The sequence below is a fragment of the Pseudomonas sp. P1_F7 genome, assembly GCF_056405655.1.
The window spans coordinates 1-115,343 of record NZ_JBFUBR010000001.1 but is presented as its reverse complement, the minus strand read 5'-3'; the positions used below and the strand labels follow the sequence as shown (position 1 = coordinate 115,343).

The window sequence follows — 115,343 nt, the reverse complement described above, 5'->3', positions numbered from 1 at the left end:
TGCTAGCTTTTACACTTCGTTCTTCCGCGGCGTGCCGCTACTTATGCAGATTTACCTCATCTATCTCGGGTTGCCGCAGCTGGGTATTGTGATGGATGCTGTGCCATCAGGTGTGTTGGCGCTTTCGTTGTGCGTTGGTGCATACATGACGGAGATTTTTCGCTCAGGTATCCAAAGCATTGATCGCGGTCAGTGGGAGGCATCTCGCTCACTGGGTTTCGGCTTTGGGCTCACCATGCGCAAGATTATCATGCCGCAGGCGCTGCCTATCATCATTCCCCCAATGGGAAACACGTTCATCTCAATGCTTAAAGATAGCTCACTCGTCTCTGTCCTCGGTGTATGGGAGCTTACATTTCTCGCGCGCACGCTCGGTCAGAGCACCTTTAATCACATGGAGATGTTGGTTGCTGTGGCTATTCTGTATTGGGTTCTATCCGTTTGCCTTGAAATAATTCAGTCCAGGATTGAAAGTCATTACGCCCGGAATAAGACGCGATGAACGAGGGTGCACGCGAAGCGGCGAAGTTTACAAAGTGGCAAAGACTCACCACGGTGAATACTGACGCTTCGCGATTTAAATCGACTTCGATCTGGCAATATTTGGGCAGGAGTAAGGCAAGATGAGCTTGAACACATTTGAATCGACGAACGTCACAAAGCGACAAAGCACTGACGAGGTCATAAATGCCGATGTTACCCGAACTGGATTGACTCCGGATCAGGCGCGATTTCGGAAGGAGCACGCGGTAGTGAACGCGGACAAAATTATCGAAGTAAAGAACGTCTCAAAGTGGTACGGCAACTTTAGAGCGTTGACCGACGTTAACCTCACCGTCCGCAAAGGCGAACGTGTCGTCATCTGTGGACCGTCCGGATCGGGGAAATCGACACTGATCCGGTGTTTCAATCGGCTTGAAGCGCATCAGGAGGGCGAGATTATTGTCAATGGAATCAACTTACATAGCAAAATGCGCAACATCTCCGAAGTGCGTAAAAATGTCGGCATGGTGTTCCAGCACTTCAATTTATTCCCGCACATGACGGTCCTAATGAATTGCATGGCGGCGCCGATGTGGATCAAGGGTGTTCCCGAGGCCGAAGCGAGAAAAGTTGCTCTTGAGTTCCTTGAGCGCGTTCGAATTCCGGAGCAGGCGAATAAATATCCGGCTCAGCTTTCAGGAGGACAGCAGCAGCGCGTCGCCATAGCCCGTTCTCTTTGTATGGAGCCTGCGGTCATGCTGTTCGATGAGCCGACCTCTGCACTCGATCCGGAGATGGTCGCCGAAGTTCTCGAGACAATGACCAGCTTGGCTCGCGATGGCATGACCATGGTCTGCGTCACACACGAAATGGGGTTCGCGCGTTCTGTTTCTGACCGTGTCATTTTCATGGATGCTGGGAGAATTATAGAAGAGGGCGCTCCTCAAGACTTCTTCACCAATCCTAGGCATGAACGAACTAAACTGTTCCTTAGTCAGATTCTCCGCCACTAATAGCCACGTCATGAGGAGGCTCGCGTCGCCTTGTGACGGTTTTGAGTGGTGGGGTCATATAATGACATTGTGATTAGTGTGACCTTAGTTAGCATCGTAAGCCGCAATTCGGAATGACTAGTGGCTAGGGTCTCGTGACGCATAAGCGGGGATATTTTCACGGCACTTCAAAGCAAGCCATTCAGAAATCGCTCTCGCGTTGCGCATCAAATACCGCAAGCCAACAGCTTTATAACAGGAAACATACTTGCCCTTTATCGGCACGAGAATTATAAGCCGCTGAGAGGCTGGGAAATTTTTAGTTAGGTGATTCCATCTCACGTATCACAAGCAACTCGGACGATGGTGACAAAGTGATCAAAGAACTGCATTTTGAACTAGAAGAATTTGGAATGCGCCTGTCTGCTGTCAGGCGCGAAATGGCTGCCAGAAATATTGACGTTCTATTGCTGTCCGAGCCCAGCAACCAGAACTATTTAACTGGATATAATGCATATTCCTTCTATACCCCCCAGATGGTTATTGTATCCCTAGATCATGATCAACCGATATGGGTGGGACGGTTCATGGATCGTATCTCGGCCGTCATGACTACGTATTTGGATGACGAAAACATTAGGGCATATCCAGATACTTATGTGCAGTCAAACACTCTTTCGCCCTACGCGTACATTGCCGATATTCTCAAGGAGATACGCAACGACCGAGCCCGTATCGGTGTCGAGATGGGCGGATACTACTACTCCGCACGCGCTCATTCCGACCTGACAAGAGCATTGCCACAGGCCCAGTTCATCGACGCGGATTTGCTGGTGGGTTGGATTCGTCTGGTAAAGAGCCCGGCGGAGGTAGCTGTCATGCGAGAAGCAGGCCGATTGGCTGATGTAGCAATGAAGCGTGTGGTCGAGATGGTCGAGGCCGGTGTTCGTGAATGCGACATCGCAGCTGTCATCTACTACCATCAAATTGCAGGACAGGTCTGTTTTGGTGGCGATTACCCAGCCTGTCCGCCGGATTTGTGCGTAGGCGAGCGGGCTATTGCCCCTCATGCGGCTTGGACGGACAGTCCCATTCAAGAAGGGGCGGTAGTCAATCTTGAGTTGTCAGGCGTCCGCCATCGTTACCAAGTAAACATGGCTCGCTCGATTTGCGTGGGTAAACCGACAGCCGCGTTCCAGAAGTTAGCAGATATTGCCGTCGAATCCTTGAACTCATGTCTTGAGAGTATCCGGCCTGGTCTAACCTGCTCTGATGTCGAGGCCGCATTCAGGAAAGCCCTGGCTCGTCACGGCATGGAAAAAGAGTCACGTGTGGGCTATCCCACTGGAATCAGCTTCCCCCCCGCTTCGGGTGAGCGGACTGCCAGCATTCGCAAGGGGGATGAAACCATCTTGCAAGCGGGAATGGTATTCCACCTTATGCCTGGTCTGTGGTTGGACACAATGGGCGTAACGATCACTCAGAGTTTCGCTGTGACAGAGACCGGCTTTGAGCCACTGACCAATACACCACGTCAACTATTTGTGAAATAGCAGGAGTGTCACTAATGTACTCGGCTGGTCACGCATTGGGCATCCTTGAACTAGATGAAGGCATCCTACCCGACAGCCCCAACGCGACACCTCGGGCTGGTTCGCTTTTAGATCCCGCCAGCTTTGGCAGACCGATTATCACCGAGATGGTTGAGGGAGCGACTGCAGAAGTCATCATCCGAGGCGAACCGGCCCTTGAGGCCAATTGTATTTCAGCGGCTCGACGATTGAGGGAGCGCGGTGCACAGGTCATAGTTGCTGATTGTGGCTTCTTCATTCGTCACCAAGCTGCGATCAGTGCCGTTGTAGATATCCCAGTCGCAACATCGAGCCTTCTCTTGATCCCTCTTTTGTTAAGGCTACTGCCGTCTTCCGCAAAGTTGGCAGTTATCACTGCCGATGCTAGATACTGCACGCAAGAAATTTTAGGCGTGGAGCACCCTGCAGACTTAGCTCGCGTGATAATTGGCGGCATCGAGGGTGGCATTTATGTGCGTAACACACTGGCCAGACCATTTATTCGAACCGATGTTGAGCAAATTGAGCTAGAAGTGCAAGCTTGCATTGACAAACTTCGTGCTGAACATCCTGAGATAGGTACCGTGCTTTTTGAGTGCACAGGGTTTCCATGCGTTGCTCCCGCGGTGCGGCGCACAACTGGCTTGCCAGTTTTCGACATTACCGATCTTTGCCGATTAACGCTAGCGTCACTCAGGACCTAAAGTCTTGAGATGATCGGCTTTGTGAAATATACGAAAAAAAGCTGTCGAGCAAACTGCTTTTCATAAGCAGCTTTAAAAATTAGGCAGGAGCGAAAATGAATACCGAGTTTATGAGATTTGAGTTGTCCGAATATAAAACGCGTCTGGATAAGGCACGGTTAGCGATGGAGCAGGCCGGGATAGATCTGCTTGTAGTGACCGATCCAGCCAATATGGGGTGGCTTACGGGCTACGAAGGCAACTCATTCTATGTGCCGCAGTGCGTCGTGGTCAGTAAAGACAAAGATCCATTGTGGTTTGGTCGAGGCCAGGATGCAAATGGCTGTAGACGCACAGCTTACATCGGCGAGGACCGGATCAAATCATACGCCGACCACTACGTGCAATCCGATCACCTGCATCCGATGACAGTTCTGGGCCAAATTATCATCGAAGAAGGTTATGGTGCCGCGACAATCGGTGTTGAAAAAGATAGTTATTATTTTTCTGCGGCAGGTTTTGAAGCACTGACGGCAACGCTTCCTAATGCTCGCTTCAAAAATGCCATGCGATTAATCAACTGGCTGCGAATTGTCAAATCACCGCGCGAAATCGAGTATATGCGAGGGGCAGGCAAGATCGTCGAAGCGATGTACGAACGAGTTACTGAAGTGTTACGCCCAGGTGTTAAACAGTCAGATGTCATCGCTGAACTGTCGTATGTAGGCACTCGCGGAGTCGACGGCTTTTGGGGAGATTACCCTGCTGCCGTTCCGAACCTTGGAGCAGGAGCAGATGCGTCGGCGCCTCATCTCACTTGGACAGATAAGCCCATTCGGGCCAATGAAAGTATCTTTTTCGAGCTCGCCGGCGTTCATAAGCGCTATCACTGCCCCTTGTCGCGTACCTACTATTTGGGCAAGCCAACGACTCACATGCTAGATGCCGAAAAGGCTGTCCTTGAAGGCATGGAGGCCAGCCTCGAGAAGGCTATTGCGGGCAATCTCTGTGAGGATATTTCTCAGGCGTATGGGCGGGTCTTGGCCAAACACGGTCTAGAAAAGTCCAACAGGGCCGGTTATTCGATTGGGATGGGTTACCCCCCTGCATGGGGTGAAAACTCTGCGAGCTTCCGTGATGGCGATAAAACGGTGCTGCAGCCAGGGATGACGTTCCACCTGATGTCAGGCTTGTGGTACGACGATTGGGGCATTGAAATCACCGAGAGCTTTTTGGTGACCGAGGATGGTGTGGAGTTCCTCTCGAAAGTACCCCGACAGCTTATTGTGATCGACTAAGATTGTCAGTCGCCTCAGCCATTGAACTATTGATGCTGATGATCCCGCTCGCGATTCCCCTGGCGTTCTGGGCCTCGATCTTGAAAGCTCGGAGCTCAGGGGATCGCGTGTAAATAAGCTTGCGCCCGCCCCCCGGATTTCCGGGTGGGCGGAAGGACAACTTAGTGCTCAATAAGGACACGCAGCGACTGTGGAGGGAGACGTAGCGAGTGATGATATGGGGCACGCTTGTGCTAGACGTTGGTATGAGTTCAAAGCATCGCTTGGATCAGATTATTGTCGCACATTGCAGCTACTCATGTGGCCATGAAAGATTGACGAATCGTTTGAGTCTGCAGACTTAGTTTGTCGCACCACTGCTGAATAGCTAGCACCTGCGCGCTTAAAACATGCCGCTACCGTAAAAACTATCCTTTTATCGGCTTTCTGTGAATAATCTTTTTCGCGTTAATGAATCTTTTGTTGCACCAGTGTTCAGGCAGGCGAAATAAAGAGCAATTCGCCAACAGCCAGTCTACTACTATTGCAATCCCTCTTGGGCTGCGATCGCAGCCGTTTAGTGTCTACTTAGCTTCGCTGGAAGAATCGCGTACCGTTACTATTATTTGCGAATATAGTGCTTGTTCGTGCCAATTTTCTAAGGTGGCAGCCCCTTGAGGCGCGTGTAATCTGCATTGATTCAAAATTTCGCGCCGAAAAAATGCGCAGCATGCATGAAAAACATGAAAATTTTACTATTATATGAGCAATAATTAGCCAGTATGGATTTCTCTCGAATAGCCTAATAGCTCATTCTATTGAGCAATTTGCACAAGCGAAAAAGGTATAACAAATGACTTTAGAAAGCGCTGTAGAGCTTGCCCCGCTAGTATTTTCCGACTCATACGCTGAATCCCGGCGAAAGTTTTTGAGTGCGACGCCTAACGCTATTCCTTACCCCTGCGGTGCAAAAGGACCAGCAGGCGAGGATCTCTATACTGACGTCGCCTATTTCGGTTCTAATACGGCAAAAAATCTTTTGGTTTTAGTCTCTGGAACTCATGGTGCAGAAGGTTATTGTGGGTCCGCCGGTCAAAACGTCTTCATTGCTTCCAGATTGCATGAACAGCTTCCTGATAATACGGCCGTCCTAATTATCCATGCACTCAATTGCTACGGATTTGCCTGGGATCGTATCGTCACAGCGGAAGGCATAGATCTCAATCGAAACTTCATCGATTTTACGCTCCCATTACCAGATAGTTCTGCATACGAAGAGTTGGCTAATTATATTGTCCCTGTCGATATTAGTGCAGAGGGGGTAGCTTTAGCAGAAGATGCTGTGGCAGAATTTTGTTCAAAACATGGCAGACGGAAGTTTCAGCAGGCTCGCAGTTCTGGGCAATTTACGAGGCCCGGCGGCATGTCCTATGGAGGCCAAGCCCCGTCCGAAGCACGACAAACCCTAGAAAGAATTGCAACCGACTTCGATGTTGCATCTAGGGAGCGTGTAATTATCATCGATTACCACACAGGCTTGGGTCCGTATGGTTACGGCGAGCTACAATGCGAGCAAGTTTCAGGGATCGCAGGATATGAGCGCGCCACCGACATTTTTGGCGTTTCCGCCACCTCCCCTGATGTCGGTACATCTACCTCCGTTCCGCTGCACGGGTCGCAGGATGAATTTTGGGAGCGGCTCCTAGGTTCTCGACATACTTATGTCTGCTTAGAATTTGGTACCTGTGACATCGATACAGTACGCAAGGCACAGCGCGATGACCTATGGCTATACAAGTATCGTCCTGAGGAGATTGACGCGCCATTAGGGCGCAAAATTCGCCAGGCGACCAAGCATTGTTTCTATCCTCAGAAAATAGATTGGAAGGAAATGGTTGTTTGGCGAGCACACCAAGTACATAGGCAGGCTTTAGAGGCACTGAGTTCTCCGATTTAGTGCTATGTTGAAGCCACGAAGTACGAGAATCTTCAGGCTGTCTGATAGATAGAGGGCCTAAGATAAAGGCGAACGCCCCGATTGCTCAAGAGTTGACATTTCTGAAAAATAGAATAGAAAACCTATTTGCCGTCGGGGCTACATATTTGCGGTGCAATTAATGTGTAACAGATCGACTTCGTCGCAAGCAACAACTAGGTGAAGCACTACACCCCGGCCTTGAATCACATATCTGTTGTTCGCTCCAGGTTCCTAAAGGGAACGGCTGCTTTCTGCAGACGCTGTTTTACGCATTTTTAAAAACTTTCGTGGCTATGTAATCAGCGCCCCCAGTTTATTATCCCTCCAAATCTACAGGATCTTTCAGTCCAACCGGGTCTTTCGTGAGCGCTCCATAGACCCCACATTCAAAGCGCTTAGCTGATTCCGGATGCTGTGCTCCCGATTCCCTCAGGAGCCAGCTCGCCATGATGCGACCCAATGCCAAAGTCGAAAAAGTGTATCTGTACCCCAAGCCGGTCAGCTTCCAAAAAACCATCGACGGCTTGGCTGCGCTAGTCGAGCTGGATATTAAAGTCGCAGTATTTGACCCCGTGCTTTTCGTTTTCCTCAACAAGCCTCGCAATCGGAAGATTTTATGTTGGGAGCGCAACGGCTTCTGCCTTTGGCTCAAGCGCCTTGAGTCCGAACGATTCAAAACATCGCCTGGCGCCACCGACGAGGCGATCGTTCTGACCGTCCAGGAACTTACAGGTGTTGAAAGAGCCTGACCGAGACCCAAGCAGCCAGTCCTGGATGTGGGTGCAAACCGGCGGCCCGCCAGATAAACCAGTGATCCTTTTTGACTACTCCACCAGCCGCGCGCAGGAGGTGCCGACACGCCTGCTCAATGGCTATCGTGAACGCAAGTGAACTGACTGATGAAGCGACGAATCTCCACTGGTGTCAAAACGGGCTTGTGTAGCCGGGCCCCGAGAAGTGCAGAGGACACCTGTCTACCGACTGCACGGCACCCGTTTTAAGGCAGCAAGAACCTGAGCCAGGTCATTTTGGGAGGCGTGAGAATCTATCCTCGGCACGTATCGTGGGGATAGGGACGGACTCACCCGTAGTTGTGATGAAAGACCTGTAATGGGGCTGGAGCGAAGGGGTGGGGATCACATTCGTTGTGCGGGACACAACTCAAACGAGGATGACGTTTTAGTGCAGCGAAAAGCATTCGAGATACCGAAGCCGCTGGTGTGGATGGCGTATCAGGATGTCCGCCGCAACCAGGGCTCGACTGAGAGGGCTAGGAGTGGGAACACAACATCGAGCTGCAGTACATCGTCCAAGATGGACCGCTGACGAACCTCGGCATCTGTGGCGCAACGCAAGCGATCGTTCCGACTTCGACCGTGGCACTGGCGAAAATCGTCTCCTCATTAGTTACGGCATTTCCTTGAAGTAAACAGGCAAGGGCTCCATGGGACTGGCCAGACTTCCAAAACGCTCGACGGGGATAGGTTGGTGGGGGCATCGGCGATGAAAATTGTCTCCCGCCGCGAAGCTTGATTTTACTCGCATTGACCTCCGGATCAACCGTGACATGCAGCCAAGCAATTGAGTCGAAACTCGCTGAAGCCGAAGACCGCTAGGACGCTTTATCGCAACTCTTAGCATTAACCTACTAAGTAATTATGCGTTATAGCTAAGAAAAACGCATTTTTACTTCACTCATATAGTTTTTTTTACGGATTATGACTTTGCTTTGCAGCTAAAGTTTTGCAGCGGCGAGGCGCAACATATCAAGCTATCCCGCCAAACAAAAATAAAAAACAAAAAGGAGACGCAAATGAAAGTTAAGAATTTTCAGTCAGACAATGTCGGCACTGCGATTATTCTGAAGGCAGCTTTTGCAGTGGGCATTGTTCTGTGACGACGATAGCGGAAATGCCCGTATAGATTTATCCGGGCATTTTCTTCATGACCTGGATTCGGATGCATGTATTAGACACGCTCTAAGCGAATCTTCCGATCCTTCCTTTGGCCTGCTTTAGCTCAACATTCAATTTTGCAACTTATATGCAAAGCCTTCAGCTAATAAATACTAGGCTTGCAACCGAATACGATGTGACCTCGAGCTGGCCAACTTCAAAAAACCGGAGAACAACAAAAATGAAAAAAAATCGAGATGTTCATGGAACACCCGGGAAAATCAGCTCCGATCGACTAACAAGAAAGGGAATGATGCGGCGACTCGTAGCGCCGTTATTGGTGTCTTTCACGGCGGCGCTATTGGTACCTTACGCGGTGGCGGGATGTGTTGGGGGCGACGTTGAGCAGCACAACGGGGAGTTGCTTCGAGCGAAGGCGCACTCACTCATTTCCGCAATCACTAGCGGACCCGATGCGGCTCTCGGAGCTGCCGTGTATGTCGAAGCACCTAAATTTTGTATGGAGTACGGCGAGGTGGCCGGCATGACAGAACAGGGTGGACATGAGCTATTGACAACTAATCATCCAGTTGTCGTTTCAAGTGTTACGAAACCCTTCGTGGCCGCTGCAATATTGCGGTTGTGGGAGAGCGGAAAAATCGAACTGGATCAGTCGATTGGTTCTTATATTACTCCGACGCAGGTAAAAATTCTTACGGATGGCGGCTACGATGTTAATGCTATCACCGTCCGGCAACTCCTATCGCATACTGCCGGACTTTTGGATGTGTTCGATACACGCGCCTACGCTGAGATTGAGCAAAGACTGATGTCTGGCGAGCTCAAGCATCGGTTCACTGTGGATGAGCAACTTAAGATGGCGATGGAGGGCGGACCGCGTTTTGCGCCAGGAGAGAGGTTTGAGTACTCCGACACCGGCTATATTCTGCTCGGCGCGATCCTTGAGAAGGCAACAGGCCAATCCATGGCGGAGGCAACGCGCAAGCTTGTCGATTTCAAACGTCTTGGGCTTGTCGACACTTGGTGGGAAGTGCTTGAAACGAAGCCCGAAGGCGTGCTACCGCGGGCGCATCAATACCGTTATAGCCTGTACACTGACCCTAAAGCGTCGAAAGCCAACGGCTGGGACATCTATGACACTACTCCGTTTGATCTGTTCGGCGGTGGGGGGATGGTGTCGACCACAAAGGACCTCTCAAAGTTTTTCTACGCTTTGTTTAACGGGCAAGTTTTCAAGAAGGCAGAAACGATCAATCTCATGACATCCGTCTTCAATACGGCTACTCCCCGAGATCCGGGGGCGGAGCTCTATGGTCATGGCGTGCGGATCATGAAAGTCGGAGATATTACCGTGTATGTGCATGGTGGCGCGTGGGGGGCATATGTAGCATACGCGCCGACATTGAATATGTCTGTTAGCGTCATTGGTTTGAAAAAAGACTCTTTAGACAAATACCGCGCCGCTACCCTCGAGCTGATTTCGGAAGCGGCGAAACTCAGGTGAGCGAGCTGTCGGGATTGATGCATTATTTGGTACTTGCTCAGAAAGATACGCCGGGCGGAGGTTTTATGATCGCACCCGCCCGGGGTGCGATTACTGACCGGTGTACTGCAGTTGGTTCCTGATCAGTTCTACCGACTCGGCTGGCTCAGGCCCGCGGCCTTGAAGATGGCGTGGGCCTGAGCTTCGTACCGAAACGCCCTGAAGCGCTTCGCAAACGGGGCCTGCGGGGCGGTAGTCTGCTGAGACTTGATTTCGTGGTCGATCTCTACGACGCAATCAGTATTGAGTACGCAGTTCCTGTCGGGGGGGATGTCGAAGCATAGTGGGCTCACCGCGACTTGTCATTGCTGATGGCTCTGAACCTTGTTGACACCATGAAAGAAGGTGCCCCAGCCTAGAATATCCTGACTTATGGTGCGTGGTGGGTAATGCTACTGCCATACTCTGCATCTAATCATGGGGGAGATAAGCAAAGACCCCCTGGGGCTTGGCAAACTGTTTCTGCTGATCGGAAGAGCTGGGCGCTTACGTCGGTCTCTGTACATGACCATGCCGGTGAAGTGGTCGTCGGGGCAATCGATAAAGGGGCAAATAGACCAATCAGCGGGGTAAAAAAAACGGCCCCCATGGCACCTTGACGGACCCAATCCGCCGGGGGGGGGGGTCAGAGGGAGGTGTTCAGCTCGCTGATAAGGGTTTCGCGGTATTTGAGGGCGGACACCGAGGATTCGCCCAGATTGCTGGCGACGGCACTCAGCAGGCCTTGGGCCAATAACATAAACGCACACATGCTGTTACTGAAAAACAGACTGTGGTTGGGCACATAGAAACTGTACAGAGCAACCTTCGCCAGGGGGGAACTGGCGGAATCCGTTAGGGCAATCACCTTTATTGCATGCTTCGCTGCAACTTCCGCGGTCGCCAGCACACTGGGCGTGTAGGGGAAGCAACTGGACACTACCAGCAGGTCTCCTTCGTCCATCTGCGCCAAGGCATCTGCAACGCCTTGGCGGCTGTTGTCCAGGGTCGAGACATCCGGGCGCAGCATACCCAGACCGTAGGACATGAACATTGCTAGGGAATTGAACTGGCGCATGCCATGGATTCGAACCCGGCGGGCACTGGACAGCAGCTCCACCGTTTGCACGAACACTGCCGGGTCAACCTGCTCGATCATGCTGGCGATGTTCGCGCTTTCCTGACGACCCAGGCGGGTCAGCTGATTCATGTTATCCATGTCACCAGTGCTCACCACTAGTCGCGAAGCCTGATCGCTGTAGAAGTGTTTGCCCTCAGTCATTTCTCGACGAAACACATCCTGCAGCTTGCTGAATCCGCCATAGCCCAGACGCTGGGCCAACCGGGACAACGTCGATGCGTTGACTGCCAATTGTTGCGCCAATTCGCTGATGGACGACACGGCTGTCCGTTGTGGTGATTCTATCAGCGCCATCAGCACCCGCCTTGAGCTGCTACCCAATGCAATGTCCACCTCGCGTCGCTCGATGGAATCCAGCAGCTGTTTCAACCCGGTGATGGTATCGGGCAGGGGGGGCGGGGTGTTCGTCATTTGGACAGTCCATTCACGATAAGAGAAAGGCATCAGGAGGCGTTATGCACTAACCCGATGCTTTTCGGCAAGGTACACAGGCATTTGCAGATGCCGCAATAGAAAAGTGCTTTTGTGTCGTCCAACATGACCGGCGCCGCATGAAGCTCTTGCCCCTTGGAGCCAGATCTGGACTTTCCTGCCAGTAGGGCGAGGAATAATGAGCAAATAATAATTGCATATTATTTAAATGCATTTATTATTTGCATAAAGCACCGGAGGGAAACATGAGCCACGTATTTCACCGCAGCCTCACGCAACATTACCCTGTCGCCGTCAAGGGCGATGGCCCTTACATTATCGACAGTGCTGGGCGTCGCTATCTGGATGCCAGTGGCGGGGCGGCCGTCTCGTGCCTTGGCCACAGCGATCCTCAGGTGATCGATGCGATCCGCCAGCAGGTCGGACAGTTGGCTTACGCTCACACCTCATTCTTTACCACCGAGGTCATGGAGGAGTTGGCCGATTTTCTGGTGTCTCGTGCGCCGCAGGGTATTGACTCGGTGTATTTCGTCTCGGGCGGTTCGGAGGCAGTGGAGGCAGCACTTAAACTGGCCCGGCAATACTTCGTCGAAATCGGTCAGCCGCAACGCAAGCATCTGATTGCGCGCCGTCAGAGTTACCACGGCAACACCCTTGGCGCTCTGGCCACAGGCGGCAATGAGTGGCGTCGAAAACAGTTCGAACCGCTGTTGATCAATGTCAGCCATGTTAGTCCTTGCTATGCCTACCGCGAGCAGTGCGAAGGCGAAACACAGCAAGCAATGGGCCTGCGTCTGGCGGCGGAATTGGAGGCGGAAATTCTCCGTTTGGGCGCCGAAAATGTCATGGCGTTTGTCGCGGAACCGGTCGTTGGGGCGACGCTGGGTGCAGTGACGGCGGTACCCGGTTACTTCAAGGCGATTCGCGAAGTGTGTGACCGCTATGGGGTTCTATTGATTCTCGACGAAGTGATGTGCGGCATGGGCCGGACCGGGACATTGTTCGCTGCCGAACAGGAAGGGATCAGCGCCGACCTGATTACCGTTGCCAAAGGACTGGGCGCCGGTTACCAACCGATAGGTGCGACCCTGGTGAGCAAGAAAATCCGCGACGCCATCGCCAATGGCTCTGGATTTTTCCAGCACGGACACACGTATATCGGCCATGCCACGGCGTGCGCGGCGGCACTCGCAGTGCAGAAAACTATAGAGGAACGCGGTTTGCTGGCGCGGGTCAATGTACTAGGTCGGGGATTGCAGGATCGCCTGATCGAGTTACTGGGCACTCATCCGAACGTAGGCGATATTCGCGGTCGCGGTTTGTTTCAGGGGGTGGAGTTGGTGGCCGATCGGACAAGCAAAAAACCGTTTGATCCGTCGCTCAAGCTACACGCGAAAATCAAAAAAACCGCCATGGCAGAAGGACTGATGTGCTATCCAATGGGCGGAACTGTCAATGGTCAGTATGGCGACCACATCCTGCTGGCACCGCCATTTATTCTCGAGGACAGTCATTTGGATGAGATCGCCAGCAAACTGGTGAATGCCATTCGCCTCACACTCAAGGACCTTTAAGGAGTTTGGCCGATGTTCGTTCAATCGCGTCTCACTGCACTTGCCGACGATCAGATCAATGATGCTCAGCGGGCGGTACTCACGGAGATTCTCAGTGGCCCTCGAGGCAACCTCGATGGTCCATTCCTTGCCTGGATTCATAGTCCGGAACTGGCCAGCCATGCTCAGCGACTGGGTGCGTTTTGTCGCTACAGCACGCGCCTGGAATTACGTCTGACCGAGTTGGCCATTTTGTTCACCGCTAGTTGGTGGCAGTCCCAGGCCGAATGGCAGATCCACGAACCTATCGCTCGCCAGGCGGGTGTCACCGATGCGGTCATTGAAGCACTACGACATCAAGCCGAGCCTGATTTTGAGCGGGAAGACGAACGTGTGGTCTACCGCGTCGCCAAAGCGTTGTATCAGGATCGTCGTGTGAATGATGCGCTGTATGCGCAGGCCATCGAAACCTTTAACGAGCCAGCGGTCGTCGAGTTGGTCGGGGTGTTGGGTTACTACGCATTGGTGGCAATGACCCTGAACGTGTTTGCGGTGCGCCGCGGCACCGATGTGCCATTGCCGTTCCCGGAGCCTTGATTCACGGTAATCTAGGAGCGCAATCTCCCAGTCCGTTTGTGGCTAAGCTGCGTTCGTCGACTTTGGCGAATGCACAGGCGATGGCTACATTTTAAGGGGGGTAAGCGTTCGGCGGTGTTCGCGTAGCTGCGTATGTTTAAAGAGATTACATCTGAGGCGCGTTGGGTCTCTGATTTGCGGGCACGTTCAAGGCATCGTATTTCGTCTTTAGTCTATTAGTCGACCCTGGTGTTTAGCTCGTTCATTGTTCTTGGGTTATAAGTGTCCGGCCAGGCTTAGCCTGGAGGCAGTAGCGTCAGCCGTGCTGATCTTGCCCGCGTCAATTTGATACATTTGTATTCCTAGCCGAGTTTGAATGACGGCAGCCCAAGACCAGGTGTTGAACATTAAGAACTGCGCCCCGCGCTACCAGCGATCACTTTAACTTGGCCGGCTGAAATGCGTGTTCATCTCTGCACTCAGCTTGAATTATCACTAGGGGCCACTGGATGATATTTATCGCCAAAATCTATTCGGCCCTGCGTATTGCGGCACACCTTTACACTGCCAATTTATAGGAGGTCTAAATGCTTGTGCTTACGGACATGCAGCGCGCATACCTTAAAAAAATACGAGCCCTTAGCGCAGACCTTCAGGGCAACGAAGTATTTGCTGGCCTGACGCTCGAGGAGTCAATGCGGTTCAATTGCTTGAGTGAGTCGCTTTTGGGGCAGGATCATCGCACGCAGGAAGATGTGGACGAGTATCTCGCCCTCCACCAAAAGCACGAGCGTGATCGACTATCAAGTGATAGGCGCAGTGATAGAGGCGCAGCAAAACAGATCGTTACTACACAAAAGAACTGAATATCAGCCTTGCCACAGTCAAGCATCACTGAAACAAAGCTTTATCTGACCGGGAATACCCCACTATCCCGCTGTAGGGCGGGCTTTGACGTCCGCACCTGCTCCGCGCAAAATATCGTGCTCACCCAGCAAGCTGGCTACATCACAGGCCTTGTCCCACAAACCTAGCGAATGACCATGAAGTAGCAGATAAGCAATGCGCGGATGAGCTGGGACTGTTGCCGCTGACCGAAAACTGACCCAGCCAATCCCGTATATCTATTGTGAACGGCATCAGCATAGAGTTGACGCAGCCCGTCGTAACGATTTAGGCCGAGTTGCTCGGATAAACGCGTCGTTGTAGCGTGCTGGACGCCGACTAAAGGCGTCTGCTCACACATTGATGCCAGCGCCACGTAATTCTGATGTTCGATAATATAGCGCGCCAACCCCCTCAATGTTCGACGATATCAATGTCGCCAATTCGTTATGACGCAGCGTACTATCTTGCAGACCACGAATAAGGTTTACGTGGCGCAAGTATGACGGCTTGCGTTTGAGGCTTTTCTCCAAATGCGACAGGTCGGGGCCGAGGCCAGCATATAGGCTTTGCCCAACGGCGCACTCCTCACCCAAGTTAAACTATAGGTCGCAACACATAGTGCTGGCGCTATTGCCGTCCGCATAGCCGCAGGCGCTTTTGTGATCAGTTGGCGCGGTAGATCGACGACGTTATTGCTGTATTAGTACGGATGTTGCTGCCGTTCCCCCTTGTACCCCCGATCGTACCTCCAGTTCTGGTAATGCACGGTGTCTCAAGCATGTTTGCCTTGGGAAAAACCGATGCGCATAAAATAATCGATGTCACATATAAAAACGCAGTAATTATCCACTTGGCAGATGTTTATTGATGTTTGGCACTGTTTCAGATCAATAAACTGGTACCAACAACATTATGCTCAAGTGGTATCCATGAAAAATCTTGCCAAAAGTGCTCTGAGTCACCTTGCCCGCCCAGATCTCCTGGAAACACGTGCCTACATCAATGGAGAGTGGATTGATGTTGATTCTCGCCTAGCTGTTATCGACCCGGCCACCAATGAAAAAATCGCGGAAGTCGCCCATTGTGAAGTCATCTGGGTTGATCGCGCCGTTGAAGCAGCCGGTGCAGCATTCCCTGCCTGGCGCGATTTGCTACCAGTTCAGCGGGGACTAATTCTCCGTAAATGGGCGGCACTGACTCGCGAGCATGCCCAGGATTTGGCGGTGATCATGACCGCCGAACAAGGCAAGCCTCTTGCGGAGTCCTTGGGGGAAATCTCCTATGGTGCGGCGTTCTTGGATTGGTTCGCTGCTGAAGGCGAGCGTTGCTACGGAGAGACCATTCCAAGCCACTTGGCTGGTAGTCAGCTTCTGACGAAATTGCAGCCTATCGGAGTGACCGCCGCGATCACCCCTTGGAATTTCCCCAGCGCAATGATTACTCGTAAGGCGGGTGCTGCATTGGCGGCAGGTTGCACGATGATCGTGAAACCGGCGCCTGAGACGCCGCTATCGGCTCTGGCTCTGGCCAAGCTCGCGGAGGAGGCTGGTATTCCTGCCGGTGTATTCCAGGTCCTGACCGGTGACGCGATCGAGCACTCTGCTCGCCTGTTGCAGCGCGCTGAGGTACGTGGATTCAGTTTCACCGGGTCTACCGAGGTAGGGAAGCTGCTGCTGAAGCAGTCCGGTGACACAGTGAAAAAAGTGTCGCTCGAATTGGGCGGGCATGCGCCTTTCATCGTATTTGATGACGCGTCGATTGATGAGGCGGTTGCGGGCTGCATGGGTGCCAAATTCGCAACATCAGGGCAGGACTGTCTCGGTGCCAACCGCATTTATGTTCAGCGTGGCCATTACGAAAAATTCATCGAAGCCTTCGCTGCTGCTACCAACAAGTTGACGGTGGGGCATGGGCTTGAGAAAGGTGTCGATATCGGCCCAATGACTCGTCGTTCGGTCGCTATTAAGTGCCGCGACCATATTGAGAACGCTACCTCCTTAGGTGCGCGCATTGTGGTTGGTAGCGCGGCTATTCAGGGAAACTTTGTAACTCCAACCGTACTATCAGATGTCACCGACGAAATGGACATCGCATTCGAAGAAACCTTTGGGCCAGTGGCTGCGATTCTTCCTTTTGATACAGAGGAGGAGGTCCTCCGTCGCGCTAACAAAACCGAATTTGGCCTTGCAGCCTACGTTTATACCAATGATTTGCGTCGGGCACTTCGGTTATCTGATCGATTGGAGTACGGCATGGTCGCGCTCAACACTCCGAAGTTTACTGGTGCCCCCATTCCATTCGGCGGCTGGAAGCAATCCGGCCTGGGCCGAGAAGGTTCCAGACACGGCCTCGCTGAATACATGGAACTCAAATACGTCTGCTTCGGCAACTTGTGAGAACTGAGGAAACAATATGAATAAGCAAACACATGATTTGATTGCAGCTCAGGACCGTAATACCGTCCTGCACCCGTTTACCAATCTGAAAGATTTCGCCACTGGCAAACTGGGTGATCCCACCATCGTTGAGTCTGGTAAGGGCATCCGTATCACTGACTCCACCGGTCGTGAATACATTGATGGTTTTGCCGGCTTGTATTGCATGAACGTTGGTTACGGTCGTACTGAAGTGGCTGAGGCCATTTCTCGCCAGGCTCACAAGCTCGCCTACTACCATAGTTATGCTGCTCACACGACGGACGAGCTGGCTCGTCTGTCCGATCGCCTTGTACGCATGGCACCCGGCAAGATGAGCAAGGTGTTTTACGGCCTTTCGGGTTCGGACGCTAACGAAACTCAAGCCAAGCTGGTCTGGTACTACAACAACCTGCGTGGTCTGCCAAGGAAGAAAAAAATCATTACCCGTGATCGTGGCTATCACGGTTGCTCAGTAATTTCGGGCTCGATGACCGGGATGAGCTTCTACCACGATTACATGGACTTGCCTGTCACCGGCATCCTGCGTACCGGGGCTCCACACTATTACTGGGGGGCTGAAGCAGGCGAAACTGAAGAGCAGTTCTCCGCTCGTCGCGCACAGGAGCTGGAAGAGCTGATCTTGCGTGAAGATCCGGACACCATCGGTGCTTTCATTGCTGAACCCGTGCTGGGCACGGGTGGTATCACTCCACCACCTGCTGGCTATTGGGCTGCGATCCAGCCAGTCCTTAAGAAGTACGACATCCTTCTGATTGCTGACGAGGTGATCACAGGATTTGGTCGCACTGGCGCCATGTTTGGCTGCGATAAGTACGGCATCGAGCCAGACCTTATCACTGTCGCAAAAGGTTTGACTTCGGCATACGCCCCGCTGTCTGCAGCTATCGTCGGCGAGAAAGTGTACAAGGTAATGGAGGAGGGGGCTGATCGAGTCGGTGCGTTCTCTCACGGGTATACCTATTCTGGCCATCCAATTGGTGTCGCTGCGGCAAATGCTGTCCTGGACATCGTTGAGCAAGAAGATATCCCCGGCAACGCCGCTCGAGTAGGGGCTTATCTGCAGAACAACCTCAAGGAAGTGTTTGGTAGCCTGCCGATTGTTGGAGAGGTTCGTGGCGTAGGTTTGATGGCGGCACTAGAGTTTGTCGCGGATCCGGCTACTAAGAAGCGCTTCGATCCTGCCCTGAAAGTAGGTGCTCGTGTCTCTAAGGCTGCTCGTGATCTGAACCTGATTGCCCGGGCAATGCCTCATGGCGAGATCTTGGGTTTCGCTCCACCTCTGGTGACCACCGAAAAAGAAGTTGATCAGATTATTGATCTTGCCCATCAAGCGGTACAAAAAGTTATCAAAGAACTGACTGCTGAAGGCGCTCTGCGCTGATTCTTAAGGAGGCGCTGAACCATTTATCGGTTCGCGCCTTCCGCCATTTTTAAGCCGATGCCATCAGTCCACCGGGTTTGTTTAGTTGGCGGCGGCGGCATTGTTTTAAGTTCAAAAATATCCGTTAAATGAGGACTGCGTCCTCCCCCCCCCCTAGAGGTTTTGGGTCAGCTTTCAAATGTTGTTCTGGTACGAGCGCTGGGTAAAAGTTTTTAGACTTTTCAGTAGTTGGTAGTTGGAGTTACTGCGCCAGTAGTTCCTAACCTGGCAAGGCCAATAGTTCCATTTCTATGCCGTTTCCCCGAGTTGGCGCGCTAATAAAAACGCTAGTCTTTCGGCGAAGACGACGCGTCAATTGACCCGTCAGGGGATGTCGATTACCTGTGCTTTCGTTCAATTAAATTTGGTGAGTTGCCGCAATGATGCCGATAGGGCGCGCTGCCAAGGTACGTATTGCATCCCGAGCGTGGATAAAGAACCACCTGTGGTACAGAAACTGATTTGCGCTATGATTCGTGAAATAAATGATATTTCAACCGTTTGTAGCAATTGTGAATCAATCTCTCCTTGTTGTTTTGAGTTTCATTGCATTTACACGGAAATCATACTCCGGTAAATAACGCAGTGTCTTAGTTAATAGTCAGATAGACCTCCGTGAGCTGACAGAGGGCCGTGCCAGTGGCAGGCGTTTTACTACGATTTTCGAAAAGTGAAGCGAGACGAAGGGACCAATTTCCCAGCCTCAGCTATGGTTAGTGGTGTCGCAATTCCAATTGATTCAATATGGATGTTTTGACGCAGAAAAACAGCTGTTTATAACCGTTTTGCGCATTTTATGAGCAATATTATGGTCTAAACGCGGCGTTGCCCTAAAGATTGGTTTATGAGATCCTGAGCATGTATCGCGGCGTTTTCTGTTGATATTTTAGCTTTTGCCGCGTTATATGACGAATGCTGGAGGAAAAACTGCATGATTTCTTTGGATAGAATTGATGCGAGCATACTGGGCGTAGTCCAAAAAAATAATCGAATAACTTCCGAGGAGTTGGGCAACACTGTGGGCTTGTCTGCGACGGCATGCCAACGGCGACTGAAAGCGTTGCGAAAGGACGGTGTTATCGAAGGTGATGTGTCAATCGTGTCGCCTAAGGCAGTGGGGCGTCACGTCTTTATGTTGGTGCTTGTTTCTCTAGAGCGAGAGCGAGCCGATATCATTGATAAATTCAAAAAATCTATCCGTAACACTCCGGAGGTTATGACAGGTTACTACGTAACAGGAGACTCTGATTTCGTACTGGTTATAACCTCCAAGGATATGGAGGATTACGAACGATTCACCAGGCGATTCTTCTACGAGAATTCGGACATTAAAAGTTTCAAGACATTAGTAGTAATGGACAGGGTGAAGGCTGGATTTGAGCTTCCGATAGATGTCGAGTAGTTCAGCGCTCTAAGGGGGGTTGGTAAGCACCTTGTTTTATGGTTAGAAATTAGGTTTCTCGGTGCGTTGTCGGGATCAACAATTGATGCAAGTTTCCAACTGCTCCTGCGTTAATTTTGAGCATGAGCACAATGAGTGATCGGCGTGGGTGTCCGCGTCTCTGTCGCCGCGTACGCTGGAAAAGACAACATCGACTTGATTGGCGCGTGCTCGTAAGTTGAGGACAACACGGCACTCAGTCGATCGCCCAACAGGTTCCAGGCGCTTTTCTTCTCTTCGGCATAGTCGTGATGCAGGTAGTGGCGTCTCACTCGTGAATCCGCCAGTACATGATTTTGGCAGCGATCGATGACGTCCAGGCTGATACCCAAGGCCTGCATCATGGTTGCTCCCGTACGGCGTAGGTCATGCGGTGTCCATTCCCCATTCAAACCACCAGACAGCACCAGGGTGTCATCATGTCGGCGACGTGCTAACGGCTTGCGATTTTTGAAGCGTGATTGGCGGTCCCCAACCTGCTTGCTGACGACCTGGAGATCGACATGCCAATTATGATGCTTCGCGGAAGCACCATTGAGAGTGTCCTGTGAGCTGACGAAGCTTGCTGAAATAGTGGGTTGCAAACGCAGATAGGATCCGTTCCCTGCTGATCAAATCCGATGAGATCGGTGGTCTGCGACCCGTTTCTGGTCCAACCGGAGTTAGGTTCGCTGTCGTTCATGCGGTGCTCTACTGCGTTCCAGTCGTACCATTGGAAAAATCCACTCACCGAACGACCCTTCCGTGTCGATGACCGCACCCGAATTTTCCATGGCGATTACGCGGTGGAAACCGGTAGCAATGTTCAATACCGAGTCTGCTCGCAGACTGAGGGTACACATAGAGGTAGAAAATTTTTCGAACTCAAAATTTCCCTTTATTTTCAATAACAAAGAGAAAAGTTCGATTCCGGCTTCGCTGAAGTCAGGTCGCTGGCATCGGACTCGTAACTGCATTGGGTTCGTCTCGATACGTCCAGAAGCACCGCTAGCGTTTGCTGGCTGGCGCCTATGCGTTTGCGCTCCGTTCGAAGCCGACTACCGATTGAATCCATGAACTTATCCTGCTGTTATCGAGTCGTAGAGCTGCCTCAGGCGCTGAACCGCCGGGGCGATATCCGGCTCCTTGATGCCTCCGTACCCCAGCACCAGAAGATCATCATCGACGGTTACATCGAGCTGGTAGGAGCCCCTCAGGGTCAGGCCAAACTCCGGTGCACGACGAATCATTTCCCGGGCAATGCCTTTGGGGGTAACGGTGACTGCGAGGTGGATTCCCGCAGCGCCTGCGGAGAACTGAATCTTAGAGCCAAACTGCTGGAGCAGACTTCTCTGCAAGAGATTTCTTCTTCCAGCGTACACGGTCCGCATCTTCCGAATGTGACTCGCGAAGTGCCCCTCCTGGATGAAGTCCGCCATAGCTGCCTGGACGGGGAGGAGGCCTGGGCGATACAGCTGGGTCATCCCTTTGCTGAAGGCGTCAGCCAGGGGCTCAGGTACCACCAGGTAGCTCAAGCGCAGACCAGGGAAAGCCACCTTGCTGAAGGTCCCGAGATAGATAACTCGGTGCTTGGTATCGAGCCCCTGCAGTGATGGCAGAGGCTCGGTGTCGTAGCGAAACTCGCTGTCGTAGTCGTCCTCGAGGATCCAGATGTTCCGCGCATCGCTGAACGCAAGCCACTCCCGGCGGCGCTGCAGCGACATGATGTTGCCAGTGGGGTATTGATGCGATGGCGTGATGAACGCGAAGCGGGGATTAGCATCGTTGGCCAACTCAGGAAGGCAGGCCCCATCCGAGTCGATTGCAATGGGTTGAGTAGCGAGGCCGGCGGCTGAAAAGACGACTGGAGCTCCCCAGTGGCAAGGCGTCTCGATCAGCACGCTGTCACCCGGATCACTCAACAATTTTGCCACTAGGTCCAATGACTGGTGGGTGCCCATCGTGACGATGATCTGCTCGGATCTGCACTTCACCGCTCTGGATGCGTACAGGTAGGAGGCGAGCGCTTCACGAAGCCGGCGGTATCCTCCGTGCTCAACGTACCCGGTGAGCTCCATACGGTTTTTCCCGAAGTACCTGTTCTGCAGCCGTTTCCAGATGTGAAAGGGGAAGAGGTCTGCATCGGCTACACCAGGCACGAAGGCGCCACCTGCCTTGGCGAGGCCAGTGACCCTGGACGTTATCGCCAAGCCGCGGCGCGAAAGCAGAGCTGCTGTGTACTCGGCTTCCTCAACCTTCTTAGCCGGTAGATAGGTTTGCGGAAGAGTGTCCGCTACGTACGTACCGCTGCCGGGGCGTGAATACAGATAGCCCTCCTCGGTGAGCCGCTCGTACGCCAATGACACGGTGATACGGGAGATTTGCAGCTGATCGGCCAGAGATCGCGTGGACGGCATTTTGAAATCCACGGGCAAGCTCCCCTGAAGGATGGAGTCTTGGATGATTCGATAGATCTGCCTCTGCAGCGTTTCACTGCCTTCCCTATCAAGCTTCCCAACCAAGAAGTCGTGGATTCGCGCGCTCATAAACTGGACCCAAGCTCAGCAAGTATTTGCGCCTTAAAGGTAAGTCCAATAGCGAGCGATGTCAGCCCTGTATTTCAAAATCGGCCCGGAACTCGCGCTCATGCGCATCCTGGCCCCGGTAACCGGACCTCAGCCTGAACTGTCTTTAGGTTGTGCCGGCGCTTTTCGAAGGGGATCTAAAAGTGGACTTATAAGCTAGATAACTCTGGCTCTAATACTTCAGTCCAATCTGCATTATCGTCACTTCCGCTGCGCAGAGCAGCCGCTGATTCCGATGTTTATTCAGAGTGACGATCCGTGAAAACTCAAACCAATGCGCCGAATGATCATGTCCTCACCGCTGCTGTTCCGCAGGCCTCTGACGAGCAGGCACAGGCCGTGGCGTTGGAGCAGTTCGGTCTGCACTGCCAGGCACAACTGCTCGCCGGCGAACGTGACCTGAACTTCCATCTTCGCTGCCAGGATGGCCGTCAGTTCCTGCTGAAGGTTTCCAACTCAGCAGAGGACGTCAACGTAGCCGACTTCCAGAACAAGGCGCTTCTTCACGTCGAGCGCACGGACCCCACCCTGCCCGTATCGCGTGTTTATCCGAATCAGTCCGGCACCTATCAGATTCCGGTCGAACTGGGTGGACAACAGGTCCTGGTGCGCCTGCTCTCCTTCGTCGAGGGTGTACCGCTCAACAGGATCGAAGCTCCCAGCCAAATGCTGAGGGAGAACCTGGGCGTACACCTGGCTCGCTTGGGCATTGCCCTGCGCGGCTTCTTCCATCCGGCTGCCGGCCATGAGCTTCTGTGGGACATCAAGCACTGTTCGCGCATGGGCAGTTTGCTGGATCTGATTCCCGATCTCGAAGGCCGGAGCCTGGTAGCCCGGTTCCTCGAGAACTTCGAAACCTACGCGCTCCCACGTCTTCAAGGTCTCCGTGGTCAGGTCATTCACAACGACCTCAACTTCCACAACGTGATCGTTGAACGTGATCGTCCGGAGAACATCCGCAATATCCTTGACTTCGGCGACATGGTGCATGCGCCGCTGATAAACGATCTGGCCGTGGGCGCCTCCTACCAGTTGGGCGCTGGCGAGCACGTTCTATCCCAGGCGCTGCCCTTCATCGGTGCGTACAACAGCGTATGCCCGCTGGAAGAGGTTGAGCAGGAGATCCTCTTCGATCTCATTGCTGCACGCATGGTGATGACCGTCGCCATCACGAACTGGCGCGCGACGATGTATCCGGAAAACCGAGCGTACATCCTGCGCAATGCCCCATCCGCGTGGGTCGGCCTCCGTGGCTTCTCAAACATTCCCCGTGGACTCGCTCAAGAACAAATCGCTCGCATCTGCTCGAAGGAGGCAGTGGCATGACAATGGTTAATGGCTTCACGGCGACCGACGCCGAACATCTCTCCCAGGAAGAGCGCGGGCTCATCGCGCGCCGCGACCAGACCCTCGGCCCGGCATATCGCCTCTTCTACGAGCGTCCCCTGCACATCGTGAAGGGGGAGGGCGTGTGGCTCTACGACGCCGACGGCAAGCGCTACCTGGACGCCTACAACAACGTCGCATCGATCGGTCACTGCAACCCGCACGTGGTCAACGCGATCTGCGAGCAGGTGAAGGTGCTGAACACGCATACGCGCTATCTGCACGAGGGCATCCTGAACTATGCAGACAAACTGCTGGCGACGTTCCCTTCGTACTTGAATCACGTGATGTTCACCTGTACCGGCAGCGAAGCGAACGACCTGGCCTTGCGAATCGCCAAGCAGTACACCGGCGGTACTGGCGTGATCGTCACCGAACTCGCCTACCACGGCATCACTGACCTGGTGTCTGCTGTCTCTCCCTCGTTGGGAGCAGGCGTCGAGCTGGGCACGTTCGTCCGCAAAGTCCGCGCACCTGATGCCTACCGCCTAGGCGTCGAAAATGTTGCGCGGGTCTTCGCGGAGGATGTCCGCGCGGCCATCGATGACATGCGCGCCAATGGCATCAAGCCTGCGGCCATTCTCTTCGACGGCATTTTTGCCAGCGATGGCGTACTGTCCGACCCTGCCGGCTTTGCGAAGGATGCAATCGCCCTGGCGAAGCAGGAAGGCCTGCTGTACATCGCCGACGAAGTCCAATCCGGCTTCGGGCGCACTGGCTCCCATCTCTGGGGCTTCCAGCGCCACGGCGTCGAGCCCGATATCGTGACCATGGGTAAACCCATGGGCAATGGTCAGCCGATCGCCGCCGCGGTCATGCGCTCTGATGTCGTCGAAGAGTTCGGCCGTACCGCTCGCTACTTCAACACCTTCGGTGGCAACCCGGTGTCCTGTGCTGCGGCTAATGCCGTGTTGGACGTCATCCAGAACGAAGGACTGCTGCGCAACTGCGCGTCGGTCGGTGCTTACCTGAAGGCTGGAATCGAGGAGCTTGCCAAGCGTTACGAAGTCATCGGCGACGTTCGCGGCGCAGGCCTGTTCCTAGGGGTTGAGCTGGTTAGCGATCGCTCCACCAAACCCCCCGATGCCGACGCCACGCGCCAGGTGGTCAACGGGCTGCGTGAGCGCGGCGTGCTGATCAGTTCTGCCGGTCCGATGGAAAACATTCTGAAGGTTCGTCCTCAGCTGATCTTCCAGCGAGCGCAGGCGGACATCTTCATCGAAACCCTCGACAGCGTACTTGGCGATCTCAAGTAAGCGCTGCCAAGGCCGGAGTGGGGGCGCGAAATGTTCCCACTTCGCCTAGGAAATTTTGGTCACTGTCTAGTAACGGAGGTACGTGGTTGCTCCCCAGATAATTTGAATACGATCAACCGGGACAGTTAGGTTTCTGCAAGCAATTTTATTCGCTTCAGTGCCACCCAGATCTCTGTCGTAGCTGCCGTGAGAAAAATAGGTTTTCAACTCACAACAAGAGATCTTCCTGTCTTCAAAATCTACTTTTTGCTAATTAAAACAAATACTTGCAGCTTTATAGGAGCGCAGCAATGAACGCAAAAGTACTGGGTCTTGTGGCACTGAGTGGGTTGGCAATCGCGGGGAATGCGATGGCAGAGAGCGTCACCGTTATCTCGTACGGCGGGGCGAGTAAGGATGCTCAGATCACGGCTTTCTACAAGCCGTTCGAGAAGGAAGCCAGTACGGAAGTGATCGCCGGTGAGTGGAACGGTGAGATGGCCAAGGTGAAAGCCATGGTAGACACCAAGAGCGTGAACTGGGACATCCTAGACGTGGAGGACAACGATCTCGCGCGGGGTTGTGGCGATGGGCTGTTCGAGCAGCTCGACTACAAGCGTCTAGGGATCAAGGAGCCTCTGGTCAACGGCGCGCAGACCGAATGCGGCGTAGGTATTTTCGTTTGGTCGAATGTGCTTGCGTACAACGCTGACAAGCTCAAGGTCGCGCCCACTGGGTGGAAAGATTTCTGGGACCTGAAGAAGTTTCCTGGCAAGCGCAGTTTGCGCAAGTCTGCGCGCGGCGCCCTTGAATTCGCCCTCATGGCGGATGGCGTAGCTCCGGCTGATATTTACAAGGTGCTCTCCACGCCGGTGGGCGTCGATCGTGCCTTCAAGAAGCTGGATGAGATCAAGCCGAACATTCAGTGGTGGGAAGCTGGCGCTCAGCCGCCGCAGTACCTCATGTCCGGTGACGTAGTGATGAGCTCGTCCTATAACGGCCGCATCCACGTCGCTCAGCAGAACGGGGCCAATCTGAAGATCGTCTGGGACGGCAACCTCTACCAGTTCGATGAATGGGCCATTCCGAAAGGGACTCCCAATCTGGACGCGGCTTACAAATTCATTTCGTTTGCCATGCGGCCGGAACAACAGAAGCTGTACACCGAAAAAATGGCGTACGGCCCGACCAACACTGCAGTTGCGGCACTGCTCGATAAGAAGCTCGCCAGTGAGCTGCCGACGCATCCGGAAAACATGAAGAACGCGTTGCAAATGGACGTCGAATTCTGGACCGATAACGGCGAATCCCTGGAGCAACGCTTCATGTCCTGGGCCAGCAAGTAACCAGTGGCACCGAGTCACCGTGAGCTCCATCTCTTGGAAAAAAACAGTCGGTTCCATCGGAGGTGGATTCCAAGTACTGGGATGGAGCATTACGTCAAAATCTCTTCCAAAAATCACGTCCTATTCTGGAGTTAACGACCTCGAAGAGTTGGCTGCAAATGTTGACATGCTGATCAATGTGCTAACGCTGACTCCAGCCACACACGGAATTCTTAATCTCAGATTGTTCGAGTGCTTCAAACGTCCAGTACAGCTCATAAATATTGGGCGTGGTGCGCACCTGGTGGAAGCTGACCTGCTGTATGACCTGCACGCAGGACTGATTGCCGGGGCGATGTTGAACGTAGTTTCTGTCGAACCCTTATCCGCAGAAAGCCCCCCTTGGGATCCGACATTTTGATCACTCCGCACGTTGCCGGACTTTCAACTCCGAATAGTGCCTCCCAGCAAATGGCAAAGAACATAAAACTTGCTCTTGAAGGTCGAGCGCTTACAAATCAAGTCGGTCTCTCCAAGGGGTATTAGTTATTCCTTGTAGAGGTCTTTTTAAAAGTTGCCTGACTCAATTTGGTAACGGTGCCAAACATGTATGGGCTTGACCTCCTACCAATACAACAATCAGAGGTAGTAGTACGATGGATACAAGTTTTGCTGTAAGTAAAGATCAGGGCCAGGAGACCAGCCTGAAGGCGGGATTAAAACCCCGACATTTGACGATGATGTCTATCGCGGGTGTTATTGGCGGTTCTCTGTTCGTGGGTTCTGGTAGCGTCATTCATAGTGCCGGCCCCGCGGCAGTTCTAGCGTATCTTGCTGGCGGGATTCTCATGATGCTCATCATGAGGATGCTCGGTGAGATGGCAACCTCTTCCCCCGATACTGGATCGTTCTCTACCTACGCCGACCGCGCTATCGGGCGCTGGGCGGGATTCACCATCGGTTGGCTGTATTGGGGTTACTGGGTAATCCTCATGGCCTGGGAATCCTACGTGGCCGGAAAGATCCTGCACAACTGGGCACCCGGCATAAGCGTTAACGTCTTCGTGCTGGCAACGACTCTGGTGCTTATCAGCATCAACTTCTTCAATGTCAAAAACTACGGAGAATTCGAGTTCTGGTTTGCCCTGATCAAGGTAGTGGCCATTTTCTGCTTCCTGGTAGTTGGCAGCCTTGCAGTACTCAATATCTGGAGTTTCGGCACTGTTAGCGGAATCAGCAATTTAACCGAACACGGGTTTATGCCGAATGGCTTTGATCCCGTAGTAGGTGCCATGCTCGGGGTTATGTTCGGCTTCCTTGGTGCGGAAATCGCGACTATCGCAGCATCGGAGTCTGACAACCCGTCGCATCAAATTGTTAAGACCACTAAATCGGTGATTTGGCGTGTCGCACTGTTCTATGTCGGCTCCATCTTCCTGATTGTATGCCTGGTGCCGTGGAATGACCCAATGCTGGGCGAATCCGGCTACGGCTCGTACCGCCGTACTCTCGAACTGCTTGGCATCCCTGGGGCTGAGCTGATTATGAATGTTGTGGTGCTGACATCTGTGAGCAGTTGCATGATCTCAGCCCACTACACGGCGTCCCGTATGCTGTTTTCGCTCGCGAGTCGTGGTGACGCACCGGCTATTTTCAAAATTACCTGGCAAAAAACCGGTGTGCCTATCTATGCCGTCATCGGTTCTTGCGCGATTTCCGTGGTTCTAGCGCTCATTAACTTCAGCGAAACTCTGCGCCCCAAAGATGTGCTCGATACGCTGATGAACATTACCGGCATGATTGCTTTGCTGGTTTATCTGGTGATTGCGTATTCGCAGCTTAAAATGCGTCGCAAGCTGAAGGACCAAAGCCAAGATAACCCGCTCAAAATGTGGCTCTATCCTTGGCTTACCTGGGCAGTGATTGTGTTCATTCTGGCGTGCATCGTGATCATGGCTTGCATGCCTGAATACCAAGTCCTGGTTGTGTCTACAGGTGGTGCGGGGATCCTCGTCGCACTGATCGGCATCGTCCATCAACTGCGCTGCAATTCCCGCTAAGCCACGATCCCTATTGGTTCGGATATCTGGCAGCCAATGCTGAGCAGCTTCGTGATTAGGTGGAGCTGATCACTATTATGGGCCAGGCGGCGGACAGGATGTCTACCGCCGGTAGGGGTACTTTGCGAATGCTGCTTCTAGAATGGGCATGGGGGAATAACGTGCGAAATTGCATTTCACCATCGACGGTAAATGCCAAGGAGCACTGATGAGTTATGGAATTTTCGGTGGCGCTTACCGCCCCCGGGCGCCGGTGAAACACAAAGTATTCGTGAGCTACCATCACCACAGTGACCAGGCTTGCTACAACGCTTTTTCAAACGCATTTCATGTTACCTGCGATGTGATCTACGACAACTCCCTTGAGCGCAGCATCGATAGCGATGACGTCAATTACGTGATGCGCCGTATTCGGGAAAATCACATCACCGGCACGTCTTGTACGATCGCATTTGTTGGCGCGGAAAGCTCAAAGCGGAATTACATCGATTGGGAAATCTCGGCGACACTTGAAAAAGGTCACGCCCTGATTGGCGTACGCCTACCCACTGCGGAGTCACCACCGATGGTGTACATCACTCGGCCATCGAGCACTTCGCCCTGAGTGCCCAGGCGGTAATCGCCTTCGGCGGCGTGGGCATGCGTGGCCATGGTCGAACAGTTGGCCGCCGTTAGCGTTATTACACGCCAGGCGAGAGATCTCGAGCCTAAGAACAATGCCGATGCGACCGGGCGCGACTTCTGCGGTCATGCGTGTAAAGCCGGTCCCGCAAGTGATGCTGAGTCCAGAATGTCCAAAATTTTCGTTGACAGCATGACTTTCAGTCGTCCGGTGGCAGGTCTGCATGGGGGAGGGAACAGTTGCATCCTTGCTCTTCTGTTCCGCCGCAGCAAAGGACCAATAATCGGGTGAGTTAAGAGTAAATCACCAAGTGAGCCGTTGGCGTCGATCTGTGAGGTCTTGGGAGCGTTGTATGGAGGGGCGAAGACGCTCCAGTCAACCAGAAGTAATTCGCGTGATTCATTGGGGAAAGTCAGCAGAAGGTGCGATCGTCCAATGTGCTTCCGTTATTTATTGACGAGCGTCAGCAGCTAGCCGAGACCAAGGCTAGGAGTGGGAGAACATCAGCTTTACTCCAGCCGCTCCGAAAACTAGCGCAAGGGTGCCTTCGATCCACCGGCGTGCTCGGCGATATCCCCGAATCATAGGCGCGGTGGAGAAGACGATCGCATAGCTACAGAAGATAGTGACGCTAAGCACGGCGCAACCGGCCAGAATAATCGCGACTGTTTTTGGCGAAGCTTGCGGCCCCAAGCCAAGGGTCATGGTAGCGATCCAACCGAGTAGTGCCTTGGGGTTTGTGAGATGCATGAGCAAGCCGCGCTGATACAGGCTGAACCCCGAGACTTTTGGCGCGGCCGCTAGCTCTTTCTCGAGCCGCTCATTGGACGTTAGAGCAGAGCGGCCTGCTTTGATGGCAAGGAAGAGCAGGTAAGCACCGCCAACCGTTTTTAAGACGCCCAGCGCTTGCGCATATTGTGCCAGGACCGCTGAGACGCCCGTGGCTGCCATCGATCCCCAGAAAATCGAACCACTGATGACACCCGCTGCTAGCAGGAGCGCAGGCTGCCTGCCTTGGTTCATCGCGACGCCCATTATCCGCATGTTGCTCGGTCCAGGGCTCGCCGCTCCAACAATATAGGCCGTGAATACGAGGAGGAGATGGTGGTAATCAAATGACATTAAAAGCCCCTTAACGAAGTTCTATGCCAGTCAGCGGCTCTGTTGCTAGCAGTCCTATGACGGGGCGATGATGGACGACCACAAGAGCCGACCCGCGCGGACTCCTCTGTAAGCCTCAGTGCGATGCTGTCTGAACGCTATATTTCACGCCCGGATTGGTGGATCTCCGTTACAGACATGGTGAATATCAGTTTTGATTTGCCATTATTTGAGTAGGCATGAGGTACGTCTGTTTTTGCTACGGCTGAGCAACCCGCAGAAATGCTCAGTTCGGTATCACCTACTGTGAAGTGAAGTGTCCCTTTCTCCACGTGAAATAGCTCAGTTGTGCCGTGAGGATGCCCTGAGGAGGCAAAAGTTTCGCCGGGAAACATTTCCCAGCGCCAAAGCTCAATCATGTTCGGACCACTGGTTCCAGCCAGGAGCCGAGCCGTCCCCCCCAAGTTTCCTGTCCAGAGTGTGGGGATATCCTTACTTTCGATGAGGTGGGCAGATGGGGCGTCGGACACGTTCACGACATCAGCAACTGAAAGACCCAAAGCAGCAGCGATTTTGCAAAGGATCGCGATGCTTGGGTTAGCCGTGCATTTCTCTATCTCGACCACCATGCCCTTGCTGACACCGGAGCGACGGGAAAGCTCGTCGAGAGTGATTTTCCGCTTCTTTCGTTCCTCTTTGAGCCTACGGGAAACTGCCTCGCTAACGGTTTGAACGTCGGCCCCGGTGTTGGTCGGTATATTGACTATTTTGGTCATTGGTCGCTAGTATGAAATGAATTTTAGGATTAAAGGGATTCTCTGATGCTGTCCGTACTGCCGTCAATCGACCAAGACGTAATCAATTTGGCACCTGAGTTCAGAGCGCTCAGCATTGTGGTCGAAGCTGCACCAATCGCCAATCCAGATATTGGCAAGGACGCTTTGTCTCGAGCCTGTCAATCAGTCACGGCGGGTGGTGCTCTATGGGCGGAAGCTCACCTGACCGCTTGGGCGGATCTCTTCCGAAAATTCGGTGCCAAGCCGCAGCGCACTCCTTGCTCAGCTGAAGCTCTTCGCAAACGAGTCCTGCGTGACGGTAGTCTGCCGAGTATCGATCCAGTGGTTGATCTCTATAACGCCATCAGCATTGAGTATGCAGTTCCTGTTGGCGGTGAGAACGTCGAAGCCTATGTGGGCTCGCCGCGACTCGCTGTAGCTGATGGGTCGGAACCTTTCGACACCATGAAAGAAGGTGCTCCAGCCCACGAATATCCTGATTCTGGCGAGGTTGTTTGGCGGGACGATAAGGGGGTGACTTGCCGTCGTTGGAATTGGCGCCAGGGCGTCAGAACACGGCTCAGTGCAGATGCGAAGCACATGTGGTTCATTCTGGAAAGTCTGCCGACAATGCCGCTCGAGGCATTGACTGAAGCGGGTGACAAGCTGATAGAAGGCCTGCAACTGATGATGCCAGGCGCTCAGATTGAGAGTGTACTTATCGGTCCAGGTGCCAATTAGTAAATAAGCGAGACGGCACGGGCTGCTTGTGGGGATGCATACGGGGTTATGTCCAATCTTGCCTCGCACGCAGCCTTTTTGATCGGCGGCAATCATGCCCAACCACATCACGTTGGAAAAGCCTGCAGCTGAATCGAAGAAATCTCCATAGCGCATGGTGTCGATTATTGAGCGATGTATGCTTCGGAGTCAGTCCGTCCTGTGGTGATCTAATTGCAGAATCACACAATGGAGTCATGAACTATGTTTACCGGTCTTAGCGCATTTCCTTTGACGCCAATGAATGAGCAGGGTGTGGATGAAGGAGCATTTACTCGCCTTGTGGAGCAACTGGTGGCTGCGAAAGTAGATTCTATCGGTGCGCTCGGGTCTACAGGAAGCTATGCGTACCTTTCTCGGACTGAACGCTCACGAGTTACGCAGTTGGCAGTAGAGGCAGCCGGGAATGTTCCCGTCATGGTAAGCATAGGATCGCTGCGTACACGTGATGTGCTGTTGTTGGCAGAAGATGCGCAAAAGGCGGGAGTCAAAGCATTGTTGCTGCCGCCCGTTTCCTATCAGAAGCTATCAGCTGAAGATGTTTTTTCGCTGTACGAAACGGTCACCGCCAATATCTCCGTCCCGCTATGCGTCTATGACAACCCCGGCACCACCCATTTCGAATTTACTGATGAGCTTCACGGGCGAATTGCCCGCCTGCCGAATGTGCACTCGATCAAGATCCCTGGCGTTCCCGAAGCACCAGATCAGGCCAGGGCACGAGTCGATCGCCTTCGGGCACTGATTCCGGAGCACGTAACGATTGGGGTAAGCGGGGATGTATTTGCTGCTACTGGATTGAACGCAGGCTGTGAGGTCTGGTACTCCGTCATTGGGGGCTTGTTCCCGAAAACAGCCCTGGCAATCACGCGTGCTGCGTTGTCGGGTAACGCCGAAGAAGCGACTCGCCTTTCCGAATCTTTGAAGCCCCTATGGGCCCTCTTCACACAATTTGGGGGAAGCTTCCGCGTTGTTGCAACGGCGGCCGAGCTTCGTGGATTCACCCACTCTCCGAGCTTGCCATTGCCACTCAGAACCATAAGTGGAGCAGGGCGTCAGCAAATTGCTGCGGTGATCGACGAGCTCGAACTGAGCTGAGCAGTAAGTGCTGCGAACGCATCCGATACGCCGAGCTGCGTCTTTACAATGATACAGCTCAGCAGGTGCGGTAGGGCCGATGTTGAGTCGGCTTTGACCGGCGCAGTGACCCTAATATTGGGCGAGCAGATCAGTTATAGGAGCAAAGTGAATGTACATCCCCCCTCAGTTCGAAGAGTCTCGTGTTGGCGTTTTGCAAGAAGTCATTATGCGAAATCCGCTTGGGTCACTTGTCACTTGTTCGGGTGATGGGATTGACGCCAATCACCTACCTTTTGAACTTGTACTCCGCAGCGGAGCGCTTGGGGTGCTGCAGGCGCATGTGGCGCGGAATAATCCCCTATGGCATGAAGTCGCCCAGGGCAGCGAGGTGTTGGTGATATTTCGAGCTCAAGATGCGTATATATCGCCGCAATGGTATCCGAGCAAACAGGATTTCCATCAGCAAGTCCCCACTTGGAACTACCGGGTCGTGCACGCATTTGGTCGTGTGACGTTTCACGATGATGCTCAGTACGTGCGTCGTGTCGTAGCAAAGCTGACCAAGTCTCATGAAGCAACTCAGCCCACGCCTTGGAAAATGACCGATAGTCCCAAGGAGTACATAGATGCCATGCTGAAAAAAATTGTAGGGGTCGAGATCGAAATCACGAGGCTAGCGGGGAAATTCAAGCTCGGTCAGGATGAGGAAGCCCGTGATATCCGAGGTGCTGGCTATGCTTTGGTCTCGCGTAATGAGCGAGGAATTGGATTAGCCATGCTTGAGTGCGCTGATAATAAAGACATTTAGCATCTTCCTTCCCACTTACAAAAAGGCGCCTCCTGAAATAAAGGAGCACTTCTATTCGTGACGCTCCTCATAAAAATCGTCGGCACTTATGAATTGTCTTTGCAGTGAGGACGCGTCAGAAGAAGGTGGCTTGCTGAGGCATTTTTTTGAGATCGCTGCTTCGGGCCGGCGGGCCGGCTTACTCAGTTTGAATCACACCGAAGCCTCGTTCGACATTTGAGCGGAATTGTCTCAGGTTCCTTTTATGCATCCAGCGCTCGTCATATTGGGGGCAACTGATGCTTGATCGGGTATGCAGATCATCGAAAGATTTCCTATTACGTATCATCGCCATACATGGGCCGGCCCATCAGTGCCTAGAGCTTCAAAAACGTTGTGAAATGGTCCTTGTGATCCAGCAGGAGCTCACGAGGCAAGATAGTCGCCACACTTCCTCGATGCTGCAATCCGTGTGATAGCACGTGTGCAAGAACCTGCTCTTTCGTCATGTTGCCTGGGTTTCCATCCTTGAAAATAAACGCAACCGGATCAGACAGTTCGATTGCAGTGATCGACTGGGTGTAGTTCACAAACCATTGATTCGCTGAAGAAAAGCACTCTTCCAGTCGACCCAGGTCTTGTTTCTGTTCGGTCAGGATGGAGTCAAATTCATCCGGTTTTCCCTGCAGTCTGGCAATGAACAGCTGGTCAACAATATTGATATGGGCTAGCCAGTAGAGTGCTTCCTCCATTTCCGTTGGAAATTTTTTTGCCGCGGGGGCTTTCAAGCACTTGAACAGCTCCTCCTCAGACCATGCCTTGTATTTGTAAAGCGAATGAAGAAGGTTCGTGGCACTCATGGTGTTCTCCTGGTTTTCTAATTTTCTGGCTGCCCTGGACCTTCTGATGGGAGTGCGGATAGGGTTCCTTCCCGCAGGGGGATAGCCATGCATGGTCGGATGGGTGGAATGGTCAGTATATTGACTTTTTTAGTCAATAGCTGATAGTTTGAATGGCAAGCGACGAAAGTGGCCATGTGGTAGCCGAGTGAAGGGTGATTGGCCTGGTGCGGGCGATGTGCGATCCCTCACCATCTGCGTTTGCAGATGACGATGATCTCGCTCAACGCTTCAGAAGAAGGCCTGCACTGCACAGGAAAGGCTCACTGCAGCACTGAATTTCAGAAGGGCGCCGCCTTACGGGTGGCAGGCTCAGAGATGGCGAGAGGGTGTCTCAAATCATGAAGTACGTCAGCACACGGACGCCTGGTAAAGAATTCGAGTTCAGCGAGGTCCTCATGGGGGCGTACGCACCGGATGGTGGGCTTTTCGTTCCTCGCAACGTTCCTCGCTTCAAAAGCGAAGATCTCCTGAAGCTTGAATGGCTACCATTTCACGAACTGGCACGTCATGTAATCGAGCCGTTCCTAGGTGGCTATATCCCTCAAGATGAACTGTCTCGAATTCTTGAGGAGACATTTGACCGTTTTAAAAGTAACGCTGTTGCGCCGCTCTACCAGACGGCTACCAATGAGTGGGTATTAGAACTATTCCATGGTCCGGCAGGGGTCTATCAAGACTTCGGTCTCCAATTGATGTCTCGTCTGGTTGAATACTCTTTACTAAAGTCCGGAAAGAAAGCGCTTGTCGTTGGTTGCACTGGTGGAGACACGGGTGTCGCAGCCATCAAAGCCTTCAATGGCATGGAAGGTGTGACTGTGATTGTTCTGCATCCTTCCAGAGGAATAACAGATGAGCATCGGCGGCGCTTATTAGGCGCTGCCGAAGAAAATGTTGTAAATATTTTGGTTGAGGGTGATTACGCCGATTGTCATCAGCTGTGCGAAAAATTTCACAGAGGCATTAACGAAACAGGTCAACAATTAATATCTTTCAATTCGGTGAATTGGGTTAGGGTGCTGGCGCATCTGTCCTTCTACTTCTACTCGTCGCTTCAATTAGGTGCGCCTAAAAGAGAGGTGGCGTTCAGTGTGCCTACCGGAAATTTTGGTGCTCTCTATGCAGGCTATATTGCAAGGGAAATGGGGTTGCCCATCAGGCAGCTAATTGTAGCAACGAATACCAACGCGGGTTTGCATAACTTTCTTCAGTCTAACCTCTATAGGCGTAATGAGATTCGTACTACCAACACGCCTTGCATGAATGTGTCGTTAGCCTCTAATTTCGAGCGGCTGCAATGGAGTATTCTCAATAGGTGCAGTGATAAAGTGGCTAGAAATATGGAGCTACTAGAGATGGATGGCCAAATTCAACTGGAACAGGATGAGTGGTTAGAGGCGCGAAAGCTATTTGATTCTTTGGCGGTAGAGGATGCAGAGGCATTTTCCTGTATTCATGAAGTCTTTGTTAAAAGTGGTTACTTGATCAGTCCTAATACCGCGATTGGATTACGAGCTGCGCGAATTAACAGGCGTAGCTTACTGACACCAATGATCTGCTTGGCCACGACGCATCCTTCAAGCTCTGCGTCTGTTCTGGCTGAAGCCGATGTTCAATCTCCAATGAGTGTGGTGAGTGCTCACCCCTTCTCTAATGACGAATGCATTTCAATTTCCAATGATGTTGGCATCCTTACGGAACTCATCAAGGCGATATCCCAAGACACGAAGTCTCGCTCGCTATAATCCTGGAGTTAGAGATGAAACGCGTTTTAGATAAGACGGATGAAAGAATACTGGAAGAGCTTACTCGTAATGCTCGACTTGCGCATAACGATATTGCCATGAAAGTTAATTTGTCTAGGAATGCTGTCAGGCTCAGGATTGAACGGTTGGAGCGGGACGGATATATCAGGGGTTATACCATAATCAAAGGTGGGCCACCTTCCGAGGTTGCGCCAATTAATGCCCTTATTTTTGTGTATCGAAAAGACCGAATGCGCGGTGCTGAAGTAGTGCGTTCAATTGTCTCAATGCCTGAGGTCGTGTCCTGCAATGTAATGAGTGGTGACCTGGATATTGTAGTGACAGTTGAAGCGGCAAGTTCGGATTGTATTCATCGGGTCTGGAGCGACGTATCCACGTTGCCAGGAGTTCTGAATACGGTTACGTCATTTGTATTGTCTTGCACGAAGTAGGTTGCTAGGAAATCAAAATGCTCTCTCCTTCGAGCATTTTGCTCGCAACAATGATCGGTTTGCCATATTCGTATGAGCACTGCTGCAGTTTAGTATTTCAGTACCGAAAACATAACAATGAGGCCCATGTCGTGACTGAATATAAAATTGCTTTGCTTGGTTTTGGTGGTGTAAACCGTGCGTTGACGCAGCTCATTGCAGATAAGAACGAGCACTGGGCTAATGAATTTGGTTTTAAGCTAAAAATTGTTGGTGTTAGTGATCTTTACTTTGGCTCCATTATCAACAAGAACGGGTTGGATGCCCACGAATTGGCCGCAGTTCCTGCTGTAAAAGGGGGGTTTAGAGCATTGCCAGCGGGCAGTGCTGAGCCTGCCAATGAGACGGTTATCCGTTTCTCGGGGGCCGATCTTATCGCCGAGGCGACGTTCACCAACCCTGTAGACGGAGAGCCAGCTACGACTTTCTGTCGCTGGGCTCTGGAGAAAGGTATCAGTGTGGTCACCACCAACAAAGGGCCGGTGGCGTTGCACGCTGAAAGCCTGAAAGCATTGGCCAGAAGCACCGGTGCCCAATTCGAGTTTGAAGGCTCGGTAATGAGCGGCACCCCTGTCATTCGTCTGGCTAAAGAGTCGCTGGCCGGCTCGGAAATCAGCGGGTTTAAGGGCATCTTGAATGGTACGTCCAATTTCGTACTTTCTAGCATGGAAGAAGGTCTCGACTTCTCTGATGCAGTCGCCAAGGCTCAGGAACTCGGTTACGCAGAAGCTGACCCCACCGCAGACGTGGAAGGGCATGATGTTCGTCTTAAAGTAGTCATTTTGGCGAATGAGCTTTTGGGGGCGAAGTTGACTCCGAGCGATGTCCTTTGCAAAGGCATCTCGGGGATCACGTCAAAAGATATCGCCGAAGCAACGAAAGCCAATGCCCGGTGGAAACTAATTGGCAGCGCGGAAAAAATGAGCAATGGCTCCATCACTGCATCTGTTAGTCCTCAATTGTTACCTCAGGGGGACGCACTGGCCGGTGTGAGTGGTGCAACGAATGCAATTACCTTCACTACTAACCTTCTGGGGCCGGTAACGGTTGTCGGAGCGGGTGCAGGTCGGTTTGAAACAGCATTCGCCTTGCTCTCGGATATCGTCAGCATTCACAAGAACAAAACTAAGATAGGTAAATGATCATGAATAGCTTGAGTCTTTCGCTCGCTGTTGATTATAAAACCATAACAGTTTTGAGCCCGTATGATGGCGCTGCAGTTGGAGAGGTGACGGACATACCCGCTTCATTTGCCACTGCGATCATTGATACGGCGAAGCTTGGTGCGCTGATCGCCAAAGAACTTCCAAGGCATGAACGTGCTCGCATACTGGAAAAAACCGCTGCTTTGGTCGAGAGCGACAAGGAGGCGTTTGCCAGTCTGATTGTTGCCGAGTCGGGAAAAACGATCAAGCAGGCGAGAAAGGAGGTTTTACGCTGCGTCAATACGCTGAAACTGTCCGCTGAGGAGGCCAAACGTAATGCTGGCGAAGTGATTCCGTTTGACTCCTATGTAGGATCCGAGTCCCGTCAAGGATGGTTTACTCGGGAGCCTTTGGGTGTAATTGTTGCAATTACCCCATACAACGACCCACTCAACTTGGTCGCTCACAAGTTGGGGCCTGCGATCGCTGGCGGTAATGCTGTTGTACTCAAACCCTCTGAGCTCTCTCCATTATCTGCCATTAAGCTGGTGGCCTGCCTGAACGCTGCGGGTCTCCCTCCTGCGGTCGTGTCCATTGCAACTGGAGGGGCCGCGCTGGGCAAGGCACTGGTCGCTCATCGAGCGGTACGTATGGTTTCCTTCACGGGCGGTTTTGTTACCGGTGAGCAGATCTCTCGCAATGCAGGCCTTAAAAAACTGGCGATGGATTTGGGGGGCAATGCCCCGGTTATCGTCATGGGCGATTGTGATCTGAATGAAGCCGTTGAGTCCTGTGTATCAGGCGCTTTTTGGGCTGCCGGGCAAAATTGTATCGGTACCCAACGAATTCTTGTTGAAGAGACAATATATGAAGAGTTCAAAAAGAAATTCGTTGTGAAGACAAGTGCTTTAGTCGTGGGAAATCCTGCTGACGAAAGCACGGATGTTGGGCCAATGATTACTGAAGCTGCTGCAAAACGCACTGAAGAAGTAGTCGTCGAGGCAATCGATAAAGGGGCTAGCCTGTTATTTGGTAATGTACGCCAAGGCTCGCTTTACTCACCGACGGTCCTGGAGAATGTTAGCCAAAGCTGTAAAGTTTGGTGTGAGGAAGTATTCAGTCCGGTTGTCATTCTTCAAAGCGTGGCCTCGCTCGATGAGGCGCTGACGCTGGCCAATGAGCCAGAGTACAGTTTGCATGCGGGTATTTTTACCAGCAATTTGAATGTCGCCATGAAAGCAGCTAAACGGCTCGAAGCCGGCGGCGTCATGATTAATGACTCATCTGACTATCGTTTTGATGCAATGCCATTTGGTGGTTCCAAATACGGCAGCATGGGGCGTGAAGGTGTGCGTTTTGCATATGAAGATATGACACAACCAAAAGTGATTTGCTTAAACGGTGTTGGCGGAAGTTGATTAAAGGATCGATGTGAATCCCTAGGATTAAATCGGGTCCTCGGCAAGGCTCTTCTGGTCGGTAGAGCCTTGCCCAATACAACAATAAAAGGTAACAAAATGAGTGTGAATGATCTTAATCCCACACGCGTGCCATCGTCTGGTGCAACTCGAAAGAGAGACTTCAGCGCAGAAGATGCTGGCTATCAAAAAGTGCTCAAGCCTCGCCAGGTTCAGATGATTGCCATAGGGGGGGCAATCGGAAGCGGTCTATTCATGGGCGCAGGCGCACGACTCGCTGAAGCCGGACCCTCACTTGTGTTTGTCTATGCAATCTGTGGCTTTTTTGCGTGGTTCATCATTCGGGCTATGGGCGAACTGGTGATGTATCGCCCATCCTCGGGCTCGTTCGTCTCCTATGCTCGAGAGTTCTACGGTGAGAAATGGGCTTTTGCCGTGGGATGGATGTACTGGACTGACTGGGTAATGGTTGCCATTGCAGATCTCACAGCGACAGCGCTCTACCTGAATTTCTTCAAAGCCTATGTCCCTTTCATGGGCGACATCCCTCAATGGTCCTTGGCACTAGGAGCACTGGGTTTTGTTACTGCGATTAACCTTGTCTCGGTAAAAATTTTTGGTGAACTTGAATTCTGGTTTGCCCTGATCAAGGTAGCTGCATTAACGACTTTCCTTGGGATCGGCATTTACATGGTTTTGTTCGGCACTCCGCTGCCAGGCCATGAGGTCGGGTTCAAACTGATTTCTGACAATGGCGGTTGGTTCCCATCAGGCCTTTTGCCCGCCGTAATCATGATCCAGGGGGTGATATTTGCGTATGGCAGTGTGGAGTTGGTTGGTACTGCAGCTGGCGAAGCCCAAGACGTCGCTACAGTCATGCCGAAAGCAATTCGGGCAGTTGTTTTCCGCATTATTGTTTTTTACGTTGGTTCTGTATTGCTGTTGGCAATGCTGCTCCCCCACACCGCGTACTCGGCGGGAGTAAGCCCGTTTGTGACGTTCTTCGGCTCGCTGGGGATCAAGGGTGCAGACGCGATTATGAACATGGTCTTGATTACCGCGGCCGTGTCTTCTCTGAACGCTGGCATTTACTCCACTGGCCGGGTGCTTCGCTCGCTGGCAATCAACGGATCAGCCCCTAGCTTCCTGGCCAAGATGAACCGTCAAGGTGTTCCGTTCGCTGGCATCATGCTGACGACCGTTGCTTCACTAATTGGTGTCGTACTTAACGCCATTGTTCCGGGGGAAGCCTTTGAAATCGCGCTGACACTCACTGCCGTTATGTTGATCGGTTCGTGGTCAACAATCGTCCTGTGTCAGATCAAGCTCTTCAAATACTCCCAGCAAGGTGATCTGGAGCGTCCGGGATTTCGAATGCCGTTTGCGCCTTACAGTGGTTACGCCACTTTGGGGTTCTTCGGTTTGGTTCTGGTTCTGATCGCATTCGATTATCCCGTAGGTACGTACTCGATTGCTTCGCTGCCGTTTTATGCCGCCGCCCTTGTTGTTGGTTGGTACATGGTTCGTGGCCGTGTTCGTGCAATTGAGAGTGGTGAATTAGTCTTTGACGAAAATCAAGAATTGGTCCGATCAGTTCAGACCAACCGTCCTTCTTTCACTCACCTTCAGAATCAATGACACCGAACAAAAAAATAACTTTGGAGGAAATAGACATGCGTCCTGACAAAAAGAATCTGTCCACACTTTCGGCGGCTACACTCGCAGTTCATGGTGGTAACGTAACCGACACCACTACTGGTGCTGTTCGCACTCCGCTGGTGATGGCTAACTCTTATCTCTTGCCTGAAGATCCGGCCACGATGGACTGGTCTAGCCCAGACGGCCTTGTGTACACGCGGAACCAGGGGCATAACCAGGTATGCCTTGAAAAGAAACTTGCTGCACTCGAAGGCTGCGAGGCTGCGGTTGTATTTGCTACCGGCGTTGCCGCTTTGCATTCAGTGTTTTTCTCTTTCTTGAAAAGCGGTGACCACGTCATTGTCAGTGATATTACATATCAGGCCGTATGGCGTCTCTTCGCGGAGCTTTTACCTGAGCGTTATGGCATTGAAGCTACATTCGTGGATGTAGGTGACCTAGAGGCAGTGCGCCAAGCGATCCGTCCAAATACTAAACTCATCCATACCGAGACGATTGCTAATCCAACTACTAAGGTTGCAGATATCGCAGCACTGGCTGAAATTGCTCATGCACACGGCGCACTGATTTCCGTCGATGCTACTTTCACTCCACCTCCGTTTTTCCGTGCCAGTCAGCACGGGGTCGATCTGGTCGTCCACTCTCTGACGAAGTATATCAATGGCCATGGTGATGCCATGGGCGGGGTGGTTATCGGTTCCACTCAGATGATTACCAAGATCAAGAATGATGCTCTTGTTGACCTCGGCGCGACTATTTCTCCATTTAACGCCTGGATGATAATGCGCGGTTCAGTCACTCTGCCTCTGCGTCTGAAGCAACTTCTAAATACTGCTGAAAAATTGGCTGAGTTTCTCAACTCGGATGATCGTATAGCCTATATCTACTATCCTGGGCTTCCGTCCCACCCCCAGCATGAATTAGCTCGTCGGCAATTCGCAGGCAAGGGATATGGGGCGATGATGGCTTTTGCAGTAAAGGGCGATCCAGATACTCAGAATCGGTTCGTTTCTAATCTACGCATCATCACTTCTGCAGTATCCCTTGGGCACGATGAGTCCCTCATCGTTCATGTGGGGGCCGAGGGCCGAGGCGGCTTTGACAAGTACCCTGAAGAGTTTCGCACATACGGTCACCTTCGGTTTTCGGTAGGGCTCGAAGATCCGGACGATTTGATCAAAGATATTTCCGTAGCCTTGGACGAGACATTCAAATGATCTGAACGCCTAAAAATTGGTACCACCTTTAGGTTTGAATTTACGGCATTGCTCAAAATTTGGTCTGGTCGGTAACCCTCCTTTGCCCCCGTACCAGCGGGGGCTTTTTTAAGAGCACGATCAATTATTTCTGTTTTTTAGGGGCGCGGCCCCAATACATGTAGGTTTTGTTCGTCTGAATGGCGACGGATCTTTCAATGGAGGCTTGTCATGGCTTGGATATGTTTAATATTTGCAGGGATACTTGAAGTTGTTTGGGCTTTTTCGATGAAACAATCTGAAGGTATGACCAAGCTTGGACCAACTATTGTTACCTTGGTAATGGTAATGGCAAGTTTTGCGCTCCTGTCATTTTCTATGAAAAGCCTACCTCTCGGTACTGCCTATACGATATGGACTGGCATTGGGGCTGTTGGAGCGTTTGCAGTAGGTATCATTCTCCTGGGCGAGCCGGCTAGTCTTATGCGTGTGGTTGCAGCTATTTTGATCATCAGTGGGCTTGTGATGATGAAGCTCGCGTCAGCTTAAATTTTTCTTGGCCAGGCTCCATTTAATTTTCAGAGTCGGATCAGTCGTCGAAAGGAGGCGCTCTAACGGGGGGGGGAATTGTGCGGGCTTAACCCTCATGGGCTAGAGCGATGTTCCCGCATCTCTTGGCGCCCTGTCATCAAAACTGAGCTTTCAAAAATCAAGCTTTTCCGTGGCGATAACTATATTGATGAACAGGAGGTTGCTGAGCTCTACAACCAGTTCAAGGCAGGCCTCGGCGACCTAATTAAAAAGCAAATAGAAGAAGTAACTGCATTCAAGAAGAAGATTGATAACTTCCAGAAGACCCTTATTGATGGGCGGCGCAAAGAGCTTGGGGATAGCCTGAAGGAAATTGACGCGAATATCACCCGTCTCGATCGGCTATACAAAGAAAAACTTTCGCTCATCGATCAAAAAGGCGCTTTGAAAAATCTTCGTCAGACTATTGCGACATACCAAAAGAAGGTAGAGGATCACGCCTCTCTTTCCGCTTTTATTAAGAAGCACACAGATTACGAGCGCGAGAAAAAAGAAAAAACTAACGAGAGGGATGGGCTTATCTTTCTGCTCGACAGCTTTGTGTCCAACTCATCCGACATAATAGATTCTCTTGAGCAAACTATACTCGATATACATGAGGTGGTTGCTGGAAACCGTCTCAGTTCCTTCGAAGTAGAAGTCTCGAAGAAAAAAGAAATCGTTAAATTTGAGCTCCGTATTTATGATGATGGTAGCCACAGCAATGAGCGCGAAAAGGTATTCCTATACGATATCGGTCTATTGACGAACACTGAAACGGCAAAACGTCACCCTGGACTATTGGTTCACGACAATATTTTTGATGTTGACTATGACACTCTCATAAAGAGCCTTAACTATATCGGCGATAACGAAAAAACTTTGGCAGGAAAGCAATACATTCTGACGCTAAATAGCGACAAAATATATGATGCAGACATACATTCGCGTCTTCGGTTGAATATGGAGAAGTTGAAGCGCGCTGCCTTTACAAAGACTGCGAAGTTTTTGAAAGCCAGCTATCAAGAGCTCTCCCATTAGGGGATATGCTGTTCGCTAGGGCGTAGTACTTCAGGAGCATCAAGGGCGCAACGCCCTTGAGATCATCGCGCGGTGGATATTTTCCAGCGAGGCCAGGGCATTCTGATGCTCCAGGCTTTCCCGGTCACCGCGTACTGCGACATTGAAGACCTCCCGGTTGCACACGCAGTTCGCTTTCAGATTTTGTGGCCAGTTCAAAGATCGTCATCAGTTTCATTTCAAGTCTCCTACGTCTTCGGCCACCCTTCGCGGCCTTGTGACGCTGTGCCAGCACAGGCGTCGGCCACGCAGCACCCCAACTGGGCCGTAACGTGAGAGAAGGAGTCATTCATGACTTGCTGCTGGAGGAGACGAGCAGTGCTACAGCTCAAACCAAAGGGCGGGAGGTGTGCCGATAGGAAGAAAGAAAAATGAACGCTCTGGTAACGAGATCAGAACCAGGAAAAATATGGGCGAATCTGACGGCTGCTCCGGCAGACCGGGCTCTATGCGCTTAATGCGCACCGGGCCAATGGAAAGCCTTGTCCCGGCCATCCGGTGACGATCCCTTTCGCAAGAACGAAAAGAGGCTCAAGGGGCGCTGCCCCTGGCGCAACGCAAGGGTAAAGCTTCGCCCCGATGAAGGGTGTCCCCGGCCTTCCGCACCCATAAAAAGCATGGGTTTGTGCAGGCCGGGTGATCCCCCTCCCTTCATCGAGCCCTTGCGTTACCTCCCCGGTCTCGCGGACGGGCAGGGGTGCATGTGCGACCTCACGCACAGCACCCGAAGCCCTGAAAGGAGCCAAGACCATGACCACCGAACCCAGAATTTACGTTGCTGATCTGGCCGCCTATAACAGCGGATACCTTCACGGCGTATGGATCGACGCTACATTGGACGCGTCAGATATTCAGGATCAGGTAAACGCGATGCTGGAGCAATCGCCGGTCGGGGACGCGGAGGAGTACGCGATTCACGGCATGACGGTAGGCAGCTACGCGACCATTACCGACCTGATCAAATTCCAGAAGCTGTACGTTCTGCCGCGTGACGATGAGGTTGACGGATACAACGGCGATACCCCACCGGAGCCACGCAAGTACACCGAATTTGAAGAATGACCAGTTGAGGGAAAATTAATCATGGATATCGAGGCTATGACAGCTGCCGTCGCGAAATGGGCCAGCACCCAGCCGCTTATTCGGAAGGCGTATCTCTTCGGCAGCCGGGTTCGCGGCACGCATCAGCCAAACAGCGATCTTGATGTTGCTGTTGAACTGTTCACCTTGCCGGGTGATGAGAGTTTATTGGCTACCTGGATCAGTGAAGCTCAGCAACTCAAAAAATCTATTGCCGGAGTTGTCCCTGTAATCATCGATCTTAATTGGTACGGAGGCGCAGATGAAACGCCATGCGTTCACGCGGGGCTTCAAGATGGAAATATCGTGGCTTTTGATGCTGATAATACCGCTTCGAGCCCCCGGACAAACTGATCACGGAAACTCGCCATGAAAGACAACGAGCAAGACGTATTCGCCCAGGCCGCCGCGCAGATGCACAAGACGTTTCCGCCGCGTGTACAAACCGTCACTCAGGATAAAGCAGAGCTGGAGCGGCTTTACCCCAAGGGCGGTGACGGGAATTCAGTTGAGGGTAATCGACCCATGATTGAACCCCGCTATAGCTTGGATTTCACCCTTGACCAATTGGATGAACTGCAAACCGCGCTCGAAACGGTTTCTGCCAGTGAGGCTGATCCGGAAGCCGAAATATTCGTGCTGTTGGACCAAGTGCGTAAGGCGCGAGTCGACGCGATCAAATTCAAACAACGCAACCAGGAGCGCGCTGCTGACGTGCTTTCCAGGCTTGCCGATGTGCAAATCAAAAACCTGACCTCCGAGCCGAAGTGATCGAGGAAAAGCCGCTGTAATTTCAGCCCGCCCAAGTGCGGGCTTTGGCAGTACCAGGACGTGGTTTGCGTCCACAACACTGAGAGGGTTGCCATGGATATTCGGTGCATTAATGAGGCGGCGGAAGATATTGCCGTAACCATCCGCAAGCTACGTCAGCACGGTTTCAGAATCGTGCGTGACGAACCAGGTTCTGTGAGTGAGCAGCAGCTAAACGACGACGCGGCATCTGTCGGGTGCTCGATGCTTGGGTTGGAGAACACCAGCGACAACAGAGGCAAGCTACCGGTGAACGTGATCGCTAGAGCTATAACGCGCAACCTCACACAACCACAGAACTGATCACGGAAAACGCACAATGAACAACAGTGAAAAGTGGGTGATTCAAATCAAAATGACCATTATCTGCTATACCTGAAAGTGAAACAGCTACTATCCATTTCAATACAGGAAGTATTTTATGAGAGCGATTCTTGGTTTTGCATTCTTAATTAGCGTCGGAGCACATGCTTCACAAACTATTGGACCAACCATTGCTCTTTCATTGCAAAATCCGCAGCTTGCCATCTCCGTCTCTAAGGCGAGCATGCAGCTGTCTACAATGATTACAGAAGCTCATTGTATGAATAAGGCAAGTGATAAATCAGAGCCTGGACTATGTGAGGTTATGTCTATACTAAAAAATACCATCGACTCAAGTGAGATAGAGAAGGTATTGCCGAAAATATATGATGGGGCCGCTGCCTATGAGGTAGAAGGCACTAGTGATCTGGATTTTAAGAGTTATATCAAATCTGTACAGGATGAAAATTCTGAATTATCTGAAAGTGAGATAGTTGAGCAAACAGGTTATGTATTTTCAGTAATAGCTGATTCAGCCACATTCCAACCCGATTGAAATTGAGGCCAGTGAATCGCGCCACTGCGGGCATGGTGGATCGGCGGCTACCGCGACAGCGGCGGCGCATAGGAAAAAGCCTACCGCGCCAATGGGCTTGGTAGCTGCTGCCAGCCAGGGCGACAAGACTCACTAAGACACTACCGCTGGATAGAAAAAAAATGGCAATCATACTTGTAGAGCGGGTAGTCAACACAGCTGGGATTGCTTGGGTGAGAACGCATGCGACGGATACTGAGTTGTTCGCGCTGTGCTCCCGTGAGCTTCACCCAGAAATCAAAGGCATTGAAGAAGGATTGGGGCAGGTTACTTGTCCTGATTGTGTTGAGATTGTTAGGCGCTGCCATGAAGTAGACCAATCCGACCTAGCTCCTGAATATGAAAATGAACTGCTCGCAAAAAAATGGGACAGGTAACAGGAAAAGCCACACCACTGCCCCGTCCTTCGGGCTTCGGCAGAAATGCAGTACCAGGGCGTGGTTTTGCGTCCAGTCTGATCGGGAATCAAGATGCCAAAAGTATTTGATGCAACTGAGGTCATGCTTTGTTGGACGCCGGGAACCGCCAGCGTTGCACTTGTGCCATGGCCGGATAAACAGCGATTGGGTACTCCGTACCAGCGTTCCTCGTTCGCGTGTTATGGCGAGTTTCGGAAAATGACTTTCGAACAGCGCAAGGCTCAAGTCTTTATTGAAGCTATGACGTTGATAATTCGTGATGAGTGCGATCCTGCGGCAGTCCACCGCGCTCTTTGCGGGTTGAAGGAGTATCGGGCCGGTTGCCCGGTCGATATGCCCGATATGGGCGTCAACAGGTAAACCACGACTGTAGTGCCAGCACATGCGGGCCACAACTTTGCGCTGCGCACCACTCAGGGCAGTCGTTGACGTTCGATGGTCATTATCTGCAACAGCATGTGGAGGGCAACTAGATTGCCGCCGACCTGATCGCGCCACGCTTGATGGGTGCTTTTGTAAAGCTCATCGATTTCCTTTATCACCTCGCGATAGCGGACGACCTCAAGGATCAGGCGGTGTATGTCGGGGTCGGCGTGCTGCTTCCAGAGGGTACGCAGTTCCGTTTTCGTGACCGTCTCGAAGGACGGTAATTCGCGGGTCATGATTGCAACCTGTTAGCTGTACATATGAACAGTATGTTGGGAGGCACTCGCTGTGGCTACTGCCGGTAATCGATAAGCGATGCTCATGACCAGGCAGGCACCTTCATCGCAGGATGGCCGATGGAAATGCAGCCGCCAAAAACGGCGACAGGGCTGCGCCGAAGGTGTTATCTATCGACCGAGTAATCAGCTCAGGGGATACCACCGACCATGACTGCGCTCGACCAAAAGCTACGTCTTCCATTCGTCTTCGACGACGGCGGTAGAGCCAAGGCGGGCTTTTAACTTATGGGCGATGTTGAACGTCCATGAGTCGTCCAAAGCCTCTAGCACCGTGGGCTCAACGGTCAAATAGAGGTGCATTTGTTCACAGATTTATGTTCATGAGGAGCCCTCAACTATCTATAGAAGGCTTTTTCCTGGAATTAGTACCGCGCCTGCCTGGCGCAGACTGAGAAGTTACTGGGACTGAGGGCACGCCTCAATCAGAAAATAGCTCGAACATCAGCTGGCGAAGCCAACGATTGGCTGGGTCCTTGTTATAGCGTGCATGCCAGAACAAATTTATTTCGATGTTAGGCAGTACCACCGGCGTCGGTAGAACCGCGAGCCCAAAGGGTTGTTTGCAACTGCTGGCGAATCGTTCAGGCACTGTTGCCATCAAGTCGGTGCGTTGAAGGATGTGGCCGACTGCGACGAAATGGGGAACCTCGAGGCGTATGTTGCGCTCGATGCCGGCCCGCGCCAGAAACGTATCTACTTCGCCGTGACCCGTGTTCGCCGCTACAACGCGAACGTGGTCATAGCTGCAAAAACGCTCAAGCGTTAACGGCTCCCTGGTAGCCGGGTGGTCCTTACGGCATATGCAGACGTAGCGATGGTGAAACAGGCGCTGCTGAAAAAATCCAGCTTGCAGGTGCGGCAGTAATCCAACGGCGAGATCAATCGCACCGTTCTGCAACCCTTCAGCCAAGGTATTGGAGGTGTTGCGTAGTGTACTGATCGAGCAACCCGGAGCGCGTTCAGCCAGAGCGTCCATCAGCCGCGGCATGAAGTAGATTTCACCAATGTCGGTCATCGCCATCGTAAACCTGCGATTGCAGTTGAGCGGGTCAAACGTGTCCTGTCGGCTCAGTGCATCACGTAAGGTCTGAATGGCCAGTGCAACCGGCTCAGCCAACTGCCGGGCATAGGGCGTGGGCTCCATTCCTTGATAAGTGCGAACGAAAAGCTCGTCGTTCAAAGCGACACGCAATCGCTTTAACGCGTTGCTGACAGCGGGCTGGGTCAACTCAAGGCTATCCGCCGCCGTTGATACCCTGCGGTCAATGAGCAGTTGGTTAAACACCAGAAGTAGATTGAGATCCAGCTCACGTAATTCCATAACGCCTCGTGCAGATTGCGCGCTCATAAGGGCTATGAATCTTTGCCCATCGTTGGGTCTGCACCGCTCTGAAATCGCCGCTGCAAGATCCAACCTGGCCAAGCAATTCTCCATGGGTGCGCAATGCCAGCCAGGAAGAAATGCTCTCCGCCTTCAATCATTGGGGAGACGCTGCACGGGTGCTGCTCGAATGCATTCCGGCACCCACCCTTTGGGCTCTGCATGAACTCGATGAGTTGCCAGGCTACGTGCACGGTCGCGTAGGGCTGATCGGCGATGCTGCGCATGCCATGTTGCCGCACCAGGGCGCTGGCGCAGGTCAGGGGTTGGAAGACGCTTGGCTTCTGGCGCGATTGCTGGCCGATCTGCAGGTTCTGGATAGCCAGCCACAAGCGGTGCTCGCGGCTTACGACGCAATCCGTCGTCCCCGTGCCTGCCGTGTGCAGCGCACATCCTGGGAAGCCGGGGAGCTTTATGAACTGCGTGATCCAGCTGTGGCCGATGACGAACAGTTGCTGAGCAAAACCCTCGCCGAGCGTTTCGACTGGCTGTGGAATCACGATATGCAGTCCGACCTTCAAGAGGCTCGCGCCCAGTTGGGTTGGCGAGCGCTCGCCTGACGAATTGAACCGACATGTACGGAGGGAGCCTTCCGCAGCTCTCTTCGTTTGTGAGTACCATAAAGATCTGGTGAATCAAGAACGCGAACTGCCGGCGCGCTGGAGCCCCCAGAACGTCGGCAGACTTTGAGCCAGCAGTGACTTACGCTTTGCTGGATGCTTTTGTCGCCAAGGCGCCGTCACCCAGCAACGCGACGACCAGTGTTGTCGCCGCCAGGTAGACAGGATATTCCCAGCCACCATTAGCGTTGGTGAAGCTCCAGCCATTGCCGAAGTGGACAGTCGCGGCAATGAACAGTTGAACCACCGCCAGAGCGGCCACCCAGCGCGAGTAGACACCCAGTACCAGCATCAAACCGCCGACGACTTCAAAGGCCATGACTGGGTAAGCCAGAAAGCCCGGAAAGCCGATGGATTCAAAAAAGCCTGCAGTGCCTGCCGGGGTGAACACAAGCACTTTGGTCAATCCGTGAGCGATAAACATGATGCCGAGGGCGAGGCGCATAACCAGTGCGGCATACGGAGCGGTGCGTGAGTCGATCATGGTGCGGTTCCTTTGTTTACATGGAGAGTGACAGCGTGTGGGTCATCGTCCTTGAGCAGCACGATGTCGGTCGAAGGCAAAGGCAAACCCACTGCTGCCGAGAAATTACTGCGGCCCATGACGTTCAGGCACAGGATGGCCGAGGTCTCGGAGAGGCCGTAGCCTTCGAGGATTTCCTGGCCGGTGATGGTCTTCCACTGCGTCGAGGTAGCCGGCAGCACCGCGGCGCCACCGCCAATGGCCAGGCGCAGGCGCGAGAAATCCACCTCGCCGATGCGCGGATGGCGCACCAGCGCGCCGTACAGGGTATTGACCCCCGTCAGCAGCGTCGGCCGGGCCTTGATCAGCGTGTCGACCAGATCATCACTGTTGCGCGCATCGGCGATCAGCCAATTCTCGGCCCCGGCCGAAAAGCAGATTGATCGTCAGCGCGAACACGTGGAACAGCGGCAGCGCCGTGACCACGACGTTGTCACCGACCGTGTCGAACATGTCAGGGAGAAACGCGCGCGCCTGCAGGATGTTGGCGATCAGGTTGCGGTGCGACAGGGCGGCACCTTTTGAGGGGCCGGTGGTGCCGCCGGTGTATTGCAGGAAGAGCAAGTCATCGCCCGTCAGCTCGACCGGTGTAAACGCCAGCGTGCCGCCCTCGCGCAAGGCATCGACGAAGCGAGTCAACGGCAGGTCAGGCAATGCCTGGATGTCGATCTCGTGCACGGCCGCCGGCTCGCCCAGGGTGTCGCCGGGCTGAACCGCGATGACTGTTCTGATCGATGTGCGTCCAGTATCGCTGCCAGTGTCGGCAGGGCACTGGCGACGATGAGGAGGGTCTCGACCCCGGCGTCGTTGCCCCGAATCAGGGGACCTTACCTGCCCTACAACTCGAATTGCCCGAAGACTTGCTGCAGATGTTTGTTGTTTTTCAAGCGGGACTCGAGATGCTCGCTGTTTCGCTCGACCACTCCAGAGACCATGAGATTGAATAGACAGGCTAACGGAGAAAGTGAATCCCAGAACTGACCTACATCCATTTTGACCTGCAGTAGATCGACAGTGTAGTCACGTGCCCAAGTGCAGTGGTAGTCAGTGATTAAAGCCATTGGAATACCTAGTTCCTTGGCCTGTTCGCAATATTTTCGGGTAGTCGACGAGTAAGCTCGCGTATCAGCGAACAAAACGTAAGGACGGTCGAAACCTGAATTCAGAGATTCAGCAAAAGTCCCAGAGAGTCCATCGACAAAAAAAACCTTGGGTCGGATAAACTCCAGGTGACTTGAGAGTACGGTGGCAATGCCACGCGTTAATTGCAAACCGACAATGAAAACGACTTCGGCTTCGGCCAGATGTTCAACGATGGTGGCGAACACAGGGGTACGGGCCAATGCATAGACGTGCTTGATGGCTTCAAGCTCACTGGCTAAAGAGCGATCCAGTCCGTCGCCATGATCGTTGTGATGGCGGAATGCACCGAGTCGGTCGGTCATCAGCCAGGTCGACCCTCCGCGTAGGCTGGCTTTAACATCTTCGAAGTTGCGATATCCAAGTGAGCGCAGAAAGCGTCCAACTGTCACACCCGTGGTCCCGGCCTGCTGAGCTATGCTGTCCGCCGTGGCGAAGGGTAGATGCTCCGGATTGGCCAGCAGATAATTAGCTATGCGTTTTCCAGTTGGTGTCAGTGTGGTGAAGCGTTCTTCCAATTGGGCCAATAGCCCGGTTGTATGTTTGCTCAAAATAAGTCGTCCTGCACTGTTTGAATGCCAATCCAATCGATGATGTTATCAAGCTAACATCATCGATTTAGAGCTACAACACGATGAAAGCGTGTGTTCAAGATTTTGAGTACACGCCTCCAGTCGCCGAGCTCAAGGTTCAGAATTGGCCAAGCCAGATGATGACCTTGTTCTGCAGTACGATGCGCTGGTCACTAAAGGAGTGATCAGCGCGTTGAGTGGCTCAGGAAAACGATGGCTGCCAACCCGATTCGCGCAGGGCGGACAGCAGTCGATCATGGGGTAATGCGATGGCGCAGCTGCCATTGCCTTCGACGTCGGTTGCGGCCAGCATCGCGTTGATGATTGCCTCTTCCACCGCATCAGCTGCCGCCGTGAACAGGTTGGAGATATGGTCATTGTTAACCATATCTACTGTCGTGGTGGGTTTACCGATATGGCCATAACGCACCACTGGCAAAGTACTGTTACCTACGGAGAACGCAATGAAAATATCTCCGCTCGAATCCTCGGTTCCACCGCCTACTCGAGCCAGGCCAATGCTTGCGCGTTGAGCGAGGCGGGTACATTGATGCGGCAATAATGGTGCGTCAGTAGCGATGGTGACGACAATTGATCCCATACCGGCGTCGCCTGCATTGGCGCCTTGGTCGAACGGCGAATGCAGGTCTTCAAGATGCTTGTTCACCGGATAACCGGCGATACGCAGTGACGGTCTTTTGCCATAGTTAGCCTGTACCAACGCGCCGACAGTCCAGCCACCCTGTTCAACGTCAAGCACTCTGGATGCACTGCCTATACCACCCTTGAATTCGTGACAAATCATCCCTGTGCCACCACCTATCGATCCTTCCTGTACTGGCCCGGAACTTGCCGCTGACTGGGCAAGTTTCAAATGTTCTGCGGTCACATGCTGACCCCAGATGTCATTGAGCAAGCCGTCGAAAGTTTCCAACACGACGGGCATGCACCAGTATCTGTCCTGTGCGGCGTATCCTCGCTCGGCTGCTACTAGTGCATCGCGTACCACGCCAACACTGTGGGTATTTGTATAAGCAATAGGCGTGGTCAATAATCCAGCTTCGCGCACCCATTCCAGTCCAGTTGCGTCACCGTTACCATTAAGTACATGACACCCGGCGAAGCATGGCTCAAACCGTGCGTTCCCGGACCTCGGTTCAATGACGGTGACACCGGTACGAACGTCTTTCCCTGCGACTTCCGCAGTGAGCGTGTGGTGACCGACACGGACACCGATGACGTCGGTTATCGCGTTCAGTTGACCGGGTTTCAGATTTCCAATACGGATGCCTAGATCTCTTGCGCGCATGATATTCCTCGGGTTAGATAATGGACTTAATAATTGGGTCAGCGGCGTTCTCATGCCCGCATGTCTGTAAATGGCAACGTACCTGGCGATCATCACTGGCCGCTAAAATTTGCGGGTGCTCACATCCCTCGGTGCGGTCCGGGCAGCGGTCGTAAAAGAAACAACCCTGGGGCAATCGACGATTGCCGGGCAGGTCGGTTGCTTCCGCACTGGTGCCTGCATCCATGGCTCCTCCCAATCGGGGGATGGCATCCAGTAACAATCTTGTGTAGGGGTGTCGTGGATGTGCGAGAACTTGGGATGTGTCGCCCAATTCGACGATTTGGCCCAGATACATCACCGCTACCCGATCGCTCATATGACGAACGACTGAAACGTTGTGCGAGATCAGCACGTAGGTCAGTTGCCGGTTACGTTGCAGCTCGCCGAGAAGATTGAGGATTTGCGCCTGTACGGAGATATCGAGTGCGGATGTCGGCTCATCCAGTACGATAACGTCGGGATCACTGACCAAAGCTCGCGCAATCGCGATTCGTTGGCGCTGGCCACCGGAAAACTGGTGTGGGTAACGGTCGAGGTATTCGGGGCGAATACCGACTTGCAACGCAACAGCTCGGGCCTTACGAAGCATTTCTTCGCGCGGCGCGGGGCGCTGTACATACAGAGGCTCGGTGATAATTCGCCATACCGGCAAACGCGGATCGAGCGACGCTTGAGGGTCCTGGAAAACAATCTGGACGTTACTACGCTGGTCTTCCCGGGTTCGCCATTGCAACTTGCCTTGAGTTGGGTGTTGCAGGCCCATCAGTAATTGCGCCAAGGTACTTTTCCCGCACCCGGATTCACCAACGATGCCGAGCGTTTCGCCTGCGCGTAATTCGAGGTCGAGACCGTTGAGCGCATGTACGGTGGCTGTGGGTCGTCCCAGCCAATTATGGTCAACAGGGAAATGAACTCGCACATCGTTGAGTTTCAGTACGATCTCGTCAGCGGTTGCGGGCTGGTTCATGCCATGATCTCCAGAGTGTCTACCCAGCAAGCAGTACTGCGCTTTTCACCCGCGACCTGTACCTGTAGAGATGGACGTTCTGCGCATACAGTGCTGGCATACCCGCAGCGTTCCCGGAAGCTACAGCCCACTATCGGGTTCGAAAGGTTGGGAACCTGGCCAGGAATTGTGTGCAGAGGTGTTTTCGGCTGGGCCTGGTCAGGCAAGGCACGCAATAGCGCGGCGGTGTAAGGATGTCGTGGAGCCGCCATGAGCTCGGCGGTAGGCCCTTGTTCGACTACGGCGCCGGCGTACATCACATATACCCTGTCGCAGAATTGCGATACCACCGCCATATCATGGGTGATCAGCAAGATTGCCGTACCGCGCTGACGAGCTTTTTCTCGCAATAGCAGTAGTACTTGGCGCTGTACGGTCACGTCGAGTGCGGTGGTGGGTTCGTCCGCAATCAATAGTTTGGGGTCGCAGGAGAATGCCAGCGCAATCATGATGCGCTGGCGCATGCCACCCGATAGCTCGAAGGGATAACGCTGCATTACTTGCTCGGCATCGGCAATGTGCATATCGCGCAATAGGGCCAGTGCCTTGGCTTTGGCTGTCGTGGTGTCAGTCGATTGATGGTGACGGATCACGTCGAGCATCTGCTTGCCAATGCGCCGCGTTGGATTCAGAGCGGTCATTGGCTCTTGAAAAATCATGGCCACATCGCGACCGCGAATTTTCAGCAGCTCCTGTTCGTTGGCGACTAGCATGTCCCTGCCAAGCATCGTCAAACTGCCGGATCGGACTCGATAGCTGCCAGGAACCAATAAGCGCATGCTGAGCATGGCAGTAACCGACTTACCTGAGCCGGATTCACCAACCACACCGACGATCTCGCCGGGATTTACATGAAGGCTGACGCCGTTAAGGGCCTTAACATTGCCTTTATAGGCCGGGAATTCGATACTCAGATCGTCGATGCTTAATACAGTTTGGTCGCTCATGATCATTTACCCTGTTGCCGAGGATCGAGCAGATCGCGAATGCCGTCACCGAGCAGGTTAAAACCGGCGGCAGTAATCAGAATCGCCACACCGGGAAAGGTCGAATACCACCACTGATCGAGAATGTACTTGCGACCATTGGCAACCATCGCGCCCCATTCGGCATCTGGTTGTTGAGCCCCCAGTCCGATAAAACCGAGGGCCGAGGCCATCAAAATGGCGCTGCCGATATCCAGAGTGATTTGCACGGTCAACGGCCCCATGGCGTTGCGCAGCACATGCCAGCTGATGATATGCATGTGCCCAGCGCCGAAAGTGCGAGCGGCTTTGACATAAGCCATTTCTCGAATGGACAGCGCCTGGCCACGTGCCAGTCGCACGTAAAACGGGATACGTACGAGGGTTATTGCAAGCATTGCATTGAACAGGCTCGCGCCGAGTGCAGCGGTCATTGCCATGATCAATACCAGCGAAGGTACCGAAAGCAAAATATCCATCAGGCGCATGATCATGCTGTCGAACTTGCCGCCGACAAGTCCGGACATGCAGCCAAGCAGGGCACCAGAGATTCCGGCAACAAAGGCCACGAAAAGACCGACTCCAACGGATTGTCGGCTGCCATAAAGCACGCGGCTGAGCAGGTCACGTCCGATCTCATCGGTGCCAAACCAATGCTTCAGGGAAGGCGCTTGCAGGCGTTCAGCCAAACTCATGGCATTCGGATTGAATGGCGCCAGCCATGGCGCAAACAGCACGCAGAACAGTACCAATAATGCGATGCTCAGGCCGATCATAGCCAACGGGTTTTGCCGCAGCCGATGCAAGGTGTACTTCAGACGTTCGTTGTGGCGTTGCCGGCCGGATTGTAGGTAGATAAGAAACGTGGGGATTACGGACATCTCAGCTTACCTCGCGGATACGTGGGTCGATCAAGCCGTACAGCACGTCGACGAGTAGATTGACTAGCACATAGACCAGTGACACTAAAATCGCGAAGCCCATGACTGCGGGAAAGTCCAAGGCCTGAATCGCATCGACCACGTAGGCACCCATTCCCGGCCATGCAAATACTGTTTCAGTCAGTACGGCACCATATAAAAGGTCGCCTAAAGTTAGGCCGATGACCGTTACTGTTGGGATCATGGCATTAGGCAAGGCGTGGCGAAGAATGACTGTTCGCCGTGATAACCCATAAGCACGCGCGGTGCGGATATAGTCTTCGTCGAGTTGTTCGAGCATTGCCGAACGGATCTGCCGCGCAATAACGCCAAGGTTTACCAATGCCAGCGTTATTGCGGGCAATAGAAGATGCAGCCAGGTATTGGCAAACAGCGCCCAGTCACCTGCGAGCAAGGAATCAATAAGGTAGAAGCCGCTTATGGTCGGCGGTGGCGTGAATTCGGGGTCAATTCGGCTACCACTGGGCAACCAGCCGAGATGCCCGTAGAAGAGCATGATTAGACCGAGAGCAAGCCAAAAGGTCGGCGTCGAAATCCCAATGATGGAGATTGCCCGCGCCACTTGATCGATCCAGCGATTACGATAAACAGCGGACAATACTCCTAAAGGAATGCCGATCAGGATCGACAACAGCAGTGCGGTCAGGGCCAGTTCCAGAGTCGCTGGGAAATAAACTTGCAAATCCTCTAACACCGGTCGACCGGTACGGATTGAGGTGCCGAGATCCCCGCTGAATAGCTCAAGCATATAGCGGCCGTACTGTTCGTAGATGGGTAAATCCAGACCGAGTTGATGTCGGATGCTTTCTATGACGGCTTCGCTGGCCCGATCGCCGGCAATCAGTCTTGCCGGATCTCCCGGTATCAAATGTGAGATGCAAAAAGTTATCAACGAGACGCCGATTAACACCAACAGCAAACCTGTCAGGCGTTTGCGCAGCAACGTAAGAAAGCCCATGTGGACCTCATAAAAATATAGTCGTAGGTGGGGAGCGCAGCGCTCCCGGAAACGCAGAGTTACTTACTGATGCTGCCGATGTTGAACACCTGCTCAAGCATTGGGTTGAACACGAACCCCTTGACTGAGTCGCGCATCGCCATTGAATAATTCTTCTGGTACAAATAGGCGTAGGCTGCCTCGTCGATAACGATTTTTTGTGCTTGCTGATACAGGCGCGTGCGTTCCTCCACATCGCTGAGCGATGCAGACTTGCGGATCAGTTCATCGACTTTTGCGTTGTGATAGAAGGAGCGGTTGCCGGCCAAGCCATTTTTACTGGAGTCGAACCAGTAATTCATATACATGAAAGGATCGGAGAAATCCGGGGTCCAATAGCCGATGGAAATGTCGAAGTCGCCTTTGTCGAGCCGCTCACGCATGGGTGCATTGGCCAGTTTTTCCAAGCGTAAGTTGATGCCCAATTCGGCCAGATTGGCTTGTATTGTCAGGCCAATCGTCTCCCAGGTTGGATCCTTGTCGGAGTACATGAAGGTCAGCGTTTTGACGGATTGCCCGCTCTTGGCCAATGCGGCTTTAGCCGAGATTAAATCCTGGGTTACCGCGATGATGCTTGGATCGTTGCCCCACATACCCGTCGGTATAGGTTGGGTCAGACGCTGGGACTTGTTTTTAAGAATGCCACTGACGATGCCCTCATAATCGATCGCACTGACGATTGCACGGCGCACATCCGGGTTGCTTAACGGTGCTATTCCGTTGTTCAGGTACAGATAGGACACTTGTTGAGACAGTGCGCGAAAAACCGTTACTCCGGGCTTGCCTTGCATTCCATCGAGCTGGTCTTCCGGCATGTTCTCAACAATGTCGAGGTCGTCATGTTCAAGTTGTAGGCGACGTACCGAGCTTTCGCCGATGATTCTGATCACCACCTTGTTCAATACGGGCTTTGGCCCTGCGAAATGGCTGTTCGGCAGCATGGTCAAACTTTGTCCTTTTTTCCATTCAGCCAGGCGAAACGGACCGGATCCAGCGGTGTGGTTTGAGAGATAAGCATCAGCATCTCCCTTGCTTGATATGTTGGGATTGACGATGCCCGCACCGTTGGTAGCCAACGTAAAGACGAATGGTGCGTAGGGTTTGCTCAAAGTGAAACGTACGGTCATCGGGTCAACCACATTGACCTGCATATCGTCGGGAAAAGCTCCCGAAGGACCGCGTTTGAGTCTCATCAGGCGGTCGAACGAGAACTTCACCGCGTCAGCGTCGACTGCAGCACCGTCGTCGAACTTATTGCCGGGTTTTAGCTTGAACTCCCAAATCAATCCATCTGCGCTTGTGGTCCAGCTTTGTGCGAGGTCACCCTCAATGCTGGTCAGGCCCTTGCCGTCTTTCTCTTGATAACGCATCAGCTTTTGATAGGCTGGATAGGTAATCGTCCAATCATTAGTATCAAATGTGACAGCTGGGTCAATAGTCAATGGATCCACGGTTTTGCCGATGACCAAAGTATCAGTCGCATTGCTGGCGAAGACAGTCGGTTGAAGTAGCAAGCCAAAACACAGAAAGGCCAGGTGAATGCGAAATTTGGGAGTAGAGCAGGAGCTGCCAAGATGCATACGAGTCATCGCAAGTTTCCTCGTTATTCCGAATGAAAATCAGATAACGGCAGTGGTGCAAACGCACACTGAGGGACACAAGTCATCGTCAGAAAAAACGCTTCTGATGCTTGTCTTTTTTTATTTTTGAAGCCCTGAAGGCTGGGTGGGCCTCAGGTCGAACGCAAAACTGGTTATCCGTAGGTGTTCATTGGCAGTGCTCCTGAAGATTATCGAATTACCATTATTGTTACATTTCGATCTTCGATGTAATCAATCTAACATCAATAAAAAACATCTACAAGCGCCGCTCGTGAGGATTTTTGATGCTTCGTAAGCCGCGAATTGCTGCGGTAAGAGCTTCAAACCAACGGCTCAAACCAACGGCTCAATCCGACAGCGGCGGCACGAAACGGTGTTCCGTGCGACTAGGGCAGGGGAGGTGGGGAGAGTCAGTCACTTAGGGGCAACGAACACTTTTCTCTGTTTGGGATCGCCGACTAATAGGTGTTCGCGTACGACGGAAGATTTGATATTTCAACTGGACGAAATGGGTCTTATCGTGCCCACTTTGCGAGCAATGAGCGACAAGTAGATGCGGAAACTCGATGCTGACGGACTTTCGTTCTGAATGTTTTGTTCCAGCTTCACCGGCAAGAAAGCGGGCAAGTCCGTGAGCTGTTGATCGCGGTAAAGCGGCAACCATTTTCGCACGACGTTGGCGTTGATGCCGTGACTCATCGAGACACTGGCAACAAAGGCGCCCGGTTGCAGGCATTCCTGGACGACTTGGGCTTTGAAGGGCTTTGGATAAAGGATAGTCACGCAGGGCATCTCGCCAAGATCGTCACTGAATGAACAGACAGCTCCAAAACTCTTACAAAATCTGCTCGCTCACTGAGCGCGTGGATTCCTTGCCCCTTTGGGCTCATTACGCCAAGAATCACACCGGTTTCGCGATGGGGTACGACTTCCGGTGCTTGCCGTTAGAAAGCTTGGTCGGTCTATCGTTGTGGCCTGTCAGATACAGTGGTGGTTTTCAATGCCTCGGATTTACTACGAGGGGTAAAGCCAGGACAGCCATTCAACAATTTGTTTGGTTTGATCGCTGCACTTCGCAAATCACCCGATTGGACAGCCGTCCAGTTCTTCAAGGGGTCGCTTGCTCTGACTGAGTTTGAAGTAGCCAGCCCAGCCGCGCAGTACGGGGTTAATCCGCTCGATGACGTTCGCCATCTTGTGGCCCCGCGCTCCGCGCAGCAGGTCTCTGAGTCGGTCGCGTAAGCGACCCAGACTCATCGTCGCTACTCTTAACCTCGGTTGTTGATGCCAGCTCATCCCGTAACCTAGATAGTCACAGACCCAAGGCCGTGCCACGCGGCTCTTTTCCCGATTCAGCGTCAGTTTCAGACGCTGCCTCAAGAACCGCTCGACGCTTGCCATCACTCGTTCGCCAGCCCGCTGACTACGCACACAAATGTTCGCGTCATCGGCATAACGCACGAAACGATGGCCGCGCCGTGTCAGCTCTTGGTCGAGTTCGTTGAGCAGGATGTTCGACAGCAACGGCGAGAGCGGGCCGCCTTGCGGCGTCCCTTCCTGCCGTCGGCTGGCGATCCCGCCCGACATCACGCCTGCCTCGAGATAACGGCGAATGAGCCTGAGCACCCGTTTGTCTTCAACTTGACGCTGCACATAGGCCATCAATACATCGTGGTTGACCCGATCGAAGAACTTCTCCAGATCGAGTTCCACGCACCAGCGGTGACCCGCCGCCACATGGGCACGGGCTGTTTCGATGGCTTGGTGGGCGCTTCTGCCCGGACGAAAACCGTAGCTGTAATCCGAGAACAGCGGATCAAAGATCGGCGTGAGCTGTTGCAGCAGCGCCTGTTGGATCAGGCGATCCACGACGCTGGGAATGCCCAGCTGTCTTGTCCCGCCTTTGGGCTTGGGGATTTCGACGGCACGTACACCTTGCGGGTGATACTCGCCGGCCAGCAACCGAGCCTTGAGGGTCGGCCAATACTGTTTCACGTAGCCCGCCAATTCGTCGACCGTCCGGCCATCGGCACCCGGCGCACCCTTGTGCTGACCACGCGCTGATACGCACGCTTGAGGTTGGCCGGTGCAAGCACCCGCGCCATCAGCGTGTCCGGCTCCGCGTTCGTCCACGTCACAGACACCGCCGATACCTGTGCGCTGTCAGCCGTCGTCCTCGGATTCTGTCCGGGACTCGGGTAACAGTCTTCTCTGGGAGAAATTTCTGCATTTCGGTATTCAACGAGACTCTGGCGCCTACTGGCGGCATAACCTGTTCGGCCCTTGGTGGCGTGGTTACTCGCCACTTACTACGGCCTCGGCTGACTTCTGCAGGCTCATCCCGTCGCCTCTCGACGCTCGGTAGCACAATGGCAAACCTGCAGATCTCCCAGGGTAATTCGCGCGACCTTCCTGCTTATGCCTGTCGGATCTGCGTTGCCAAATCGGGTCCGGAAAGGCAGATGTTTTACCTGTCGATGCCATGGCATCCACTGTGACGATAGCCGGTTTCAGGCTGAGTTCAATCCGTTAGTCTCGGTTCACTCGACAGGCGGGATTCGAACGATAAGGATCCCTGTCATGCTGATTGCAGTAGCTTCCTTAGCCCATCGAAACGCTTGCACTCGGCTTTGAGCCACGATGTAAAAGCCATAACGCGTGGGTCTTTCGGCTGACGGGACAACAGCACATAACGGGCGGGCGCCTTCACATAGGTCCCGAATACATTGACGAGACGCTTGCTTTTGAGCTCATCGTAAATCAGGGCGGTACGGCCCATTGCTACCCCCTGATGATTTAATGCCGCTGTGATGGCAAGACTGGAAAGATTGAATTGCAGCCCGTCCATTTGCTCAATCCACTCGGGGCGGGCCGCTTCTAACCACGTGCGCCATTCGACAAATTCGGGGGCTCCCATCCACGGTGCCGCGTCGTGTAGCAGTGTGACGCTATTCAGGTTTTCGCCGTTTGCGAAGGATGGATGCTGTGCAAGGTACTCGGGGCTCGCCACGGCAATAAGATACTCATCAAGGATGATGTCAGCTTGTATTTGGCTGTAATGGGTCGGGTCGTAACGGATGGCCACATCGATATCGTCGATGTTCATCGCATGTTGGTTCAGTATCTGAAATTCGGCTTTCAGGCGCACCGAGACGTCTGGTTGCTGGAAATGAAACTCAGTCAAACGCGGCAACAACCACTGCAACGCTAGTGACGGTAAGCAGCTTACCTGCAATGGTGTATTCGACAGACTGAGTTGCTGAAGCGTCTGGTCGATATCGAGAAATGCTTTCGAGGTGGTATCGAAGAGCACCAGACCTTTGCTAGTCAACTGTATACCCCGTGCCTGACGCACGAACAACGGATAGCCGAGGCGGTCTTCCAGTTGACGAATTTGCTGGCTAACCGCGCTTTGGGTCAGGTTGAGCGCTTGAGCGGCCTTGGTAAAGCTCAGCTGCCGCCCAGCCATTTCGAAGCATTTCAGCGCACCAAGGATGGAAGAATAGAGGTGCATAGATATTAGCCCGGCTAATGAAGTCATTAAAAAATAACGTTGTTTTTGCGACGTCAACGGTTCTAGTATTTTGCTCAACAGCCAGAATCTACAACAAAAAGGCCAACCGCAATGACCTTCGCGCTCAAACCTACTGACTTATTAGAAAAACTACAATTGAGAGAACCACTTCTGTGGCTCAATCCCAATGTAGGGCAGCCCCTGCCCGAAGACGCCCCATCAGCAGATCAGATCACCTCCGCACAAGTACGACTCAAACAATGCGAACCTTTGATGGCGATGCTGTTTCCCGAGCTTGAGAGCACTGGCGGGCAGATCGAGTCCCGACTGATGCCTGCGGACGAGTTGCAAAAGAACCTGGGATGTAGTCAAGGTAAATGGTTCATCAAACGTGACGATGAGTTGCCTGTTGCAGGGTCCATCAAAGCGCGCGGTGGTATCCATGAAATACTGACACACGCCGAATCCATCGCTATCGAGCACGGTTTGCTAGGGGAGCTCGGCGACCGGCGCATTCTTGCCTCGCTGCCCGCTCGAGAATTGTTTTCCAAGCACGTGGTTGCAGTCGGCAGCACTGGCAATCTGGGGCTGAGCATCGGCGTCATCGCCGCAGCCCTCGGGTTTGAAGCAGTGGTTCACATGTCTACCGACGCCAAGCTTTGGAAGAAAGACCGCCTTAGGAATCGCGGCGTACGCGTGGTTGAGCACGAAGGCGATTATGCCCAAGCGGTCGCCTCTGGGCGCTTGGAAGCCTTGAGTACACCGCGCTGCCATTTCGTTGATGATGAACGCTCCAGCCTGCTGTTCCTCGGCTATGCAGCCTGTGCTGGGCATTTGGCCGAGCAATTGGCCGAAGCCGGTCGCACAGTTGATGCCGCCCACCCTTTGTTCGTCTACATCCCTTGCGGTGTGGGGGGGGCTCCTGGGGGCATCACCTATGGCCTGAAAGCGTTGTATGGGCCGAACGTGCATTGTTTCTTTGCAGAACCGGTCGCTTCGCCTTGTATGCTCGTTCAATTGGCAGCCGGAAATGAGCAACCGGTTTCGGTTTACGACATCGGCCTGGACAATCGCACAGAAGCCGATGGGTTAGCAGTCGGGCAAGCCTCTTGCTTCGTAAGCCCTTTGATGGCTGCGCAGCTGGCCGGGGTGTTCACCATCAGCGACGAACAACTTTACGCTCAACTGCTCGAGACGAAGCACGCCCTTGACGTTTCGCTCGAGCCCTCCGCTGCAGCGGGTATCGGTGGTCCAAGTTGGCTGGAACATACATCCGAAGGGCAAAAATATCTGCGTGACAACAACCTCGACATCAGTGACGCGACGCATTTGATCTGGGCGACGGGCGGGTCGTTGGTGCCACCGGAGGAACACGTGAGCTTCCAGGCTCGTGCGAAGGACCTGTCCTGCTGAATATTCACTGATCGCAAGAAGCGCCCGCCCGAAATGGCTTTGGGTCGACTAATCAACCTTATAAAACTATAAAAACAATGACCCTTATCCATGAGCCAGAGAACAGCCGCAGCCTCCAGCGTTGCACACCACCCCCTACCGAAGCAGTCAATGCCAATGCCCTATGCCGCAGGGTTGCATTTCATTCCATTATTAATGGTCTGTTATGTTGTTGCGTACCTGGACCGCATCAATATTGGTATTGCAAAACTGAATATGCTGACTGACTTGCAGTTCAGCGAAGCCGCCTACGGGTTGGGCGCTGGGCTTTTTCTCATCGGTTATATGCTGTTTGAGGTGCCGAGCAACCTCATCATGCGTGGGATCGAGGTACGGGTGTGGATGCGCTCGCATCATGGTGTCATGCGGATTGCTTTCCGCGCTCATGGTCATCGCTCCTTGTCAGTTATACACATTGTGTTTTTTTTGGGTCGAGGCAGGGTTTTATCCTGGCGTCATCCTCTATCTGACGTACCGGTTTCCCAGTCATCATCGGGCAAAGATTACCGCCTTCTTCCTGACGGTCATCCCGCTTGCTGACCTTATAGGTAGTCCGTTATCTATCTGGATCATGGGACATCTCCATCAAGTGGGCGGTTACGCAGGATGGAAGTGGATGTTTGTGCGTGCGGAATTATTTACTGTTCCGTTCGTGAGTCCTTATTTGATCGGCTGGATTCTCGACACACTCCATAGCTCGTCTCCCGCTATCTTGTTCATCCCGGGTAGTCTCTTGGTTAGCACGCTCATCTCATTGAGCTTTGATCCCAAACAGGTCAATCGCTAAGCGCACATCTTTTACAGAGGTAACACCATTGACTTCCAATGACTCGAAAATCCGTTTGGCAGTAGCAGGATTTATCCATGAGACAAATACCTATGCTACAGAATTCGCCGGACTGACGACGCTTGCGGCATTCGAACACTATCGAGGACATGAAATCGCACATGCGTTCTCGGGGGCAAACCATCAAGTGGGAGGCTTCATTGAAGGGGCCAACCGTGCAGGAGTAGAGCTTGCCTACACGTTCCTTGCGGAGGCTACGCCCTCGGGAACAATAGAGACCGCCTATCCCCTGTTTCTATTTCTTCGTTTGGCTTTACGAAATGGTTTTTCAGTCAAGCAAATTGCTCTCTGTTGCAAGCGTTTTGCTCATGATATTGATCTGTTTGCCATATTTGGCTGAGCTGATCATCGGCGTACTATTTCCGTAGCCAGTACGAGGCCGTGAAATACCTGTCGTGACTGGATGTAAAATTCTTGAATGTTTAAAAAAATGGAGGTGCAGCGGGATTTTTATTGCTAAGTGTTTGGGAAGTGTTTGTCAGTAGTCCGTCAGTCGGCGGGTAGCAGTAAAGTACGACTATTGAGGATTTATGTCCGAACAGTAGTTGCCAAAAAAACATGGTCAAAGCCGTCAAATTGTTAACTGCCCTTAAATCAAACTACAACATCTAGGGATTCTCATATGATTTCGCTTCGAAAGCTCTTCGTATTTACACTTTTTCCTCTTTGCGCGAATGTAGCGTTGGCCAAGGAGTACAAAGAACTGCGTTTTGGCGTTGATGCTTCTTACGCACCATTCGAGTCTAAAGCCGCAGATGGCAGTCTTACGGGATTTGATATCGATCTGGGGAATGCGATCTGTGCCAAATTGAAGGTCAAGTGCACATGGGTCGAGAGCGATTTCGACGGCACGATTCCTGGCCTGAAGGCCAACAAGTTTGACGGCATTCTCTCCTCCATGACGGTGACCCCTGCCCGCGAGAAAGTCATCGACTTCTCAAATGAGCTGTTCTCCGGCGCAACCTCTTACGTGTTCAAGAAAAATTCTGGTCTGAGCGAAGAGGTTACTTCCCTTAAGGGTAAGACCGTAGGCTATTTGCAAGGAAGTATCCAGGAAGCCTATGCCAAAGCGGTTCTAGATAAGGCTGGTGTCAAAACTCAGGCCTATCAGAACCAGGATCAGGCTTATTACGACCTGGTTTCCGGTCGCCTCGATGCGGCGATCCAGGACATGCTGCAAGCGCAGCTGGGTTTTTTGAATTCCCCCCAAGGCACTGGTTATGAAGTCAGTAAGCCCGTTGACAGCGAGTTACTGCCAGCCAAAACAGCTATTGGTATCTCTAAAGGTAACAAAGACCTCAAGGCCTTTTTGGATAAGGGCATCCAAGCGTTACACGATGACGGTACCTATGACTTAATCCAGAAAAAACATTTCGGTGATCTGAATCTCTATAGCGGCAAGTAAGGCCCCGGTGCCCGTCCTCGGGGCGGGCGCTTTATTATCGCGATAGGTTCCTGAATTATGTTCGAAATACTGTTGCAGGCCCTTGGGCTCCCCACATACAGCATGAAAGGGTTCGGTCCTCTGTTGCTGGAGGGCGCCTGGATGACCGTCAAGTTGTCAATACTCTCGCTGCTGTTGAGCGTGCTGCTTGGTCTTATCGGGGCCAGTGCCAAACTTTCCAGTGTCAAACTCCTGCGAATCCCAGCACAGCTCTACACTACCCTGATTCGCGGGGTGCCGGACCTAGTGCTGATGCTACTGATCTTTTACAGCCTGCAAACCTGGTTGACCGGGATCACGCAGGCACTGGATTGGGAATACATAGAGATCAATCCGTTTGTTGCCGGGATCATCACGCTGGGGTTTATCTACGGGGCCTATTTCACTGAGACCTTTCGCGGGGCGATGCTAGCTGTGCCCCGTGGACAGGTGGCAGCGGCCACCGCCTATGGTTTAAGTCGCACTCAGCGCTTTCGCTTTGTGGTCTTCCCGCAAATGATGCGTTTTGCTTTACCGGGTATTGGCAATAACTGGATGGTCATCCTCAAAGCCACTGCACTGGTGTCGATCATAGGCCTTGCTGACTTGGTAAAGGCAGCCCAGGACGCTGGTAAAAGCACCTATCAATTGTTCTATTTTCTGGTCTTGGCAGCGCTTATTTATTTGGTGATTACCAGTACTTCAAACTATGTCCTGCGTTGGTTGGAACGGCGTTATGCGGCAGGTTCCCGGGAGGCTGTACGATGATCGAACTCTTGCAAGATTACTGGAAGCCTTTTCTCTATAGCGACGGCCACCAGATCACGGGGCTGGCCATGACCTTGTGGTTGCTCAGTGCCTCAATCTTCATCGGCTTTTTGGTGTCGATCCCGTTGTCCATTGCCCGGGTTTCATCCAAGTGTTACCTACGCTGGCCCGTACAGTTCTACACCTACCTGTTTCGGGGAACGCCGCTCTATATCCAGTTGCTGATCTGCTACACCGGGATCTACAGCCTGGCTGCAGTTCGTGCACAACCGGTGCTCGATGCATTCTTTCGCGACGCGATGAACTGCACCGTCCTTGCGTTTGCGCTGAACACCTGCGCTTACACCACGGAGATTTTCGCCGGAGCAATTCGCAACATGGCCCATGGCGAAGTTGAAGCTGCGAAGGCCTATGGCCTGACGGGTTGGAGGCTCTATGCCTACGTGATAATGCCATCGGCGTTACGCCGCTCGTTGCCGTACTACAGCAACGAAGTAATTTTGATGCTGCATTCGACCACTGTGGCCTTCACTGCAACCGTCCCGGACATTCTGAAAGTTGCTCGCGACGCCAACTCGGCGACCTTTCTGACCTTTCAATCGTTCGGTATTACTGCGCTGATTTACCTGATGGTTACCTTCGCGCTTGTCGGACTATTTCGCATCGCCGAGCGCCGTTGGTTGGCTTTCCTTGGTCCGGCTCATTAGGGCTTGGTACTCCATATGGCCGCTCATTAGGCCTCGGGCTTTGTCGCCGGCTGTCACAGCTGCACAGCGACGCCACATTTTCCCTTAGAGGATGATTGCGCACATGTACAAATTGACTGTTGAAGAACTGCACAAGAGTTACGGTAACCACGAAGTACTCAAGGGCGTATCTCTGAAAGCCAAAACCGGTGATGTGGTCAGCTTGATCGGCGCCAGTGGGTCAGGCAAAAGCACCTTCCTGCGCTGCATCAACTTTCTCGAAACACCCAATGACGGAGCCATGAGCTTGGACGGCAAGCAGATTCGCATGGTCAAAAAACATCATGGCATGCAGGTGGCCGATGCCGTTGAGTTGCAAAGGCTGCGCACCCGTCTGGCCATGGTCTTCCAGCACTTCAATCTGTGGGGCCACATGACCGTTCTGGAAAACATCACGATGGCCCCGCGCCGGGTGCTGGGTGTCAGCAAAAAAGATGCTGAAGATCGTGCCCGACGTTATCTGGACAAGGTGGGGCTGCCAGCGCGTGTTGCGGAGCAGTTTCCAGCATTTCTCTCTGGCGGTCAGCAACAGCGAGTGGCGATTGCACGAGCATTAGCGATGGAGCCGGAGGTACTGCTGTTCGACGAACCGACGTCGGCGCTGGATCCGGAACTGGTGGGCGAAGTACTAAAGGTGATTCAGGGCCTGGCCGAAGAAGGCCGGACCATGATCATGGTGACCCACGAAATGAGCTTTGCCCGCAAGGTGTCGAGCCAGTTACTGTTTCTGCATCAAGGCCGAGTCGAGGAGCAGGGAGGGGCAGAGATTCTGGATAATCCGCGCAGCGAGCGCCTTCAACAGTTTCTGTCTAATGGACTGAAGTGAATAGAGTTAACAATGAAAAGGAAGGAAAAAAATCCCGATTTTTCACGAGCATTGGGGCGTATTGATGAGGCTATCATTGACGTATTACGCCATGACGGGCGCATCACGTACCAGAAACTAGCAACACTTGTGCACCTGACCGCAAGCCCCTGCCAAGAACGCGTACGCAAGTTGGAGAGGCTAGGGGTGATTCGCGGTTATGGTGCGTTTATCGATGTGCAAAAGGTCTCACCGGGATTGTCACTACAGGTATTGGTCGCTATATCGAGCCAGAATCGGCGCACTGCACAAAAAGCCTTCGAAGCATGTGTAGATAGCTGTCCTCAGGTCTTGGAATGCCATCTTATCAGTGGTCCGTTCGACTACAGCCTGCGTATGCACTGTACAGATATGAAGCACTATCGTGCGCTTACGGAAGTTTGGTTGGAGAATGAGGACCTGTGTATCGACAAACTGGTTGCCTACCCTGAATTGGCTGTTGTTAAGCATTCGTCCACACACCACGACTAGCGGTGCAGTGTAAAAGATACGGGCTACGCATGAGATGAGCTGGCGCAGGTCTTAAAGACTGCCGTTGGAGTTAAATAATAAAAACAGAAATTTTTAATCTCGGGTAAATTGCCAATGACTGTCCACTTAAGGTTCAGCCACAAAGTTCTGCTCGCCGCATCGCTCGTAGTCATTGCAGCATTCTCATTATTCACACTGTACAACGATTATTTTCAGCGCGACGCTATACGTACAAACCTCGAAAGCCACCTTGAGGGGATGAGCAAAATTGCTGCAAGCAATGTCCAGGCTTGGCTGTCTGGACGTGTTTTGCTGATAGACAGCATCGCTCAGACTGTTGCCAACGACAATACGCCGGACAGTGTGGTGCGCCTACTGGAACAGAAGACGCTGCTTTCAACATTTAACTTCACCTATCTTGGCGGTATCGACGGCAGCTTTGCGATGCGACCAAAAGACGAATTGCCCGCCGATTATGACCCGCGTACCCGGCCTTGGTACAAGGATGCGATGGCAGATGGTGGTACGACTTTGACTGAGCCGTACCTGGATGCATCCACTGGCCAGTTGATGATGACCATCGCTACTCCGGTTCACCATGGAAACCAACCTTTCGGTGTGGTCGGTGGTGACCTGACCTTGGATACCCTGGCGAAAATTGTCAGTTCGCTCGATCTGGGCGGCATCGGTTATGCCTTCTTGGTCAGTGCCGACGGCAAGATACTTGCCCACCCGGATAAAGACCTGGTGATGAAAAAACTTGTCGATATCTATCCGCAAGACACGCCCACTATCAGCACCCATTTCAGTGAGACTGAGCTGGCGGGTGTTCCTTATATTTTGATGTTCTCTCCGGTCAAGGGACTGCCCTCGGTCAACTGGTATATCGGCTTGTCCATCGACAAGAAAAAAGCCTACGAGGCGTTAGGTGATTTTCGCGCTTCAGCTATTTGCGCCACTCTGATAGCCGTGCTAATCACGCTACTTCTATTGGGCATGCTAATCCGCGTACTGATGCAACCTCTGAGGTTAATGGGCAAAGCCATGCGCGATATAGCCCAGGGGAAGGGGGACCTGACCCGACGTTTGGCCGTGCATTCTCAAGATGAGTTTGGAGAATTGGCCTGCGACTTCAACCTTTTCGTGGAGCGAATCCAACATTCAATACGCGAAGTCTCATCAGCGACCGAACAAGTCAACGAAGTGGCAAAGCGAGTGATGCTTGCCTCCAGCTCATCCATAGCAAACTCTGACGAACAGGCCAATCGCACCAACAGCATTGCAGCAGCGATCAACGAGCTGGGTGCAGCCGCTCAGGAAATCGCGTGTAATGCCGGTGATGCCTCACTTCAGGCGTCAGATGCACGCCTTCAGGCTGAGGGTGGCCGGCAAGTGGTAGCACAGACGATCAACGCCATGAACGAGTTGTCAGGAAAAATTCGTGCATCCTGCAGCAACATAGAGACGCTGAATGGTAAGACGGTGAGCATTGGTCGGATCCTTGAAGTGATCAAGGGCATTTCCGAACAGACCAACCTGCTAGCGCTCAATGCCGCTATCGAGGCTGCGCGGGCGGGCGAGGCAGGTCGCGGTTTCGCTGTGGTGGCGGATGAAGTACGCAGTCTTGCCTACCGCACTCAGACATCGGCACAAGAAATCCATACGATGATTGAGGAGCTTCAGGTCGGCGCCCGTGAGGCGGTTTGCACCATGAGCGAAAGCGAGCGCTATAGCCATGAAGGTGTGGTTATCGCCAACCAGGCTGGCGAGCGACTAGGGAGCGTTACTCAGCGTATTGGCGAAATTGATGGCATAAATCAGTCTGTAGCCACTGCTACTGAAGAGCAGACCGCTGTAATCGACTCGCTGAATATGGACATCACCGAGATCAAATCCCTCAACCAGGAAGGCGTGGAGAATCTCCAGGCCACCTTGCTCGCCTGTGATGACCTTGAGCAACAAGCCAGTCGACTCAAGTATCTGGTGGATAGCTTCCGTACTTAAGTTGAATACATCAAGCGCTGCTGATTATTAATAGTTTTTCCTGCTCAGTGGGAACCCTGAGTTATTGATACTGAGGGCACATTGAGCAAACTGAATCGCATCGCGTTTCGGATGTATCTCCTCGCCTAAAAACGAGGTCAATTCGGAAGAGCCATGAGCAATTGGAGTTATCTCAAAGCATTCAAATCTAACCAGTTGATCAACAATATTCGACCTCCGCGTAACCAGAGTTGACGATGGAACGAACTACACATGATGAAGCCTTGCGCAGCCGAGAGATTCACCTACAAGCATTGTTCCTCGCAGGCCTGGGCGGAAACGACAAAGCCTATCTCACGTTTTTGTCGGAGCTAAGTGTTCATGCGCGTAGATTTCTGCGTAATAGACTTCAGCGTCAACCAAGTGAAATCGAGGACTTGCTGCAAGAAGTATTGTTGGCCGTGCATAGCAGGCGCGAAACGTACCTCCCAGATCAACCAGCGACGGCGTGGGTATTTGCCAATGCGCGCTACAAACTCGCTCGAGGTGGGCGCGTCATGATGCGCTTCACGACTCCCTAGACAATGCAGCTGCCTGCCTGTGATTGAGCAGAGTTTGCAGCACTTAACGTTGATGAGCTTTATATCCTCGCCCTTTGCAGGCGAGCCTCCCTTACATGAAACAGGTGAATTCCATGACTGTTCGACCCATGCTGCCGGGTATCCGTGCCATTGAAGCTGAAATGATTGAGTTGCGCCGCCAGCTTCATGCTTACCCGGAGCTCAGCCTTAAGGAGTTCAAAACCTCAGATCTGGTTGCTGCCAAGCTCGAGTCGTGGGGATTTGAGGTGCATCGTGGCTTTGGGGGGACTGGTGTCGTAGGGCGTTTGCAGCAAGGTTGTGGAAGTAAGGTCATTGGTATTCGGGCAGATATGGATGCGTTGCCCATTCTGGAGCAGACCGGATTGCCGTATGCGAGCCAGCATCCAGGCGCCATGCATGCCTGCGGTCATGACGGCCATACTGCAATGCTGCTGGCTGCCGCGCAGCACCTAGCCAACTGCYGGCAGTTCAACGGTACGCTGGTGGTCATCTTTCAGCCCGCCGAAGAAAGCGATGGGGGCGCGCAGAAAATGCTGGATGATGGTCTCCTGGAGCGATTTCCCTGTAATGCGTTGTTCGGCATGCACAACATGCCTGGGTTGCCAGTAGGGAAGTTGGGTTTTCGGGCCGGGCCGTTCATGGCCTCCACCGATACTGTGGAAATTCGAATTGATGGTAGGGGGGGGCATGGTGGAATGCCACACAAAGCCATTGACCCCATACTTACTGGAGGGGCAATTGTCATGGCGCTGCAGAGTATTGTGTCGCGCAATACGGATCCTCTGGAGACGGCGGTGATCACTGTGGGCTCCTTTCATTCTGGTGAGGCGCCCAATGTCATTCCGGGGCATGCAGTACTCCAACTATGTGTTCGCGCCTTGAAGCCTATCGTTCGAGCCGACCTTCTCAAGCGGATTGTCCAGGTTGCCCAAGCTCAGGCGCTTAGCTTCGGCGCTAGTGTCAGCGTGGAGGTTGATAGGGAAGAATCGTTGCCACCCTTGATCAATGATCCTCAGCTTACTGCGTTTGCCCGTCAGGTCGCTGTTGATTGGTTGGGTGAAGAGGGGGTGATTCAAGACATGGCACCTATTGCTGCCAGTGAAGATTTTGCAGTGATGCTTGAGCATTGTCCTGGCAGCTATCTCTTTATCGGTAATGGTGATGGGGAGGGGGGGTGCATGGTGCATAACCCTGGGTACGACTTCAACGATGACTGCCTGGGGACGGGGGCTAGTTACTGGGTTCGGTTAGTTGAACAGTTTCTGGTTTGAGTCGGTTGAGATCAGGTGGTACTTACCCGATCCAGCACCATTTGTGAGTGAGAAACAGGAGCAGCTCAGTCACCAGCGCAATGATTACGGCACTGGTGACAACCAGGGATTGCCTCCCCGGCAAGACTCCCATGAATAAAGAAAGTAAAACTGTCCGGAAAAATCGCAATTGAAAGGTACGCAAGGTTACGTCCCATCTGAAGTACGTCACTCTGCTCAATGGTCATGTGGTTATCGGTCCAGGCCAGGAACGTTGAAGTGCTTCATTCACAAAGCGGGTGAAGGCCTGCACCCGAGCGGTATGTCTCAGGTCCTGATGGGTGAGGACCCAAAGTCCCGTTTTGAGGGCGTTGAGTCCTACGAACGGGACCCGCTCTAGCCCGGGGGTTGAATCTCCCAAATAGCAGGGAAGTGCGGCTATTCCCAAGCCCCCCAGTGCTGCTTGCCTAAGGGTGACCAAAGAGTCGGCCTTGAAAACAATGGACGTTGCAGGAACGCTGGCACGCAGCCATTTTGCAATATCCATTTGACCAAGCGCGAGATCCGGGGCAAGCCATCGATTGAAGTGTGCTGGATCAACGCCCCCATGACGCTCAGAAAATCCCCTGGCAGCGTAAACGGCAAACCCGACATCGGCGATACGCCTACCGATCAATGCGTCGGGAGGACTGTCACTGGTTCGTATTGCTACATCTGCATGCCGTTGGGCCAAATCGCTGATGAAATTGCCGGTGGTGACTTCAAGTGATATCTCGGGATGGAGTTCACTGAATCCTCCAAGTGCCTCCGGTAAAATGGATGCCATTAAAGTATCGCAGGTGGTAATGCGGAGTATGCCCTCCAATCGCAGATCCTTGCCTTCGAGTTTGCGGGACAGTTCGCTGACGGCGATATTCATGATTTGTGCTGTCTGCAGTAATTCTTCTCCGGCGTCAGTCATTGTGTAGCCGGTCGAGAGGCGATCAAATAGTCGAAATGCATGAAGTTTTTCGAACGCATTGATACGCCGCAGCACGGTGGTGTGATTAAGATGAAGTGCGCGTCCGGCAGCGGCAAAAGACTTGTGTTCGGCAACGGCAAGTATCAGGCGCAGATCGTCCCAGTCCCAAGTGTGCATATATGCAGTCCGTAATAGCTAAATTGCAGATTGTAGGGTTGCTGATTACTCGCAACAATATATTCGGAAGGCAGCGCAACGTGCACTGTCAGTGTTATTTTGGAAGTTGTATGGACGATTATAAAGGTATCTCCTATGGTGTTTTATTGCTTCGCCTGACAGCTGGTATTGCGTTGCTGGCGCACTCTCTGTATTTAAAGGTTTTCGTTTTTACAATGTCAGGTACTTCAGGTTTTTTTGAGTCGATTGGCTTGCCGGGTGTGTTGGCGTGGCTGGTTCTCGGAGTTGAGGTCACCACGGGTGCAATGCTGGTGCTGGGCTTTAAAACTCGCTATGCGGCCTTGGCGGCCATTCCTGTTTTGTTGGGTGCCACCTGGGCGCACTCGGGTAATGGCTGGCTGTTCAGCAGTACCGGCGGGGGCTGGGAGTACCCAGCATTCTGGACGGCGGTGCTGATTGCTATCGCGCTGTGTGGCGATGGTGCTTATGCCCTAACGAGGCAGCGTGCATCGGATAAAAATGCCGCCAGCTGAAAGACGGAACAGACGTCCTGAAAAAACCATGACCGCTGCCCAGGCCGAAGCTCCGTTGCCAACTGAACTCTGGTGCGGTTTTTGGCCAACTGGCGGATCAGTGCAACTCCGCAATGAAAAGCCACCCTGATGAGGTGGCTTTTCATCACATGCTACGGGCCTCTTGCTTTAGTCGACCAGTATTCGAATGTTTGAGGTGCCCCACATGGTGTAAACATCGGCGAGCAGTGCACCGTTATTGATGTCTTCCAATTCAGCTTGTGTAATCTCGGCATCGCCTTGTTTGCCATAGAGCGTTACGGTATCGCCGGGCTTGACGTTTTTTATGTCGGTCACATCTACCATAACTGTGTTCATCGAGATTTTTCCGACCGTGGGCACTTTCACGCCATTGATGACGACAAAAGACTTGTTGGTAAACACTCGGCGGTAGCCATCTGAGTAACCTACTGGGATGTTGGCGAGCCTGGAGTCTCGAGTCAGTGTGAGGGTGCGGTCATAACCCACTGTGTTTCCGGCAGGATAGGTGTTGACCGCAGCAACCTTGCTTTTGAGTGACATGACGCGTTTCAGCTCGGCACGGCCGATCAAATCGCCGTAAAGGGCTCCTCCTACACGCACCATGTCCAAGTGTGTTGCCGGGACGTCAAGCGTTGCGAACGAGTTGGCACAATGAACGGTGATTTCGTCACGGTTCAAGTGGGCTGTCTTGATGATCCAGTCCTGCTCCGACATGAACTTGTCATAGGCTTCCATGACGAAGGCCTTATCCTCGACGGCGAAGTGCGTCATGATCCCGGTGACCTTCAGTCCCTTCATTGAGGTGATTTCCAGTACGTCTTTTTTGCCCTGCTCGGTGGCAAGCTCCAAGCCATTCCTGCTCATGGCGCCTGCATTGGTAACGAGATGAATTTTGATGGGCTTGCCATTGTGTTCTGCCAGCGTGCTGATGGCTCGGGCTACCTGTGCATTGCCGATAAGCTCTTCAATGTCATAAGGCAATGCGCTGACGATTTCTCCCTCCGTGGCTTGCCGAACACGAATTATTTTTCCTGTGTAGCCCTCTTTTCTGGCAATTCGCGCTTCTTCATTACTCGCAATACCGATGCAATTAATACCCGCTTCCATGATCGTCGGAATCAATAATGCAATACCGTGACCATAAGCATCTGCTTTCATCACAGCGCACAAACTACTGCCTTTCGATAATCCGCCTTTTACGAATTCGATATTTTGCTTGAAAGCAGATTTACTGATCTCTAACCAGGCGTTTGTTTGGCCTATTGTTGCATTCACGTCCTGCTTGAAATTGTACTCCTGTAGCAGCGGTGCAGCGAAAGCCTGAGTGCCGAGTGTAAGTAAGCCAACAGCAACAAAGTGAGAAGATATTATTTTCATTATTTCATTCTTTGAGTTATTTTTTTGTAGTGGTAGTTGGTGTCATGTTGTTCACTCAATGCTACACCGCCAATACACAGGTGCCAGTTGGCAAATAGCTTGTTGCATAGAGCGTTTTGCTCGTTATAGCAAGCTAACTGCTCGTGTGGGTTATTCTGATGTTAGTGTCTTTACTGTTTCTGCTGGGTGGCAGGGCGGAGTGAGAGCGGTTTGTGAGAAGGGAGTTAATTTTCAATCAGCGCCGATATACAGATCAATTCGTGTACTATTTGTTGGCTTCTCCATTGATACTTTAACTGCGCCGTCTTAAGAGGGCCTGCGGTTTTTGAATCGGGTCTGGCGATCACCCATCTGTTTGCTCACCACATTTACGTCCACATGAAGTCCCCAAAAATCAGTGCGCATGGTCGACGTTTTGGTTGAGGAACTCAATCTGGCGCACTAAGTTTTGACGGCGTTGATCGGAGTTCTTCGCAAGCTGCTTCCTAGTCCTTTGCCTTGCTCGCATATACCTGGTGAGCGACAGCGGTTGCCCGATGACCGATGACTGACGGAGCTTCCCTGTGCATCCTTCAGTGTTGCTCTGAATTGTGCTTTTTATGTGCGCAAATTCCCCTTAAAGCTATCCACAAAAAGGGTGGGTAACTCTGTGGATAATGACCTCGGCACTGTGGAGTACAGCGCTTGCGATGTACAGTTCAGGAATTGAGCAAGTTTTATGTTTGGCTGAGCGCTCTGTTTGAAATGACCGAGCGTAGATCAGCATTATGGTCGATTGGGCGTGTGAGGAGATCGGTGTTGAATCGTTTAACGGTGGTCGCCGACCGAGGCTATTACAAGGAGCTGGAAATACTTGCCTGCGAGCAAGCCGGAATCACTACCTTCGTACCGAAACTAGCGGTATGTCAGGCAACATTGATGTTGAATGTGATGACCCCATCGTCGGAACGCCGCCCGGAACAAGCCCGCTCCAACAGGGATTTGTGGTGTGTGATCATTGACCGTTCCTGACCTTGCTCCAGATCCGCGTCCACACTCGCTCGGTAGTCGGCCTGGGGCTGGAGGGTGAGCAGGGTGGCCATGGCTTCGACGGCAAAGGCCGACAGCGACACCGCCAGGTTGGCGCGAAATCCCATATTGTCGACGGCGCCGTGCTCGGCCTGTCCCTTGGTCACTCGACGCGCTTTAGCCTTGAGGAGCAGGGTCGCCTGCTGTGCGTGCGTGATTGGGTGCTGGCGACGATGCGCCGGCACCTGGATTTACTGCCGCTGGAAGGACCGGAAGCCGAATCACCGGCTGGCGACCTTGCTCGATCGCTTCGATGCACGCCTGACCCTGCGGGAAATCGAAACCGCGCGCCTGATCCTTCAGGGCTCTTCCAGCAAGGCCATCGCCCAGCAAATGGGCATCTCCCCGGAAACGGTGAAAGTGCATCGGCGCAACCTCTATCGCAAGCTCAACGTCAACGGGCATGGCGAGTAGTTTGCGCTGGTGTTGCGGCCGCGCTGAACGGTCATGGGTTGGGCTGTTGCCAATGCGCCTTGAGGTATTGGATGAACACTTTCACCTTGCGCGTATTGCGCCGGTGAGCCAGGTACAGCACATAGATCCATGGACCGAAAGCGCTCGGTTCGCGCCAGTACTGAGGCATCAGCTCGACCAGCTCGCCGCGCGCCAGATAGGGCGCGGCGCTCCATTGCGGAATGAACTGCAAGCCCTGGCCATCGAGCAGGCAGGCCAGGAGAAAGTCGTAGTTATCACTGGCCACCCGCGGCGTCGGTTGGGTCAGACGTATCCGTTGCTCGCCTTGCTTGGCCCACCAGAAGTGACGATTCAGTAGCGGATGGCGGAAGATCAGCCAGTCATGCTGCTGATAATTTTCCAGTGAAACGTCCTCGCCCTTGCGCGCCAGGTAAGCCGGGCTGGCACACAGCAACATCTGGTTTTCCACCAGCGGCTGTGCGATCACGCCGGGCAAGTCGATGGGGCCGTCCCGCAGCGCGAGGTCGTAGCCGCCATCCACCGGGTCTTCGAAGTTATCGCTCAGGTCCACTTCCAGTTTGACCTGCGGATGCGCGGTCAAAAAACGGCAGCACACCTGGTTGAGAAATGCCGGCGCGAAGGAGGGCGGGGCGGTGATCCGCAAGTCGCCGCGCAGTTCATGCTGCAACTGCTCCACGTCCTCGGTGGCCAGTTGCAGTTGCATCAGCGCCTGGCGTGCGCCTTCCAGATAGATGCGGCCCGCTTCGGTCAACGCCATGCGCCGGGTGGTGCGGTCGAACAGGCGCGTGCCGAGTTCTTCCTCCAGTTGGGCCACGGCCTTGGTCAGGGCGGAGGGGGTTTTGCCGAGCAGGTCGGCGGCGCGGCTGAAATTACCCTGTTCGGCGGTGGCGACGAACATGGTCAGGGCACTCATTTTGTCCATTTATCTATTCCTGATAGGCACAGAAGTTGTGCGGGAGCAGGCATTCAGTTCTCGATTTAGCGTGGATAGTCTTGGCTACAGACCAATAAAAATAAAGAGCTATCCCATGAAACAGCTTCTGACCCTGGCCGCGTCGCTTGCTCTGGCCTGTTCCTCGATGGAAAGTATGGCCGCTGTCGATCTCATCCTGCACAACGCCCGGGTATACACCGCCGAACCCGGCCAGACTTTGCAGCAGGCCATCGCGGTCGAGAACGGCAGGGTCGCGGCGGTGGGTTCCGATGCCCAGGTGCTGCGCCTCAAACAGCCGGGCACGCGCATCGTCGACCTTGGCGGCAAGGTGTTGATGCCGGGGTTTATCGACTCGCACTCGCACACGGTGAAGGGGGGCCTGCAATTGCGTCAGGCCAACCTGGACGGCGAGTTGCTGCCCCTCGACGAGCTGGAAAAGCGCCTGCGTCAGTGGCGCGAAGACGGCAAGGCCAAACGCGGTGACGTCCTCAGTGTCGGCGGCTTGCCATCGATTTACTGGAGCCAGATCGAGGCCCTTGAGCAGCGTTTCAATCAGGGCGAATGGGCGGAAATGCCGATTCTCTTTCTGGGCTGGGACCTGCACACGGGCTGGGCCAACCGGGCCATGCTCCAGCGAGCCGGGGTCGATGCCGCGCGGGTCAAGGCGCTGAAGGACGAAGAGCAGGCCACGATCGGTCATCACGAGGATGGACAGCCCAATGGCTTCCTGGTCGATGCCGGCCTGTATCCAGTGCAGGCGCTGCTTCCACCCCCGACCACCGAAGAGTTAATGGCGGGCGCGCGCGCAGCACTGGACTACTACAAGAGCCTGGGCATCACCGGCTGGATGGACCCGATTGCCAACGAAATCCCTGGCGGCGATGTGAACAATCAGTCGGTGGGTGTACTGCCGATCTACAAGGCGCTGGCCGAGCGCGGCGAGCTGACTGCTCATGTGGCCGCGCTGCTGATGGCCGATTCGAAAGCCACGCCGGCCGATCTCGATGAACTGGACAAGGTTCGTCAGCAGTTTCTCGGCGTGCCCAACCTGACCCTGCCGGGGATCAAGGTGTTTGCCGATGGCGTGGCGGAAGTCCCGGCACAAAGCGCCGCCATGCTGGAACCCTACAAGAACTCGAAAAAGTCCGGCGAGCTGCTGATCGACCCCGCGCACTTCGGCGAGCTGGTCAGCGCCGCCGACGCCCGCGGCTGGCTGGTGCACATCCACGCGATTGGCGACCGCGCGGTGCGCGAGTCACTCAACGGCATCGAGCAGGCGCGCAAGGATCGGCACAGTGGCATCCCGCACTCCATCACGCACCTGCAAATGGTCAATCCGAAGGAGTTCGCCCGCTTCAAGACACTCAACGTGATTGCCTCGATTCAGTTGTATTGGGCCATGGCCGATGAGTCGAGCATGGACCTGGTCAAACCCTATGTCAGCGCCATGGCCTTCATGTATTCGTACCCGGCCCGCTCGCTGCTCAAGAATGGCGCGACCATTGCCGGCGCCAGCGACTGGCCGATCACCACGCCGGATCCGTGGAAGGCGATCTACCAGGCGGTCAGCCGCAAAGGCCCGAAAGGTGTGCTCAACGGCGCCGAAGACATCGACCGCCAGACCATGTTCCAGGCCTACACCCTCAACGCGGCCCGCACCCTGCGCCTCGAGGACCGGATCGGTTCGCTCAAGCCGGGCAAGCAGGCCGATATGATCGTCCTTGACCGCGATGTCTTTGCCGTCAAGCCCGAAGCCCTGCGCGATACCTGGGTGCTGCAGACCTGGTTCGCCGGCCGCGAGATCTACGCCCGCAATCCCTGATCCCCACAGAGCAAAAAACTGTAGGAGCGAGCTTGCTCGCGAAAGCGGTGTGTCAGCTGGCTTCGATGTTGAAGCTGATTGCCTCTTCGCGGGCAAGCCCGCTCCTACACGTTCAATACCAACGTAAAAAAGGAACACCGCTCGTGAAACTGCATTGCTTCGTCACCGACACCCACAACCCACAGATTCGAGGCCAGCAAATCGGCGAAACCTGGGCGGCTCAAATCGGCAAGACGGTGGCGCTCTATCTCGATTTTTTCAATCAGGTCGGTGTTGCGCCCGAACAGGTTCGCTCGATCGGCGAAGCCAGCCTGCAAGCACTCACAGACTGGAGCCCTTGCCTGGCCCAGGAACTGGTGGCCACGGCCGAAGGCACCGGGATTCCCCTGTGGCAACTGGCGAGCCTGAACGCCCGCACGGAAATCCTCGCGGTGATGCCGGCATCGCTCGAAGGCGAATGCTCGACGGCGGTCTTCGCACCGTCGGGGCCTGATGCACCTAAAACCATCCAGACCTGGGACTGGCACGATTCACTGGTGCCCCACGGCATGCTGCTGCAACTGACGAACGGCTCCGGCATGACCGTCAAGCTGTTCACCGAGTTCGGCATGCTCGGCAAGATCGGCGTTAACAGCGCAGGCATCGGGCTGCATTTCAACATCCTCCACCACGCCAGCGATAACGCCGTTGTCGGGGTGCCGGTGCACGCGATTGCCCGGCGGATCCTGGAAGAGGCCAGCAGTGTTGAAGAGGCCATTGCCCTGGCGCGATCGGCGCGGGTCAGTGCCTCGACGGTGCTAACCGTGTTCTCCCGCAGCGATGCATCGCCCCGTGCGGCGAGCATTGAAATGTCCGCCGCCGGCACCGCCGTGGTGCTGCCTGGCGAAGACGGATGGATCACCCACACCAACCACTTCCTCGACGCGACACTGAGCCTTGGCGAGCGAACGCCGGACGCGTCGACCACCTACGCACGCCTGGCCCATGTCAATGCGGCGCGGCTCGACATGATCCATGGAGACCTGAATCGCCGGGCAGCGGCCATGTGCGGTGCCGCCGGCGACGATGCGCCGATCTGTTTCCATCCGGACCTGAGCATGCCGGCCACCGAGCGTTGGGAAACCCTGCTGACCATCGGTATCGACAGCGAACACGGCGTCCTCGAATACGCCGCCGGCAACCCGATGCTGCTGGCCCGCAACGGCTTCCAGCGTTTCTGAACCGACGTCCTCCATAACAACAAAAAGAGCACTCGATATGGCTAGTAACGGAAACTCCACGGCGGGTTCGCAATCCGCCCTCAGAGCGTTCTTCGTCTCCGGCATGGGCACCGCGCTGGAGTTCTATGACTTCGTTATCTACGGCACGGCGGCGGCGCTGGTGTTTCCCAAGGTGTTCTTCCCGCAGATGGACCCGCTCACCGCCACGCTGTTTGCCTTCGGCGCCTTTGGCGCGGGCTTTTTTGCCCGTCCGTTGGGCGGTATGGTGTTCGGGCACTACGGTGACAGGATCGGTCGGCAGAAAATGCTGGTGATCACCTTGTTGCTGATGGGGCTGAGCACCTTGTTGATCGGTTGCCTTCCGGGCTACTCGTCGATAGGCCTGGCAGCGCCGGCACTGCTGGTGCTGTTGCGACTGATTCAAGGTTTCGCGGCCGGCGGCGAATGGGGCGGGGCGGCGCTGTTCGGCATCGAATCGGCGCCCCCCGGTCGACGAGGGCTGTGGGGCAGTTTCACCAGCATGGGCATCGGCATCGGCGGCATCCTCGGCGCGGCCGTGTTCGGCGTCGTCAGTGTCGTCTCCAACGATAACCTCGCCGATTTCGCCTGGCGCATTCCGTTCTGGCTGGGCGGTGTGCTGGTGTTGATCGGGCTCTATGCGCGGCTACAAAAGCCCGTGGCGCAACCCGTCGAACACAAGACACAGGCACGCATTCCGCTGGTCGCGGCACTGCGGGCGCGCCCCAGGGAAATGCTGCTGTGCACCGGGATCGCGTTTGGCTACGTGACCATCGCCTACATCGGCAGTACGTTCTTTTTGTCGTATGCCACCCAACTCGGCTACGGCAGCACGGACGCACTGCTCTTCGACTTTTCGTTGTCCGTGGCAATTGTGGTGACCGCGCCGCTGTTTGCCCTGCTGTCCGACCGGATCGGCCGACGCAAGGTTATGATCCTCGGCGCAATCATCATGGCCATCGGGTTCTTTACCTTCTTCCCGTTGGTTGGCATGAAGAGCCTGCTTGTTTCAACCTTGGCCTATATCGCAGTGGGTGCGTTCATGGGCGCGACCCAGGGACCGATCCCCGCGTTTCTCGCGGAACAGTTCCCCAGGGAAATGCGCTATTCGGGGATGTCCGCGGCCTACCAGATCGGCGCTGCACTGGGCGGCGGTACGGCGTCGAGCGTGGCCACGGCGATCCTGATTGCCACCGATCACAATGCACTCGGCGTTGCCGTATACGGTTCGGTGGCGCTGGCGATTGTGGCGGTTTGCTCGTTCTTCTTGAGGGAAACGGCGCACTTGAGCATGGCGCAGATTGATCAGGGAACCGCAGCACCGGCACCACGGGCGAAACATGGAGAGCGCAGAAGTGTTGTTCACTGAAGATCAAAAGCTATGGGGGCGGCGGTGCGACGGTTCGATTGGCTCGCGAAGGCGGTGGGGCGGGTGGCATCTTCATTGAATGTGCCGGCCTCTACGCGAGCAAGCCCATAGTAGATCGGTGGCGAGCACCTATCTTTTGTTCGGCGCGGTCAAGTGCGGGAGCGGGCCTGCATGCGAAGACGATTTCAAAGGCGCCGACCTGTTACTTCTTACAGTTACGGTCCGGCTCCAAAAGGGCCAGTCTTTCGCCAGTGAAAGCTATGGACCGTCAACGCCGTGAAGGCTCACCCCCAAACTGCGACACTCATGCTGTCGGTCATCGATCCGCGCATCACTCGGCAACGCTTCGATGTGGCGGGACGTTTGACTCAATCCTGGGATCCACGCTTGAGGGCGCGGCGCCGATGCCGAACCTGACAACTCTCTATGGCTTGAAAGGTCATGCGTGGCTGACAGACAGTGTTGATACCGGGTGGCAGTTGGGGTTGCTGGTTAGGCAGGGTTGCCCTGTTCCTTCTGGAATACGTGGGGCAGTCAGCCTCATACCGAGTTCGACGAGCAACAACGGCCCATCAGCGTTACGGAACAAACCGCAGGACAGCAACCGGGTGTGGTGGACTGCTTGACCTATGGTGGCGCCGATCCAGTGTTCGCCGCGCACAGCCAATGCGGGCGGATGATCCGCCATGACCATCCGGCAGTTACACAATGGGTTGCTGACTACGGGCGCGCCGCTTCAATACCGGTTGAGGAGCAACGAGTGCTGCTTGAGCTTGAAACACCTGACTGGCCAATCGAGGTTGATGCCAGAGACCCGGGCCTGGAAGGCGATCATTCATCACCTGTCATAGTTTCAATCACCGGCGGTGAGCCTCAGGCACAAATCGATGTCATAAACAACGTTCGCACCCATTTGCAGCCAAGCCTGACTCAACTTGCCCACCACGTCGTCTGGGTGGCTTTCGTTCGGCGGTCTGCCGTCTATGGCGGCAAGCCCTCACGTTAGAACACTGGGCGAGGTGCTGCTTTCGTTGGCGGTCGAGCCAGAACATTCAGGATGCGGCCAGCGCTCACAACGCTTGTTTCAAGTGCTCACTCAACAACCGTCAGCACGGCATCGAACACAGTGATGGGAACAGCAGCCGGTATTCTCTGGCTTGATCAGACTAAATAACGCCTCAGTCTGGGCCTGAAACGCTGCGACGGTCTCGGGCAATCCGCAAGCGGACCATCACGACGTAGTGCTCTGGGTTCGCTATCAACAGGACGGAGAAATGACTCCATCATGTGTTTGCCAAATACTTCACATGCTCAACCAAAAAAATAGTGTTTTTTTTTTATTCAAGGACAATGATGGGCAAAATTTTTTGCCTAAATATGCTCTACGGCCAGAGGGAAAGTAAATGCCGATCGACAACGCTGATTCAGGTGATGGCGATTTTGATTCCACTAGGGATCGCGTTGCGTTGGGCGAAGAAATTCGCAAATTGCGCAAAGCTCGCTCAAAGACCTTGGCCGAAATTTCCTTGGCCACTGGCCGGTCGATCAGTTTCATAAGCCAGCTAGAACGTGGTCGTGCTGAAATTCCAATTTCCGATCTGAAGCGCATCGCACTTACTCTTGGGGTGCCATTGGATTGGTTCTTCATGGCAAATGAGCAGCCAGCGGCAGAGACCGGGAGAGTGGTTCGTGCAGGTGGTCGTCGACGGTTGGGTTCGGTGGCCGGCGGGCTGACGGAGGAATCGTTATCACCCTCTATCGGAGGCGCGTTCGAAATGTTCCTCAGTACGATTGGTCCCGGTGCCACCTTCGAAGCCAAGAGCACCCGCGGGACTGAAGAAGAGGGTTTTCTGGTTTCTGGACAGCTCAATCTCTGGATAGGTGAGCATCCTTTCAGTCTGAGTGCAGGAGACAGTTTTCGCATCGCCAATGAACCGTATCGCTGGGAAAACCCCGGTGAGATCGATGCCGTTGTCATTTGGGTTATTGCACCGCCAGCCTTCTAACAGATTGCTTGGGGCAACCGCTATTTCATTTTGGTGTAAAGGGTCAGTAACGCTGGCAGTCTGGGGCTGTTCGGAGAGTTGACTCATCTCACGCGCTCTATCCTCGTCTCTTCAAATCTCCAAAGTGGATGTACTGCCTCGACGCACAATAGGGTCGAGGGCAGGTGTGGAAGTCGCTTCCCACAGGTCCGCGTATCGTTCGCTAAAGAGACCTGGCAATCCCTCGATTCGCGCTGTCCTCGAAGCGGGCATCTCACGTAATTCCTTCGTGGCCCGTTCGACCTGCGTCGACAGCAATGGCCCTATCTGAAGCATGCCCATTGAACGGGACTATCGATCAATGCTTCGCTCTAATAAAAAATTTAGTGCATTAATTTTTTCAGGATGCATAATCAGGTCATAAAGTTTTTTGAGAGAAAAATTACAGACGGTAATTGCAGGGTTGAGATGAGGGTCTGAAGGTGAATGATGTCGCTGGCATAGCGAAAATGGATCTTGGGATGGAAACGCCTGGGGACCGCATCGCTTGGGGCAATGAAATTCGCAAGCTCCGTAAAGCACGTGGTAAGACACTTGTCGAGCTTGCATTGGCAACAGGTAGATCGCCCAGCTTCCTCAGTCAGCTAGAGCGCGGAAACACCGAGATTTCCATTACAGATTTAAAAAAACTTGCAACGGTACTGGGTGTGACCCTGGGTTGGTTTTTTACCGCCGATAGCAAGCCAGCCGCAGAGATGGGGCGTGTTGTACGTGCCGATAGTCGTCGACGCTTAGGCGGATTTCTCGATGGTATTACCGAAGAACTGCTGTCGCCGGATATAGGTGGGATGTTCGAAATGTTTCTCACCAGCTTTGCGATAGGTGCAGTTCGCCCGCCAGCGACGCCGCGTAATACAGAGGAAGAGCTCTACGTTATCAGTGGGCAATTCGATATCTGGTTGGGCAGGAATAAGTACAGCCTGAAAGCGGGTGATAGTTTTCGAATAGTTCGTGAATCGTACTGCTGGGTCAATACCGGCGACACAGAAGTTAAGATTCTCTGGGTGATAGCTCCACCGACCTACTGATCATTTGTCGTATCAACAAGTTGCAGAGGTAATAAGTAACGTTTGAAACGTCCCTTTATCAGGGTTGTGGGTTCGTGCATCCATAATTTGTCAGGCGCAGCCTAAGGCTTAAACAAAATCAAGAATGGCGCTGAAGTTCTAGACCTGAAATAAAGCGCTTGGTGTAAGTGTATAAAAAGAAAAGGCTCTGTACAGAGTGGGGCTCAATAAAATTGCCTACTCGAATCGAAAGTTCGATTAAACAGATGTCGATACGACGGTTTTCTTATTTCAGGAGATACACAAGTGGCTTCTTCATCTGATAAACGCATCGACGTGACGCCGCCTCAGGTTGAACCGACCGATTCAGGTTGGTACCTGGCTAGCGGAGTGGAACTGCCGCTCAATCCGCTCACCACAAATGTGACATGTGAATGCCTGGTGATTGGTGCGGGCTGGATGGGGTTGCATGCTGCACGTCGCTACGCCGAACTCAATCCCAATGCCCAAGTGCTGTTGGTGGATGCCGGTCGAATTGGCAACAACGCGTCCGGTCGATGCATGGGCTTTGCCATTGACCTGGCACACAACCCCCGTAAGCGTGACTTTGTCGAAGATTTACAAGGCAACCGGGAAGAACTTCACGTCAACCTGGAAGGCACCTCATACATGAAGAGTGCGGTTGAAGCAGGTGTGGATTGCGACTGGGATCCTCAGGGCAAATATCACAGTGCGGCAACCCAGCACGGCGTGGCTGACCTCGTACATTTCTCCAAAGCCCTTGACGTTATGGGGCAGAAGTACAGCTGGGTCGAGTCCGAGGGGATGCGCGAGCTGACCGGTAGCAAGCATTACATCAAAGGCTTGCATCACCCCGGTACTGTGCTTCTTCAGCCGGCCAAATACTTGATGAATGCGGCGCGCGCACTTCCAAAAAACGTCAGGATTCACGAGAACACCATTATTACGTCTGCCAAATTCGGCAAGCCGCACCATGTGTTCGAAACCCGGAACGCCGTGATCAAAGCGAATAAAGTGATCATTTGCGCATCGGGCTACCTGACCAACTTCGGTTTTTACAAGAACTCGGCAATCCCGGTCTACACATTTGCCAGTATGACGCGTCAGCTGACCGAGAAGGAGCTCGCGGGCTGCGGAGCTGGTCCGTTCGGGCTTATTCCGGCAAACAGCTTTGGTACTACAGTCCGCCGAACCAACGACAATCGACTGATCTTTCGCAACGTTTATTCATACGCCAAGAAGTACAAAACCACGACCGATGATGTGCATCAGGCAAGCCTGCAGCAGCAGGTGTCTTTCGACAGGCGCTATCCAGAACTCGCCTCCATGGGGTTCGAGTCCAGCTGGGGGGGGCTGCTGACCCTGTCCCAGAATGGCGGAATGATCTGGGGTGAACTGGCCGAAAATGTTTACGGTACGGGTATCTGCAACGGTACGGGCGTGTCCCGCGGCACTGCATTCGGGAAGGCTCTGGCCGAACTCGCCTCAGGCATGAACTCCACCACCATCGAAATCCTCAAGCGCCGTAAGGCTCCCTCACGAGCTTATCCGGAAATCATTACGTCGTTGGGTGTGAAGTTCGTCACCGGACGTCGCTTCAAAGAAGCTGGACAAGAAATTTAAAAACAGGAGAACTTGCAATGGCAAATCTGGCCGGCATCAACCTTGCGATGCAAACCACTTTTAACGACCGCGGCGAGATCGATTACGCCGCGTTCGAGAATCTCATCGACCAATACATCGAGGCGGGTGTACATGGTCTGGTACTCGGTGCGGGTACCGGTCAACACCCCTATTTGACCGAAGCCGAATGCAACAAACTTTATGAAGTGGGCATCAAGCGCATCAACGGTCGTGTCAACGTCATCTGCCAAACCTCGGCATTGAATATCGATGAAGTCGTGCGCCGATCCAAACATGCCGAGAGCATAGGCGCCGATGCGCTCATGATTCTGCCGCCGTACCTGGAAGGTCCGACCGATGAGGATGGTCTGTTCGAGTTTTATAGCGAGATCGACGCAGCCGTAAATATCGACATTATCGGCTACAACATTCCATACGCTACTCAGATATCGATTTCTCCGCAGCTCCTCAGTCGTCTGCAGCAGTTAAAAAACTTTAACTATATTAAGGACAGCAGCGGCGATTTCACCGTTCAGCAGCAGTACCTTCAAAGTGGAGGCGGGGTGTTGAACGGTGGCGACACCCTCACTTTGTACGCCTTTCTGGCGGGCACAAAGGGCGCCATCTGGGGCGCTGCCAACTACATGCCCCGCGAATCGGTGGATCTGTACAACCTGGTTCAGGAAAAGCGCTACGACGACGCATTCGCCCTGTGGAACCGTATGTTGCCGTCGTTGCTGCTGGTTCAGACCACCAACTACATCCCGTCTGTGCTGTATGCGGCACACCTGCGGGGCTTCGGCACCGGTAATTTGCGCAAACCGCAACGGCGCATCACCGAGCAGGAAGCGACTGTACTCAAAGCCGTTCTTCAGCCGCTTCTCAATGGCTAATTCGGAGGGCTGGAGCACTGAAAATCGGTTCCTTGCAGTCATCCAGAGACCACTCTTTGCGTTGTCTGAAGATTGCTTGCAGTACTGATTTTCTATGGTTTTTCAGCCTCGTGAGCGCCGATGAGAAAATTTAAGTCGGCGCGATGGTCTGGGACGACACGCTAGGCCCCCTCGTTTGTCGGTAAAAAGAAACGGGCGATTGATACCTGGTGGAAGGATAAACGGGGAGCTCGCCGGAAAGTGGGCGCAGATGTCAGGCAATAGACGATGCCCGGTTGACGCAACTGATGGCGCTCGGCCGAAAAACAATAATCAGCTTCCGGATAGGCCTATGAACATGATTACTCAACCTACTCAAGCAGTCGCAGCCCCAATCGTGGAGTGTCGCGGCGTTTGGAAAATATTCGGCAATCAGAGCCCTGTGGCAATAGACGCCGCGAAGCGCTTTACCGAAGGCAAGGATGCGTTACTGAAGCAACACGGCTCAGTCGTAGCGGTCGCAGATGCGACCTTTACCGTGCAGCAGGGTGAGACTTTCTGCATCATCGGCTTGTCGGGTAGCGGCAAATCGACATTGATTCGGCATTTCAACCGACTGATCGCACCTACCTGTGGTGAGGTACTGATCCATGGCCAAGACATCTGCAAGATGGGGGCTGGCGACCTGAGAGACCTGCGTTCCCGGAAAATGGGAATGGTATTTCAGAACGTTGCTCTGTTGCCTTATCGCACGGTGCTTGAAAACGTGATGCTGCCGCTTGAAGTGCAAGGCATCAATAAATCCGATGGCGTGCGCAAGAGTCAGGAAGCACTGGACAAGGTTGGCCTGGGCAATTGGGCTAATCGATACCCACAGGAACTCTCCGGAGGCATGCAACAACGCGTAGGCATCGCGCGAGCATTGGTCGCCGATCCTGATGTGTTGTTGATGGACGAGCCGTTCAGTGCGCTCGATCCGTTAATCCGCAAGCAACTGCAGATCGAATTCAAAAAGCTCTCCACTGAGCTACGCAAGACCACCATTTTCATTACTCATGATATCGACGAAGCCATTCGTATCGGTGATCGCATCGCAATCATGAAAGAGGGCCAGATGATCCAGATCGGTACCCCGGAAGAAGTGGTGCTCAACCCGGCTGACGAGTACGTCGCCAGTTTCATGGAAGGTATTTCTCGGCTGAAGCTGCTCAAGGCGCGCTCAATGCTCAAGCGTATCGACGGTCATGACCTCACTCAGTTTGGTGGGCGTTCGCTGGACGCTCTGGCCAGTGTCGACATCGATGACGATCTCGAGACCCTGATCGATGTAGCCGTGGATAAACGCGAAGACGTGGTTGCCATCAAGCAGGATGGCCAGATCGTCGGCACCGTGTGCCGTGAAACATTGCTCAGGGCCGTTCGCGGCCTCGATCTGGCTTGAGTCATGAAGCCTAGAACGGGTTTTGGGAGGAGAGTATGAATACAATCATCGAGGCATTCGACGCCATCGTCGATACGTCTCTGGCTTGGCTGATCGATGAGGCGTCTGGGTTCTTCGGAGCGATGAGCACGGGTATGGAAGCTGCCTATGGTGCGCTTAATACCCTGTTGATGTTCGCCCCATGGTGGGTGGTGGTCCTGGTCGTGGCTCTGATCGGCTGGCGAGTGAATGGTGTGTTGTTCGCAATTACCGCCGCGGCGGGCCTTTGGTTGTGCCAAGCCATGGGCTTGTGGACCGAGACCATAGCCACGCTCACGCTGGTGTTCAGCTCAACCTTGCTTGCACTGTTGATCGCTATTCCGCTGGGTGTGCTGGTGGGGCTGTCGGCGAGGTGGAAGCACAGTGCCGAGCTTGTGCTGGACTTCATCCAGACTATGCCGCCGTACATCTTCTTGTTGCCGGGTATCGCCTTACTTGGATATGGATCCGCGACAGCAATCTGGGCGACTTGCCTGGTGGCGATTCCACCCGCTTTACGTCTTACCGCACATGGCATTTTCATGACGCCGGCGCAGTATTGTGAACTGGGCTCGGCCGTGGGCATGAAACCCGTGTCGCAGGTTTTGAAGATTCGTCTGCCATTCGCTATTCCTTCGATCCTGGCGGGGATCAACCAGAGTCTGATGTTGAGCTTTGGCATGGTCGTGATTGCCGGCATCGCGGGGTCTGGCGGGTTGGGGCAGACCATTTATGAGGCTGTGCGAACCCTGAAGATCGATCTGGCCGTCAATGCAGGTATCGCCATCGTGGTGCTGACGATCATTCTCGACCGCATCTCCCAGGCCGTATGCACCACTGAAAAAGGAGCAGTGTGATGGACTTCAGCATCTCTCCCGGCTCTATAGTTGCACCATTTCTAAGCTACCTGAACAGCAATTTCCATGACGGTTTCATGGCCATTGCGCAGTTCTTTGATGTACTGATTGGTGGCATTGTCACTCTGCTCTCCCTTGGCTCGCCGGAAGTAGTCATTGGCTGCCTTTCCTTAATCTGTGTGCTGGTCGCGGGTTGGCGGGTAGGGCTAATGACCCTCATTGGTCTTGCCTGCTGCTTTGCGCTGGGGATGTGGGCTCCGGCAGTGCATACGATTGCGCTGATCATTATCGCCGTGGCGTTTTCGCTGTCGATCGGCATGGTTTTAGGTGTGCTGTTGTCACGTAGCGAGCGACTGAAGATCTTCTCGCGACCGATTCTGGATGTCATGCAGACCATGCCGCCGTGGGTCTACCTGGTGCCAGCGGTGGTGCTGTTCGGACTGGGCGCGGTACCAGCCTTGCTGGCCACCATCATCTTCGGCATCCCGCCAATGATTCGCCTGACCATTTTAGCGATGAGCCAGATCCCAGCGAATCGACTTGAGCTCGGCGCCGCGATCGGCGCAAGCCCACGGGAAATCCTTTGGAAGATCGAACTGCCTTCGGCATTGCCGACCCTGCTGGTCGGCGTCAACCAATGCGTTCTGTTGTCCTTGGGGATGGTAGTGCTGGCGGGGCTGGTCGGGGCTGGCGGGCTTGGTTCTGAGGTGACTCGTGGATTGAGCCGCATGGAGTTTGGTTTGGGCGTGCGCGCAAGCCTCGCCATTGTGATCCTTGCGTTGATCATTGACCGGGTGTGCCGCGGGACAATTCCGGCACGCTTTCTTAAACACTGATCAATGCTGGCTCGAAAAACAGTAGCGGTTGTTCATAGACAAGAAAGATTTGGAGAGAGCATGCGTACTCAATTGTACATCGACGGTGAATGGACCGATCCGGTCAATAAAGGCAGCCTGGACGTTATCAACCCAGCCACCGAGCAAGTCATTCATGCCATCCCCAAAGGCACTGCTGAAGACGTCGACCTGGCCGTCAGAGCAGCTCGCCGGGCATTTGACAAGGACGGCTGGCCGAACACTACAGGCGCCCAGCGTGGCGCCTATTTGCGACGCATTGCTGAGCTGATCCGCGAGCGATCCGAGGCGCTGGCGCGTCTTGAGGTTTTGGACAATGGCAAGCCGCTGCCTGAGGCGCGCTGGGACATCGGTGACGCCGCTGGTTGCTTTGAGTATTACGCAGGCCTTGCCGAGCAACTCGACGACACCAGTGTTGCAGATCTTGCTATCTCCGATGACCGCTTCCGCACGAAGGTCCGCAGGGAGGCGGTCGGCGTAGTCGGCGGGATCATCCCGTGGAACTACCCGCTGTTGATGGCGTCCTGGAAGGTCGCTCCGGCTTTGGCAGCTGGTTGTACCATCGTGCTCAAACCCGCCGAAAACACTTCACTGACCGCATTGGAACTGGCTGCAATCGCACAGGAAGCGGAGCTGCCGGCAGGCGTGCTGAACATCGTAACTGGCCTCGGCGGTGAAGCCGGTCAGGCGTTAGTTAGCCATCCGCAGGTGGATAAGTTGGCGTTCACAGGGTCAGGTCGCATCGGCTCGCACATCATGGCCGAGGCGGCGAAGGACATCAAACGCATAAGCCTTGAACTGGGGGGCAAGTCGCCACTGATTGTATTTGACGATGCCGACATCGAGGGCGCCGTCGAATGGATCATGTTCGGCATTTTCTGGAACCAGGGGCAGGTCTGCTCAGCTACATCGAGAGTGCTGGTGCAGGATGGCGTTTACGACAAGCTACTGGCGCGCCTGATCGAGGAAGCAAACAAGATCACCATAGGTGATGGTCTGGAGGACGGCATTCTTCTCGGGCCGTTGGTGTCCAAACAGCAGCATGAACAGGTCATTGCTGCTGTGGCGCGTGCTCAGGAGGATGGGGTGCAACTGGTTGCTGGCGGCCGTAGGCCTGAGGAGCTACGCCAAGGGTATTTCTTCCAACCGACCATCCTCACCGAGGTGCCGCTGGACAGCCATGCCTGGAAGGAAGAGATCTTCGGCCCGGTGGTCTGCGTTCGTCGTTTCTCCACTGAAAGCGAAGCGTTGAGTCTGGCCAATGATAGCCGTTACGGCCTGGCTGCTGCGGTGATGACAAAAGATGACGCCCGCGCTGATCGGGTTTCAGCGGCGCTGCGTGCGGGCATTGTCTGGATCAACTGCTCTCAGCCGACCTTCACCGAAGCGCCATGGGGAGGCTACAAGCAATCCGGCATCGGCCGTGAGCTCGGCAAGTGGGGCCTGGATAATTACCTCGAAACCAAGCAGGTCACCGCCTATGTGAGTCGGGATCCTTGGGGTTGGTATATCAAGTAAGTTTTACCACTCGATGGTCCTCACGCGGCCGTCACCATTATCCAGGTTGAAAAGCTCGGCGACCGTTGGGCACGAGGAGGTCAGTTTTGGCGAACACATTGGTAGTCGTGGCGCACCCGGACTTGTCCAGCTCACGTATCAACGCCACCTGGTGCAAGGCCATCGAAAGCCTCGCGGGTGTGACCGTGATTGATCTGTATGGGCGATACCCAAGTGGCAAGATCGACATCGTTGCCGAGCAGCGATTGATTGAGGCGCATGATCGCATCGTCTTGCAGTTTCCGATGCAATGGTACAACTGCACGCCATTGCTCAAGCAGTGGATCGACGATGTCTTCGCCGCTGGCTGGGCCTATGGCGGTGGCAGGGCGGTTGCGGGCAAGACCTTGTGCATTGCCGTCTCCACTTATTCCAAGGCCTCTGATTATCAAAAAGGCGGCCGCTATGGTCGCACGCTTGACGAGTTAACCAGTCCGTTTGAGGTGCTGGCCTTCCGAGTTGAGATGCTCTATCAACCTGGCTTCTTTCTGTGTGGACTGGAGAGTCTGAGCGATGAAGCGCTAGCGATAAGTACCGAGCAATATCGGAATTTCGTCGCTTCCTGTGAATATAAGTACGCCGTGGAAAAGGCTTAATGTCCCACTTTAAGAAGTGATGCAATCGACACCAATCGGATCTCCATCACAAGTTGTGTCCGTCTAATTGGTGTTCAACGTGTGGCCTAACTCCAATAACAAAAAGAGGGTGCCCAGTGACGATAACGAAAAGCTTCATCCTTCCTTTACGCGCGCTTTGCGCAACCTTGCACGAAAAATTTCTCAGGCGCCTGGATTTCGAGTTCAGCCAACCTTGGCTTGAACCAAGTGGCTCAGAGAACGGGGGCTGTGGCCTTTCACATTCCTTGCCGCTGACCGCGCATGCCCAGCTCGCCGTTAGTGGAGTGAATCATTCTCAGAGAGCCGCATTAGGCAGCAGCTGAGTCTGTCGCATGCGCAAACCATGATTCTGGCGAGATCGGTTCGACTTGCCAGGTGTGCCCCAAGTTGTAGGAGGGGCAACCACACAGGGACGTGGCCCCACCTGGAGCAGGTAGGGACAGCAACGCCATATCGAAACCAATAGCTGCAGAAGAATCTGCGCTTATATTTCATGCACAAAAAAAGGGTCAAACTATGCATAAGCTGTTGAAGGTCCTGGCCGTTTCACTGATGTGTCTGTTCGCTTCCTTTAGCCACGCAGCGGAAAAAACAACTATCAAGATTGGTTCGCTTCCTTGGGAAGATGTTATGCCAATCTCCGAAATTACCCAGAAATTTCTGGAAAAACAAGGATTTACTGTCGAGCTGACGACCTTTCCGGATTGGGGGATTGGCTTCGCTGCACTCGCGAGGGGGGATGTCGACTTGATGGTTTCGCACATCAATAACATTACCGCCGACTATTGGAAGAAAAACTACCAGCGTCTCGAAAAGGTCTCGGTTGCTTCCCACGGCTTGCACCAGGGGATTGTGGTACCCGACTACATGCCGATCAAGTCGATTGAGGAGTTGAACTCAATCAAGGATCAGGTCGGTGGAAAGATCATTGGTATCGAATCGGGTGCCGGCCTCATGCAGCAGACCGCTGACGCCATCAAACAGTACAACTTGCAGTACACCCTGGTTGACGGCAGCACCGCCGCAATGGTTGCCCAATTGCAATCGGCCATTGAACGCAAGGCCCCCATTGTTACCATGTTGTGGCAGCCGTCCTGGATGGACATGAAATTCAAGGTCCGCTACCTGGAAGATCCAAAAGGTGTATTCCCTGCGCCGCAAAGCTATTACTGGATCGCCAAGAAAGGCTTTTCCAACGACAACGCTCGGGCCCGGGAAGCTATCGCAAGCGTCTTTGTACCGCTCGATGACATCACGGCCATCAACCTGTCTATCAATGATGGGATGAGCATGGAACAAGCCGTACAAAAATGGTGGGACGCCAACACCAAGCTGATCAATCAATGGGCCGTCATGTCCGGGAAGTGATAGCGTCTGGCCGTGATCCTGCTTGATGTAGAGGAGGCACCTTTACAATGCCCACGTTACCGGCGCCGGCTGATTGCAGGCGCCGGTTTGGCATAGTATCAGTGGGAGTCAAAATGAATCAGCCGTTGAAAACTCGACAACATAAGGGATATCGCCGGATCATCCCGTCGATGAACGCGCTTGTGGCATTTGAGGCGGTTGCTCGAAACGGCAGTTTCACTATTGCGGCACAGGAGCTGGGCGTCACCCAGGCGGCGGTTAGCAAACACGTAAAGTTTCTTGAAGATACTTTCGGCGCTCAGCTTTTCTATCGCCTGCACCGTTCCAATCAATTGACAACAGAGGGCATTGCTCTTTACGGCGCGATGTCTGAGTCAATGCAGAGTATTGCCGGCGTGTTCGACAAATATGCGGAAGGGCAAGGCGAGGAGGCTATCGCACTGGCCAGTACTGCTGATTTCTCAAACCTGCGAATCATGCCGCGTTTACATCTTCTGAGAGAGCAGTTACCGAAACTCCGTTTGCGACTCACCACACCCTCGGATCGTGATGCCGACCTTTCGGTCCGCTTCGGTCACGGCAAGTGGGATGATGGCACAGCAGTTTTTCTGTTCGATGAGGAGATTTTCCCGGTGTGTTCTCCGTCGTGGCTCGCTCGGCATTGTCCACCGACCTCACTGGAGGAGATTGCCCATAACCAGCTCATTGACACGGACGCAACGCTGGAGGGTTGGATGACGTGGAATACCTGGTTTCGGGCTCTGGGGTATACACCGCCCAAGCTGGAGTTCAGCCTCCGTTGCGCGATGTACGGCGACGCAGTTCTCGCTGCGGTTCAGGGGCACGGCATTGCATTGGGTTGGGGGCGGCTGTTGGAAAACCACCTGGCGTCCGGTCGGCTCGTTCGTGTATCCAGTCACGTCATTGTACCTAGTGATGCTTACTACATTTTTCTCGCTGCTGGACGGCCTAAAACAGCGGTCATAGACCAGTTGATGGATTGCCTGCGCGCCGACGATATCGAGCCTCGCTAGGGTAGCCGACGACTTATAACTTTGACTCATGGTAACTTGAAAATAAACCGCATTGACCAATGTTTATAGGTGTTTAGATACTGTCACGCATCGTTGGCAATAAGGCCTGCTCGTGAGGTGTCTATGAATAACTTAAAACAAAAAAGCCATCTTGAAGTTGTAAAGGAACGTGCTCCGTGGACCGCTCTGGATGGCGCTGTATTTGGACGCGAAGACATATTCGAAAATGACCTGGATATATTTTTTCACAAGCACTGGATAGTTGTTGGTGTCACCACCGAAATCCCTGAGCCAGGTGATGTATCCACCGTCGACATTGGAAAGTCATCGATTATTCTTGTTAGAGATGATGACGAGCAGGTCAGGGCATTTCGTAATGTTTGCCGTCATCGCGGCGCTCGCCTCAAGGAGGCTGGGCTTTCTACCGTTGGGATGTTGGTATGCCCTTATCACCAATGGACTTACGACCTCGATGGCTCTCTCAAGCACACGCGTGACATGGGTAAAGACTTTGACCCCGAATGTCGCAGTCTTATCCCTGTAGCCTGTCGTGTCGTGGGTGCACATATTCTGGCATGTCTCAGCGATGAACCGCCTGCCGACATCGATTTTCTGGTCGAGAATATGGCGCCGCGTTTTGCCCCCTACGATTTGACCAACACGAAAATTGCCTATGAAAGCGAGATCATCGAGGAGGGCAATTGGAAGTTGGTGATCGAAAACAACCGTGAGTGCTATCACTGCGCGGCAGGTCATCCAGAGCTCAATGTTTCATTCCTGCCTGAAGACTTTGCCGGCAGCACCGAGGGCATGACCGAGGAATCACTACGTGCATTGGAAGCTCACAAGGCGAAAAGCGTAATCGCCAAAGAGAGCTGGGAAAGCGAAGGGTTGATCYGTGACGCCATCGAGTATCTGGATGAGGACGCTGTCACTCAATTCCGTGCGCAACGTTTGGTGATCTCTGGTCATGGCGAATCACAGACCCTGGACACCCGCGTCGCCTGCACGAAGCTATTCGGCGAGCTGAACCGTCCCGACCTGGGCGACACGCACTTCTGGACGCATAACTCGTGGACCCATGTAATGAGCGACCATGCCGTCATTTCGTGGCTGATCCCGCTGTCTCCAGGCAAGACACTGGTGCGATCCAAGTGGCTGGTACACAAAGACGCGGTCGAGGGCAAGGATTACGACCTGCAACGCTTGACCGAAGTGTGGATCGCGACCAATCAGCAGGATGCCAGTCTGGTCAAAATTACCTACAGTGGCACTCAGGATCCAGCGTACGTGCCGGGCCCGTTTTCACACCTCGTCGAAGCCTACGTTCACCAGTTCACCCGCTGGTACACCGCACGACTCATTGCGCATAGTGCTTGAATGGGAGATGGTTCGATGAGTACTTATCAGACAGTTTCTGTGCCGATGAAAAAGCTGCGCTTCAATGATGTTGACGTGTGGTCTGCGTTCGATACCGGTTGGAGCAGTGGTGAGCCGAAAACCCTGACGGTTTGTGATGTTAGGGATGAAACCCACGATGTGAAGACCTTCACATTCCAGTGCGGCGACTTCCAGGCACTGGCTTTCGAACCTGGGCAGTTCATCACGATCGTGCCCAGTATCAACGGGCAAGCAATTTCACGCTGCTACACGCTTTCATCCTCTCCAGCTCGGCCATTCACCTTTTCGATTACGGTGAAACGTGTGCCTGGCGGATTGGTATCGAACTGGTTGCACGATAACTTGCATACGGGTGGCCAACTGACGGCGTACGGTCCTGCCGGGGCCTTTACTTCGACCTGCAGCGACGCCCGCAAGCTGCTGTATCTCTCGGCAGGGTCGGGGGTCACACCCCTGATGTCGATGACGCGTGCAAGTCATGATCTTGCGGCGGATGTCGACATTGCGTTCGTCCACAGTGCGCGGTCTCCGGTCGACATCGTCTTCAGGAAAGAGCTGCAGTTACTCGAGTCGCTTAAACCCAACCTTCAGGTACTTGCTGTCTGCGAAACTACCGAAACCGAACGCGAGTGGAGCGGCCCTATTGGGCGCCTCACTCTAGAGATCTTGCGACAATCTGTTCCTGACTTTCTGGAGCGCGAGGTCTTCACTTGTGGACCTAAAGGCTACATGGACGCCGTGCAAGCGCTGCTCGCCGGTGCAGGGTTCGACATGGATCATTACCACCAGGAAAGCTTCGATCTGGGTGAGCCATCGAGTCCGGTAGTGGTGCCCGTAGATCCTCCGCTGGTAGCGTCAGTAGACGCGTTTACCATCACGCTGGCGAAATCGGGGAAAACCTTTCAGATGACCGGCGACGACACAATCCTTTCGGCGGCCAAGCGCGCCGGAGCGGTCGTCCCCAGCTCATGCAGCCAAGGTATTTGTGGCACCTGCAAAACCGCAGTCCTGGAAGGTTCTGTCGACATGAAAGCGAACGGAGGCATTCGACAACGAGAAATTGACAAAGGATTTCGGTTGCTTTGCTGCAGCAGACCCACGTCTGACCTTGTCATCGATCTCTGATCACCGGAGCGGTTATCTGCTTACTCAAGGCATTGAGGATGGAGGTCCCCATGGTTTTTGCTGAATCCCGACGCCAAGACGCTGGGCATTTGGATCATGCTCATCAGCTCATGGCTCGCGTGGCCGAAAATCTCGGGGCTTATCGCGGGCAAGATTGGGCGCACGAAATTTCCACGAGCCGACAATCTGTTCAGTCCGCGCAATTATCACTCAATTCGGATCTTCAGACGCACATCGAAGACGACAGTTGTATTCGTGGCTGGTTGATGGAAAGCCTGGCGAACGCAAAAGAGTCTTCGCTGGTTGATGGCGCACTGTTGGAATGCATTGAACGGCTGTTACCTGATGCGGTATGGATCAAGCGACATGCGGCCTCGAATGAAGACGATCACTTCGTGGATATGCACCGGCACGCATTGCTCATTGGCAAAGGAAGCGTCGTTCATTGTGACTCAATTACGCTGGGGCTGATGGTCATGGCACCCGATGTCCGTTATCCCTTTCACAATCATCCTCCCAGAGAGTTTTACCTCGTGCTCTCGGAGGGGGAGTGGTATCAGGAGGGCGCCGGTTGGTTTAGGCCGGGGCCTGGCGGAGTGGTTTACAACCCGCCGTCGATCAGACATGCGGTGAAAGCGGGCACGGGACCGCTCCTGGCTCTGTGGGGATTGATGCACACCTGAAAGCAGACAAGGTCATTCAGGCTTGGCATGTTGCCTAGTGGGTACGCGGGGCGGCCATGGTATTGGCCAGTTGATCGCGCGCAGGATGACGTAGAAGGGGCATCGTGCTCACCCACCCAGCGTGAACTGAATGACGCGTGCGAACACATTCTGACAACTTTCCCAACTCGCTTTCCGCTCTCGAAGCGACCGAACAGGTCTGGACGGTCGATGGTGGTCGTAAGGCCAAGCGCACCGCACCACACCGCACGAACAATCAAATGCAAATGACAAAAGGCCTTAATTGGCGAGTGAGTTAAAAAACAGCTCGCAGATACCTGTGAGCATAATTTGACGCGGAGAAACACATGACTGCAAATAATAGAGGGGTGGTGTACCTGGGCGCTGGCAAGGTCGAGGTGCGAAATATCGACTACCCCAAAATGCAGGACCCACGCGGCAAGAAGATCGAACACGGCGTCATACTCAAGGTGGTCTCGACCAACATCTGCGGCTCTGATCAGCACATGGTACGTGGGCGCACCACCGCGCAGGTCGGTCTGGTTCTCGGTCATGAAATCACCGGTGAAGTGATCGAGAAGGGCAGTGACGTCGAGAACCTGAAAATCGGTGATCTGGTGTCCGTGCCGTTCAACGTCGCTTGCGGGCGCTGCCGTTCCTGCAAGGAAATGCACACCGGCGTGTGCTTGAGCGTAAATCCGGCCCGTCCAGGCGGTGCTTATGGTTATGTCGACATGGGCGACTGGACAGGTGGCCAAGCGGAATATGCGATGGTGCCGTACGCCGATTTCAACTTGCTGAAATTGCCAGATCGCGATCGCGCAATGGAAAAAATCCGCGATCTGACCTGCCTCTCCGACATTCTACCAACCGGTTACCACGGCGCGGTGACGGCCGGCGTTGGTCCAGGCAGCACCGTGTACATCGCTGGTGCCGGCCCTGTCGGTCTGGCTGCCGCCGCTTCCGCGCGCCTGTTGGGGGCGGCGGTGGTGATCATCGGTGACGTCAACACCGTGCGCCTGGCCCACGCCAAGGCCCAGGGTTTCGAAATCGCCGACCTGTCCCTGGACACACCGCTGCACGAGCAAATCGCTGCACTGCTCGGCGAACCGGAAGTGGATTGCGCCGTCGACGCTGTAGGCTTTGAAGCACGCGGTCACGGCCATGACGGCGTGAAGCATGAGGCTCCGGCCACTGTGCTCAACTCGTTAATGGGCGTGGTTCGAGTGGCTGGCAAAATTGGTATTCCTGGCCTTTACGTCACTGAAGACCCGGGTGCGGTGGATGCTGCCGCGAAGATCGGTGCCCTGAGCGTTCGCTTTGGCCTAGGCTGGGCGAAATCCCACAGCTTCCACACCGGCCAGACTCCGGTAATGAAGTACAACCGCGCGCTAATGCAGGCCATCATGTGGGACCGTATCAATATCGCTGAGGTGGTGGGCGTGCAGGTGATCAGTCTGGATCAGGCGCCGGCAGGGTATGGTGAATTTGATGCCGGAGTGCCGAAAAAATTTGTCATCGACCCACATCGTACTTTCAGCTAAGGGATGACTGTCCGGTGCGATGGCGGCTCTGAGAAAGGGGTCTCCATCGTATCGGAACACTTGCTTACCACTTGGGTCTGGTTCTTGGGGCTAGGATTGGCGTGCACCATGGTTAGGTACAAGGCGCCAACTGGTTTTGACTATGTCTTTTGCAATAGATATGGATGCACAAGCATGCGCAGTACGTTAACGCGCTGAAAAAAGAAGGCCGCCAGTGTGCAAGCGGCCAGGTCTCAAGCCCGACCAAGGCTATCGACGAAAGCTCAGTAATGACGAACACGAGCCCCGTTCCCAGGGGGGCTGAGTCAACCGTAAACCCTCTACGGTGGAAGCCGCGCTTCCATCTTCTTTCCCCGACAGAAGAGTTGATGGCAACGCTGCTCAAACGCATTACCCCTAGCTGTTGCTAGGGAAGGCAAACTGTGCGGCTTCATGACTTGTGCGCTTTGGCCAGCGTTGAGTGATGGCTTTCTTGCGGGTGTAGAATCGAACACCATCCGGACCGTAGGCATGCAAGTCGCCGAATAGAGAGCGTTTCCAGCCACCGAAGCTGTGATAGCTGACGGGCACCGGCAGCGGTACGTTGACCCCCACCATGCCCACTTCAATTTCATCGCAGAACAGACGAGCAGCTTCACCATCGCGGGTGAAAATGCAGGTGCCGTTGCCATACTCGTGGCTGTTAATCAGTTGCATGGCAGCTTCCAGGCTGCTAACTCGCACGACGCACAGTACCGGGCCGAAGATTTCTTCTTTGTAGATACGCATTTCCGGGGTCACATTGTCGAACAACGTACCACCGAGAAAATACCCATCTTCGTGGCCGGCGACACGATAGCCGCGACCATCGACCACAAGTGTCGCCCCCGAATTCAAACCATCGTCAATGTAGCTGACCACCTTGTCCCGAGCAGCCGCCGTTACCAGAGGTCCCATGTCAAGTCCACAGGAGGATCCCGCACCGATCTTCAATGCTTTTATTTGGGGCTCCAGCTTGGCGATAAGCGCATCGGCTACCTGGTCCCCGACGCACACGGCTACAGAGATTGCCATGCAGCGTTCACCACACGAGCCGTAGGCAGCGCCCATCAGCGCGTTTACGGCATTATTCAGGTCTGCGTCGGGCATCAACACTGCGTGGTTTTTTGCACCACCCAACGCCTGCACGCGCTTCCCACGTTTGGTGCCTTCTGAGTAAATGTATTCAGCGATCGGAGTAGAGCCGACGAAGCTCAATGCCTTGACCTCCGGAGCTTCGATAAGTGCATCGACCGCCTCCTTGTCGCCATGCACCACATTGAGTACGCCTTTTGGCAAACCAGCTTCATGCAACAATTGAGCGATCAACAGCGTAGAACTCGGATCGCGTTCGGACGGTTTGAGAATGAAGGTGTTGCCACAGGCGATGGCCAGTGGATACATCCACAGCGGCACCATGGCCGGGAAATTGAACGGAGTAATACCGGCAACGACTCCTATGGGTTGCAGATCGCTCCAGGCGTCAATATTGGGGCCGACGTTGCGGCTGTATTCGCCCTTTAAGATAACCGGCGCGGCCGAGGCAAACTCAACGTTTTCGATGCCACGCTTGAGTTCACCCACGGCGTCTTCGATCGTTTTGCCGTGCTCCTCGCTGATCAGCAAGGCAATGCGTTGCTCGTTGGCCTCCAGCAATTGTTTGAACCGAAACATGACCTGGGCACGCTTGGCCGGTGGGGTGTTGCGCCACGCCGGGAACGCAGCTTTGGCCGCATCTATTGCGTGTTGAACCGTGGCGCGGGAGGCCAAGCCAAGTTTGTGGATCGCCTGACCTGTGGCGGGATTGAAGACGTCACTGGTGCGGGCGTCATCGGCGAAAGATTCGCCATTAATAAAATGTTCGATAGTCGTCATCGTCGTTCCTCGAAATTAAGGTCAAAGCTGCTTGAAGAGAGAGGCCGAGGCCACTGCACTGCGGGGGGGCAACCAGTCAGTAAGTTTTGTTAAACGCTTCGCTGCTTGTGCAGCTAGCACAGGCCACGCTTTTCAACCTACGCACTTCAATAGCGGTCGGCCCTGTCGCTTTCGATGGCTTCAGCCGCAACCAGCGTGTTACGCATCAGACATGCCACCGTCATGGGGCCGACGCCCCCAGGCACAGGCGTAATGGCCGCTGCGACGGGGCTGACCGACTCGAAATCGACGTCGCCAACAAGTACTGAGCGCCCATCCTTTTCAACACGGTTGATACCCACATCGATCACGATGGCACCCGGCTTAATGGCCTCGGCACTGATGAACTCCGCCTTACCCATGGCAACGATCAAAATATCAGCCTGACGGCATTCGCTATTCAGGTCCTCGGTCCTGGAGTGCACGATCGTCACGGTGCAGTTTTCCTGGAGAAGCAGATTGGCCATCGGCTTGCCGACAATGTTCGACCTGCCCACGATGACTGCTTTTTTTCCGCTCAAATTACCCAGTTGGTCCCTGAGCATCATCAAGCAACCCAGCGGTGTGCATGGAATGAGGGACGCTTTGCCCTGGCCTAGCAGTCCAACGTTAATCGGGTGAAAACCATCGACGTCCTTTGCTGGATCGATCGCGGTAATGACTTTCGATTCATCGATATGGGCGGGTAATGGCAACTGCACCAGGATCCCGTGGACGTAGCGATCATTGTTCAGTTTGTCGATCAGTTGCAGTAGCTCAGCTTGCGATGTCGCGCTGTCAAGCAAGTGTGGAAATGAGTCGATACCGGATTCCAAGGCTTTTTTCATTTTCGTTTTGACATAGACCTGACTGGCAGGATCCTGACCGACCAGCACCACAGCAAGACCCGGAGCTCTTCCGCGTTTTTCGCGAAACGTCCGCGCACCTATGGCAACTGATTTGCGCAGCGTTTCGGCAAAACCCTTGCCGTCAATGATATGGGCCTGGGGGCTTAGGGTTTGATCCAATAGTTGAGTCATCTTCATCTTGTCCTATCCTGTCAGCGGTCAGAAAAAACGGCATTCAAGCCTTCAGGCGTTGCCCTTTGAGTCATACAGGCAGCCACGAATCATCTTTGCCGGATATGTTTCACTCAATATCTGCACGGCAAGTTCCCTTTCCCAGAGCCGCTAGCTCCTCCGAAGAGGCAACCCAATGCCATCTTTTGAGAGGGTGGTTGGAAAACACCGTCGCTGGCGATCAGGGCAGGTGCGGTGAATGCTAAGGTGGTTGAGTAGCCGCTACAAACGATGTATACGGCCTATATTTATAAGTAGGGCTAATGGGAGATTGTCCATGTCTTTGACCAACCTTCAGCTGAACTGGCTGCGAACGTTTGAGTCGGTAGGTCGTCATTTGAGCTTTTCCGCGGCGGCCATCGAGTTGAACATGAGTCAGTCGGCAGTCAGCCAACAGATCAAGTTGCTGGAGCACAAGCTCGGCAAGCCGCTTTTTCAGCGTCAGACCCGTTCGATTCAACTGACCGTATCGGGCCGAGCGTACCTGGCGGTGGTTCGAGAGGGCCTCTGGCACATGCATCAGGGTATGAACAATATCTTCAGCTCGGTGGCGCAGGGCGTTCTTGAGATCAGCGTGAACAACTCCTTCGCGCAGCTCTGGCTAGCACCGCGAATGGAGCGATTTGCCGAGTTGTATCCGCAAATCTCACTGCGCATGTATGGCGTGAACTGGGAAGCCGATGCGCCGCCGAGTAGCGCAGAGCTTGAGATACGCTACGGCTCCGGCAACTGGCAGCAATATGATGTCCAGCAACTGCTTTCCACCGAATTGCGGCCCTACTGCTCACTGGATGTTGCGGCCATGCTGCGCAGCGCGGGCGGCCTGCTGAGCCTGGCGCTTATCGATGTATTGGGTACGCCCAACGGTTGGAGCGATTGGCTGGCCTCGCATCCCCAGGGCGAGGCGGAGAACTACCAGCGGTTCTATGTAGACAGCTATGCCATTGCCGCCAGCATGGCCATCGAAAACGCGGGTGTGTGCTTGCTCAATGAGGAACTGGTCGAGAAGTCCAGGCTTCGCGGTCAACTCGTTTCTCCGCTGGACCAGAGCATCGAGAGCCTGGCGGGGTTCTATTTGCTCAAGCCACTTAGCAAACCCCTGTCGGGAGCAGCCCAGGCATTTTGTACCTGGCTGGAATCTGAACTTCGGTAACGAATTAGCTCCGCTTATTAATCAGTGATGGATACATCGTTTGTTGCGACGTCAGAGGCGCTCGTAGCATGGGCTCCAGAGGCACGATTCAATGCCTGGAGGCTGTGATGCAACGCGATGCAATGGAATTCGATGTAGTCGTAGTGGGTGGCGGACCCGCTGGGTTGTCCACCGCGATTCGCCTGCGGCAACTGGCGCTGGAAGCAGGGCGAGAGCTCTCTGTGTGTCTGGTGGAAAAGGGCGCCGAGATCGGTGCGCACATTATGTCCGGCGCTGTGTTCGAGCCTTCGGCTCTCAACGAGTTGTTTCCCGAATGGGGCGAGATGGGCGCACCGCTGCAATCGCCGGTGAGTTCGGACGAGATTTATTATCTGTCGTCGTCGCGCCTGTCGATCAGGGTGCCGGGTGTCTTGGCTCCCGAGACGATGCACAACGAAGGCAATTACATTGTCAGCCTGGGGAACGTCTGTCGTTGGCTCTGTCAGCAGGCTGAAGCACTGGGAGTCGATGTGTTTGCCGGCTTTCCCGCCGCCGATGTTCTGTATGACGAGCAGGGACGAATCAAGGGCGTGGTCACTGCTGACATGGGCGTCGATCGATCCGGCAATCAAAAAGGGAGTTTCACCCCAGGTATCGAGTTGATTGGCAAGCAGACGGTGTTTGCTGAAGGTTGCCGAGGTCACTTGGGCAAACAATTGATCCATCAATATCGGCTCGACGCTGATTCTGACCCTCAGCATTACGGTCTGGGTATCAAAGAGGTCTGGGAGATTCCGACCGAGCAACATGTCCCGGGCTTGGTGATTCACAGTACCGGGTGGCCCTTGACCGTGAGTGGCGCCCAAGGTGGCGCTTTCATGTATCACCTCGACAATCGCCAGGTCGTGATCGGCCAAGTCGTTGACCTCAACTACCGCAATCCATTTCTCTCTCCTTTCGACGAGCTGCAGCAACTCAAACACCATCCGCTCTATGAGCAATTCCTGCGGGGTGGATCGCGCATCAGCTACGGTGCCCGAGCGATTGCCAAAGGCGGGCTGCAGTCGCTGCCCAAGATGCATTTTCCGGGTGGTTTGTTGATCGGTTGTGACGCTGGCACCTTGAATTTCGCCAAAATCAAAGGCTCGCACACGGCGATGAAGTCCGGAATCCTGGCCGCGGAGACAATCTTTGAAGCCCTGCTCGTTGATGAGGCGGCTGGCCAGGATCTGGCAGACTATGCGATCCGATTCAAAAACTCCTCCATTCATGAGGAGTTGCACCAGCAACGTAATTTTGGTCCCGCATTGCATCGCTTCGGCAGCCTGATCGGCGCGGCTTATGCGTGGTTCGACTTAAATCTGCTTAAGGGAAAAACACCCTGGACCTTGCGTGACACGCGTGCCGATTACTCGACTATGGTGCGCGCCGATCAAGCGAAGGCCATTGACTACCCCAAACCGGACAATGTGCTGAGTTTTGACAAGACCTCTTCGGTTTATCTGTCTAACACCAACCACGAAGAAGATCAGCCCTGCCATTTAATGCTCAGGGATGCGCAGCTGCCGATCGCTTTCAATCTGACGACCTATGCCGAACCCGCACAGCGCTACTGCCCGGCCGGGGTGTACGAGGTGGTTGAGGATGCGGAGCAAAAGCGTTTCCAGATCAATGCGCAAAACTGTTTGCATTGTAAGACCTGTGACATCAAGGACCCGAGCCAAAATATTACTTGGCGCGCTCCCGAAGGGGGCGGTGGCCCTAATTACACCAGCATGTAAGGAAATCAGACGCTTCGCATATCGCGAGAGAGGGTTGTGAAAACGAGAGGATTGGATGGCTTTTAACCCGGCGTATGCCGGGTTTTTTTTGCGCGCTGCACCAGCAATATGAATAAGCACACCTTATTCATGAGTGCTAGATAGATCGTTTGTAAGAGGTTATTGAGGCTTATAGCATCCGTCTGAAGCAGTCATGGACTTATTCGGAGGTAGATATGAAGGTGCTGGTGGCGGTGAAGCGGGTCCTGGACGCTAACGTCAAGGTCCGGGTCAAGACGGATGAGTCTGACGTGGAGTTGAGCAACGTAAAGATGTCGATCAACCCCTTTTGTGAGATCGCGGTCGAGGCGGCGTTGCAATTGAAGGAAAGCGGGCAAGCCAGTGAGGTGATCGCAGTTTCCGTGGGACCGGATGTTTGCCAGGAACAATTGCGTACAGCGCTGGCCATGGGGGCGGACCGCGCCGTGCTGATCAAATCGGCGAGCGATCTTGAACCGCTGGCCATCGCCAAGTTGCTCAACGAAGTGGTCAAGCGCGAAGCACCCGGCATCGTGCTGTTGGGTAAACAGTCCATCGATGGGGACAACAACCAGACCGGCCAGATGTTGTCCGCTTTGATGGGCAGTTCTCAAGGCGCTTTCGCCTCGGACATCAAGGTGGTCGGGGAATGGGTCAACGTGACCCGCGAAGTCGACGGTGGCCTGGAAACCCGGAGCCTTCATCTGCCTGCCGTGATAACTGCTGACCTGCGCTTGAACGAGCCACGCTACGCATCGCTGCCCAACATCATGAAGGCCAAGAAAAAGCCTCTGGAAATTATCGAGGGCAATGAGCTGGGGATCGACATTGCTCCACGGCTGAAAGTCATCAAGGTGAGTGCACCTCAAGAGCGCAAGGCAGGTGTTCGCGTGAGTAGCGTGGAAGAACTGGTCCAAAAGCTGAAGAACGAAGCGGGGGTGATCTGATGGCTGTTTTGTTGATTGCTGAGCATCACGATGGAGTGCTCAAGCTGGCAACCTTGAATGCATTGACCGCCGCTGCACGCCTTGACGCGTCGGTTGAAGTTCTGGTCGCCGGAAAGCATGCCGGTCGCGTTGCGAAAGAAATCGCAACCTTCACCGGAGTCAATCAGGTGTTGATCGCTGATGCCCCTGCCTACGCTGACCAAGGTGTCGAAAACGTGGCGGCACTGATAACTGAGCTGGTGACAACGTCGGCCTACAGCCATGTGCTGGCCGCTTCAACCGCTTTTGGCAAAAACCTGTTGCCACGCGTAGCGGCGTTGCTCGACGTGGCCCAGATCAGCGACGTGGTGGAAATCATTTCAGCCAGTCGCTTTGTGCGTCCGTTTTATGCCGGCAATGCCTTGGTCACCGTTGAAAGTGCTGATCCGGTAAAAGTTCTGACGGTACGCACCACGGCATTTGCGGCAGCAGAAAAATCCACAGCCAGCGCTGCTGTCACGGCTCTCACACTTGCCCACGAAACTGGCCTCTCCAGGTTTGTCAGTGCCGACTTCAGCGTGTCTGAGCGGGTCGAGCTGACCTCCGCCAAGATCATCGTTGCGGGTGGTCGTGGAATGGGCAGTGGGGCGAATTTCGCCCTGTTGGAAAAAGTTGCCGACAAGCTCGGCGCGGCGGTTGGAGCATCCCGGGCCGCCGTCGATGCCGGGTTTGTTTCCAATGACATGCAGGTCGGCCAGACCGGCAAGATCGTTGCGCCACAGCTGTACATCGCTGTGGGTATTTCGGGCGCCATCCAACATTTGGCGGGCATGAAAGATTCAAAAATCATCGTTGCGATCAACAAGGATGAAGACGCACCGATTTTCCGTATCGCCGACTACGGCCTGGTTGCTGATCTGTTTGAAGCCGTCCCCGCGCTTGAAGCTGCACTGTCTTGAGGAGCCTGAAATGAATACTAAGCGTACCTACACCTTCGCATTCGATTGTCCTGATCGTGTAGGGATCATCACCCGCACTGCCGGTCTGTTTGCCAACCACGGCGGTTGGGTTGAAGAGGCTTCTCAGTTCTCGGATGAAGAAAGCAACCGCTTCTTCAGCCGTATGGTGGTGCGAGCCGATTCGCTGCCCTTTGATATGGAGGCACTACGCCGCAAGGTTGAACCACTGGCTCAGGAAATGACCATGAACTGGCGGCTGGTGGACAGTGATCAACGCAAACGTGTGGTGTTGATGTGCAGCAAAGGCTCGCACTGCATGACTGACCTGCTGGACCGCTGGAAGACCGGCGATCTGGTCTGTGACATTGCTTGCGTGATCTCAAACCATGAAGACCTGCGCAGCCTGGTGGAGTGGTACGGCATTCCTTTCGAGTACGTCCCGGTGGACAAGGACAACAAGTCAGCAGGTTTTGCCCGGACCGAACGACTGATCGATGAGTACCGCGCCGACTGCATCGTATTGGCGCGGTACATGCAAATTCTTCCGCAAAACCTGTGCGAGAAATACCGACACAAGGTCATCAACATCCACCACAGCTTTCTGCCGTCATTCATCGGTGCCAAGCCCTACCACCAGGCCTCTCGCCGCGGGGTGAAGCTGATCGGTGCGACCTGTCACTACGTCACCGAAGAGCTTGATGAAGGGCCGATCATCGAGCAGGACGTTGCACGGGTCAGCCATGAGCAAACCGTCGATGACCTGGTCAGGCTGGGCAAGGACGTCGAGAAAACCGTACTGGCGCGAGGGCTTCGAAACCATCTTGAAGACCGCGTACTGGTGTACGGCAATAAAACCGTCGTTTTGTAACCCCAATCGTCGAGTCGGTTGCCCGCTGAGGGCGCCGACCATGGAGTTTTTACATGAGCAATAATATTCCGAGCTCAGCTCGCGTAGTCATCGTCGGTGGTGGGGTAATCGGTTGTAGCGTCGCCTATCACCTGACCAAACTGGGCATCAAAGATGTGGTGTTGCTGGAGCGCAAGACGCTGACCTGCGGTACCACCTGGCATGCGGCCGGCCTGGTGCCGACTCTGCGTGCGACTTACAACATGAGCATGCTGGCCAAATACAGTGCCGGCTTGTACGAAGGCCTGGAAGCGGAAACCGGGCAGGCAACTGGCTTCGTTCGCAATGGTTCGCTGAGCATCGCCACCCACCAGGAGCGATTCACCGAGCTTAAGCGTGGCGCCTCGATGGCAAAGTTGTGCGGCTTCCCTTGCGAGGTGGTGAACCCTGAGCAAGCGCTGGATCTGTGGCCGCTACTGAACATCGATGACATCGTCGGCGGTGTTTATCTGCCTTTGGACGGCGTAGTGAATCCGGTGGACGTGACCCAGGCGTTGGCCAAGGGAGCTCGCATGGGCGGTGCGCGGATCATCGAGAACACCCAGGTTCTGGACATCAAGATCAAGGACGGGAAAGCCGCAGGTGTGGTGACCGCTCAAGGTGATATCGACGCCGAGTTCGTCGTCAACTGTGCCGGTATGTGGGCACGCAATTTTGGCAAGAAGGCCGGAGTCAACATCCCACTGCACGCGGCGGAGCACTTCTATGTCGTGACCGAGCCGATGCCGGAAATCAACGGCATCATGCTGCCCACACTGCGCGACCTGGATAACTATAACTACTTCAAGACCGACGCCGGCAAACTGTTGGTGGGTACATTCGAGCCGAACGCCAAACCTTGGGGCCACGAAGGGATTCCCGACAGCTTCTGCTTCGATGAGCTGCCCCCTGATCTTGACCATCTTGAACCCTATCTTGAAGCGGCCATCCGCCGTATTCCGGCAATGGAAAAAACCGGCCTGCAAGTATTCTTTAATGGGCCAGAAAGCTTTACTCCGGACGATCGCTATCACTTGGGTGAGGCACCGGAACTGCGTAACTATTTTGTCGCTGCCGGTTTCAACTCGGTCGGCATCCAGTCGGCAGGTGGCGCCGGCAAAGTGCTGGCCGAGTGGATCGCCAAGGGCCATGCGCCGATGGATCTGTGGGACGTGGATATCAAGCGCAACCTGCCGTTCCAGGGCAACTCGCAATACTTGTACGACCGCACCACCGAAGGCCTCGGATTGCTCTATGCGATGCATTGGCCATTCCGTCAGTTTGAAACCGCTCGAAACGCCCGTAAGAGTATCCTTCACGATCGCCTCGTCGCTGCAAATGCCTGCTATGGCGAAGTGGTCGGCTGGGAGCGCGCAAACTTCTTCGCCCCTGAAGGCGTGAAGCCTGAATACGGCTACAGCTGGGGCAAGCAGAACTGGTTCGATTGGTCGGCTGCCGAACACTTGGCAGTGCGCAAGACCGTGGGGTTGTTCGATCAGAGTTCCTTCGCCAAAATCCTGGTGCAAGGGCGTGATGCAATGTCGGTCATGAACCGCATCTGCAGTAACAATATCGATGTCGAACCCGGCAAGATCGTTTACACCCAGTGGCTCAACGAACGCGGTGGCATCGAAGCGGACCTGACCGTAACACGGTTGGAGAAAGAGTCTTTCCTGATCGTCACCGGCCCATGGACACAGAGCCGTGAATTGAATTGGCTGCGCCGCAATACGCCGGCGGAGGCCAATGTAGTGATCACCGACGTCACCTCATCGATGGCTGTAATTAGTGTCATGGGTCCCAACGCCCGCAATCTGTTGCAACCACTTACCACCGATGACCTTTCCAATGAAGGGTTCCCGTTCGCGACCTCGCGAGAGATCGAGTTGGGCTACGCCCGAGTACGCGCCTCGCGGATCACTTACGTGGGTGAGCTGGGCTGGGAGCTTTATATCCCTACCGAATTTGCCCCTGATGTGTTCGACCGTATCGTTGCCGCCGGTGAACCGCATGGTCTGAAACTCTGTGGCTACCATGCGTTGAACTCGTTGCGCATCGAGAAGGGTTATCGCCACTTCGGTCACGACGTGATGGAGGAAGACACCCCACTTGAGGCCGGCCTGTCCTTCGCTTCTGATTTCAATAAGGCGGGTGGTTTTATTGGCAAGGAAGCGTTGCTCAAGCAGAAAGCCGAAGGCGTTAAAAAACGTATGGTGTTGTTTAAGTTCCTGGACCCCGAGGCCACCAGTTACCACGAGGAGCCGATCTTCCGAAACGGAGAAATCGTAGGCCGCACCACGTCCGGAATGTACGGTCATTTCATCGGCGGCAACGTGGCGATGGGATATGTGTGTAATGGCACAGGTGTGAGTGCTGATTGGGTCAAGGAGGGCAAGTATGAAATTGAAATTGCGGCGCAAAAATACGAGGTAGAAGCCAGCCTGCGCGCTTTCTATGATCCAGAGATGACAAACATCAAGTGCTGACATATTCGCGCTGTCCTGTCCCGGTGAACGGGGCAGTGAGCGTGACAGACAAAAAACAAGTCGATTAAATCGCAGTGGCTGTTGTATGGCCGCTGTGTACCGATGGGCTTGGCAAGCGCTGAATAAATGGCTGGGCAAGTAAGAATCGAAACCTAACACCTACGAGGAAATTCACTGCCATGTCGACGCTGGTGTATCTGGGGTTGGGCAGTAATCACGAACGGGAATTGAACCTGCAGTACGCGCTGGATTTTCTCTTTGCATTACTGAGTGATGGGCTATGTTCTCCGGTGTACTCCTCCGCGCCGGTGGGTGCACGCGGTCGTGCTTTTTTCAATCTGGTGATGTGCGGGAAAACCGATCTATCGCTGGAAAAACTCTCTCGAGTGATAAAACGCTTCGAGTCGAAATACCTCCGTCGATGTAAGCCATTCCTGGTCATGCCTATTGATATTGACGTGCTTCTGTACGGCCGTTATGTCGGTGAATTCAAGGGGGGTGTTTTGCCAAGACGTGATCTTGTCGAAAGTCCCTACGTCATGCTGCCGATCTCCATGCTTGCTCCGCACGATACTCACCCCATTTCCGGGGTGACGTTCAGCGGCATCTGGCGGGAAATTGAGCATCAGGTAGTCGGGCGAAACCGACCGGTGATGGTGAAGACTTCGGAGCATATCAAGAGGGTCCCGCCCGCCGTGCCGTCGATTCAGCATGCCGACTTCGGCGTTTCTAAATCCAGCTTTTCATAGGCGATATTGCGCCTGTTGGGGGTTGAAGTTGCGCCCGAATGGGCACTGCATTCCCATAGACCGTCGATCTGTCTGGAAAAGTGGCCTTTAGTTTCCATTAACTAGGCGACCACAGGAAAGCAAAACACATAGACTCACCGCTATTAGAGCGAGAGGGAAAGATGCAGATTAGAGGTGAGCGTGCAGCCACTGCGTGTGGATTAGCGGCGATAGCGATGTGGAGCACTGCCCCCGGAATTTTAAGGAGCGTCAGCGAAGATTTTGCCCCAGTGGGCGGTGCGGCAATGATCTTTTCAGTGGGTGCACTCATGTTTCTTGGGTTTTTGGGACGACCGCAGTTGCGTTCGACATCCACGTTTTATCTCATAGTGGGAAGCGCCCTTTTTGTTGCGAACGAGGTGTGCCTTTCACTCGCTCTAGGCTTTGCCAGCAATCGAACACAAGCAATCGAGCTGGGTGTGGTGAATTACTTGTGGCCTTGTCTGACCGTTCTGCTTGCCATCATCATGAACGGACAAAAGACACGCTGGATTATCGTTCCAGGTACGCTGCCGGCTCTTTTCGGCATCGTGTGGGTGGTGAGTGGCGATGGGGCATCACTGCCTCGCCTCGTTTCTAATGTTGAGTCCAACCCTCTCAGTTACAGCCTCGCATTAGCGTGCGCGATTACGTTTGCTTTGTACTGCAATGTCACACGAAAGTATGGGGGAGGGGCGAATCTTGTCGTTTTGTTTTTCATTTTGACAGCGGGCATACTTTGGCTGAAGTACGCTTTTAGCAGTGAGAAGATTTCCGCTTTCACTATCGGCAGTAGCTTGGAGCTGATTGTCGCTGGCATCGCTATGGCAGGTGGTTACGCTCTATGGAACGTTGGTATTTCGCGGGGAGATCTCACGTTGCTGGCTACCTTGTCGTACTCCGCACCGGTCTTGTCATCGGCATTCGCGGCTGTATGGCTGGGGGTCGATTTAAAAGCGCAGTTTTGGCAGGGCGCGCTGCTGGTAACTGCCGGTTCGCTCATATGCTGGCGGGCGACACGACAACTTACAAACTCAGCGGACTGCTGAAAACTCATACCCTCGATAGCGGAATTCGTTGCACTGCTTCTCGGGGAGCAACTTTACCTTTATAGCTAATGATGGCGGCTCGCGAACACGGGAACAGGGGCGCCGGTGATGGCATCAAACGAGACATAGGCGCCTTGTATCGAAGTGGAGGGCGGGGTTCGGTGCTGGTTGTCAGGTATGTCGGTGGCAAACTTCACTCCAATTATTTGCCGTTTAAGCTTCCGATAAAACGACATAACACTATGCCGGAGGATGCTTGTGGTACGGATAACAAAGTCCGGGCTCCATCACCGCCAACCCCACAGTCATAGTTGAACATTCAAACAGCGCGCCGTTGCCGAGAATCAGCACATGTCGGTGCTTTTCTTCGAACGCGTCATCGTCCGCTTCTGAAGCGGATCGCTGTATCGAGCGACTACTGGACAGCAGGACCTCAAGCGCCGATAGTAAAATCTTGAAGTCCCGTTCCTTTGGGGGAGCATCAGTCAATGCCTGCACTACCGTGGGTTTCAGGTAAGGGCAGGTCACTTTTCAGAATTCAGTGAAACATCCATCGAGATGTCTCCCGGCTCTGAACGATTGAGCTCGATTCGCAATGGTCAATGCTGAATCACGCCTGAAAAAACTCGGTTAATTGCGAAGTAATCGAGCTGTCGTACTGACAAAAACCAGCAGAACACTTACGCAGCCAAGAGCGAATGACAAGGTGCTCAGATGGGCGACCGCTCCGATAAATACGGGACCGATCAGAATGCCCGCGTAGCCCATCGAGATGACAGCGGGGATGGCTACCGTCTGTGGCATACGTTGCTGGCGGCCTACAGCGGTAAAGAGCACAGGGACAATGTTTGAGCATCCAGCCCCGACCAGCGCGTAGCCAATCAAGGACGCGGCCCAACCATCGATTCCAAGCGACACGATCATGCCTGCGGCTGCGCAGAGTCCGCCAAGCGAAACGACGCGCACGCCGCCTAGTTTGCTGACGATGGCATCTCCTGTCAGGCGGCCCAGCGTCATCGCAGCGGCGAAGGATGCGTAGCCCAAGCCGGCGATGCTCGGCTCTAACCCTCGGCTCGAGACAAGGAAAACCGCGCTCCAGTCGAGGATTGCGCCTTCAGTGAGGAAGACGATGAAACAGAGCGCCCCTAAAAACAGCACGATACCCCT

The 115,343-nt window shown here is 53.8% G+C and carries 100 protein-coding genes and 10 pseudogenes (1 of these 110 running past the window's edge); 82 read left to right on the top strand and 28 right to left on the bottom strand.

What is annotated here, in order from left to right; genetic code table 11:
• From AC1D1M_RS00550 to AC1D1M_RS00505, 10 genes and pseudogenes are all read left to right on the top strand, one after another.
• Positions 1-502: the 3' portion of an amino acid ABC transporter permease gene (locus AC1D1M_RS00550; protein WP_477762162.1), read on the top strand. 473 nt of this gene lie to the left of the window's left edge; 502 of the gene's 975 nt are visible here — the last part of the coding sequence; its start codon lies beyond the left edge, outside the window; it ends in the stop codon at positions 500-502.
• Between the two features lie 265 nt (positions 503-767).
• Positions 768-1,496 carry an amino acid ABC transporter ATP-binding protein gene (locus AC1D1M_RS00545; RefSeq protein ID WP_477762345.1) on the top strand — a complete coding sequence of 243 codons (729 nt, stop codon included), beginning with the start codon at positions 768-770 and terminating at the stop codon, positions 1,494-1,496.
• A gap of 353 nt (positions 1,497-1,849) precedes the next feature.
• On the top strand, positions 1,850-3,028 hold the full coding sequence (locus AC1D1M_RS00540; protein ID WP_477762161.1) for a M24 family metallopeptidase: 1,179 nt from the start codon (positions 1,850-1,852) through the stop codon (positions 3,026-3,028).
• 35 nt (positions 3,029-3,063) lie between these two features.
• A complete protein-coding gene (locus AC1D1M_RS00535; RefSeq protein WP_477774111.1) occupies positions 3,064-3,750 on the top strand; it encodes an aspartate/glutamate racemase family protein in 687 nt (228 codons plus the stop codon).
• A 95-nt stretch (positions 3,751-3,845) separates the two neighbouring features.
• On the top strand, positions 3,846-5,027 hold the full coding sequence (locus AC1D1M_RS00530; RefSeq protein ID WP_477762159.1) for a M24 family metallopeptidase: 1,182 nt from the start codon (positions 3,846-3,848) through the stop codon (positions 5,025-5,027).
• Between the two features lie 832 nt (positions 5,028-5,859).
• Positions 5,860-6,963 carry a DUF2817 domain-containing protein gene (locus AC1D1M_RS00525; RefSeq protein WP_477762158.1) on the top strand — a complete coding sequence of 368 codons (1,104 nt, stop codon included), beginning with the start codon at positions 5,860-5,862 and terminating at the stop codon, positions 6,961-6,963.
• 467 nt (positions 6,964-7,430) lie between these two features.
• Positions 7,431-7,733 (top strand): IS66 family insertion sequence element accessory protein TnpB, encoded by a 303-nt coding sequence (tnpB, locus tag AC1D1M_RS00520; protein WP_477762157.1) that lies wholly within the window; start codon positions 7,431-7,433, stop codon positions 7,731-7,733.
• Positions 7,711-7,863, top strand: a pseudogene (locus AC1D1M_RS00515) (IS66 family transposase); the annotation flags it as partial. The gene tnpB and the pseudogene AC1D1M_RS00515, both read left to right, overlap by 23 nt.
• Before the next feature lie 1,257 nt (positions 7,864-9,120).
• A complete protein-coding gene (locus AC1D1M_RS00510; RefSeq protein WP_477762156.1) occupies positions 9,121-10,404 on the top strand; it encodes a serine hydrolase domain-containing protein in 1,284 nt (427 codons plus the stop codon).
• A gap of 188 nt (positions 10,405-10,592) precedes the next feature.
• Positions 10,593-10,799 (top strand): annotated as a pseudogene (locus AC1D1M_RS00505) (hypothetical protein); the annotation flags it as partial.
• A gap of 269 nt (positions 10,800-11,068) precedes the next feature.
• On the opposite strand, the gene AC1D1M_RS00500 reads toward AC1D1M_RS00505, so the two are convergent.
• Positions 11,069-11,974 carry a MurR/RpiR family transcriptional regulator gene (locus tag AC1D1M_RS00500; protein ID WP_477762155.1) on the bottom strand — a complete coding sequence of 302 codons (906 nt, stop codon included), beginning with the start codon at positions 11,972-11,974 and terminating at the stop codon, positions 11,069-11,071.
• 266 nt (positions 11,975-12,240) lie between these two features.
• Between AC1D1M_RS00500 and AC1D1M_RS00495 the strand changes: the two genes are divergently transcribed.
• The 6 genes from AC1D1M_RS00495 (at position 12,241) to AC1D1M_RS00470 (ending at position 20,272) form a co-directional block, all read left to right on the top strand.
• Positions 12,241-13,569, top strand: coding sequence for an aspartate aminotransferase family protein (locus AC1D1M_RS00495; RefSeq protein ID WP_477762154.1), 1,329 nt, complete (start codon positions 12,241-12,243; stop codon positions 13,567-13,569).
• A gap of 12 nt (positions 13,570-13,581) precedes the next feature.
• A complete protein-coding gene (locus AC1D1M_RS00490) occupies positions 13,582-14,145 on the top strand; it encodes a carboxymuconolactone decarboxylase family protein (RefSeq protein WP_477762153.1) in 564 nt (187 codons plus the stop codon).
• Positions 14,146-14,711: 566 nt separating this feature from the next.
• Positions 14,712-14,990 carry a hypothetical protein gene (locus tag AC1D1M_RS00485; RefSeq protein WP_477762152.1) on the top strand — a complete coding sequence of 93 codons (279 nt, stop codon included), beginning with the start codon at positions 14,712-14,714 and terminating at the stop codon, positions 14,988-14,990.
• A 951-nt stretch (positions 14,991-15,941) separates the two neighbouring features.
• Positions 15,942-17,408 (top strand): NAD-dependent succinate-semialdehyde dehydrogenase, encoded by a 1,467-nt coding sequence (locus AC1D1M_RS00480; RefSeq protein ID WP_477762151.1) that lies wholly within the window; start codon positions 15,942-15,944, stop codon positions 17,406-17,408.
• Positions 17,409-17,424: 16 nt separating this feature from the next.
• A complete protein-coding gene (locus AC1D1M_RS00475) occupies positions 17,425-18,831 on the top strand; it encodes an aminotransferase (RefSeq protein ID WP_477762150.1) in 1,407 nt (468 codons plus the stop codon).
• A gap of 970 nt (positions 18,832-19,801) precedes the next feature.
• Complete coding sequence (locus tag AC1D1M_RS00470) at positions 19,802-20,272, top strand: Lrp/AsnC family transcriptional regulator (RefSeq protein WP_477762149.1); 471 nt, start codon at positions 19,802-19,804, stop codon at positions 20,270-20,272.
• A 110-nt stretch (positions 20,273-20,382) separates the two neighbouring features.
• Here AC1D1M_RS00470 and AC1D1M_RS00465 read toward each other — a convergent pair.
• Both AC1D1M_RS00465 and pdxR read right to left on the bottom strand, forming a co-directional pair.
• Positions 20,383-20,905, bottom strand: a pseudogene (locus tag AC1D1M_RS00465) (site-specific integrase); the annotation flags it as partial.
• A 464-nt stretch (positions 20,906-21,369) separates the two neighbouring features.
• Positions 21,370-22,836 carry a MocR-like pyridoxine biosynthesis transcription factor PdxR gene (pdxR, locus tag AC1D1M_RS00460; RefSeq protein ID WP_477774110.1) on the bottom strand — a complete coding sequence of 489 codons (1,467 nt, stop codon included), beginning with the start codon at positions 22,834-22,836 and terminating at the stop codon, positions 21,370-21,372.
• A gap of 297 nt (positions 22,837-23,133) precedes the next feature.
• Here pdxR and AC1D1M_RS00455 point away from each other — a divergent pair, with 297 nt between their 5' ends.
• The 6 genes and pseudogenes from AC1D1M_RS00455 to AC1D1M_RS00430 all read left to right on the top strand — a co-directional run.
• Positions 23,134-24,201 carry a phosphotransferase gene (locus AC1D1M_RS00455; RefSeq protein WP_477762147.1) on the top strand — a complete coding sequence of 356 codons (1,068 nt, stop codon included), beginning with the start codon at positions 23,134-23,136 and terminating at the stop codon, positions 24,199-24,201.
• Complete coding sequence (locus AC1D1M_RS00450; RefSeq protein ID WP_477762146.1) at positions 24,198-25,517, top strand: aspartate aminotransferase family protein; 1,320 nt, start codon at positions 24,198-24,200, stop codon at positions 25,515-25,517. Before AC1D1M_RS00455 ends, AC1D1M_RS00450 begins: the two co-directional genes overlap by 4 nt.
• Before the next feature lie 290 nt (positions 25,518-25,807).
• Positions 25,808-26,842 (top strand): ABC transporter substrate-binding protein, encoded by a 1,035-nt coding sequence (locus AC1D1M_RS00445; protein ID WP_108217373.1) that lies wholly within the window; start codon positions 25,808-25,810, stop codon positions 26,840-26,842.
• 19 nt (positions 26,843-26,861) lie between these two features.
• A complete protein-coding gene (locus AC1D1M_RS00440) occupies positions 26,862-27,242 on the top strand; it encodes an NAD(P)-dependent oxidoreductase (protein WP_477762145.1) in 381 nt (126 codons plus the stop codon).
• A 235-nt stretch (positions 27,243-27,477) separates the two neighbouring features.
• Positions 27,478-28,881, top strand: a complete 1,404-nt coding sequence (locus tag AC1D1M_RS00435; protein WP_477762144.1) for an amino acid permease — start codon at positions 27,478-27,480, stop codon at positions 28,879-28,881.
• 208 nt (positions 28,882-29,089) lie between these two features.
• A pseudogene (locus AC1D1M_RS00430) lies at positions 29,090-29,377 on the top strand (TIR domain-containing protein); the annotation flags it as partial.
• A gap of 612 nt (positions 29,378-29,989) precedes the next feature.
• Here AC1D1M_RS00430 and AC1D1M_RS00425 read toward each other — a convergent pair.
• Both AC1D1M_RS00425 and AC1D1M_RS00420 read right to left on the bottom strand, forming a co-directional pair.
• Positions 29,990-30,625, bottom strand: a complete 636-nt coding sequence (locus AC1D1M_RS00425) for a LysE family translocator (protein WP_477762143.1) — start codon at positions 30,623-30,625, stop codon at positions 29,990-29,992.
• A gap of 137 nt (positions 30,626-30,762) precedes the next feature.
• Positions 30,763-31,380 (bottom strand): helix-turn-helix domain-containing protein, encoded by a 618-nt coding sequence (locus AC1D1M_RS00420; protein ID WP_108217379.1) that lies wholly within the window; start codon positions 31,378-31,380, stop codon positions 30,763-30,765.
• Positions 31,381-31,425: 45 nt separating this feature from the next.
• Between AC1D1M_RS00420 and AC1D1M_RS00415 the strand changes: the two genes are divergently transcribed.
• From AC1D1M_RS00415 to AC1D1M_RS00405, 3 genes are all read left to right on the top strand, one after another.
• Positions 31,426-32,121 (top strand): B3/B4 domain-containing protein, encoded by a 696-nt coding sequence (locus AC1D1M_RS00415; protein ID WP_108217380.1) that lies wholly within the window; start codon positions 31,426-31,428, stop codon positions 32,119-32,121.
• Between the two features lie 243 nt (positions 32,122-32,364).
• On the top strand, positions 32,365-33,258 hold the full coding sequence (locus AC1D1M_RS00410; protein ID WP_429541880.1) for a dihydrodipicolinate synthase family protein: 894 nt from the start codon (positions 32,365-32,367) through the stop codon (positions 33,256-33,258).
• 151 nt (positions 33,259-33,409) lie between these two features.
• Positions 33,410-34,048, top strand: a complete 639-nt coding sequence (locus AC1D1M_RS00405; RefSeq protein ID WP_477762142.1) for an FMN-binding negative transcriptional regulator — start codon at positions 33,410-33,412, stop codon at positions 34,046-34,048.
• Between the two features lie 356 nt (positions 34,049-34,404).
• On the opposite strand, the gene AC1D1M_RS00400 is transcribed toward AC1D1M_RS00405, so the two are convergent.
• Positions 34,405-34,887 (bottom strand): DinB family protein, encoded by a 483-nt coding sequence (locus tag AC1D1M_RS00400; protein ID WP_477762141.1) that lies wholly within the window; start codon positions 34,885-34,887, stop codon positions 34,405-34,407.
• 380 nt (positions 34,888-35,267) lie between these two features.
• Between AC1D1M_RS00400 and thrC the strand changes: the two genes are divergently transcribed.
• The 14 genes from thrC (at position 35,268) to AC1D1M_RS00330 (ending at position 47,797) form a co-directional block, all read left to right on the top strand.
• Positions 35,268-36,671 carry a threonine synthase gene (gene thrC, locus AC1D1M_RS00395; protein WP_477762140.1) on the top strand — a complete coding sequence of 468 codons (1,404 nt, stop codon included), beginning with the start codon at positions 35,268-35,270 and terminating at the stop codon, positions 36,669-36,671.
• Positions 36,672-36,685: 14 nt separating this feature from the next.
• Positions 36,686-37,123 (top strand): Lrp/AsnC family transcriptional regulator, encoded by a 438-nt coding sequence (locus AC1D1M_RS00390; RefSeq protein WP_477762139.1) that lies wholly within the window; start codon positions 36,686-36,688, stop codon positions 37,121-37,123.
• A 131-nt stretch (positions 37,124-37,254) separates the two neighbouring features.
• A complete protein-coding gene (locus tag AC1D1M_RS00385) occupies positions 37,255-38,304 on the top strand; it encodes a homoserine dehydrogenase (RefSeq protein ID WP_477762138.1) in 1,050 nt (349 codons plus the stop codon).
• A gap of 2 nt (positions 38,305-38,306) precedes the next feature.
• Positions 38,307-39,725 (top strand): aldehyde dehydrogenase family protein, encoded by a 1,419-nt coding sequence (locus AC1D1M_RS00380; protein ID WP_477762344.1) that lies wholly within the window; start codon positions 38,307-38,309, stop codon positions 39,723-39,725.
• Between the two features lie 99 nt (positions 39,726-39,824).
• Positions 39,825-41,363, top strand: coding sequence for an amino acid permease (locus AC1D1M_RS00375; RefSeq protein ID WP_477762137.1), 1,539 nt, complete (start codon positions 39,825-39,827; stop codon positions 41,361-41,363).
• 35 nt (positions 41,364-41,398) lie between these two features.
• On the top strand, positions 41,399-42,601 hold the full coding sequence (locus tag AC1D1M_RS00370; RefSeq protein ID WP_477762136.1) for a trans-sulfuration enzyme family protein: 1,203 nt from the start codon (positions 41,399-41,401) through the stop codon (positions 42,599-42,601).
• A 210-nt stretch (positions 42,602-42,811) separates the two neighbouring features.
• Entirely contained in the window at positions 42,812-43,129 is a 318-nt protein-coding gene (locus tag AC1D1M_RS00365) for a DMT family transporter (protein WP_477762135.1), read from the top strand.
• 78 nt (positions 43,130-43,207) lie between these two features.
• A complete protein-coding gene (locus AC1D1M_RS00360; protein ID WP_477762134.1) occupies positions 43,208-44,191 on the top strand; it encodes a DUF2326 domain-containing protein in 984 nt (327 codons plus the stop codon).
• A gap of 789 nt (positions 44,192-44,980) precedes the next feature.
• Complete coding sequence (locus AC1D1M_RS00355; protein ID WP_477762133.1) at positions 44,981-45,292, top strand: antirestriction protein ArdA; 312 nt, start codon at positions 44,981-44,983, stop codon at positions 45,290-45,292.
• A 21-nt stretch (positions 45,293-45,313) separates the two neighbouring features.
• Positions 45,314-45,664, top strand: a complete 351-nt coding sequence (locus tag AC1D1M_RS00350) for a nucleotidyltransferase domain-containing protein (RefSeq protein WP_477762132.1) — start codon at positions 45,314-45,316, stop codon at positions 45,662-45,664.
• A 15-nt stretch (positions 45,665-45,679) separates the two neighbouring features.
• Complete coding sequence (locus tag AC1D1M_RS00345; protein ID WP_477762131.1) at positions 45,680-46,081, top strand: hypothetical protein; 402 nt, start codon at positions 45,680-45,682, stop codon at positions 46,079-46,081.
• 460 nt (positions 46,082-46,541) lie between these two features.
• Positions 46,542-46,979, top strand: coding sequence for a hypothetical protein (locus AC1D1M_RS00340; protein WP_477762130.1), 438 nt, complete (start codon positions 46,542-46,544; stop codon positions 46,977-46,979).
• 161 nt (positions 46,980-47,140) lie between these two features.
• Entirely contained in the window at positions 47,141-47,395 is a 255-nt protein-coding gene (locus AC1D1M_RS00335) for a hypothetical protein (RefSeq protein ID WP_477762129.1), read from the top strand.
• Positions 47,396-47,488: 93 nt separating this feature from the next.
• The gene (locus AC1D1M_RS00330; RefSeq protein WP_477762128.1) at positions 47,489-47,797 is read left to right on the top strand and encodes a hypothetical protein; all 309 of its coding nucleotides are present in this window, start codon (positions 47,489-47,491) and stop codon (positions 47,795-47,797) included.
• 53 nt (positions 47,798-47,850) lie between these two features.
• Here the strand turns inward: AC1D1M_RS00330 and AC1D1M_RS00325 are convergent, their stop codons facing one another.
• Both AC1D1M_RS00325 and AC1D1M_RS00320 read right to left on the bottom strand, forming a co-directional pair.
• Positions 47,851-48,099: a hypothetical protein gene (locus AC1D1M_RS00325; RefSeq protein WP_477762127.1), complete on the bottom strand. Its 249-nt coding sequence runs from the start codon at positions 48,097-48,099 to the stop codon at positions 47,851-47,853.
• A 481-nt stretch (positions 48,100-48,580) separates the two neighbouring features.
• A complete protein-coding gene (locus AC1D1M_RS00320) occupies positions 48,581-49,483 on the bottom strand; it encodes a LysR family transcriptional regulator (RefSeq protein ID WP_477762126.1) in 903 nt (300 codons plus the stop codon).
• 86 nt (positions 49,484-49,569) lie between these two features.
• On the opposite strand from AC1D1M_RS00320, the pseudogene AC1D1M_RS00315 reads away from it, so the two are divergent.
• Positions 49,570-50,103 (top strand): annotated as a pseudogene (locus tag AC1D1M_RS00315) (FAD-dependent monooxygenase); the annotation flags it as partial.
• A 142-nt stretch (positions 50,104-50,245) separates the two neighbouring features.
• On the opposite strand, the gene AC1D1M_RS00310 reads toward AC1D1M_RS00315, so the two are convergent.
• From AC1D1M_RS00310 to AC1D1M_RS00255, 12 genes and pseudogenes are all read right to left on the bottom strand, one after another.
• Positions 50,246-50,647: a DoxX family protein gene (locus AC1D1M_RS00310; protein WP_477762125.1), complete on the bottom strand. Its 402-nt coding sequence runs from the start codon at positions 50,645-50,647 to the stop codon at positions 50,246-50,248.
• Positions 50,644-51,364 (bottom strand): annotated as a pseudogene (locus tag AC1D1M_RS00305) (AMP-binding protein). The gene AC1D1M_RS00310 and the pseudogene AC1D1M_RS00305 overlap by 4 nt, the downstream one beginning before the upstream one ends.
• Positions 51,365-51,522: 158 nt before the next feature.
• A complete protein-coding gene (locus AC1D1M_RS00300; RefSeq protein ID WP_477762124.1) occupies positions 51,523-52,377 on the bottom strand; it encodes a MurR/RpiR family transcriptional regulator in 855 nt (284 codons plus the stop codon).
• Positions 52,378-52,600: 223 nt separating this feature from the next.
• Positions 52,601-53,707 (bottom strand): DmpA family aminopeptidase, encoded by a 1,107-nt coding sequence (locus AC1D1M_RS00295; RefSeq protein WP_477762123.1) that lies wholly within the window; start codon positions 53,705-53,707, stop codon positions 52,601-52,603.
• Positions 53,708-53,720: 13 nt separating this feature from the next.
• Positions 53,721-54,716: an oligopeptide/dipeptide ABC transporter ATP-binding protein gene (locus AC1D1M_RS00290; protein ID WP_477762122.1), complete on the bottom strand. Its 996-nt coding sequence runs from the start codon at positions 54,714-54,716 to the stop codon at positions 53,721-53,723.
• Complete coding sequence (locus tag AC1D1M_RS00285) at positions 54,713-55,702, bottom strand: ABC transporter ATP-binding protein (RefSeq protein WP_477762121.1); 990 nt, start codon at positions 55,700-55,702, stop codon at positions 54,713-54,715. Before AC1D1M_RS00285 ends, AC1D1M_RS00290 begins: the two co-directional genes overlap by 4 nt.
• Positions 55,703-55,704: 2 nt before the next feature.
• Positions 55,705-56,601 (bottom strand): D,D-dipeptide ABC transporter permease, encoded by an 897-nt coding sequence (ddpC, locus tag AC1D1M_RS00280; RefSeq protein WP_477762120.1) that lies wholly within the window; start codon positions 56,599-56,601, stop codon positions 55,705-55,707.
• A gap of 1 nt (position 56,602) precedes the next feature.
• Complete coding sequence (locus AC1D1M_RS00275) at positions 56,603-57,619, bottom strand: ABC transporter permease (protein ID WP_477762119.1); 1,017 nt, start codon at positions 57,617-57,619, stop codon at positions 56,603-56,605.
• Between the two features lie 59 nt (positions 57,620-57,678).
• Positions 57,679-59,247, bottom strand: a complete 1,569-nt coding sequence (locus tag AC1D1M_RS00270) for an ABC transporter substrate-binding protein (protein ID WP_477762118.1) — start codon at positions 59,245-59,247, stop codon at positions 57,679-57,681.
• A 507-nt stretch (positions 59,248-59,754) separates the two neighbouring features.
• Positions 59,755-60,042 carry a transposase gene (locus tag AC1D1M_RS00265; protein ID WP_477762117.1) on the bottom strand — a complete coding sequence of 96 codons (288 nt, stop codon included), beginning with the start codon at positions 60,040-60,042 and terminating at the stop codon, positions 59,755-59,757.
• 312 nt (positions 60,043-60,354) lie between these two features.
• A pseudogene (gene ltrA, locus AC1D1M_RS00260) lies at positions 60,355-61,528 on the bottom strand (group II intron reverse transcriptase/maturase); the annotation flags it as partial.
• A 309-nt stretch (positions 61,529-61,837) separates the two neighbouring features.
• Positions 61,838-62,851 carry a LysR family transcriptional regulator gene (locus AC1D1M_RS00255; RefSeq protein ID WP_477762116.1) on the bottom strand — a complete coding sequence of 338 codons (1,014 nt, stop codon included), beginning with the start codon at positions 62,849-62,851 and terminating at the stop codon, positions 61,838-61,840.
• Positions 62,852-62,884: 33 nt separating this feature from the next.
• On the opposite strand from AC1D1M_RS00255, the gene AC1D1M_RS00250 reads away from it, so the two are divergent.
• From AC1D1M_RS00250 to AC1D1M_RS00195, 12 genes and pseudogenes are all read left to right on the top strand, one after another.
• Positions 62,885-64,186, top strand: coding sequence for a D-serine ammonia-lyase (locus AC1D1M_RS00250; RefSeq protein ID WP_477762115.1), 1,302 nt, complete (start codon positions 62,885-62,887; stop codon positions 64,184-64,186).
• A gap of 90 nt (positions 64,187-64,276) precedes the next feature.
• Positions 64,277-64,765: a hypothetical protein gene (locus tag AC1D1M_RS00245; RefSeq protein WP_477762114.1), complete on the top strand. Its 489-nt coding sequence runs from the start codon at positions 64,277-64,279 to the stop codon at positions 64,763-64,765.
• A 275-nt stretch (positions 64,766-65,040) separates the two neighbouring features.
• Positions 65,041-65,412: a M81 family metallopeptidase gene (locus AC1D1M_RS00240; RefSeq protein ID WP_477762113.1), complete on the top strand. Its 372-nt coding sequence runs from the start codon at positions 65,041-65,043 to the stop codon at positions 65,410-65,412.
• Positions 65,413-65,694: 282 nt separating this feature from the next.
• The gene (locus AC1D1M_RS00235; RefSeq protein ID WP_477762112.1) at positions 65,695-66,477 is read left to right on the top strand and encodes a transporter substrate-binding domain-containing protein; all 783 of its coding nucleotides are present in this window, start codon (positions 65,695-65,697) and stop codon (positions 66,475-66,477) included.
• 57 nt (positions 66,478-66,534) lie between these two features.
• Positions 66,535-67,263 carry an ABC transporter permease gene (locus tag AC1D1M_RS00230; protein WP_477762111.1) on the top strand — a complete coding sequence of 243 codons (729 nt, stop codon included), beginning with the start codon at positions 66,535-66,537 and terminating at the stop codon, positions 67,261-67,263.
• Positions 67,260-67,970 (top strand): ABC transporter permease, encoded by a 711-nt coding sequence (locus AC1D1M_RS00225; protein ID WP_477762110.1) that lies wholly within the window; start codon positions 67,260-67,262, stop codon positions 67,968-67,970. Before AC1D1M_RS00230 ends, AC1D1M_RS00225 begins: the two co-directional genes overlap by 4 nt.
• Before the next feature lie 103 nt (positions 67,971-68,073).
• Positions 68,074-68,835, top strand: coding sequence for an ABC transporter ATP-binding protein (locus AC1D1M_RS00220; RefSeq protein WP_477762109.1), 762 nt, complete (start codon positions 68,074-68,076; stop codon positions 68,833-68,835).
• A 12-nt stretch (positions 68,836-68,847) separates the two neighbouring features.
• On the top strand, positions 68,848-69,345 hold the full coding sequence (locus AC1D1M_RS00215) for an Lrp/AsnC family transcriptional regulator (protein WP_477762108.1): 498 nt from the start codon (positions 68,848-68,850) through the stop codon (positions 69,343-69,345).
• A gap of 114 nt (positions 69,346-69,459) precedes the next feature.
• Positions 69,460-70,491, top strand: a pseudogene (locus AC1D1M_RS00210) (cache domain-containing protein); the annotation flags it as partial.
• Positions 70,492-70,563: 72 nt separating this feature from the next.
• Complete coding sequence (locus tag AC1D1M_RS00205) at positions 70,564-71,349, top strand: methyl-accepting chemotaxis protein (protein WP_477762343.1); 786 nt, start codon at positions 70,564-70,566, stop codon at positions 71,347-71,349.
• A 236-nt stretch (positions 71,350-71,585) separates the two neighbouring features.
• Positions 71,586-71,909 carry a sigma factor gene (locus AC1D1M_RS00200; RefSeq protein ID WP_477762107.1) on the top strand — a complete coding sequence of 108 codons (324 nt, stop codon included), beginning with the start codon at positions 71,586-71,588 and terminating at the stop codon, positions 71,907-71,909.
• A 113-nt stretch (positions 71,910-72,022) separates the two neighbouring features.
• The gene (locus AC1D1M_RS00195) at positions 72,023-73,201 is read left to right on the top strand and encodes a M20 aminoacylase family protein (protein ID WP_477774109.1); all 1,179 of its coding nucleotides are present in this window, start codon (positions 72,023-72,025) and stop codon (positions 73,199-73,201) included.
• A gap of 223 nt (positions 73,202-73,424) precedes the next feature.
• Here the strand turns inward: AC1D1M_RS00195 and AC1D1M_RS00190 are convergent, their stop codons facing one another.
• Positions 73,425-74,318: a LysR family transcriptional regulator gene (locus AC1D1M_RS00190; RefSeq protein WP_477762105.1), complete on the bottom strand. Its 894-nt coding sequence runs from the start codon at positions 74,316-74,318 to the stop codon at positions 73,425-73,427.
• 110 nt (positions 74,319-74,428) lie between these two features.
• Between AC1D1M_RS00190 and AC1D1M_RS00185 the strand changes: the two genes are divergently transcribed.
• Positions 74,429-74,851 (top strand): DoxX family protein, encoded by a 423-nt coding sequence (locus AC1D1M_RS00185; protein ID WP_477762104.1) that lies wholly within the window; start codon positions 74,429-74,431, stop codon positions 74,849-74,851.
• A 168-nt stretch (positions 74,852-75,019) separates the two neighbouring features.
• On the opposite strand, the gene alr is transcribed toward AC1D1M_RS00185, so the two are convergent.
• Entirely contained in the window at positions 75,020-76,249 is a 1,230-nt protein-coding gene (gene alr, locus AC1D1M_RS00180; RefSeq protein ID WP_477762103.1) for an alanine racemase, read from the bottom strand.
• Between the two features lie 785 nt (positions 76,250-77,034).
• On the opposite strand from alr, the pseudogene AC1D1M_RS00175 reads away from it, so the two are divergent.
• A pseudogene (locus AC1D1M_RS00175) lies at positions 77,035-77,143 on the top strand (hypothetical protein); the annotation flags it as partial.
• Positions 77,144-77,154: 11 nt separating this feature from the next.
• Here AC1D1M_RS00175 and AC1D1M_RS00170 read toward each other — a convergent pair.
• Entirely contained in the window at positions 77,155-77,502 is a 348-nt protein-coding gene (locus AC1D1M_RS00170; RefSeq protein WP_477774230.1) for a hypothetical protein, read from the bottom strand.
• Between AC1D1M_RS00170 and AC1D1M_RS00165 the strand changes: the two are divergent.
• Positions 77,389-77,731 (top strand): annotated as a pseudogene (locus AC1D1M_RS00165) (helix-turn-helix transcriptional regulator); the annotation flags it as partial. The gene AC1D1M_RS00170 and the pseudogene AC1D1M_RS00165 overlap by 114 nt on opposite strands.
• Before the next feature lie 31 nt (positions 77,732-77,762).
• Here AC1D1M_RS00165 and AC1D1M_RS00160 read toward each other — a convergent pair.
• The gene (locus AC1D1M_RS00160; RefSeq protein WP_477762102.1) at positions 77,763-78,674 is read right to left on the bottom strand and encodes a LysR family transcriptional regulator; all 912 of its coding nucleotides are present in this window, start codon (positions 78,672-78,674) and stop codon (positions 77,763-77,765) included.
• A 106-nt stretch (positions 78,675-78,780) separates the two neighbouring features.
• Here AC1D1M_RS00160 and AC1D1M_RS00155 point away from each other — a divergent pair, with 106 nt between their 5' ends.
• The 19 genes from AC1D1M_RS00155 to fdhA all read left to right on the top strand — a co-directional run bounded on the left by AC1D1M_RS00155 (position 78,781) and on the right by fdhA (position 101,182).
• A complete protein-coding gene (locus tag AC1D1M_RS00155; protein WP_477762101.1) occupies positions 78,781-80,508 on the top strand; it encodes an amidohydrolase in 1,728 nt (575 codons plus the stop codon).
• Between the two features lie 143 nt (positions 80,509-80,651).
• On the top strand, positions 80,652-81,728 hold the full coding sequence (locus AC1D1M_RS00150; protein WP_477762100.1) for a C45 family autoproteolytic acyltransferase/hydolase: 1,077 nt from the start codon (positions 80,652-80,654) through the stop codon (positions 81,726-81,728).
• Between the two features lie 37 nt (positions 81,729-81,765).
• On the top strand, positions 81,766-83,115 hold the full coding sequence (locus AC1D1M_RS00145; protein WP_477762099.1) for an MFS transporter: 1,350 nt from the start codon (positions 81,766-81,768) through the stop codon (positions 83,113-83,115).
• A 622-nt stretch (positions 83,116-83,737) separates the two neighbouring features.
• On the top strand, positions 83,738-84,121 hold the full coding sequence (locus AC1D1M_RS00140; protein ID WP_477762098.1) for a hypothetical protein: 384 nt from the start codon (positions 83,738-83,740) through the stop codon (positions 84,119-84,121).
• Between the two features lie 397 nt (positions 84,122-84,518).
• Positions 84,519-85,121: a helix-turn-helix domain-containing protein gene (locus tag AC1D1M_RS00135; protein WP_477762097.1), complete on the top strand. Its 603-nt coding sequence runs from the start codon at positions 84,519-84,521 to the stop codon at positions 85,119-85,121.
• Positions 85,122-85,582: 461 nt separating this feature from the next.
• Positions 85,583-86,188, top strand: coding sequence for a helix-turn-helix domain-containing protein (locus tag AC1D1M_RS00130; RefSeq protein ID WP_477762096.1), 606 nt, complete (start codon positions 85,583-85,585; stop codon positions 86,186-86,188).
• Positions 86,189-86,473: 285 nt separating this feature from the next.
• Positions 86,474-87,811, top strand: coding sequence for an NAD(P)/FAD-dependent oxidoreductase (locus AC1D1M_RS00125; RefSeq protein ID WP_221179058.1), 1,338 nt, complete (start codon positions 86,474-86,476; stop codon positions 87,809-87,811).
• Positions 87,812-87,828: 17 nt separating this feature from the next.
• Positions 87,829-88,704, top strand: coding sequence for a dihydrodipicolinate synthase family protein (locus tag AC1D1M_RS00120; RefSeq protein ID WP_123366532.1), 876 nt, complete (start codon positions 87,829-87,831; stop codon positions 88,702-88,704).
• 331 nt (positions 88,705-89,035) lie between these two features.
• Positions 89,036-90,124 (top strand): quaternary amine ABC transporter ATP-binding protein, encoded by a 1,089-nt coding sequence (locus AC1D1M_RS00115; RefSeq protein ID WP_477762342.1) that lies wholly within the window; start codon positions 89,036-89,038, stop codon positions 90,122-90,124.
• Positions 90,125-90,159: 35 nt separating this feature from the next.
• Positions 90,160-90,999: an ABC transporter permease gene (locus AC1D1M_RS00110; protein ID WP_477762095.1), complete on the top strand. Its 840-nt coding sequence runs from the start codon at positions 90,160-90,162 to the stop codon at positions 90,997-90,999.
• Positions 90,999-91,835 (top strand): ABC transporter permease, encoded by an 837-nt coding sequence (locus tag AC1D1M_RS00105; RefSeq protein WP_477762094.1) that lies wholly within the window; start codon positions 90,999-91,001, stop codon positions 91,833-91,835. The genes AC1D1M_RS00110 and AC1D1M_RS00105 overlap by 1 nt, the downstream gene beginning before the upstream one ends.
• Positions 91,836-91,895: 60 nt before the next feature.
• Complete coding sequence (locus AC1D1M_RS00100; protein ID WP_477762093.1) at positions 91,896-93,371, top strand: aldehyde dehydrogenase family protein; 1,476 nt, start codon at positions 91,896-91,898, stop codon at positions 93,369-93,371.
• A gap of 86 nt (positions 93,372-93,457) precedes the next feature.
• On the top strand, positions 93,458-94,006 hold the full coding sequence (locus tag AC1D1M_RS00095) for an NAD(P)H-dependent oxidoreductase (RefSeq protein ID WP_477762092.1): 549 nt from the start codon (positions 93,458-93,460) through the stop codon (positions 94,004-94,006).
• 537 nt (positions 94,007-94,543) lie between these two features.
• Positions 94,544-95,395 carry a glycine betaine ABC transporter substrate-binding protein gene (locus tag AC1D1M_RS00090; RefSeq protein WP_457327355.1) on the top strand — a complete coding sequence of 284 codons (852 nt, stop codon included), beginning with the start codon at positions 94,544-94,546 and terminating at the stop codon, positions 95,393-95,395.
• Positions 95,396-95,508: 113 nt separating this feature from the next.
• On the top strand, positions 95,509-96,429 hold the full coding sequence (locus tag AC1D1M_RS00085) for a LysR substrate-binding domain-containing protein (RefSeq protein ID WP_477762091.1): 921 nt from the start codon (positions 95,509-95,511) through the stop codon (positions 96,427-96,429).
• Positions 96,430-96,552: 123 nt separating this feature from the next.
• Positions 96,553-97,809: an aromatic ring-hydroxylating oxygenase subunit alpha gene (locus AC1D1M_RS00080; RefSeq protein ID WP_477774108.1), complete on the top strand. Its 1,257-nt coding sequence runs from the start codon at positions 96,553-96,555 to the stop codon at positions 97,807-97,809.
• A gap of 15 nt (positions 97,810-97,824) precedes the next feature.
• Positions 97,825-98,955, top strand: coding sequence for an FAD-binding oxidoreductase (locus tag AC1D1M_RS00075; RefSeq protein ID WP_477762089.1), 1,131 nt, complete (start codon positions 97,825-97,827; stop codon positions 98,953-98,955).
• Between the two features lie 50 nt (positions 98,956-99,005).
• Positions 99,006-99,638, top strand: a complete 633-nt coding sequence (locus AC1D1M_RS00070) for a dimethylsulfonioproprionate lyase family protein (RefSeq protein WP_477762088.1) — start codon at positions 99,006-99,008, stop codon at positions 99,636-99,638.
• Positions 99,639-99,985: 347 nt separating this feature from the next.
• Positions 99,986-101,182, top strand: coding sequence for a formaldehyde dehydrogenase, glutathione-independent (fdhA, locus tag AC1D1M_RS00065; protein WP_477762087.1), 1,197 nt, complete (start codon positions 99,986-99,988; stop codon positions 101,180-101,182).
• A gap of 396 nt (positions 101,183-101,578) precedes the next feature.
• On the opposite strand, the gene AC1D1M_RS00060 is transcribed toward fdhA, so the two are convergent.
• The gene (locus tag AC1D1M_RS00060) at positions 101,579-103,075 is read right to left on the bottom strand and encodes a CoA-acylating methylmalonate-semialdehyde dehydrogenase (RefSeq protein ID WP_477762086.1); all 1,497 of its coding nucleotides are present in this window, start codon (positions 103,073-103,075) and stop codon (positions 101,579-101,581) included.
• A 146-nt stretch (positions 103,076-103,221) separates the two neighbouring features.
• Complete coding sequence (gene folD, locus AC1D1M_RS00055) at positions 103,222-104,139, bottom strand: bifunctional methylenetetrahydrofolate dehydrogenase/methenyltetrahydrofolate cyclohydrolase FolD (RefSeq protein ID WP_259696329.1); 918 nt, start codon at positions 104,137-104,139, stop codon at positions 103,222-103,224.
• A 310-nt stretch (positions 104,140-104,449) separates the two neighbouring features.
• On the opposite strand from folD, the gene AC1D1M_RS00050 reads away from it, so the two are divergent.
• From AC1D1M_RS00050 to yddG, 8 genes are all read left to right on the top strand, one after another.
• Positions 104,450-105,325, top strand: coding sequence for a LysR family transcriptional regulator (locus AC1D1M_RS00050; protein ID WP_477762085.1), 876 nt, complete (start codon positions 104,450-104,452; stop codon positions 105,323-105,325).
• Positions 105,326-105,432: 107 nt separating this feature from the next.
• On the top strand, positions 105,433-107,085 hold the full coding sequence (locus AC1D1M_RS00045; protein ID WP_477762084.1) for an electron transfer flavoprotein-ubiquinone oxidoreductase: 1,653 nt from the start codon (positions 105,433-105,435) through the stop codon (positions 107,083-107,085).
• Positions 107,086-107,300: 215 nt separating this feature from the next.
• Positions 107,301-108,050, top strand: a complete 750-nt coding sequence (locus AC1D1M_RS00040) for an electron transfer flavoprotein subunit beta/FixA family protein (RefSeq protein WP_477762083.1) — start codon at positions 107,301-107,303, stop codon at positions 108,048-108,050.
• Positions 108,050-108,988 carry an electron transfer flavoprotein subunit alpha/FixB family protein gene (locus tag AC1D1M_RS00035; RefSeq protein ID WP_477762082.1) on the top strand — a complete coding sequence of 313 codons (939 nt, stop codon included), beginning with the start codon at positions 108,050-108,052 and terminating at the stop codon, positions 108,986-108,988. Before AC1D1M_RS00040 ends, AC1D1M_RS00035 begins: the two co-directional genes overlap by 1 nt.
• Positions 108,989-108,998: 10 nt before the next feature.
• Positions 108,999-109,856 carry a formyltetrahydrofolate deformylase gene (gene purU, locus AC1D1M_RS00030; protein WP_123366517.1) on the top strand — a complete coding sequence of 286 codons (858 nt, stop codon included), beginning with the start codon at positions 108,999-109,001 and terminating at the stop codon, positions 109,854-109,856.
• A gap of 53 nt (positions 109,857-109,909) precedes the next feature.
• Positions 109,910-112,360 (top strand): GcvT family protein, encoded by a 2,451-nt coding sequence (locus tag AC1D1M_RS00025; protein ID WP_477762081.1) that lies wholly within the window; start codon positions 109,910-109,912, stop codon positions 112,358-112,360.
• 179 nt (positions 112,361-112,539) lie between these two features.
• The gene (gene folK, locus AC1D1M_RS00020) at positions 112,540-113,109 is read left to right on the top strand and encodes a 2-amino-4-hydroxy-6-hydroxymethyldihydropteridine diphosphokinase (RefSeq protein WP_477762080.1); all 570 of its coding nucleotides are present in this window, start codon (positions 112,540-112,542) and stop codon (positions 113,107-113,109) included.
• A 161-nt stretch (positions 113,110-113,270) separates the two neighbouring features.
• Positions 113,271-114,176 (top strand): aromatic amino acid DMT transporter YddG, encoded by a 906-nt coding sequence (gene yddG / locus AC1D1M_RS00015; RefSeq protein ID WP_477762079.1) that lies wholly within the window; start codon positions 113,271-113,273, stop codon positions 114,174-114,176.
• A 240-nt stretch (positions 114,177-114,416) separates the two neighbouring features.
• Here the strand turns inward: yddG and AC1D1M_RS00010 are convergent, their stop codons facing one another.
• Together AC1D1M_RS00010 and AC1D1M_RS00005 are read right to left on the bottom strand one after the other, a co-directional pair.
• Complete coding sequence (locus AC1D1M_RS00010) at positions 114,417-114,674, bottom strand: dimethylsulfonioproprionate lyase family protein (protein ID WP_477762341.1); 258 nt, start codon at positions 114,672-114,674, stop codon at positions 114,417-114,419.
• A gap of 132 nt (positions 114,675-114,806) precedes the next feature.
• The coding region (locus AC1D1M_RS00005; protein WP_477774107.1) for an MFS transporter at positions 114,807-115,343 on the bottom strand (537 nt) is incomplete at its 5' end.

What these genes read in the sequence shown, in the direction of transcription:
- AC1D1M_RS00530 (WP_477762159.1), top strand. Translation starts at nt 3,846, where the DNA reads ATGAATACCGAGTTTATGAGATTTGAGTTGTCCGAATATAAAACGCGT.
- AC1D1M_RS00525 (WP_477762158.1), top strand. Translation starts at nt 5,860, where the DNA reads ATGACTTTAGAAAGCGCTGTAGAGCTTGCCCCGCTAGTATTTTCCGAC.
- tnpB (WP_477762157.1), top strand. Translation starts at nt 7,431, where the DNA reads ATGATGCGACCCAATGCCAAAGTCGAAAAAGTGTATCTGTACCCCAAG.
- AC1D1M_RS00510 (WP_477762156.1), top strand. Translation starts at nt 9,121, where the DNA reads ATGAAAAAAAATCGAGATGTTCATGGAACACCCGGGAAAATCAGCTCC.
- AC1D1M_RS00500 (WP_477762155.1), bottom strand. Translation starts at nt 11,974, where the DNA reads ATGACGAACACCCCGCCCCCCCTGCCCGATACCATCACCGGGTTGAAA.
- AC1D1M_RS00495 (WP_477762154.1), top strand. Translation starts at nt 12,241, where the DNA reads ATGAGCCACGTATTTCACCGCAGCCTCACGCAACATTACCCTGTCGCC.
- AC1D1M_RS00490 (WP_477762153.1), top strand. Translation starts at nt 13,582, where the DNA reads ATGTTCGTTCAATCGCGTCTCACTGCACTTGCCGACGATCAGATCAAT.
- AC1D1M_RS00485 (WP_477762152.1), top strand. Translation starts at nt 14,712, where the DNA reads ATGCTTGTGCTTACGGACATGCAGCGCGCATACCTTAAAAAAATACGA.
- AC1D1M_RS00480 (WP_477762151.1), top strand. Translation starts at nt 15,942, where the DNA reads ATGAAAAATCTTGCCAAAAGTGCTCTGAGTCACCTTGCCCGCCCAGAT.
- AC1D1M_RS00475 (WP_477762150.1), top strand. Translation starts at nt 17,425, where the DNA reads ATGAATAAGCAAACACATGATTTGATTGCAGCTCAGGACCGTAATACC.
- AC1D1M_RS00470 (WP_477762149.1), top strand. Translation starts at nt 19,802, where the DNA reads ATGATTTCTTTGGATAGAATTGATGCGAGCATACTGGGCGTAGTCCAA.
- pdxR (WP_477774110.1), bottom strand. Translation starts at nt 22,836, where the DNA reads ATGAGCGCGCGAATCCACGACTTCTTGGTTGGGAAGCTTGATAGGGAA.
- AC1D1M_RS00450 (WP_477762146.1), top strand. Translation starts at nt 24,198, where the DNA reads ATGACAATGGTTAATGGCTTCACGGCGACCGACGCCGAACATCTCTCC.
- AC1D1M_RS00445 (WP_108217373.1), top strand. Translation starts at nt 25,808, where the DNA reads ATGAACGCAAAAGTACTGGGTCTTGTGGCACTGAGTGGGTTGGCAATC.
- AC1D1M_RS00435 (WP_477762144.1), top strand. Translation starts at nt 27,478, where the DNA reads ATGGATACAAGTTTTGCTGTAAGTAAAGATCAGGGCCAGGAGACCAGC.
- AC1D1M_RS00425 (WP_477762143.1), bottom strand. Translation starts at nt 30,625, where the DNA reads ATGTCATTTGATTACCACCATCTCCTCCTCGTATTCACGGCCTATATT.
- AC1D1M_RS00420 (WP_108217379.1), bottom strand. Translation starts at nt 31,380, where the DNA reads ATGACCAAAATAGTCAATATACCGACCAACACCGGGGCCGACGTTCAA.
- AC1D1M_RS00415 (WP_108217380.1), top strand. Translation starts at nt 31,426, where the DNA reads ATGCTGTCCGTACTGCCGTCAATCGACCAAGACGTAATCAATTTGGCA.
- AC1D1M_RS00410 (WP_429541880.1), top strand. Translation starts at nt 32,365, where the DNA reads ATGTTTACCGGTCTTAGCGCATTTCCTTTGACGCCAATGAATGAGCAG.
- AC1D1M_RS00405 (WP_477762142.1), top strand. Translation starts at nt 33,410, where the DNA reads ATGTACATCCCCCCTCAGTTCGAAGAGTCTCGTGTTGGCGTTTTGCAA.
- AC1D1M_RS00400 (WP_477762141.1), bottom strand. Translation starts at nt 34,887, where the DNA reads ATGAGTGCCACGAACCTTCTTCATTCGCTTTACAAATACAAGGCATGG.
- thrC (WP_477762140.1), top strand. Translation starts at nt 35,268, where the DNA reads ATGAAGTACGTCAGCACACGGACGCCTGGTAAAGAATTCGAGTTCAGC.
- AC1D1M_RS00390 (WP_477762139.1), top strand. Translation starts at nt 36,686, where the DNA reads ATGAAACGCGTTTTAGATAAGACGGATGAAAGAATACTGGAAGAGCTT.
- AC1D1M_RS00380 (WP_477762344.1), top strand. Translation starts at nt 38,307, where the DNA reads ATGAATAGCTTGAGTCTTTCGCTCGCTGTTGATTATAAAACCATAACA.
- AC1D1M_RS00375 (WP_477762137.1), top strand. Translation starts at nt 39,825, where the DNA reads ATGAGTGTGAATGATCTTAATCCCACACGCGTGCCATCGTCTGGTGCA.
- AC1D1M_RS00370 (WP_477762136.1), top strand. Translation starts at nt 41,399, where the DNA reads ATGCGTCCTGACAAAAAGAATCTGTCCACACTTTCGGCGGCTACACTC.
- AC1D1M_RS00365 (WP_477762135.1), top strand. Translation starts at nt 42,812, where the DNA reads ATGGCTTGGATATGTTTAATATTTGCAGGGATACTTGAAGTTGTTTGG.
- AC1D1M_RS00355 (WP_477762133.1), top strand. Translation starts at nt 44,981, where the DNA reads ATGACCACCGAACCCAGAATTTACGTTGCTGATCTGGCCGCCTATAAC.
- AC1D1M_RS00350 (WP_477762132.1), top strand. Translation starts at nt 45,314, where the DNA reads ATGGATATCGAGGCTATGACAGCTGCCGTCGCGAAATGGGCCAGCACC.
- AC1D1M_RS00345 (WP_477762131.1), top strand. Translation starts at nt 45,680, where the DNA reads ATGAAAGACAACGAGCAAGACGTATTCGCCCAGGCCGCCGCGCAGATG.
- AC1D1M_RS00340 (WP_477762130.1), top strand. Translation starts at nt 46,542, where the DNA reads ATGAGAGCGATTCTTGGTTTTGCATTCTTAATTAGCGTCGGAGCACAT.
- AC1D1M_RS00335 (WP_477762129.1), top strand. Translation starts at nt 47,141, where the DNA reads ATGGCAATCATACTTGTAGAGCGGGTAGTCAACACAGCTGGGATTGCT.
- AC1D1M_RS00330 (WP_477762128.1), top strand. Translation starts at nt 47,489, where the DNA reads ATGCCAAAAGTATTTGATGCAACTGAGGTCATGCTTTGTTGGACGCCG.
- AC1D1M_RS00325 (WP_477762127.1), bottom strand. Translation starts at nt 48,099, where the DNA reads ATGACCCGCGAATTACCGTCCTTCGAGACGGTCACGAAAACGGAACTG.
- AC1D1M_RS00320 (WP_477762126.1), bottom strand. Translation starts at nt 49,483, where the DNA reads ATGGAATTACGTGAGCTGGATCTCAATCTACTTCTGGTGTTTAACCAA.
- AC1D1M_RS00310 (WP_477762125.1), bottom strand. Translation starts at nt 50,647, where the DNA reads ATGATCGACTCACGCACCGCTCCGTATGCCGCACTGGTTATGCGCCTC.
- AC1D1M_RS00295 (WP_477762123.1), bottom strand. Translation starts at nt 53,707, where the DNA reads ATGCGCGCAAGAGATCTAGGCATCCGTATTGGAAATCTGAAACCCGGT.
- AC1D1M_RS00290 (WP_477762122.1), bottom strand. Translation starts at nt 54,716, where the DNA reads ATGAACCAGCCCGCAACCGCTGACGAGATCGTACTGAAACTCAACGAT.
- AC1D1M_RS00285 (WP_477762121.1), bottom strand. Translation starts at nt 55,702, where the DNA reads ATGAGCGACCAAACTGTATTAAGCATCGACGATCTGAGTATCGAATTC.
- ddpC (WP_477762120.1), bottom strand. Translation starts at nt 56,601, where the DNA reads ATGTCCGTAATCCCCACGTTTCTTATCTACCTACAATCCGGCCGGCAA.
- AC1D1M_RS00275 (WP_477762119.1), bottom strand. Translation starts at nt 57,619, where the DNA reads ATGGGCTTTCTTACGTTGCTGCGCAAACGCCTGACAGGTTTGCTGTTG.
- AC1D1M_RS00270 (WP_477762118.1), bottom strand. Translation starts at nt 59,247, where the DNA reads ATGACTCGTATGCATCTTGGCAGCTCCTGCTCTACTCCCAAATTTCGC.
- AC1D1M_RS00250 (WP_477762115.1), top strand. Translation starts at nt 62,885, where the DNA reads ATGACCTTCGCGCTCAAACCTACTGACTTATTAGAAAAACTACAATTG.
- AC1D1M_RS00245 (WP_477762114.1), top strand. Translation starts at nt 64,277, where the DNA reads ATGAGCCAGAGAACAGCCGCAGCCTCCAGCGTTGCACACCACCCCCTA.
- AC1D1M_RS00235 (WP_477762112.1), top strand. Translation starts at nt 65,695, where the DNA reads ATGATTTCGCTTCGAAAGCTCTTCGTATTTACACTTTTTCCTCTTTGC.
- AC1D1M_RS00230 (WP_477762111.1), top strand. Translation starts at nt 66,535, where the DNA reads ATGTTCGAAATACTGTTGCAGGCCCTTGGGCTCCCCACATACAGCATG.
- AC1D1M_RS00225 (WP_477762110.1), top strand. Translation starts at nt 67,260, where the DNA reads ATGATCGAACTCTTGCAAGATTACTGGAAGCCTTTTCTCTATAGCGAC.
- AC1D1M_RS00220 (WP_477762109.1), top strand. Translation starts at nt 68,074, where the DNA reads ATGTACAAATTGACTGTTGAAGAACTGCACAAGAGTTACGGTAACCAC.
- AC1D1M_RS00215 (WP_477762108.1), top strand. Translation starts at nt 68,848, where the DNA reads ATGAAAAGGAAGGAAAAAAATCCCGATTTTTCACGAGCATTGGGGCGT.
- AC1D1M_RS00205 (WP_477762343.1), top strand. Translation starts at nt 70,564, where the DNA reads ATGCTTGCCTCCAGCTCATCCATAGCAAACTCTGACGAACAGGCCAAT.
- AC1D1M_RS00200 (WP_477762107.1), top strand. Translation starts at nt 71,586, where the DNA reads ATGGAACGAACTACACATGATGAAGCCTTGCGCAGCCGAGAGATTCAC.
- AC1D1M_RS00190 (WP_477762105.1), bottom strand. Translation starts at nt 74,318, where the DNA reads ATGCACACTTGGGACTGGGACGATCTGCGCCTGATACTTGCCGTTGCC.
- AC1D1M_RS00185 (WP_477762104.1), top strand. Translation starts at nt 74,429, where the DNA reads ATGGACGATTATAAAGGTATCTCCTATGGTGTTTTATTGCTTCGCCTG.
- alr (WP_477762103.1), bottom strand. Translation starts at nt 76,249, where the DNA reads ATGAAAATAATATCTTCTCACTTTGTTGCTGTTGGCTTACTTACACTC.
- AC1D1M_RS00160 (WP_477762102.1), bottom strand. Translation starts at nt 78,674, where the DNA reads ATGGACAAAATGAGTGCCCTGACCATGTTCGTCGCCACCGCCGAACAG.
- AC1D1M_RS00155 (WP_477762101.1), top strand. Translation starts at nt 78,781, where the DNA reads ATGAAACAGCTTCTGACCCTGGCCGCGTCGCTTGCTCTGGCCTGTTCC.
- AC1D1M_RS00145 (WP_477762099.1), top strand. Translation starts at nt 81,766, where the DNA reads ATGGCTAGTAACGGAAACTCCACGGCGGGTTCGCAATCCGCCCTCAGA.
- AC1D1M_RS00135 (WP_477762097.1), top strand. Translation starts at nt 84,519, where the DNA reads ATGCCGATCGACAACGCTGATTCAGGTGATGGCGATTTTGATTCCACT.
- AC1D1M_RS00120 (WP_123366532.1), top strand. Translation starts at nt 87,829, where the DNA reads ATGGCAAATCTGGCCGGCATCAACCTTGCGATGCAAACCACTTTTAAC.
- AC1D1M_RS00115 (WP_477762342.1), top strand. Translation starts at nt 89,036, where the DNA reads ATGAACATGATTACTCAACCTACTCAAGCAGTCGCAGCCCCAATCGTG.
- AC1D1M_RS00110 (WP_477762095.1), top strand. Translation starts at nt 90,160, where the DNA reads ATGAATACAATCATCGAGGCATTCGACGCCATCGTCGATACGTCTCTG.
- AC1D1M_RS00105 (WP_477762094.1), top strand. Translation starts at nt 90,999, where the DNA reads ATGGACTTCAGCATCTCTCCCGGCTCTATAGTTGCACCATTTCTAAGC.
- AC1D1M_RS00100 (WP_477762093.1), top strand. Translation starts at nt 91,896, where the DNA reads ATGCGTACTCAATTGTACATCGACGGTGAATGGACCGATCCGGTCAAT.
- AC1D1M_RS00090 (WP_457327355.1), top strand. Translation starts at nt 94,544, where the DNA reads ATGCATAAGCTGTTGAAGGTCCTGGCCGTTTCACTGATGTGTCTGTTC.
- AC1D1M_RS00085 (WP_477762091.1), top strand. Translation starts at nt 95,509, where the DNA reads ATGAATCAGCCGTTGAAAACTCGACAACATAAGGGATATCGCCGGATC.
- AC1D1M_RS00075 (WP_477762089.1), top strand. Translation starts at nt 97,825, where the DNA reads ATGAGTACTTATCAGACAGTTTCTGTGCCGATGAAAAAGCTGCGCTTC.
- AC1D1M_RS00070 (WP_477762088.1), top strand. Translation starts at nt 99,006, where the DNA reads ATGGTTTTTGCTGAATCCCGACGCCAAGACGCTGGGCATTTGGATCAT.
- fdhA (WP_477762087.1), top strand. Translation starts at nt 99,986, where the DNA reads ATGACTGCAAATAATAGAGGGGTGGTGTACCTGGGCGCTGGCAAGGTC.
- AC1D1M_RS00060 (WP_477762086.1), bottom strand. Translation starts at nt 103,075, where the DNA reads ATGACGACTATCGAACATTTTATTAATGGCGAATCTTTCGCCGATGAC.
- folD (WP_259696329.1), bottom strand. Translation starts at nt 104,139, where the DNA reads ATGAAGATGACTCAACTATTGGATCAAACCCTAAGCCCCCAGGCCCAT.
- AC1D1M_RS00050 (WP_477762085.1), top strand. Translation starts at nt 104,450, where the DNA reads ATGTCTTTGACCAACCTTCAGCTGAACTGGCTGCGAACGTTTGAGTCG.
- AC1D1M_RS00045 (WP_477762084.1), top strand. Translation starts at nt 105,433, where the DNA reads ATGCAACGCGATGCAATGGAATTCGATGTAGTCGTAGTGGGTGGCGGA.
- AC1D1M_RS00040 (WP_477762083.1), top strand. Translation starts at nt 107,301, where the DNA reads ATGAAGGTGCTGGTGGCGGTGAAGCGGGTCCTGGACGCTAACGTCAAG.
- AC1D1M_RS00035 (WP_477762082.1), top strand. Translation starts at nt 108,050, where the DNA reads ATGGCTGTTTTGTTGATTGCTGAGCATCACGATGGAGTGCTCAAGCTG.
- purU (WP_123366517.1), top strand. Translation starts at nt 108,999, where the DNA reads ATGAATACTAAGCGTACCTACACCTTCGCATTCGATTGTCCTGATCGT.
- AC1D1M_RS00025 (WP_477762081.1), top strand. Translation starts at nt 109,910, where the DNA reads ATGAGCAATAATATTCCGAGCTCAGCTCGCGTAGTCATCGTCGGTGGT.
- folK (WP_477762080.1), top strand. Translation starts at nt 112,540, where the DNA reads ATGTCGACGCTGGTGTATCTGGGGTTGGGCAGTAATCACGAACGGGAA.
- yddG (WP_477762079.1), top strand. Translation starts at nt 113,271, where the DNA reads ATGCAGATTAGAGGTGAGCGTGCAGCCACTGCGTGTGGATTAGCGGCG.